This window comes from Paenibacillus sp. 01T431, assembly GCF_056398625.1.
This window is the reverse complement of the sequence record NZ_JBFTPT010000015.1, coordinates 1-115,343: the sequence shown is the minus strand read 5'-3', so window position 1 is coordinate 115,343 and position 115,343 is coordinate 1. Positions and strand designations below refer to the sequence as shown.

Annotated in this window: 106 protein-coding genes and 1 other annotated feature (1 of these 107 running past the window's edge); of the genes, 24 read left to right on the top strand and 82 right to left on the bottom strand. The window is 44.8% G+C overall.

Annotation, left to right across the window (positions count from 1 at the left end; translation table 11 throughout):
• On the bottom strand, positions 1 to 1,045 hold the 5' portion of the coding sequence (locus AC1DM9_RS25510; RefSeq protein ID WP_477582878.1) for a glycoside hydrolase family 127 protein. It extends 929 nt beyond the left edge of the window; the window shows 1,045 of its 1,974 coding nt (coding positions 1–1,045); its start codon is at positions 1,043 to 1,045; the stop codon falls past the left edge of the window.
• Between the two features lie 136 nt (positions 1,046 to 1,181).
• On the opposite strand from AC1DM9_RS25510, the gene AC1DM9_RS25505 reads away from it, so the two are divergent.
• Entirely contained in the window at positions 1,182 to 2,054 is an 873-nt protein-coding gene (locus AC1DM9_RS25505) for a helix-turn-helix domain-containing protein (RefSeq protein ID WP_477509398.1), read from the top strand.
• 1 nt (position 2,055) lies between these two features.
• On the opposite strand, the gene AC1DM9_RS25500 is transcribed toward AC1DM9_RS25505, so the two are convergent.
• Positions 2,056 to 3,078 carry a dienelactone hydrolase family protein gene (locus tag AC1DM9_RS25500; protein WP_477582876.1) on the bottom strand — a complete coding sequence of 341 codons (1,023 nt, stop codon included), beginning with the start codon at positions 3,076 to 3,078 and terminating at the stop codon, positions 2,056 to 2,058.
• A gap of 144 nt (positions 3,079 to 3,222) precedes the next feature.
• Between AC1DM9_RS25500 and AC1DM9_RS25495 the strand changes: the two genes are divergently transcribed.
• Positions 3,223 to 4,437 (top strand): aspartate aminotransferase family protein, encoded by a 1,215-nt coding sequence (locus AC1DM9_RS25495; RefSeq protein WP_441908867.1) that lies wholly within the window; start codon positions 3,223 to 3,225, stop codon positions 4,435 to 4,437.
• A gap of 111 nt (positions 4,438 to 4,548) precedes the next feature.
• Here the strand turns inward: AC1DM9_RS25495 and AC1DM9_RS25490 are convergent, their stop codons facing one another.
• A complete protein-coding gene (locus tag AC1DM9_RS25490) occupies positions 4,549 to 5,283 on the bottom strand; it encodes an SDR family NAD(P)-dependent oxidoreductase (RefSeq protein ID WP_477509400.1) in 735 nt (244 codons plus the stop codon).
• Positions 5,284 to 5,383: 100 nt separating this feature from the next.
• Between AC1DM9_RS25490 and AC1DM9_RS25485 the strand changes: the two genes are divergently transcribed.
• The gene (locus AC1DM9_RS25485) at positions 5,384 to 5,638 is read left to right on the top strand and encodes a hypothetical protein (protein WP_339207608.1); all 255 of its coding nucleotides are present in this window, start codon (positions 5,384 to 5,386) and stop codon (positions 5,636 to 5,638) included.
• A gap of 15 nt (positions 5,639 to 5,653) precedes the next feature.
• Here the strand turns inward: AC1DM9_RS25485 and uxaC are convergent, their stop codons facing one another.
• Both uxaC and AC1DM9_RS25475 read right to left on the bottom strand, forming a co-directional pair.
• Positions 5,654 to 7,060 (bottom strand): glucuronate isomerase, encoded by a 1,407-nt coding sequence (gene uxaC, locus AC1DM9_RS25480; RefSeq protein WP_441879127.1) that lies wholly within the window; start codon positions 7,058 to 7,060, stop codon positions 5,654 to 5,656.
• A gap of 21 nt (positions 7,061 to 7,081) precedes the next feature.
• Entirely contained in the window at positions 7,082 to 8,374 is a 1,293-nt protein-coding gene (locus AC1DM9_RS25475; RefSeq protein WP_477582873.1) for a Gfo/Idh/MocA family protein, read from the bottom strand.
• A gap of 132 nt (positions 8,375 to 8,506) precedes the next feature.
• Between AC1DM9_RS25475 and AC1DM9_RS25470 the strand changes: the two genes are divergently transcribed.
• The 4 genes from AC1DM9_RS25470 (at position 8,507) to AC1DM9_RS25455 (ending at position 12,626) form a co-directional block, all read left to right on the top strand.
• A complete protein-coding gene (locus tag AC1DM9_RS25470; RefSeq protein WP_477582871.1) occupies positions 8,507 to 9,358 on the top strand; it encodes a helix-turn-helix domain-containing protein in 852 nt (283 codons plus the stop codon).
• Between the two features lie 160 nt (positions 9,359 to 9,518).
• Positions 9,519 to 10,523, top strand: coding sequence for a Gfo/Idh/MocA family protein (locus tag AC1DM9_RS25465; RefSeq protein ID WP_430057532.1), 1,005 nt, complete (start codon positions 9,519 to 9,521; stop codon positions 10,521 to 10,523).
• A gap of 41 nt (positions 10,524 to 10,564) precedes the next feature.
• Positions 10,565 to 11,512 (top strand): cupin domain-containing protein, encoded by a 948-nt coding sequence (locus AC1DM9_RS25460; RefSeq protein ID WP_477582869.1) that lies wholly within the window; start codon positions 10,565 to 10,567, stop codon positions 11,510 to 11,512.
• 34 nt (positions 11,513 to 11,546) lie between these two features.
• Positions 11,547 to 12,626 carry a Gfo/Idh/MocA family protein gene (locus tag AC1DM9_RS25455; RefSeq protein ID WP_339207603.1) on the top strand — a complete coding sequence of 360 codons (1,080 nt, stop codon included), beginning with the start codon at positions 11,547 to 11,549 and terminating at the stop codon, positions 12,624 to 12,626.
• A gap of 74 nt (positions 12,627 to 12,700) precedes the next feature.
• Here AC1DM9_RS25455 and AC1DM9_RS25450 read toward each other — a convergent pair whose 3' ends face one another.
• The 9 genes from AC1DM9_RS25450 to pdxR form a co-directional block, all read right to left on the bottom strand.
• Positions 12,701 to 14,548, bottom strand: a complete 1,848-nt coding sequence (locus tag AC1DM9_RS25450; RefSeq protein WP_477582867.1) for a glycoside hydrolase family 9 protein — start codon at positions 14,546 to 14,548, stop codon at positions 12,701 to 12,703.
• Between the two features lie 30 nt (positions 14,549 to 14,578).
• On the bottom strand, positions 14,579 to 15,295 hold the full coding sequence (locus AC1DM9_RS25445; protein ID WP_477582865.1) for an SDR family oxidoreductase: 717 nt from the start codon (positions 15,293 to 15,295) through the stop codon (positions 14,579 to 14,581).
• Positions 15,296 to 15,331: 36 nt separating this feature from the next.
• Positions 15,332 to 15,790 carry a VOC family protein gene (locus AC1DM9_RS25440; RefSeq protein WP_339207600.1) on the bottom strand — a complete coding sequence of 153 codons (459 nt, stop codon included), beginning with the start codon at positions 15,788 to 15,790 and terminating at the stop codon, positions 15,332 to 15,334.
• Positions 15,791 to 16,039: 249 nt separating this feature from the next.
• Positions 16,040 to 17,089 carry a LacI family DNA-binding transcriptional regulator gene (locus AC1DM9_RS25435; protein ID WP_477582863.1) on the bottom strand — a complete coding sequence of 350 codons (1,050 nt, stop codon included), beginning with the start codon at positions 17,087 to 17,089 and terminating at the stop codon, positions 16,040 to 16,042.
• Positions 17,090 to 17,258: 169 nt separating this feature from the next.
• Entirely contained in the window at positions 17,259 to 18,461 is a 1,203-nt protein-coding gene (locus tag AC1DM9_RS25430) for a GTP-binding protein (protein WP_477582981.1), read from the bottom strand.
• A 525-nt stretch (positions 18,462 to 18,986) separates the two neighbouring features.
• Positions 18,987 to 19,550 carry a hypothetical protein gene (locus AC1DM9_RS25425; RefSeq protein WP_477582861.1) on the bottom strand — a complete coding sequence of 188 codons (564 nt, stop codon included), beginning with the start codon at positions 19,548 to 19,550 and terminating at the stop codon, positions 18,987 to 18,989.
• Positions 19,551 to 19,734: 184 nt separating this feature from the next.
• Positions 19,735 to 20,142: a VOC family protein gene (locus tag AC1DM9_RS25420; protein ID WP_477549664.1), complete on the bottom strand. Its 408-nt coding sequence runs from the start codon at positions 20,140 to 20,142 to the stop codon at positions 19,735 to 19,737.
• A complete protein-coding gene (locus AC1DM9_RS25415) occupies positions 20,129 to 20,518 on the bottom strand; it encodes a tautomerase family protein (protein ID WP_339207598.1) in 390 nt (129 codons plus the stop codon). Before AC1DM9_RS25415 ends, AC1DM9_RS25420 begins: the two co-directional genes overlap by 14 nt.
• Positions 20,519 to 20,609: 91 nt before the next feature.
• Positions 20,610 to 22,076 carry a MocR-like pyridoxine biosynthesis transcription factor PdxR gene (gene pdxR, locus AC1DM9_RS25410; protein WP_477582859.1) on the bottom strand — a complete coding sequence of 489 codons (1,467 nt, stop codon included), beginning with the start codon at positions 22,074 to 22,076 and terminating at the stop codon, positions 20,610 to 20,612.
• 40 nt (positions 22,077 to 22,116) lie between these two features.
• Between pdxR and AC1DM9_RS25405 the strand changes: the two genes are divergently transcribed.
• A complete protein-coding gene (locus AC1DM9_RS25405) occupies positions 22,117 to 22,662 on the top strand; it encodes a pyridoxamine 5'-phosphate oxidase family protein (protein WP_477582857.1) in 546 nt (181 codons plus the stop codon).
• A gap of 29 nt (positions 22,663 to 22,691) precedes the next feature.
• Here the strand turns inward: AC1DM9_RS25405 and AC1DM9_RS25400 are convergent, their stop codons facing one another.
• From AC1DM9_RS25400 to AC1DM9_RS25325, 16 genes are all read right to left on the bottom strand, one after another.
• Positions 22,692 to 23,171 carry a GNAT family N-acetyltransferase gene (locus AC1DM9_RS25400; RefSeq protein ID WP_477582855.1) on the bottom strand — a complete coding sequence of 160 codons (480 nt, stop codon included), beginning with the start codon at positions 23,169 to 23,171 and terminating at the stop codon, positions 22,692 to 22,694.
• A gap of 120 nt (positions 23,172 to 23,291) precedes the next feature.
• The gene (locus AC1DM9_RS25395) at positions 23,292 to 25,136 is read right to left on the bottom strand and encodes a glycoside hydrolase family 127 protein (protein WP_477582853.1); all 1,845 of its coding nucleotides are present in this window, start codon (positions 25,134 to 25,136) and stop codon (positions 23,292 to 23,294) included.
• Between the two features lie 27 nt (positions 25,137 to 25,163).
• Positions 25,164 to 25,994, bottom strand: a complete 831-nt coding sequence (locus AC1DM9_RS25390; protein ID WP_076267977.1) for a carbohydrate ABC transporter permease — start codon at positions 25,992 to 25,994, stop codon at positions 25,164 to 25,166.
• On the bottom strand, positions 25,991 to 26,929 hold the full coding sequence (locus tag AC1DM9_RS25385; RefSeq protein ID WP_076268074.1) for a carbohydrate ABC transporter permease: 939 nt from the start codon (positions 26,927 to 26,929) through the stop codon (positions 25,991 to 25,993). The genes AC1DM9_RS25390 and AC1DM9_RS25385 overlap by 4 nt, the downstream gene beginning before the upstream one ends.
• Before the next feature lie 84 nt (positions 26,930 to 27,013).
• The gene (locus tag AC1DM9_RS25380) at positions 27,014 to 28,450 is read right to left on the bottom strand and encodes an ABC transporter substrate-binding protein (protein WP_477582851.1); all 1,437 of its coding nucleotides are present in this window, start codon (positions 28,448 to 28,450) and stop codon (positions 27,014 to 27,016) included.
• Between the two features lie 124 nt (positions 28,451 to 28,574).
• Positions 28,575 to 30,347 carry a sensor histidine kinase gene (locus AC1DM9_RS25375; RefSeq protein ID WP_477582849.1) on the bottom strand — a complete coding sequence of 591 codons (1,773 nt, stop codon included), beginning with the start codon at positions 30,345 to 30,347 and terminating at the stop codon, positions 28,575 to 28,577.
• Between the two features lie 2 nt (positions 30,348 to 30,349).
• Positions 30,350 to 31,942 (bottom strand): response regulator transcription factor, encoded by a 1,593-nt coding sequence (locus AC1DM9_RS25370; RefSeq protein WP_477509414.1) that lies wholly within the window; start codon positions 31,940 to 31,942, stop codon positions 30,350 to 30,352.
• A gap of 226 nt (positions 31,943 to 32,168) precedes the next feature.
• Entirely contained in the window at positions 32,169 to 32,738 is a 570-nt protein-coding gene (locus AC1DM9_RS25365; protein ID WP_477509415.1) for a histidine phosphatase family protein, read from the bottom strand.
• Positions 32,739 to 32,777: 39 nt separating this feature from the next.
• The gene (locus tag AC1DM9_RS25360; RefSeq protein WP_477582846.1) at positions 32,778 to 33,734 is read right to left on the bottom strand and encodes a serine hydrolase domain-containing protein; all 957 of its coding nucleotides are present in this window, start codon (positions 33,732 to 33,734) and stop codon (positions 32,778 to 32,780) included.
• Positions 33,731 to 36,133, bottom strand: coding sequence for an ATP-binding cassette domain-containing protein (locus tag AC1DM9_RS25355; RefSeq protein ID WP_477582844.1), 2,403 nt, complete (start codon positions 36,131 to 36,133; stop codon positions 33,731 to 33,733). The genes AC1DM9_RS25360 and AC1DM9_RS25355 overlap by 4 nt, the downstream gene beginning before the upstream one ends.
• A gap of 120 nt (positions 36,134 to 36,253) precedes the next feature.
• Positions 36,254 to 37,273, bottom strand: coding sequence for a DUF4871 domain-containing protein (locus tag AC1DM9_RS25350; protein WP_477509418.1), 1,020 nt, complete (start codon positions 37,271 to 37,273; stop codon positions 36,254 to 36,256).
• Positions 37,270 to 37,824, bottom strand: a complete 555-nt coding sequence (locus AC1DM9_RS25345) for a sigma-70 family RNA polymerase sigma factor (protein ID WP_339207584.1) — start codon at positions 37,822 to 37,824, stop codon at positions 37,270 to 37,272. Before AC1DM9_RS25345 ends, AC1DM9_RS25350 begins: the two co-directional genes overlap by 4 nt.
• 16 nt (positions 37,825 to 37,840) lie before the next feature.
• A complete protein-coding gene (locus AC1DM9_RS25340) occupies positions 37,841 to 38,743 on the bottom strand; it encodes a phosphotransferase (protein ID WP_477549655.1) in 903 nt (300 codons plus the stop codon).
• A gap of 209 nt (positions 38,744 to 38,952) precedes the next feature.
• Complete coding sequence (gene pyrH / locus AC1DM9_RS25335) at positions 38,953 to 39,684, bottom strand: UMP kinase (RefSeq protein ID WP_477549654.1); 732 nt, start codon at positions 39,682 to 39,684, stop codon at positions 38,953 to 38,955.
• Positions 39,685 to 39,890: 206 nt separating this feature from the next.
• Positions 39,891 to 40,964 carry a Gfo/Idh/MocA family protein gene (locus AC1DM9_RS25330; protein WP_477549653.1) on the bottom strand — a complete coding sequence of 358 codons (1,074 nt, stop codon included), beginning with the start codon at positions 40,962 to 40,964 and terminating at the stop codon, positions 39,891 to 39,893.
• Between the two features lie 4 nt (positions 40,965 to 40,968).
• Complete coding sequence (locus AC1DM9_RS25325; protein ID WP_477549652.1) at positions 40,969 to 42,096, bottom strand: Gfo/Idh/MocA family protein; 1,128 nt, start codon at positions 42,094 to 42,096, stop codon at positions 40,969 to 40,971.
• A gap of 176 nt (positions 42,097 to 42,272) precedes the next feature.
• Here AC1DM9_RS25325 and AC1DM9_RS25320 point away from each other — a divergent pair, with 176 nt between their 5' ends.
• The 3 genes from AC1DM9_RS25320 (at position 42,273) to AC1DM9_RS25310 (ending at position 44,923) form a co-directional block, all read left to right on the top strand.
• Positions 42,273 to 43,127 carry a helix-turn-helix transcriptional regulator gene (locus AC1DM9_RS25320; protein ID WP_339207579.1) on the top strand — a complete coding sequence of 285 codons (855 nt, stop codon included), beginning with the start codon at positions 42,273 to 42,275 and terminating at the stop codon, positions 43,125 to 43,127.
• Positions 43,128 to 43,226: 99 nt separating this feature from the next.
• Entirely contained in the window at positions 43,227 to 43,679 is a 453-nt protein-coding gene (locus tag AC1DM9_RS25315; RefSeq protein WP_441879177.1) for a MarR family winged helix-turn-helix transcriptional regulator, read from the top strand.
• 29 nt (positions 43,680 to 43,708) lie between these two features.
• Positions 43,709 to 44,923: an MFS transporter gene (locus AC1DM9_RS25310; protein WP_441879179.1), complete on the top strand. Its 1,215-nt coding sequence runs from the start codon at positions 43,709 to 43,711 to the stop codon at positions 44,921 to 44,923.
• On the opposite strand, the gene AC1DM9_RS25305 is transcribed toward AC1DM9_RS25310, so the two are convergent.
• The 21 genes from AC1DM9_RS25305 to ilvB form a co-directional block, all read right to left on the bottom strand.
• Complete coding sequence (locus AC1DM9_RS25305; protein WP_477582842.1) at positions 44,915 to 46,726, bottom strand: PAS domain S-box protein; 1,812 nt, start codon at positions 46,724 to 46,726, stop codon at positions 44,915 to 44,917. The two genes, AC1DM9_RS25310 and AC1DM9_RS25305, sit on opposite strands and share 9 nt — an antisense overlap.
• A 243-nt stretch (positions 46,727 to 46,969) precedes the next feature.
• Complete coding sequence (locus tag AC1DM9_RS25300) at positions 46,970 to 47,845, bottom strand: carbohydrate ABC transporter permease (RefSeq protein ID WP_477549649.1); 876 nt, start codon at positions 47,843 to 47,845, stop codon at positions 46,970 to 46,972.
• Positions 47,842 to 48,747: a carbohydrate ABC transporter permease gene (locus AC1DM9_RS25295; protein WP_477549648.1), complete on the bottom strand. Its 906-nt coding sequence runs from the start codon at positions 48,745 to 48,747 to the stop codon at positions 47,842 to 47,844. Before AC1DM9_RS25295 ends, AC1DM9_RS25300 begins: the two co-directional genes overlap by 4 nt.
• Positions 48,748 to 48,851: 104 nt before the next feature.
• A complete protein-coding gene (locus AC1DM9_RS25290; RefSeq protein WP_076267994.1) occupies positions 48,852 to 50,297 on the bottom strand; it encodes an ABC transporter substrate-binding protein in 1,446 nt (481 codons plus the stop codon).
• Positions 50,298 to 50,466: 169 nt separating this feature from the next.
• Complete coding sequence (locus AC1DM9_RS25285; protein WP_477549647.1) at positions 50,467 to 51,756, bottom strand: response regulator; 1,290 nt, start codon at positions 51,754 to 51,756, stop codon at positions 50,467 to 50,469.
• The gene (locus AC1DM9_RS25280; protein WP_477582840.1) at positions 51,749 to 53,551 is read right to left on the bottom strand and encodes a sensor histidine kinase; all 1,803 of its coding nucleotides are present in this window, start codon (positions 53,549 to 53,551) and stop codon (positions 51,749 to 51,751) included. The genes AC1DM9_RS25285 and AC1DM9_RS25280 overlap by 8 nt, the downstream gene beginning before the upstream one ends.
• 228 nt (positions 53,552 to 53,779) lie before the next feature.
• Complete coding sequence (gene odhB / locus AC1DM9_RS25275) at positions 53,780 to 55,009, bottom strand: 2-oxoglutarate dehydrogenase complex dihydrolipoyllysine-residue succinyltransferase (protein ID WP_430057499.1); 1,230 nt, start codon at positions 55,007 to 55,009, stop codon at positions 53,780 to 53,782.
• A gap of 6 nt (positions 55,010 to 55,015) precedes the next feature.
• Positions 55,016 to 57,931: a 2-oxoglutarate dehydrogenase E1 component gene (locus AC1DM9_RS25270; RefSeq protein WP_339207570.1), complete on the bottom strand. Its 2,916-nt coding sequence runs from the start codon at positions 57,929 to 57,931 to the stop codon at positions 55,016 to 55,018.
• Between the two features lie 293 nt (positions 57,932 to 58,224).
• Positions 58,225 to 59,229, bottom strand: a complete 1,005-nt coding sequence (locus AC1DM9_RS25265) for an acetylxylan esterase (RefSeq protein WP_477582838.1) — start codon at positions 59,227 to 59,229, stop codon at positions 58,225 to 58,227.
• A gap of 166 nt (positions 59,230 to 59,395) precedes the next feature.
• Positions 59,396 to 60,103 (bottom strand): DNA alkylation repair protein, encoded by a 708-nt coding sequence (locus AC1DM9_RS25260; RefSeq protein WP_477582836.1) that lies wholly within the window; start codon positions 60,101 to 60,103, stop codon positions 59,396 to 59,398.
• A gap of 92 nt (positions 60,104 to 60,195) precedes the next feature.
• Positions 60,196 to 61,719 carry a leucyl aminopeptidase gene (locus AC1DM9_RS25255; RefSeq protein WP_477582834.1) on the bottom strand — a complete coding sequence of 508 codons (1,524 nt, stop codon included), beginning with the start codon at positions 61,717 to 61,719 and terminating at the stop codon, positions 60,196 to 60,198.
• A 232-nt stretch (positions 61,720 to 61,951) separates the two neighbouring features.
• Positions 61,952 to 63,322, bottom strand: coding sequence for an ATP-binding protein (locus AC1DM9_RS25250; RefSeq protein ID WP_076268001.1), 1,371 nt, complete (start codon positions 63,320 to 63,322; stop codon positions 61,952 to 61,954).
• Positions 63,323 to 63,520: 198 nt separating this feature from the next.
• Complete coding sequence (locus tag AC1DM9_RS25245) at positions 63,521 to 64,840, bottom strand: anti-sigma factor domain-containing protein (RefSeq protein WP_477582832.1); 1,320 nt, start codon at positions 64,838 to 64,840, stop codon at positions 63,521 to 63,523.
• Positions 64,837 to 65,661 carry an RNA polymerase sigma factor SigI gene (sigI, locus tag AC1DM9_RS25240; RefSeq protein WP_441879202.1) on the bottom strand — a complete coding sequence of 275 codons (825 nt, stop codon included), beginning with the start codon at positions 65,659 to 65,661 and terminating at the stop codon, positions 64,837 to 64,839. The genes AC1DM9_RS25245 and sigI overlap by 4 nt, the downstream gene beginning before the upstream one ends.
• 223 nt (positions 65,662 to 65,884) lie before the next feature.
• Positions 65,885 to 66,301 (bottom strand): hypothetical protein, encoded by a 417-nt coding sequence (locus AC1DM9_RS25235; protein ID WP_076268004.1) that lies wholly within the window; start codon positions 66,299 to 66,301, stop codon positions 65,885 to 65,887.
• Between the two features lie 273 nt (positions 66,302 to 66,574).
• Positions 66,575 to 67,123 carry a peroxiredoxin gene (locus AC1DM9_RS25230; protein WP_477509437.1) on the bottom strand — a complete coding sequence of 183 codons (549 nt, stop codon included), beginning with the start codon at positions 67,121 to 67,123 and terminating at the stop codon, positions 66,575 to 66,577.
• Positions 67,124 to 67,267: 144 nt separating this feature from the next.
• Positions 67,268 to 68,347, bottom strand: coding sequence for a 3-isopropylmalate dehydrogenase (gene leuB, locus AC1DM9_RS25225; RefSeq protein ID WP_339207563.1), 1,080 nt, complete (start codon positions 68,345 to 68,347; stop codon positions 67,268 to 67,270).
• Between the two features lie 364 nt (positions 68,348 to 68,711).
• Complete coding sequence (locus AC1DM9_RS25220; protein ID WP_076268007.1) at positions 68,712 to 70,256, bottom strand: 2-isopropylmalate synthase; 1,545 nt, start codon at positions 70,254 to 70,256, stop codon at positions 68,712 to 68,714.
• 120 nt (positions 70,257 to 70,376) lie between these two features.
• Positions 70,377 to 71,369, bottom strand: a complete 993-nt coding sequence (gene ilvC, locus AC1DM9_RS25215) for a ketol-acid reductoisomerase (RefSeq protein ID WP_076268008.1) — start codon at positions 71,367 to 71,369, stop codon at positions 70,377 to 70,379.
• 123 nt (positions 71,370 to 71,492) lie between these two features.
• A complete protein-coding gene (gene ilvN / locus AC1DM9_RS25210; RefSeq protein WP_076268009.1) occupies positions 71,493 to 71,978 on the bottom strand; it encodes an acetolactate synthase small subunit in 486 nt (161 codons plus the stop codon).
• Positions 71,975 to 73,720: a biosynthetic-type acetolactate synthase large subunit gene (ilvB, locus tag AC1DM9_RS25205; protein WP_339207561.1), complete on the bottom strand. Its 1,746-nt coding sequence runs from the start codon at positions 73,718 to 73,720 to the stop codon at positions 71,975 to 71,977. Before ilvB ends, ilvN begins: the two co-directional genes overlap by 4 nt.
• A gap of 514 nt (positions 73,721 to 74,234) precedes the next feature.
• Here ilvB and AC1DM9_RS25200 point away from each other — a divergent pair.
• Positions 74,235 to 74,735, top strand: a complete 501-nt coding sequence (locus AC1DM9_RS25200; protein ID WP_477509438.1) for a GNAT family N-acetyltransferase — start codon at positions 74,235 to 74,237, stop codon at positions 74,733 to 74,735.
• 14 nt (positions 74,736 to 74,749) lie between these two features.
• Here the strand turns inward: AC1DM9_RS25200 and AC1DM9_RS25195 are convergent, their stop codons facing one another.
• The 5 genes from AC1DM9_RS25195 to AC1DM9_RS25175 all read right to left on the bottom strand — a co-directional run bounded on the left by AC1DM9_RS25195 (position 74,750) and on the right by AC1DM9_RS25175 (position 77,988).
• Complete coding sequence (locus tag AC1DM9_RS25195) at positions 74,750 to 75,145, bottom strand: hypothetical protein (protein WP_441879209.1); 396 nt, start codon at positions 75,143 to 75,145, stop codon at positions 74,750 to 74,752.
• 184 nt (positions 75,146 to 75,329) lie between these two features.
• On the bottom strand, positions 75,330 to 75,689 hold the full coding sequence (gene rplT, locus AC1DM9_RS25190; protein WP_054028358.1) for a 50S ribosomal protein L20: 360 nt from the start codon (positions 75,687 to 75,689) through the stop codon (positions 75,330 to 75,332).
• 50 nt (positions 75,690 to 75,739) lie between these two features.
• Positions 75,740 to 75,937: a 50S ribosomal protein L35 gene (gene rpmI / locus AC1DM9_RS25185; RefSeq protein ID WP_076268012.1), complete on the bottom strand. Its 198-nt coding sequence runs from the start codon at positions 75,935 to 75,937 to the stop codon at positions 75,740 to 75,742.
• Between the two features lie 34 nt (positions 75,938 to 75,971).
• Positions 75,972 to 76,469, bottom strand: a complete 498-nt coding sequence (infC, locus tag AC1DM9_RS25180; RefSeq protein ID WP_144376751.1) for a translation initiation factor IF-3 — start codon at positions 76,467 to 76,469, stop codon at positions 75,972 to 75,974.
• 56 nt (positions 76,470 to 76,525) lie between these two features.
• Positions 76,526 to 76,683: a sequence feature (ribosomal protein L20 leader region), on the bottom strand.
• A gap of 66 nt (positions 76,684 to 76,749) precedes the next feature.
• On the bottom strand, positions 76,750 to 77,988 hold the full coding sequence (locus AC1DM9_RS25175) for a glycosyltransferase family 2 protein (RefSeq protein ID WP_076268014.1): 1,239 nt from the start codon (positions 77,986 to 77,988) through the stop codon (positions 76,750 to 76,752).
• A gap of 706 nt (positions 77,989 to 78,694) precedes the next feature.
• On the opposite strand from AC1DM9_RS25175, the gene AC1DM9_RS25170 reads away from it, so the two are divergent.
• Positions 78,695 to 79,267, top strand: a complete 573-nt coding sequence (locus AC1DM9_RS25170) for a phosphatase PAP2 family protein (protein ID WP_076268015.1) — start codon at positions 78,695 to 78,697, stop codon at positions 79,265 to 79,267.
• Here the strand turns inward: AC1DM9_RS25170 and trmB are convergent.
• Together trmB and AC1DM9_RS25160 are read right to left on the bottom strand one after the other, a co-directional pair.
• A complete protein-coding gene (gene trmB, locus AC1DM9_RS25165; protein ID WP_477582828.1) occupies positions 79,264 to 80,031 on the bottom strand; it encodes a tRNA (guanosine(46)-N7)-methyltransferase TrmB in 768 nt (255 codons plus the stop codon). The genes AC1DM9_RS25170 and trmB overlap by 4 nt on opposite strands.
• 153 nt (positions 80,032 to 80,184) lie before the next feature.
• Entirely contained in the window at positions 80,185 to 80,394 is a 210-nt protein-coding gene (locus AC1DM9_RS25160; RefSeq protein ID WP_076268017.1) for a hypothetical protein, read from the bottom strand.
• Positions 80,395 to 80,676: 282 nt separating this feature from the next.
• Here AC1DM9_RS25160 and mnmL point away from each other — a divergent pair, with 282 nt between their 5' ends.
• The 3 genes from mnmL (at position 80,677) to AC1DM9_RS25145 (ending at position 83,328) form a co-directional block, all read left to right on the top strand.
• A complete protein-coding gene (gene mnmL, locus AC1DM9_RS25155) occupies positions 80,677 to 81,642 on the top strand; it encodes a tRNA modification radical SAM protein MnmL/YtqA (RefSeq protein WP_076268079.1) in 966 nt (321 codons plus the stop codon).
• Between the two features lie 6 nt (positions 81,643 to 81,648).
• The gene (gene mnmM / locus AC1DM9_RS25150; RefSeq protein WP_477582826.1) at positions 81,649 to 82,242 is read left to right on the top strand and encodes a tRNA 5-(aminomethyl)-2-thiouridylate-methyltransferase MnmM; all 594 of its coding nucleotides are present in this window, start codon (positions 81,649 to 81,651) and stop codon (positions 82,240 to 82,242) included.
• A 105-nt stretch (positions 82,243 to 82,347) separates the two neighbouring features.
• Positions 82,348 to 83,328 carry a type I phosphomannose isomerase catalytic subunit gene (locus tag AC1DM9_RS25145; protein WP_076268019.1) on the top strand — a complete coding sequence of 327 codons (981 nt, stop codon included), beginning with the start codon at positions 82,348 to 82,350 and terminating at the stop codon, positions 83,326 to 83,328.
• Between the two features lie 83 nt (positions 83,329 to 83,411).
• On the opposite strand, the gene AC1DM9_RS25140 is transcribed toward AC1DM9_RS25145, so the two are convergent.
• The gene (locus AC1DM9_RS25140; RefSeq protein WP_441958058.1) at positions 83,412 to 85,304 is read right to left on the bottom strand and encodes a B12-binding domain-containing radical SAM protein; all 1,893 of its coding nucleotides are present in this window, start codon (positions 85,302 to 85,304) and stop codon (positions 83,412 to 83,414) included.
• Positions 85,305 to 85,461: 157 nt separating this feature from the next.
• Entirely contained in the window at positions 85,462 to 87,012 is a 1,551-nt protein-coding gene (locus AC1DM9_RS25135) for a stalk domain-containing protein (protein ID WP_477582823.1), read from the bottom strand.
• 190 nt (positions 87,013 to 87,202) lie between these two features.
• Here AC1DM9_RS25135 and AC1DM9_RS25130 point away from each other — a divergent pair, with 190 nt between their 5' ends.
• Together AC1DM9_RS25130 and AC1DM9_RS25125 are read left to right on the top strand one after the other, a co-directional pair.
• Positions 87,203 to 88,129, top strand: coding sequence for an RluA family pseudouridine synthase (locus tag AC1DM9_RS25130; protein ID WP_083681946.1), 927 nt, complete (start codon positions 87,203 to 87,205; stop codon positions 88,127 to 88,129).
• Between the two features lie 148 nt (positions 88,130 to 88,277).
• Positions 88,278 to 88,613 (top strand): DUF1904 family protein, encoded by a 336-nt coding sequence (locus AC1DM9_RS25125; RefSeq protein WP_477582821.1) that lies wholly within the window; start codon positions 88,278 to 88,280, stop codon positions 88,611 to 88,613.
• Between the two features lie 2 nt (positions 88,614 to 88,615).
• Here AC1DM9_RS25125 and AC1DM9_RS25120 read toward each other — a convergent pair whose 3' ends face one another.
• The 4 genes from AC1DM9_RS25120 to AC1DM9_RS25105 all read right to left on the bottom strand — a co-directional run bounded on the left by AC1DM9_RS25120 (position 88,616) and on the right by AC1DM9_RS25105 (position 92,967).
• Complete coding sequence (locus AC1DM9_RS25120) at positions 88,616 to 89,071, bottom strand: hypothetical protein (protein ID WP_477582819.1); 456 nt, start codon at positions 89,069 to 89,071, stop codon at positions 88,616 to 88,618.
• A complete protein-coding gene (locus tag AC1DM9_RS25115; RefSeq protein ID WP_477582817.1) occupies positions 89,040 to 91,004 on the bottom strand; it encodes a glycosyltransferase family 39 protein in 1,965 nt (654 codons plus the stop codon). The genes AC1DM9_RS25120 and AC1DM9_RS25115 overlap by 32 nt, the downstream gene beginning before the upstream one ends.
• A complete protein-coding gene (locus tag AC1DM9_RS25110; protein ID WP_477582815.1) occupies positions 90,997 to 92,301 on the bottom strand; it encodes an MFS transporter in 1,305 nt (434 codons plus the stop codon). Before AC1DM9_RS25110 ends, AC1DM9_RS25115 begins: the two co-directional genes overlap by 8 nt.
• Before the next feature lie 105 nt (positions 92,302 to 92,406).
• Positions 92,407 to 92,967, bottom strand: a complete 561-nt coding sequence (locus AC1DM9_RS25105) for a GNAT family N-acetyltransferase (protein ID WP_477509446.1) — start codon at positions 92,965 to 92,967, stop codon at positions 92,407 to 92,409.
• Between the two features lie 69 nt (positions 92,968 to 93,036).
• Here AC1DM9_RS25105 and AC1DM9_RS25100 point away from each other — a divergent pair, with 69 nt between their 5' ends.
• Together AC1DM9_RS25100 and AC1DM9_RS25095 are read left to right on the top strand one after the other, a co-directional pair.
• Positions 93,037 to 95,271 (top strand): UvrD-helicase domain-containing protein, encoded by a 2,235-nt coding sequence (locus AC1DM9_RS25100; protein ID WP_477582812.1) that lies wholly within the window; start codon positions 93,037 to 93,039, stop codon positions 95,269 to 95,271.
• Between the two features lie 18 nt (positions 95,272 to 95,289).
• Positions 95,290 to 96,276: an HD-GYP domain-containing protein gene (locus AC1DM9_RS25095; RefSeq protein ID WP_477509448.1), complete on the top strand. Its 987-nt coding sequence runs from the start codon at positions 95,290 to 95,292 to the stop codon at positions 96,274 to 96,276.
• A 71-nt stretch (positions 96,277 to 96,347) separates the two neighbouring features.
• On the opposite strand, the gene AC1DM9_RS25090 is transcribed toward AC1DM9_RS25095, so the two are convergent.
• The 5 genes from AC1DM9_RS25090 to AC1DM9_RS25070 are packed head-to-tail and all read right to left on the bottom strand — an operon-like array spanning position 96,348 to position 100,466.
• Positions 96,348 to 96,908, bottom strand: coding sequence for a GNAT family N-acetyltransferase (locus AC1DM9_RS25090; protein WP_477509468.1), 561 nt, complete (start codon positions 96,906 to 96,908; stop codon positions 96,348 to 96,350).
• A gap of 32 nt (positions 96,909 to 96,940) precedes the next feature.
• Positions 96,941 to 97,300, bottom strand: a complete 360-nt coding sequence (locus AC1DM9_RS25085; protein WP_477582810.1) for a cupin domain-containing protein — start codon at positions 97,298 to 97,300, stop codon at positions 96,941 to 96,943.
• A 15-nt stretch (positions 97,301 to 97,315) separates the two neighbouring features.
• On the bottom strand, positions 97,316 to 98,197 hold the full coding sequence (gene sigJ, locus AC1DM9_RS25080; protein WP_477582808.1) for an RNA polymerase sigma factor SigJ: 882 nt from the start codon (positions 98,195 to 98,197) through the stop codon (positions 97,316 to 97,318).
• Positions 98,198 to 98,234: 37 nt separating this feature from the next.
• Complete coding sequence (locus AC1DM9_RS25075) at positions 98,235 to 99,428, bottom strand: NAD(P)/FAD-dependent oxidoreductase (protein ID WP_477582806.1); 1,194 nt, start codon at positions 99,426 to 99,428, stop codon at positions 98,235 to 98,237.
• 60 nt (positions 99,429 to 99,488) lie between these two features.
• Positions 99,489 to 100,466 (bottom strand): phosphotransferase enzyme family protein, encoded by a 978-nt coding sequence (locus AC1DM9_RS25070; protein WP_477582804.1) that lies wholly within the window; start codon positions 100,464 to 100,466, stop codon positions 99,489 to 99,491.
• Between the two features lie 243 nt (positions 100,467 to 100,709).
• Between AC1DM9_RS25070 and AC1DM9_RS25065 the strand changes: the two genes are divergently transcribed.
• On the top strand, positions 100,710 to 101,738 hold the full coding sequence (locus tag AC1DM9_RS25065; RefSeq protein WP_477582802.1) for a Leu/Phe/Val dehydrogenase: 1,029 nt from the start codon (positions 100,710 to 100,712) through the stop codon (positions 101,736 to 101,738).
• A gap of 92 nt (positions 101,739 to 101,830) precedes the next feature.
• Here AC1DM9_RS25065 and AC1DM9_RS25060 read toward each other — a convergent pair whose 3' ends face one another.
• From AC1DM9_RS25060 to AC1DM9_RS25050, 3 genes are all read right to left on the bottom strand, one after another.
• The gene (locus AC1DM9_RS25060; protein ID WP_076268034.1) at positions 101,831 to 102,334 is read right to left on the bottom strand and encodes a ferritin; all 504 of its coding nucleotides are present in this window, start codon (positions 102,332 to 102,334) and stop codon (positions 101,831 to 101,833) included.
• Positions 102,335 to 102,427: 93 nt separating this feature from the next.
• Positions 102,428 to 102,649, bottom strand: a complete 222-nt coding sequence (locus AC1DM9_RS25055) for a DUF1450 domain-containing protein (protein WP_076268035.1) — start codon at positions 102,647 to 102,649, stop codon at positions 102,428 to 102,430.
• Positions 102,650 to 102,717: 68 nt separating this feature from the next.
• Positions 102,718 to 104,142, bottom strand: coding sequence for a S41 family peptidase (locus tag AC1DM9_RS25050; RefSeq protein ID WP_477582800.1), 1,425 nt, complete (start codon positions 104,140 to 104,142; stop codon positions 102,718 to 102,720).
• Positions 104,143 to 104,418: 276 nt separating this feature from the next.
• On the opposite strand from AC1DM9_RS25050, the gene AC1DM9_RS25045 reads away from it, so the two are divergent.
• A complete protein-coding gene (locus AC1DM9_RS25045) occupies positions 104,419 to 105,222 on the top strand; it encodes a Cof-type HAD-IIB family hydrolase (RefSeq protein WP_076268037.1) in 804 nt (267 codons plus the stop codon).
• 23 nt (positions 105,223 to 105,245) lie between these two features.
• Positions 105,246 to 105,431, top strand: coding sequence for a cysteine-rich CWC family protein (locus AC1DM9_RS25040; RefSeq protein WP_441879250.1), 186 nt, complete (start codon positions 105,246 to 105,248; stop codon positions 105,429 to 105,431).
• A 58-nt stretch (positions 105,432 to 105,489) separates the two neighbouring features.
• Here AC1DM9_RS25040 and AC1DM9_RS25035 read toward each other — a convergent pair whose 3' ends face one another.
• Both AC1DM9_RS25035 and fur read right to left on the bottom strand, forming a co-directional pair.
• Entirely contained in the window at positions 105,490 to 107,916 is a 2,427-nt protein-coding gene (locus tag AC1DM9_RS25035; protein ID WP_477582798.1) for a bifunctional diguanylate cyclase/phosphodiesterase, read from the bottom strand.
• 179 nt (positions 107,917 to 108,095) lie between these two features.
• On the bottom strand, positions 108,096 to 108,575 hold the full coding sequence (fur, locus tag AC1DM9_RS25030; protein ID WP_339207536.1) for a ferric iron uptake transcriptional regulator: 480 nt from the start codon (positions 108,573 to 108,575) through the stop codon (positions 108,096 to 108,098).
• Positions 108,576 to 108,802: 227 nt separating this feature from the next.
• On the opposite strand from fur, the gene AC1DM9_RS25025 reads away from it, so the two are divergent.
• Positions 108,803 to 109,051 carry a type B 50S ribosomal protein L31 gene (locus tag AC1DM9_RS25025; RefSeq protein ID WP_076268041.1) on the top strand — a complete coding sequence of 83 codons (249 nt, stop codon included), beginning with the start codon at positions 108,803 to 108,805 and terminating at the stop codon, positions 109,049 to 109,051.
• Between the two features lie 89 nt (positions 109,052 to 109,140).
• On the opposite strand, the gene AC1DM9_RS25020 is transcribed toward AC1DM9_RS25025, so the two are convergent.
• The 8 genes from AC1DM9_RS25020 to AC1DM9_RS24985 form a co-directional block, all read right to left on the bottom strand.
• Complete coding sequence (locus tag AC1DM9_RS25020; protein WP_477582796.1) at positions 109,141 to 109,923, bottom strand: SDR family NAD(P)-dependent oxidoreductase; 783 nt, start codon at positions 109,921 to 109,923, stop codon at positions 109,141 to 109,143.
• A gap of 39 nt (positions 109,924 to 109,962) precedes the next feature.
• Positions 109,963 to 110,373: a DUF4265 domain-containing protein gene (locus AC1DM9_RS25015; RefSeq protein ID WP_076268043.1), complete on the bottom strand. Its 411-nt coding sequence runs from the start codon at positions 110,371 to 110,373 to the stop codon at positions 109,963 to 109,965.
• Between the two features lie 39 nt (positions 110,374 to 110,412).
• The gene (locus tag AC1DM9_RS25010; RefSeq protein WP_477582793.1) at positions 110,413 to 110,709 is read right to left on the bottom strand and encodes an antibiotic biosynthesis monooxygenase family protein; all 297 of its coding nucleotides are present in this window, start codon (positions 110,707 to 110,709) and stop codon (positions 110,413 to 110,415) included.
• 343 nt (positions 110,710 to 111,052) lie between these two features.
• Positions 111,053 to 111,517 carry a DinB family protein gene (locus AC1DM9_RS25005; protein ID WP_477582791.1) on the bottom strand — a complete coding sequence of 155 codons (465 nt, stop codon included), beginning with the start codon at positions 111,515 to 111,517 and terminating at the stop codon, positions 111,053 to 111,055.
• Positions 111,518 to 111,542: 25 nt separating this feature from the next.
• On the bottom strand, positions 111,543 to 112,052 hold the full coding sequence (locus AC1DM9_RS25000) for a HugZ family pyridoxamine 5'-phosphate oxidase (protein ID WP_430057455.1): 510 nt from the start codon (positions 112,050 to 112,052) through the stop codon (positions 111,543 to 111,545).
• A 19-nt stretch (positions 112,053 to 112,071) separates the two neighbouring features.
• Positions 112,072 to 112,851: an ABC transporter ATP-binding protein gene (locus AC1DM9_RS24995; RefSeq protein ID WP_477582789.1), complete on the bottom strand. Its 780-nt coding sequence runs from the start codon at positions 112,849 to 112,851 to the stop codon at positions 112,072 to 112,074.
• Position 112,852: 1 nt separating this feature from the next.
• The gene (locus AC1DM9_RS24990; RefSeq protein WP_477582979.1) at positions 112,853 to 113,830 is read right to left on the bottom strand and encodes a FecCD family ABC transporter permease; all 978 of its coding nucleotides are present in this window, start codon (positions 113,828 to 113,830) and stop codon (positions 112,853 to 112,855) included.
• Between the two features lie 35 nt (positions 113,831 to 113,865).
• Positions 113,866 to 114,861 (bottom strand): ABC transporter substrate-binding protein, encoded by a 996-nt coding sequence (locus AC1DM9_RS24985; RefSeq protein ID WP_477582787.1) that lies wholly within the window; start codon positions 114,859 to 114,861, stop codon positions 113,866 to 113,868.
• Positions 114,862 to 115,343 lie beyond the last annotated feature (482 nt).

The following is a 115,343-nucleotide window of genomic DNA, read 5'->3' as shown; positions in this document are numbered from 1 at the left end:
CGAAGAATATAAGGCCGATCGATGCGCACGTTTCTGAATATACCGTATCATTTGGCAGATCGTAATCGAATGAAAAAGCTTCGCCCTGCGCCATTGATCCAATACCGCCAGTAATGTACATCTGCTTGGAGGCTATATTGTCCCACAATCTGCGGCATGCCGCAAGCAAAGACTCGTCGCTCGTTTCGCGTGCAACATCCGCCATACCCGCAAGCATATAAACGACACGTACCGCATGGCCAACCGCTGCTTCTTGCTCACGAACAGGCAAATGCGCTTGGAAATAATCCGCTTCGATATGAATTTTATTATTGCTCCAATGGGAAGTTCTGCCCCTGCGGTCAGCCTCTGCTTCGAAGAAGCTGGGCTGCTGGCCGCGCTTATCAATAAAGTAGCTGCTCAGCTCTAAATATTTGCGTTCACCCGTTGTCTCATATAATTTCACAAGCGCCAGCTCAATCTCTTGATGACCGTCATATCCTGCGATTTGACCTGGTCCATCACCAAACACGACAGCAATATCATCTGCGATGCGGCATACAATTTCAAGCAGCTTCTTCTTGCCTGTTGCTTTATAGTAAGCTACTCCAGCCTCGATCATATGGCCTGCGGTATAAAGCTCATGGCACTCTGTCAAATTTGTCCACTTCTTGCCCGGCTCTTTAATCGTATAGAAGGTATTCAAATAACCGTCAGGCTGCTGCGCCTTTTCAATAATGTCGATCATTTCGTCAGCAATTTGCTCTAGACCAGCATCTGGCTTTGTCTCAAGCAAATAAGCGACCGCCTCCAGCCATTTGGCTACATCGGTATCTTGAAATACGAAGCCGTAAAAATCACCTTTTTCTAAACCTGCCGCAATTTTAAAATTACGAACCGCTCCGCTTCGTTCGGCTCCCTCTACTTGATCATTTATAGCATCCCATTGATAGGGTACAACAACATCCCTAACTAGATTAATATAATAATTCCAAAATGAATCTTGAATATTGATCTGCTTAAGTGATACGGGTTTGGCATGGTCCCTGCTTGCGATTTGCTCCATTTATTAAAACCCCTCTTCCGAAATGAATAACTTCATACTGCTGATCTCTATTTTATGGGTTAAAATAAAACTTAAATACAAACGAAAATAACTAAATACTTATAAAATTTCACACAAGCAGGGAGTGTAATTGATTATGATAGCAGCATCGGAGCATATTTATTTTGCAGCCCCTCCGCTTCCTTATTACTTAGAGAGCGGCGTTACGAATCACGAACGGGGCGATCAGCATCCGAGCCGGAAGCAGCTAGGCGTATTTGATCTTCTTATCATAGAACATGGCTGCTTATTTATAGGCGAGGATGAGCGGAAATGGCAATTAACAGACGGGCAAACCTTGCTTCTGCTGCCTGACCGCTATCACTATTCCGTAAAGCCTTCCGAGGAAAAAACACGCTTTTACTGGGTTCATTTTCAAGCGGTGGGGGAATGGCAGCAAACGGAGCTCGATCACTCAGGCATTAACCAAGAAGAGCATTACAATCGTTTTCTAACTTCTCCTTACTCCCTTCACCTGCAGAAAGCATGGACGCTCCCCTATCCAGAGCAAGCGTTTCGATTAATGCGTACGCTGAACAAAGCTGGAGGAGAGCGTCAGTCGAGTGCATTCTGGACGCAGCAGCAGACATTCGAGGAGCTGCTGCGCATGATGGACCTGCGGCAAAATGACAGCTATACAAGCCCCATTGTCACTCTAGCTGAGAAAGCGGAGGCTTATATAAAAAATAATTATCGATTTGAAATTTCAAGCAAAACGATGGCTGAAGCTCTCAATTTTCACTATAACTACATTACCCGCTGCATGAAGCAGGTGTATGGCATGACACCTATCGACTATTTGTCCAAATATCGGCTTGAGCAAGCCAAGCTGCTGCTGCTCAAAACAGAATGGCCGATCGCAGAAATCGCGCAATATGTTGGATTTGAAAATGTTCCCTACTTCTCCAATTGCTTTACGCAGCAAATCGGGTTGCCGCCTACGAAGTTTCGCAAGCAATATACGACGTAATTTAAGGCGATAACGTTTGCTTCAACCAATCGTAAGCCAGTCGGCCGCTTATTTCATGCTTGCCCGGAAATACGTCCGTTAGAAGCTTGTCACCAGCTCCATCCGCCTCATAAATGGCCTGAATCTCTGCTGCCGCCTTCCGAAAGCCTGCCACCGGAAAAATTGGATCATTTTCTCCAGATTCAAGAAATAACGGACGCGGAGCAATTAATCCGATTAATTCCGGCAGCTCCGCGTGAACGAGTAAACTTGGCGTGTAATTATCAATGCAATGATGAACGGCAAAGATGCTGTCTTTGACTGTGCTCGCGAAGCCAGTCAATACCGTTGCATTTATGCGCGCTTCCAGCACGGCCGTCACAAACCCAATTAAACCTCCGCCAGAAAAACCCATGAGGCCAATCCGATCAGCATCAACCTCTTTACGCGTAGACAAATAATGAAATGCTTTTAACGCTTCTGATACGCGCAGGCCGGTCAATGTCTTGCCAAGCATCATCAGCTGCGTCGACAGCCGGTAGCACGAGCTTGGCGTATCTGGATTAAGCGCCAGATCGGCATGGAGCCTGCGTTCGCCGAAGCCGATGACGTCTGGTGCGATCACGACCATGCCCCGTTTCACGAGCTGAATAGCAAAATGCTGATGGATGCCCGGGTCTTCATCATCTTGTGATCCATCCTGCCGCAAACCAACAATTTGTCTGCTCCCATAACCATGACCATGCAGTGCCAGCACACTCGGCTGCGGCCCCTGCACATCACTCGGAATAAGCACATACGCGGCAAAGGTCAGCTCTGGCGTAGCCGACAGCTCCACCCGTTCGCGAACATATCCATCGCATTGAACGCGCTCAAGCACCTTCGGTATATGTGCGGGATTAGGCTCGAACTGGCCTACCAACTCTCGCAGCGCTGATTTCAGCTTCGGCCTGCGTTCATTTCGGAGCTGCAGAGTTCGAAGCTGTTGATGCCGAGCAATGGCTTCGTCATATAGCTTCGTTAAATAAGAATCACCATTCCACATCGTGATCTCTCCTCTTTGTTTGCATTTTTGTTGTCCACTTCCCTACATTCTGTTGTCTTTAAGAAAATTCAAGCAAAGTGGTTGAATCTTTATTCTTAATGTTGTATATTTATGCAATACAATGAATAACCGGGAGGCTCGTAAATGATTCAGATGGAAAAGTCAGCAACAAAGGCATTATTAGAAACGGCGGAGAAATCGGTTCTTTTTACGGCGCACCGTCCCAGCGTCGTGATGGAAAAAGGCAAGGGTATGTTTTTGTGGGATACGGATGGAAATCGTTACTTGGATTTTGTCGGCGGCTGGGCGGTTGCAAGCTTGGGGCATTCCCCTGCTGTATTGCAGGAGGCATTGTCACGTCAAGCTTCAACGCTTGTTCATGCAAGCCCCGGTTACTATAATAAACCAATGATTGAATTCGCCGAGACGCTGACCAGCGTCAGCGGTATGGATAAAGCTTTTTTTGTAAGCAGCGGTGCTGAGGCGAATGAAAGTGCAATTAAGCTGGCAAGAAAACATGGCTCTGTTAATTTGAATGGAGCATATGAGATTATTACGTTAACGAACAGCTTCCACGGACGCTCGCTAGCTATGATGTCTGCAACTGGGAAAGCAAAGTGGAAGGATCTATACGCTCCTAAGGTCGAAGGCTTTAAACATGTACCTATTAATGACCTTGATGCTTGCTTTGCTGCGGTTACGAACAACACCTGTGCAATTATGGTCGAGCTCGTGCAAGGGGAAGGCGGCGTTCATTCCGTAGATGAAGCGTATTTGTTCGGATTGCGTAAGATATGCGATATGTACGGCATGCTGTTAATATTTGATGAAATACAGACGGGGATGGGCAGAACAGGCAAGCTGTTCGCTTATGAGCATTACGGTATTATGCCTGATGTCATCACCTTAGGCAAAGGCATTGGTGCTGGCTTTCCGTTAGCGGCGATGCTGACAAAAAGCAAATATGACTTATTTGAGCCGGGAGATCAAGGCGGAACCTATACAGGAGCCCCGCTTGCCATGGCCGCAGGTTATGCCGTGCTTCAGGAACTGCTGGAGCAAAACTTGGCAAACAACGCTAAGCTGCAAGGCCAATTTCTAGAAGGCAGCCTTCGTGATCTTTCTCACGAATTTCCGATTGCGAATATTCGCGGCAAAGGACTTCTGCTCGCATTTGACGTACCTGAGAACACCGCTGATGAGCTTGCTGCGATTTGTATGCGTGAGGGACTGCTTATCAATGCACTGAATTCATCTACCATTCGCCTCGTTCCTCCATTAATTGTAACGCAGAAGGATATCGATCTCATGATATTCATCCTGCGCCGCTCTTTCCGTCAACTGCTTGCTGCTAAATAATGACTCATTCGTAACGAGCCAGCTGATCCAGCGAATGCTGAATCGGCTGGTTTATTGAAGTGAGCTCTTGCGCTAGCCTCAGCTGCACAATCCAATCCGCGTCTCAAGCTTCTACCAATTCAGCGCATTGCCTGCATAATCCACGTATTCACAATCTGCTGCCACAGCATCCAAGCTTATGCGGGCTTCAACTAGCTTTAGAATAGAGGACGCCGATTGCTCAGGCGTAAGTGACGCTGCAGCATCTAACTTGCCCTGCATATACGTCTGCACCCAGCCTGGGTGCACAACCAGTACACGGCCTCCGTGCTGCTTAATGCCATTATGGATCAGCTTGGATTGCATGTTCAGCGCTGCCTTTGACATACAATACGCATACCAGCTGTCCCGGTAGCAATCACTTATGCTGCCCGCCTCCGACGAAATATTGAGCAGAAACTTTGATTCTCCCTTGAGCAGGAGCGGCATAAAGGTCTGACTCAACCGCAAGCTGCCTAGAGTATTCACATTAAAAACATCAAGCATCTCCGCGTAATGAAGCGGATCCAGCACCGTTGCTGTAATATCTCCCAATATCGCTCCGTTATTGATTAATAGGTCCAGCTGATCCGTCCTTGCAGCTGTTGCCGCGAACGCCCTCGCCACACTCTCATCACTTGATATGTCCAGCTGCAGCACCTGCAGCCGACCTGCATGTGCTTCTTTTAACTCATCAAGCTGCGGTACATGGTCCGCATATTGTCCAGCAAAAACGTCATATTCTAGCTCAAGCAAGCATTTCACGAGGGCCAAGCCTACTCCTCGATCTGCTCCGGTTACGAAGGCTGTTTTCTTCAATGCAATCACTCCTATTATACTTATTGAAATCATTGCGAATGATGGATAAGCTGCTCCGCATAATCTAGTTACGGTTGTAATGCGCCTAATTAGCAGGAGGGCTCCCATTTTGCGTACACGAGCTGCCAAAAAAGAAGAATTTGAAATATACATTGTTCCCGCCTGGAAATGGAAGGAGTTCATTGCCTTTGAGCTCATCGGCGGCGCGGCATTTTATTTGCTATGCCGAAAAGCAGTGCATTCCGAGCTATTCGGAATTGCCGCGAATATAGCCGGACCGCAGATGCTCAAATTTTTGATGGCTGCTTATCGCTTGGATACAAAAAAACGTCCCACAGCCCCCGCTGAGCTAGCGGAATTGTAGAACGTTTCAAGCATGCTAGAAGCCGAAGTAAGCTTTCGCATTGCGATAAGAAATATTTTGAACCATTTGACCCAGCAGCTCCATATCTTCCGGCGCCTCGCCATTCTCGACCCATTCACCTAGCAAATTGCAGAGCAAACGCCGGAAATATTCATGTCTGGTGTACGAGAGGAAGCTGCGAGAATCGGTCAGCATGCCAACAAAGCGGCTAAGCAGTCCTTGATTGGCAAGCGTATTCATTTGATCAAGCATACCATTTTTTGTATCGTTGAACCACCATGCAGAGCCAAGTTGAATTTTCCCAGGCACCCCGCCCCCTTGGAAGCTTCCAATAATGGATCCCAGTACATCATTGTCCTTGGCATTTAGCGAATACACGATTGTTTTCGGAAGCGCGTCGTCCATATCCAGCGCATCAAGCAGCCTCGTTAGCGGGTAAGCTACGTCGCTATCATTGATCGAATCAAAACCCGTATCCGGTCCGAGCTTGCCAAACATGCGCGAGCTGTTGTTTCTAGCCGCATTGATATGGAACTGCATCGCCCAGCCGCGCTCGGCATACAAACGTCCCAAGAAGAGCAGCGTGAACGTTTTGTATTGCTTCTCTTCTTCCAGGGAGACCGTTTCCTTGTTCAAGGCTTTGGCAAAAATAGCGGCAGCATCAGCCTTCGTTGTCTCTGCATACGCAACGTAGTCCAGCGCATGGTCAGATACTTTGCAGCCCGCCTCAGCGAAAAACTTTACTCTTGCCTCAAGCGCATCAAGCAGCGCATCATAGCTGTCGATCGTCGTTGCAGCCGCCTCTTCAAGCTTGCCAACCCATTCTAGAAAAGTAGGACGATTGATTTCCAGCGCTTTGTCAGGCCTGAAGGAAGGCAGCACCTGTACGTTAAAATCATCTAAAGCTTTGATCGCGATATGATACTCCAGCGAATCAACAGGATCATCTGTCGTGCAGATGACCTCGACCTTGGACATGTTGACCAAATCACGCGCTTTAAATTGGCCTGTCGCGAGCTTGGCGTTAACCTGTTCCCATATGGACGGTGCATTTTTCTCATTAATAAGCTCATAAATGCCAAAATAACGACGAAGCTCCAAATGCGACCATTGGTAAAGCGGATTGCCGATCGTTTGCGGAACTGTTTTGGCCCATGCTTCAAAGCGCTCGTAATCGGTTACTCCCTCGCCGCCTGTTACAAAACGCTCCTCTACTCCATTCGCACGCATTGCCCGCCACTTGTAGTGGTCACCGTACAGCCATGCCTCCGTAATGTTCTCAAAGCTTTTATTCTCAAAAATTTGCTGCGGACTCAAATGGCAATGGTAATCAATGATCGGCATGTCCTTTGCAAAATCATGATACAGCTTAATCGCCGTTTCGTTTGACAACAAAAAATGATCGTCCATAAATGGCTTCATTTAAGCTTCCTCCTCCGCAACCTAGTTATGAAATTTCACAAGCTCATCAATTTGTACTGCGAGTCCCGTCTGGATTGAACGGTTCGCTGCAATGCCCGTTAGAATCGATCTTGCTCCATCAATATGATTCGCCGCCCTTTGGAATGGGTCCTCTACGGGCGTTCCAAATAGATCGTTCAGCAATACCGGATCGCCGCCGCCATGACCGCCAACGCCTTCTTCTACCTCGACCTCATAAGGAGCTGCAAACATTGGAAATACTTTAATCGACTGCTCTTTCAGCGCGCCCTCATCGGATTTCTCGCCGCCGGAATTCACATACGATTGTTCCACGATATTCATCTCTATGCGTCCCTTTGTTCCATTAAATGCAATGCGGTAGCCTTCCCATGGCAAATATGCGTTTAAGGAGTAGGTTAAGATGGCATTGTTTTTGTATCGGACAAGCACGCCCATCGTATCTTCAATATTAATGCCGTCACCGAACACGCTTTGATCGCGGCGGTAGCCGTCCTCATGCTCCGCATCCAAATACATCGCTTTCAAATGGTCATTTTTGTCCAAATGCAGCGCAAATGGATCATTCTCAGCCAGCGGATTACCCGTTGCGCGCTCATAAAATTGCGTCTCCCCGCGCTGCTCTGCATTTTCGCGACCATAGAACAAGAGATCACCAAAGGCAAATACCGATTCCGGCTGCGAGCCAATCCAGAAGTTCACGAGATCAAAGTGATGCGTCGATTTGTGCACCAGCAAACCGCCGCTGTTCTGCTTGTTGCGATGCCATCTGCGGAAATAATCTGCGCCATGCTGCGTATTCAGCAGCCACTCAAAGTGAACGGAGGTTACTTTGCCGATTGTACCATTAGCAATCAGCTCTCTAGCCTTCGTATGATGCGGCGCATACCGATAGTTGAACGTCACACGCACATTGCGACCCGTCCGTTCAACCGCATCCAAAATTTGCTGGCATTTTTTCTCGTCCACCGTCATGGGCTTCTCGGTTACAACATCACAGCCAAGCTCCAGCGCACGAATAATGTACGTATGATGCGTCCGATCCATGCTCGTAACGATGACCGCATCCGGCTTCTCCTGCTCAATCATTTGTTCAAATTCATTTGATTTGTACGTTTTTACAGCCTCATGGTTATATTTATCAACTAATATGCGATTCGCATAGTCCATCCGAGTTTGGTTAATATCACAAAAAGCGAGCAGCTGCGACGTTTCTCTGAAATCGGTTGCAAGCGCACCGTAGAAAAATTCTGCCCTGCCGCCGCTGCCTACCAATACATACCGTTTTTTTGCCATACTCATTATTCCTCCTCGATTCCAATTACCTTCATATTACTGCATGATAGTGATATAATTCTCTGCATATCCTGCTCTATTTCAATCAAACACCGCTTATTTTGCGATAAAATCAAAAGGAGTACATCCCTAATGAGCATCCAGCCCGACATCTACAGCTTTGGCTCTATATCCGACCTATACATTGAGTATACGAAGCGAACAGCACCCTACACGATGGAATACAATCACTACCACGACTATTATGAAATTTACTATATGCTGTCAGGGCAGCGGATTTATTTTATACGTGACCGTTCCTATTCAGTTGAGCAAGGCGACCTCGTCTTTATTTCGAAGCATGAGCTGCACAAAACGATGCAATCCGGCGATGCCGCTCATGAACGAATTATCATACACTTTGATGATGCCATGTTGAGTAAATTGGCAGGAGCACATGCCAGCTTCTTATTGACGCCATTTGAACAGCAATCCCATATTATTCGTATGCCTATGCAAGAGCAGCTGGCGACAGCACAATTAATGAGTAGAACGCTCTCAGAGATCAGACAGCAGCCTGCTGGCTTCGAGCTGTTTCCTGCGTTTGCCGTAACAGAGCTGCTGCTGACTGCAGCTAGACATATTCAGCAGCATGAGCCAGTGCCTCTGCACCATGCTACTCCCATGCATGCCAAAATTTCAGAGGTTATCCGCTACATTAATGCTCACTTTGGGGAGACGCTTCGGCTTGACGAGGTCGCAAAACATTTTTTCATCAGTCCTTATTATTTAAGCCGCATGTTCAAGGAGCTGACAGGTTTTACCTTCTCCGATTACATCATTCTGACGCGCATGAAAGAAGCGCAGCGTCTGCTTCGCGAGTCCGATAGGAGCATTACCGATATTGCCGCTGCGGTTGGCTTTGATAACTTCTCCCACTTCGGTAAAACCTTTAAAAAGATAACCCGCATATCCCCGCGTCAATATCGGAAGCAATATAGGTAAGAGAATTTAAGCGAAACAAATTTTTGTCGTAATTTCATACAAATTTGGTCATTAAATTACACTAAAAATAAGCATAAAACTATGTTAAATTATAGCTGTTGTCATAAATTTATATATGCAATGCAAATTCGCTAATAGATGCCCAGGGAGAGATGAACCTATGATTCGAATCGGTAAAATCAGTTATTGGCATGTACACGCATGGGATTATACGAAACAAGCTCAGGAGCACCCTGGTACGGAAATCGTTGCTGTATGGGACGAAATCGCGGAACGCGGTCAAGCAGCTGCCGAGAAGCTTGGCGTTACTTTTCATTCCGATCTTAATGAAATGTTGAGTCGCGATGATATTGACGCAGTTATTGTTGACGCTCCAACCTTCAGACACCAAGAGGTTATCGTAGCAGCGGCTAAAGCCGGCAAGCATATTTTCACAGAGAAAGTTATTGCCCCAACTCTTAAAGAAGTAAATGTTATACTAGATGAAGTAGCTAAAAATAATGTAAAATTAACTGTATCGCTGCCTCGTCTAAATGACGGCTATACACTGGCGATTCGCGATATTTTGTCACAAGGCGTACTTGGAAAAATCACACTCGTTCGTGCTCGTCTCTCACATAACGGAGCAACAGCGAACTGGCTGCCTGAACACTTCTACAACCTAGAGCAATGCGGCGGCGGTGCGTTAATCGATTTGGGCTGTCACCCTATGTATTTGACTAGACTTTTCTTGAATGAAATGCCAAAAGAGGTTTCTGCTCACTTTGGTTATGTGACTGGCAAAGAAGTAGAAGATAACGCAGTTGCAATATTGAACGCGCCATCTGGAGCAATCGGAATCGTAGAAGCCGGCTTCGTTAACAATCATTCACCATTTACGCTTGAGGTGCATGGAACTGAAGGAACGCTATTGTATGGCAATCCTGAGAGCCAGCTGCTGCTTCGCACTTCTACACCAGGAGCACAATCATCTGAGCAATGGACGGCACAAGTGATTCCGCCGAACAGAGAAAGTGCATTTGACCAATGGGTACAGCACATCGAGAACAACACGTCCGCTGACGAAAATGTAAGCCTTGCCATTGACTTAACAAAGCTGATGGAAGCTTCAAACCGTTCTGCTAATGAGCACCGTGCAATCCGCATCGATGAGCTGAGCGAGTAATACGATACACATAATTTGAACGACTCCAAGGAGTGATCGGCATGCCTAACTTCCCGTATGAGGTCATGCATGAACGCCAGGATGCGCTTGAACGCCTGGAGCTGTGCATCAGATGGGGACCCTACGACATCCATGTACTGCGCTTCCATCTGACGCAATTTCCTCCCGGCAGAATGATTGGATTTCATAAGCACGCGGAATATGAATTTCACTTCATACCGCAGGGCAAAGGAAAGGTCATTATTAGCGACCAGGAGTATGCATTAAAACCTGGCATGCTTTATTTAACCGGACCTGAGATCATGCATTATCAAGAAGCAGACCCGCTTGAAGCGATGGATGAGCTTTGTCTGCATGTCGATATCATTGATCGCACCGAGCAGAATAACGGCGAGGATGTTCATTCCTATGACGACTGGGAAGCTGCTGAAGCGCGAAATTGTATCGAGAAGCTCAAGGCGCTTCCATTGTATCCAACAATGGATCTTCATCAAGCGATGCCTCGCTTTCTTGAAGCGTATCAAGCTTGCAACGATAATTTTGTCGGCAGCTATACTACCATTAAGCAGACAGTTATCCAGATTTTAATGCGAGCGGTTCGCGCTTATGAAACAGCAAGTGAACAGAAGCATTTTCCAACGCGGGATATGAAGGCTTATCGTTATCGACTCGCCTTGGAGTATATTTACGCTAACTATGACGGCTTCATCACGCTTGAGGACGTTGCGGACAAGCTTAATTTAAGCTCTCGGCAAATTCAGCGATTATTCAAGGAGCTTCATCACGGACATACATTCAGCCGTATTCTTGAAGACATCAGGCTAGCTGTCGTATGCCGTGAGCTGCTCGAGAGTTCGCATTCGGTGGAGAAAATAGCTAAGTTATCCGGCTTTGCCGGCGGCAACTATTTACACGCTGTATTTCGCAAGAAATTCGGCGTCACTCCTTCCGAATATCGCAGGAATGCTCGTCAAACCATTTCTCAATAAAAAAATTCATTATACTACTAGGAGGCTTTATAACATGTCTAAAGTATACAAACTTGCTATTATTGGCTGTGGCGGAATTGCAAACGGTAAACATCTACCAAGCTTGAAGAAACTTAAAAACGTTGAAATCGTTGCATTTTGCGATATCGTTGAACAACGTGCGATTGACGCAGCTGCTCAATACGGCGCAGAAGACGCGAAAGTATACACGGATTACACGGAGCTGTTGAACGATTCTTCCATTGAAGTTGTTCACGTATGTACGCCAAACGATTCACATGCGAACATTGCCATTGCTGCGCTTGAAGCTGGTAAACATGTTATGACTGAAAAACCTATGGCCAAAACAGCTCACGATGCACAACGTATGGTTGACGCTGCTCGCCGTACTGGCAAGAAACTTACTGTTGGCTACAACAACCGTTTCCGTCCAGACAGCCAACACTTGAAAAAATTGTGTGAAGCTGGTGAGCTTGGTGACATCTACTACGCGAAAGCGCATGCTGTTCGTCGCCGTGCAGTTCCAACTTGGGGCGTTTTCCTTGACGAAGAAAAACAAGGCGGCGGACCGCTTATCGATATCGGTACTCACGCACTTGATTTGACGCTTTGGATGCTTGACAACTACAAGCCAAAAGTAGTGCTTGGTACTTCTTACCACAAGCTTTCGCAACGTGAGAACGCTGCTAATGCATGGGGCCCTTGGGATCCTGCGAAGTTCACGGTTGAAGATTCCGCATTTGGTATGATCGTTATGGAAAACGGCGCTACAATCGTGCTTGAATCCAGCTGGGCACTTAATACACTTGAAGTTGACGAAGCAAAATGTACGTTGTCTGGTACTGAAGGCGGCGCGGACATGAAGGATGGCCTTCGCATTAATGGCGAGAAGCATAGCCGTCTATTTGCAACAAAGGTTGATCTGAATGCAGGCGGAGTTGCTTTCTACGATGGCAAAACAGAAAGCGATGCTGATCTCGAAATGAGAATGTGGCTGAAAGCTATCGAAGAGGACACTGAGCCTGTTGTTACACCAGAGCAAGCTTTTGTCGTATCTCAAATTCTTGAAGCAATTTATGAATCATCCAAAACCGGCAAAGCCGTATATCTATAAGCTAAACAAAAGGAACTGCCTCGCTTGGTCTATACAGACCTTGCAGGCAGTTCTTTTTTTATCCCCCTATTGAATTACTCATTAACGAAAAAAGAGGCCAATAAAATGACAGGAGCATTATAATCAATCGCGTATTCATTGCTCGAATAAGAACCTCTTACATCCAAATAAGCCATGGCAGGTGCGAGACTATCCTTGACCGCATCCAAATCAGGATCTCCGCCGTAACGATTCGGACCTCCAACGACCAAGCCTGGAATCAATACTCCAGTAGCTGCATTAATGCGGTGATGAGGCTCCAGCGGGTATTGACTGCCTATTCCCGTCACATAACTAAACCCCGTTGCACTGCGGCCAAATACATGATGCAGCTGCTCAAGCGCAGTAGCTCTGAAGCTAGCTTCTTCAGGCTTCATTAGGTTTGCAATCAGAAGGATACAGCCATAAGCAGCTCCGGATTTCACCGATGCCCACGTGTATTCCTCTGCGTTCAATAGGTTGAAATAGCCGTCTGCTTCGGATCTTGCAACAAGCTCCTTCGCTCGATCAATTACTGCTGTACGAATAAGCTCCTTCCACTGCTCATCCGCTTTCTCCGCACCATAGTACGCCCATTGACCAAGCAGCTGGGCATTCGCCCAGTTGACCGCCTGTGGAGAGCTCTTCAACAAATAATCAAACCGACTAGTAAGCACGTCGCTATAGCTGCTATTTCCCGTAGTGCGAAACAGCTCAGCAAGTGCCCACATCCTCTCTTCTGCATCGGTTTGCTTGCCATATCCGCCAGAGCCGTTATCCTGCATCGGATCCTGCCGGAAAGCAGCGGCTTCGTTTGCGCTCAAGTAGCTCTGTGCTTTCTCAGCCGCAGCTAACAAACGATTAGAAAATTTCTGGTCGAAGGTTTTATATATTCGAGACGCCAGCGCTGTTGCACCCGCAAATTGAGCGGTGCCATACGTCGACAAACCATATACATAACGAGTTTGTGTATCCGTATCTGGTGTAACAAATCCAGTCCAAGCGGAGCCGCTCACTTTATGATAAACAGCACCGTCTGAACGCTGCATGCGCAGCATCCATTCCAGCTCATAACGCACCTCTTCCAAAATATCAGGAAGCGAGGAATTCGCATTCTTTAACCCTTCAGGAAGCTTAAGCTGTCCCGCAGGAAATGCTTCTGGATTGAGATCATAAGCGAGCAGCAGCTGAGCAACTGTAACAGCTGCTGGAGGTATGTATTTCCCATAATCACCCGCGTCGTACCAGCCTCCAGATACATCAATGAGATCACCTTTATGCGATACTCCATCATCAAAGAAGATCTCTGCTTGCGCATCTTGTAAATGTCCTGCTGTCTGCTTCAGCTTCGTAATCGGATCGTCGATCGTTACGCCCGAACGCTGCAATGTATAAGATCTGAGCAGCGCAGCGAGCGCATCATCATATGGAGCATCTCCAATGACAAAAGGGTAAGAACTGCCCGCCCCAGCGACTAGCAGCTTATATTCTCCAGCCGTTTGGAAGCTGGAGAAATCCGCTCTTCTTATTGTCTTTTGTGATGCTGCATCCGCAAGCGGTTCAGATAAGCTGCCCGTAAACATCGTGTTGCCATTGCTGTCTACTAACGAGAATTCCGCTCCGCTTGGCAACTCACCCTCTACGATGGCAAACTTCGCATGCGCTGTTCCATAGCCAACCTGATCCACCTTCACTTGCGTTCCTTGCTTAATTTCCGGCTGCGAGTCAGGTTCCGTTGCAATTGGCAATTCAGCATTGTTTATGGGGGCATTTCCTTGTTCCTGCTGCTTATTCAATGTATTCCCGCCTTCTGACCCTGATAACAGTCGAAATGATATCGTCACGACTAACAAAAGAGTAATGATTCCGCCTATGACATACAAAGTTCGTCTGCGTATGCGCATCAGCCACCGCCAATTTTATTTTGTTCTGCCTTACAGATTCATAGGAGCGCCGTTATGATCAATAAAAAGCGCATCTGCTTCCGTTTTCCGCTCGACGATGTTCAAGATGCCAGCTGCAGATACTGTCGCATCTCCAGGTGCTTGCTCGCCTCCCATATCTGTTCTGATCCAGCCGGGATGAAGCGCATGAACAACAAATCCTTGTGGTGCAAGCTCGTTCCGCAGCTGAGCTGAGAACATGTTCAGAGCAGACTTAGACAACGCATACGAATAGTCGCCCCCATAAGCGCCTGTAAAGCTTCCTGCTTCCGAGCTAATATTAATGATGCTTTGCCGCTCTCCTTTACGAAGCATAGGAAAAAAATGCTTGAGCACGACGATCGGCCCAAAAAGATTAGTCTGGAACGATTGCTCTACTTGCTCCAAGTCGAGCTGCTCCAGCTTCTGATCCCGTCCCAGCAATATCGCTGCACTGTTTATAACCGCATCCAGACTGCGTACTCGGTTTTCCGCTTGCTCGGAAGCGTAGCGAACCGAATTCTCATCCGCAACATCAAGCGGCAGGATCGTTACTTGATCCGGAAATTTTGTGAGCAGCTCTTGCAAGCCCTCTGCGGATGATCCCGGGCTGCGAACCCCAGCTAACACATAATGCCCTCGTTCGCACGCTTCACTAGCAATCGCTAAGCCAAGACCTCGATTGGCGCCTGTAATTAATATGTTCATACCGCTCATTCCTCTGTTCATTCATCACCTATATTGGGAAACTCGTTATCGCATTATTTACTTTTTATCGTTTTCCAGCAGCTCCAGCATGATCTTCAAATTTTTAAAAGTATCCATATAAGCGTATCGTCCGCCGGTATACTCTCCCTTTTGAACCAATGCCATTCCGTTTTTCTCCATGGATGCTACAATTTCTTTCATGCCGTCAACGACGAACGCGATGTGATGCGGGCCTTCACCATGCTTGTCGAGATGCTCTCTCCACGTACTAGGATGTTCATCCGGCTCGATAAGCTCAAGCTGCAAGGAACCCATATCAAAAAAAGCAAGCTTGGCGCGAGCCACTGACGATTCACCATTGTATTCCGTTTGTGCTTTATCCACCGTGTCTGTCCAAAACCAATTCGGCTTTTCAATTCCAAAAAAATCGGCATACGCCTGCGACGTTGTATCAATATCATGAACTAATAATCCAATTTGAGTTACTGTACGTGTTCCAATCAAGTTTTTATCCATGCCCGTTTCCCCCTGTAGGTTGATTTTATCGTTATAAGTGCTGTAAAAGCCGTGTAATCACTATTCAATATCTGGATACTCCAATTCATTGAAATTCCTTCACCTACATCCGCATTCCCCCTCTCACAAAGCTACAACATGTGAACGCGCGTTCATTTGAAAGTAAAAAATAATGTGCAGTTCAAACCTGACATTAGAAGCCATTATGCAAATCATAACGACCTCTAACTACGTAGGTCTTGGTCTTAACTATGAATCTTCCCTTGCCCTTTGACAGGAATCACGGACAACAAGCTCCGTGCTTGCCGCAACCGGCTGATAGTCGCCCGAACCATTCTCAATGCTGGAGATCAAGGTTTTCGTTAATTTGTCCATCATGTCTGCAAAATCAACCCGAATCGTCGTTAATGCCGGACTGGAATGTGCACTCAATATATGGTCATCAAAACCTATGATCGATACATCCTGCGGCACACGAATACCGGATTCCTTCAATGCTCGAATAGCTCCGAATGCAACGCTGTCGTTTGCCGCAAATATCGCTGTCGGCAGCTCCATCTTGGATTTCATAAATTCCTTAATAGCCATGTAGCCGCTTGATTCGTTAAAATCTCCCGGCAGCATCCACTGCTGCACGAGCGGCAATTGATGCCTTGCCATTGCTGCTTGAAAGCCGCGCCACTTGGATGGTCCGGAGTATCTATTCATATCTCCGTTAATCATGCCAATTCGCTCATGGCCCAAGCTGACTAAATAATCAATCGCTTGCCCTACACCCGTTTCGTTGTCAAAGTTGAACACAATACGATTGGATTCGGTCCGTCCTGGCAAATGCTGATCTACGATTGCCACCATAAATCCTTCGGCTATAAGTTCTTCAATAAGCGGTTCATGATTAGCTGCTCCAATGAACACGCCTCCATCGATTCTGCGCTGATAGAAGCTCTCCTTAATCGTACGAGCCTCATTCTGATCTTTCATATCGTGAACGATATGAGTCAGCACATAATAGCCATGCGAAGAAGCGTTTTCAATAACCCGGGCAAGCAGCAAGCTTGAAATGCTGTCGCCGGATACTCGCCCGGAATCGGCCATAAACAAACCAATCGTTCGCGTGCGTTTGCCTGCCAGCACCTGCGCGGATAGATTAGGGTAATAATTGTATTGCTGAATGACCTTCAATACCTTTTGCTTCGTCTTCTCAGGAACATTCGCATAATTGTTAATAACACGGCTGACCGTGCTTCTGGAAACACCTGCTAGCTTAGCAATTTCCGTACTATTAATTTCCTTGCTCAATCCTAGTCCCTCTTTCCGTAAACACGCGTTTATGAAAATATGGTACCAATGTTCCGAAGCGCTGTCAATTCATAATTGCAAGCTGCTTTAAAGATATTAAAATAGAAGCAGCCTCAAAGGTTTCCCTGAGGCTGCTTCTTATATAAAAACAACACTGACAGCCGAAATATCAGTATATCTGATCATTCATCGCATTCGGAAATTCATCAAGAAACACGTTCCAGTCAAGCGGCAGCTCCTCGTCTCTCAGCAAGCAGTGGTCGAGCGAATCGGTCAGCTGCTTACGATTCATCGCGATGCCGATAAGTACAAACTTATTAACACGATCACCATATTCCTCGTGCCATACGTTTGCGAGCTCTGGGTCTTCGAGCAGTAATTCTTCTCGTTCCGCATCCGGCAATGCAGCAGCCCATAAACCAGCCGGTCCAAACTGTATGGAGGGCCCTGCTTGGCTCAAGCTTTGTGCATACGCGCTACGAGTCGCAAGCCATACAATACCTTTGGCTCGAACGACTTCCTCTGGCCAGCGCTCCATCCAAGCTTTAAGACGCTGCGGATGAAATGGCTTCGCACGTTCGTATACGAAGGAGGATATACCGTACTCTTCCGTTTCAGGTGTATGTGATGGAGCTTCCAATTCCTTAATCCACCCTGCTGAACGACTAGCTTCGTCAAAATTAAACAACGACGTATTTAAAATTTCTTTCGGATTAACTTCGCCTTTGGAAGTACGAATAAACTTGGCGCGTGGCTGCATGGTCCGGAGAACCCCTTCTAGTTCCGCCAATTCCTCATCATCAACAAGATCACATTTGTTCAAAATAAGCACATCGCAAAACTCGATCTGATCAATCAACAAATCAACTACCTCGCGTGTATCGTCTTCGCCAACGGCTTGACTGCGATCAAGCAATGTTTCACCTGATGCGTAATCATGCCAGAAGCGATAAGCATCAACGACCGTTACCATACAATCCAGCCTGCAATATTGTGTTAAATCAATCCCTTGCTCTTCATCGATATAGGAGAAGGTCTGAGCTACGGGAACAGGCTCACCAACACCAGTTGATTCAATCAGAATATAATCAAAGCGATTTTCTTTCGCCAAGCTCTCTACTTCCTTAAGCAAATCTTCCCTAAGCGTGCAGCAAATACAGCCATTGGACATTTCGACAAGCTTTTCTTCTGTCCGTGACAAGCCGCCCCCATCTTTAATAAGACTAGCGTCTATATTCAATTCACTCAAATCATTTACGATAACAGCGACTTTCAAGCCATCGCGATTATGTAGGATATGATTCATAATCGTCGTCTTGCCAGCGCCCAAATATCCGCTCAATACAGTTACAGGCAGTTTTTTAACAGTCATCATTGGCACCTCCAATTAATTTAAGCTTTCGATTAAACGTAATAATTACGATTATATAACAAATAAAAAAGTACATTTAATTAATAGTAATCATTACGCTTAATGAGTATAACGATATCTCGCTCACTCGTCAAGATCGTATTCATTACAATTAAACAACTATGCTTTTTGTCCCATTTATCTTTTTTCCATGAAAACCAAACTTAATTGAGCATTGATTAATTTTGTTCGGAATACTTCATAACCTGTTTTTTATAAAGTTGAATGTATTATTTCCCCCATCCGAATACCATCTATATCCGTATTATCATTTAACACGACTAGTTTATTGCTGTTCGGCTCCAATAGCTTGAAAATTTGCATCTTTTCCTTCTTTTTATGATTATAGTTCCACACGTACATTCTCCATAAAGATTTGTTTGTAATTCCCTTTTTCAAATCCAAACTTCTGTACAATAAATCTTTTTTTGCACGAATGCACACAAGAGAGTCCCCTACTTTATTCAAGTTCATTCTCTCTATTCTTCAGTCATATCCGCCTTCTGCTTCTGGAAGTTTCTGATAGGCTTCCTTCCCTGCAACGATTTGATGAATGAACTGTCGCAGTTCCAGCAACTGCTTCGCATCCTTTGTTAACTCGCAATATTTCTCGGTCCAAGTAAATGTCTTGGATTCCCCGTTTATACTAACTTCCCAGCTGTCTTCCCTGTAAGGTGTCCGTTCACACCCTATAGCAGCAGGCTTTAAGTTTTTTGTTCCCATTATATTTATTTCTCTCATTTTCTCATAAATGCTGCGCATCTCTTCTGTCGTAAACGCAATTTTTGCAGATGCCGTCCCGTTCATCACTAAATCCTTTGTAGCCGTATCTAGGAAAGTATTAATTTCGTTTTTGTTCACTTCGCTGTATCCGTAACGTACCATGAAATCAAAATCACTTGGCATTTCTTTCGGCATATTGTTTGATTCTATAACGATATCATTTGTTGGTTGATGCTGATCAACCGTGTTTACCTCTGCACTCGTCCCCTTGCTGCAACCACTTGCGATAACTGCAAATAGGAGTAAAACTGAGCATAAACGTTTCATTTTAATGCCCCCCAATTGAATTTATGCAATGTTAAAGACGTAATTGGGAGATATTAGTTGCATCTATCCCTCTCGTTCCTTTGTGAAATTATTCATATCCTCGCACCTCGCTAAGTGTATGATCATTATACAAAAAAAGCCGATGACCCCTTTGCTTTGGATTCATCGACCTATTATCATTTGTCTATTCAAACAGTCGTTTGCCGATCTCCCAATGATAGCCAAACGGATCCGCTACACGACCAATACGCCAGCCATGTTCTTCATTTATAGGTGCAATTTCTGTTGCTCCCGCAGCGATAGCCAATTCGAATAAGGCATCGGGGTCGTTGACCGTGATAACCATCCGGAAGAAGCCACGACCTACCATTGCGGGTATAGAGGCAGCCTCTTCTTGAATCCAAAAATTCGCTCCTCTAACGGAAAGCTCAGCAATAGCTATATTCCCGTCTCCGTCCTCTAACCGATAAAGCTCGACTGCACTAAATGCCGCTTTATAAAACTTTATTGCCTCGGCCGCATTGTTGACCGACAGCCACGGTGCAATACTAGCCTCAGAAGAATCTAATCTGCGCGCGCTACACATTAACATTATAGGAGAGCTGCAGTTCATCCCCTGGCAGGCCGCGAATGCCCCAGTTATATTTTGGAGTTTCAAAAATTGTTATTTCGATATCTTCAGGAGAAATATGCAATTGTGCTTGAATGTGATCAAAGAGCGAACGAATAAGCTGTTTTTTGGAATCGATGGAACGACCTTCAAATACGCTTATTTCGATAATCGTATACGCCTCGGTTCGTCCAGGAGCGTAATAAAAATCTTCTTTCTCCATTGCGAAAAAACGATGAAACTTCTTATCAAGCGGCATTTTAAATACATCCACTACACAGGAATGAATAACTTCTGATAATTGCTGTTTTATCGGATTTAATTGATCCTTAAGTCCAAAAACTTTCACCTGAGCCATTCTACTAATCTCACCTTTCTAATTCTAATGGTTGTTAGTGTAATCTTGTATTTTTAGTAAAATTATAACACATGCAATTAGAATAAATCTCCTATGCTGAGCCAAACCAAGCATGGCTTAGCAGGCGAATGCCTTCTTCAATATCATCCTCACTCATTCCGCCAAATCCGAGCCATACAAATGATGCCGGACAGCGCTCACTATCCATCCAATGTACATTCGGAGAATACACTTTTACCCCATTTTCTGCTGCCCGTTCGATCAGCTGGCCGCTTTCTCTATCCTTAACATCAAGCAGCAAATGCAGTCCTGATTTGCTCCCAATGATACTTACACGATCACCCATATACAGTGATATCGCAGTAACTAAAGCTTTATGCTTCGCTTGATACAGTCTTCTCATTTTGCGTATATGCCCAGCAAAATGTCCGCGATTCATAAACAAAAACACGGCCTGCTGAATGATAGGTGATGCAGGCTGACTGTAAACGGAAAATATCTCATCCCGCTTTTCTAGCATGTTTGTTGGCAAGACGATATAGCTTAATCGGGCCGCAGGCAAAAACGATTTCGAAAATGTCCCCAAATAAACGACACGTTCTCCTGAGTCCAATGCTTTAAGAGAGGGAATCGGCTGGCCAACATATCGGAACTCACTATCGTAATCATCCTCGATAATGACAGCGTCGTTTTGGTTTGCCCACTGGAGCAGCTTCATTCGTTTCTGTACTGACATCACCATGCCTAATGGAAATTGATGTGATGGTGTCACATACACTGCGTTGACATTGCTTGTTTGCAGCTCTTCTATGTTCAAGCCATCAGAATCGACCGAAATGGGCGTAATTTCGCAGCCATGATTTTTAAAAATCGTTCGAACGCCATTATAGCCGGGTTCTTCCATAGCTATGTTTTGCCCCCCTAGAGACAAAAACTGCAATAACATGCTTACGGCATGTTGTGTTCCTGAACAAATGATAATTTGATTGGAGCTGCACGATACTCCGCGAGATTGAAATACGTATTTTGCAATTTCTTCCCTAAGCTCCTCTTCTCCTTGTGGATGTCCATAACCCAATATTCGATAAGGGTCACCATTTAAACCATCCGACAAACATTTTTTCCATATCTTCATCGGGAAACGATGCCATTCAATATCACCATAGTTAAAATCATACCGATACCTTTTCCAATTAATATCCTTAGTGGAGCCCACTTGAACTGAATCTCGATTGGTATTCACATCCTCTAGCGGCAGCACTCTTATCCCATTACGACTTTTACTATCCACATACCCTTCTGCAAGCAGCTGCTGATAAGCAGCTTCTACAGTGTTTTTGCTAATCTTCAAATAGTGCGCCAACTCACGAATCGATGGAAGCTTAGTACCTTCAGCCATTGATCCAGATTCAATTTGATCCTTAATATACGTATACAGCTGCGAGTATAAAGGATGTTTTCCCTGCTTATCGAGTAAAGGAGTAATCTCAATCATATGCAGCACCTGACCCCATGAAATATTCGGAATCTGCCCCTTTTCACAGGGACAATTGTTCATTACTATTACATTATCATAAAGACAAAGGGTGTGCCTAAATATGTTTCCTGTAAGATTACAGAAAAGAGAGTGTACTGATCAGGGCAAGATTCAATCCTTTTTGTTAAACGCAAAAACAGGATTCCTTGGCCTATCTGCCGCTGGAATCCCTTACGTTGTTCCGTTAAATTTCACTTGGCTGAACGACACGGTTTATTTTCATGGTGCTGCTGAAGGGCGGAAAATCTCCTATATCGAGCAAAATCCTGAAGCTTGTTTTACCGTGAGCGAAGAATATGGAACATTAACTGACCCCGTACCTGCTCATACCGACACCTCTTATATGAGCGTTATGGTTTCTGGGAAAATACAGTTTGTTAATGAAATAGACGAGGCTGCAAAAGCTATGCAAAGCATGCTGGACAAATATGTGCCTGGCTACTATAAACAACCGTTGTCCAAATCGCATTTGGAAAAATATGAATCATCCTTGGGGAGTAAAACTAAAGTATTTAAATTAATAGCTGCTTCCATCTCTGCAAAAGAAAACGAGAAGGTAGAGAGCGCTATGTTTTATCCAGGTAAAACGGTACACAACGATTTGTAATAACGGTTAGACAAATAAAGAAATCATCATTACCGATGAGCAATCGTCAATTGGAACTTTTGCCTTGAACCGCCTTCGGGACCGTTTGGAATCGATTTCTCCAAGGGAATGAAACCAAATTTCTCATAAAGGCGCCTTGCAGGCATCCCGTCTGGAATATCATCGCCAAATGTTGTGACTGCTATTTCTGAAGGAACATCTACAAGCGTTAGAACATGATTCAGCAATGCCGATGCCACGCCTTTATTTCTTGCTTTAGCGGAGACAGACAACCAGCCGATTTTGTAGCTTGGGGCGTTAGATGTAGAAAGCAATAGTCCCCCTAACAGGCTGCACCCTGGCGAACCATCATATTCCCGCACGCAGAACGCGCGATTTTGATGTATATTTCTCTCTAGTGCCAGAACAAAGTTTGGATCATCTACCATTGGGCCAAAGAGGTACTCCACCTCAGTAGCCAGCTCTAACCATCCATTTAGATCTTCTAATGTTGCGTTTACGACATTCATTTATTAGGTCTCCCTTTAACTGCTTCCTGAACAAAAAACCGAAAGATAGACACTTTATAAAAAAGCGTCTTGTCTCTCGGATTTTTGCTTATCTATCTATTTCATTTTAAAGCATTCTGCTTAATAACGATATAAGTGACGATCTTCTTTTTCACGAATCCATACCTGCATGAAGCCCGCATCTCGGTTATCCCATGCATAATAAGGAATAAATAAACAAGCGCTGCCTTCAGCCACTTTTCCTTTCAGAACAGTCACGCCGCCAAGCCATTCTTCTCGGTGCTCAATGAATAGCGGGTCATGTGCTGCAAGAGAAAATTCATCGTAGGATAACTCCATATTATCAGTCTGCTCCATGCAGTACACCACAGGTCCGCGCTGCAGAGCAATTCTTCCAATGTTAGCCTCCACCTCCGGCCGCGACCGAATAACTTCAACTGGCATATCCAGCTCTAATACAATGGAGTCTCCCGGTGTCCAGCAGCGATTCAATACGAGATAACCATTTTCGATCTTTCCTTCCGATGGCTGCGGCTGCTCCCCTAGAAGCGATAGCTTATATCCTCTGCACCAGCCAGGAACACGAAGCCGGATCTCGAACGTTTCCGCTTGATCCAAGCTTACCGCTACTTCGATTTTTCCATCCCAAGGGTACGCGGTTGTCTGCTTAAGTTTGACGGTTGTCCCACTTTTTATTTCCAAAGCAGTTTCCCCGTTCATGTATTGATTGACGACTACTCCAGCATCCGTAGCAGCATAAGCATATTGTCCAATGGATGGTAAAAATCTAACTAGGTTAGTCGGGCAGCAAGAAGTGCCAAACCAATCCACGCGGTGATGCTCGCCCTTTGATGCAAGCGGATTGACGTAGAAAAATTTGTCGCCAGACAACGAGATTCCGGCTAAAGCGCCATTGTACATTTCCCGCTCTACAACATCGGCATATTTGGCATCGCCAAACAACAAGTTCATCCGGTGATTCCAAAAAACCATAGCGATCGCCGCACAGGTCTCGCAATAAGCCGAATCATTCGGCAAATCGTAATCATGTGTAAAGCCTTCATTATGCTGAGACGGCCCGATGCCGCCTGTCACATACATATTCCTTTCAACCGTATGCGACCATACGCGGTGCAGCGCATCAATATACGTCGGATCACCGGAAGCATGCACGACATCAGCCATCGCGGTGTACAAATACATCGCTCGTACAGCATGTCCTGTTACCTTCTCGATATCTCGAACAGGTACATCATCCTGGCAGTACGCAGGGCCCCATTCCACTTTGTCCCAAATGGCACCTTTACCATGACCATGGCCACGTTCTTCCAGCAGCCAAAGCGCCAGCTTCCAATAACGATCCTCGCTGGTCGTGCGGTAAAGCTTCACAAGCGCAAGCTCAATTTCCTCATGCCCTTCCACCCAGTGCCGCTTGCCAGGGCCAAATACGCGATCATAATGATCAGCCATTTTGCATGCAACATCCAGCAGCTTCCGCTTGCCTGTCGCTTCGAAATAAGCAACCGCTGCTTCAATCAGATGGCCGCCATTATACATCTCGTGTTTTTCCATATCCGACCATTTGAGATCAGGCGCTTCAAGCGTGTAATAAGTACTTAAATATCCATCCGCTTCCTGCGCCGCAGCTATGAGATCAATAATGCGATCGATCTCTGCTTCCAGTACTGGATCACGATCCGTCATAAGTGCATAAGCGGCACCTTCAAGCACCTTATACACATCGGAGTCGTTATAATACATCCCTTCAAATTTGCCTTCCAGCAGTCCGCCTGCTATTGCAAAATTGTCAATTCGGCCTGTCTCCTCGCATTTGACTAAACATGCCTTCATCGTAATATTTTTGATAACTTCCAGCCGCGGCCTCCAGAAAGCATCATCGATCTCAACTTTCGTAAAGGGCACGTTTTGCCAGCCTTTTATCGCCTTCGTTTCCGTTAATGTCATGTCTAACCATCCTTTCATCGCTAATTGTTATCCTTTCAATCCCGTTAACGTAATGCCTTCCAGAAAATAACGCTGGCCGATTAAAAATACGAGCACGCAGGGCATAACGACAGTTGCTGAAGCCGCCATGAGCAAATCCCATTGCGCTGTATAGCTGCCTTGAAACATTTGCAAGCCAAGTGCTAGCGTAAAGCGGCTGTCACTCTTCAAATAGATAAGCGGCCCCATGAAGTCATTCCATGAACCTAAGAAGGTAAATAGCGCAACGACGATAACAGCCGAACGGCTAAGCGGCATAAGAATACGCCAGTAAATTTGAAAATAATTAGCCCCGTCCACAAAAGCAGCCTCGTCAAAGTCACGCGGAATCGTCATGTAGAATTGGCGCAGCAGGAAGATATTAAAGATACCTCCACCAAAGAACGCCGGTACGATAAGGGGATAGAACGTATCATAGAAGCCCAGTGTTTTCCATCCAAGAAAGCTCGGAATTAACGTAACCGCAGCAGGCAGCATCATGCTGGTCATGAGGATTGCAAAAATGGTGTCTCTGCCTTTCCACTGAATACGAGAGAAACCAAAGGCTGCGATCGTACTCGTCAGCACAGTTCCGATAATAACGCTGAACACAATAATAAGTGTATTTTTGAAAAATTGTCCGAAAGGCAGCACGGTAAGTGCTCTCTCGTAGTTATCCCATTTAAAAGGATTTGGAATCCATTCCGGCGGCATAACGAAAATTTGCGACAAATCCATCACTGAGCTTCGAATCAGCCAAACGAACGGAATGATAAACATAACTGAAATAATAATAAGGGCCGCATAACCTGCTGTCAGCTTGAGTTTGGACTCTCTCATGATTTTTCCCCCTCGTAGTAAACCCAAGATTTCGAGGTTTTGAATACGATAAACGTAAAGAACAAAATAATGATAAATAGAATCCATGCCAGGGCAGATGCATAACCCATCTCTGTATCACGGAATGCTGTACTCCACAAATAAAACACGAAAAATAAACTTTTATTATTAGGCCCGCCCTGTGTCAAAATGTAGGCTTCGCTAAACACCTGGAAAGAACCGATAATCGTCATGATTGTATTAAAGAAGATTGTTGGCGTTACCATCGGGATCGTAATATGGCGCAGCTTATGCATCCATCCTCCGCCATCGACATCAATGGCTTCATAGTACTGCTTCGGAATACCCGAAAGCCCCGCTAGAAAAATAATGACCGTGCCGCCTATTCCCCAAAGCGTCGTTAAGACAACAGATGGAATAACACTGCTCTCGCCAAACAACCAGTTGCTTGTCGGCAAATGAAGCCATGCGAGCACGGTATTGACTAAACCAAGGTCTGGATTAAGCAGCCACAGCCATATCATGGACGATGCAACCGCTGGAACGATACTTGGCAAATAAATAATGGTGCGGAACAACGATCTACCCTTTACATTCATATTAAGGAGCAGCGCCAGCAGAAAAGAGATGATGATGACGGCAGGTACCCGCAGAATAACAAAATAGAAGGTAACGCCTAGTGATTTATAAAATAAATCATCTTCACCTGAGAACAGCTTGGCGTAATTATCGAAACCAATAAATGAGGTTGTATCTTTGAACACGCTATAATCGGTTAAACTGAGCACCAAGCTAGCAATCATAGGACCAAGCGTAAATATGATGAAGCCTAGAATGGCAGGAGCTGTAAACAATAACCCGTAGAATAACGCCTTACGCTCTCTAATGCGACTTTTTTTACTGACTGCTGGAATGGTTTGCGCAGGAATATCCATGCCCATACTTGCCTCCTATCCTAAGAAGACGGCGGCCTTCAGGAAGAACGCCGTCAATCTGACTATAGTTCTTTCTTTAATTGGTTATTGTACGTCACGACGTCCTTGAACCTGTGCTTGCGCTTTCGCAGCGATAGAATCCATTGCCTCTTGAGCGGTTTGCTGGCCTAACCAAACTTTATCGAGTGCTGGATTAACGATATCCATAATTTTATTAAAGTTTTTCACATAAGCGGTTGGTGTTGCATGGCTGTTGCTCAATACCATCTCAACGACCGCATCCTTGTAGCCCGATGGGCGAGAAGGCAGGTTTTCAGTCCATCTGGTTAGGTAAGATTCATCCGTGTACCACTCTTTATGAGATGGCATCCAAGTGCCGGCAGTTAGCAGCTCGATTGAAGCTTCTGGATCAATCAGCGCCTTCAAGAGCTCCCATGCTTCCACCGGATGTTTCGTTGATTTAAACATCGAGAACATGCCAGAAACGACAGTCGTCATCGGCTGTTTCATCACGGGAAGCACGCCAACGTTAAAATTGAATTTGGATTGTGCCAAGCTTGTGCTTGCCCATTGACCATCAAATGCCATCGCTACTTTTTTGGTTTGCAGCGCAACGTTGGTGCCTGGTATATTTTTCGCTTGAACAGGTGACGGCGCTACATGATGAACATTAATAAGATCGGAAATCTTCTGAATAGCTTCAACAGCTTCAGGCTGGTTCAGAGCAAAGGTTTTGCCGTCCTCAGACAAGAAGTCTCCGCCATTTGAATAGATGAAGTTGCTGTATGCGCCCCACCAAGTTGGTACGTTGACTCCGAATTGTTTAATATTTTTAGGATCAAAGCCTTCTTCTGTCGCATTCTTGCCTTTGTTGTCAATCGTAAGTTTCTTAGAAACCTCTACGAACTGATCCCAAGTCCACGCTTCAGAAGCTTTGGCTGGCGGAGGTGTTAAGCCTGCATCCTTAAATACATCTTCGTTATAAAATAAAGCAAAAGATTCTGGGCCAGGCGCAATACCGACTACATTGCCAGGCTCCGAGGAATACATAATGTTAGGAACGAGCCTATCCACAGTCAACTCCGTATCCTTATCAAGGAAATCCTGAAGGTTGACGAACTTGCCTTCTTCCGCTAAAGGAAAAGCGATCGTGCTGGACTCCATCATGGCAATGTCCGGTTCATCGTTGCCAGCTACCATGGTCGTTAATTTCGTATCGTAATCCGCTGAAATGGCTTGGAAATCAACCTTAATATTGGTATGCTTAGCCTCAAAACTAGCGACTGCTTTCTTAAATGCTGCGATCTCATCAGGTGCGCCCCAAGCTGTAAGACGCAGTTTGATCGGATCTTTGGATACATTTTCACCGCTGCCCGTATTTTCGGTGTTGCTTGAGCCATTCGTTGCCCCAGCCTGAGAATTTTTGTTATCCGAATCAGACTTCGTGCAAGCCGATAATACGCTGATTGCCATAAGCAGCACAACTAAGAGAACGGAAACCGATTTCCATTGTCTTCTCATATTCGTAACGAGCCCCTTTCATTTATCCATCTCATTGGCTCATAGCTGCAGTCTATGATGGTTTTATTGTAATCGATAGATAACGCTTTCAAAACCCGAGTATTATTGGAATGGTGGACTATTATTAGGTATCGAGCGGCAGTCTTATCAGAATGCTGGCACCTGATCCTGGCACGGACCGAATCTCGATGCCGTATTCATCACCGTATGCCATCTGTAAACGGGAGATCGTATTTTTAATGCCGACCGACGAAGATTGTTTGTACAAAATCACCTTGATCATCTCTTCGCTTATTCCTCGTCCATTATCCTTAATCTCAAAAAAACGTTTTCCTTCCTCTACCCAGCCGCGAATGAGGATAACGCCTCCCTCTTCCATCTGATTAAACCCGTGCAAAATAGCATTCTCAACAAACGGCTGAAACAGCAGCCTAGGCAGCTTATGATCATAAAGGATCGGATCAATTTCATAGTTAACGGTAAACTTGCCTTCGAACCGTGCAGACATAATATAAAAGTAGTTTTTCATCCATTCGATTTCCTCTGACAGATGAACGGCGCCCCATTCCTTCCGAGAAGTATAATGCAGCATATTGGACAAACAGACGAGCATCTTGCTTAGCTCCTTCTGATTATTTTCAATCGCTGTCCAATTCATAATATTGAGCGTGTTATACAGAAAATGAGGATTCATCTGCATATTGAGCGCGTGAATTTCTGCTTCCTTTTCCTTTAGCTTAATCTCATAGTTTTCTTTGACGAGCAGGTGAATCCGATCATTCATCCGGTTAAATCGCTGCATTAAGATGCCGAATTCGTCATTCGTGCTGACTTCCACGCGGGTTTGAAAATCGCCTTCGCCAACGGATCTCATCGCTCCGAGCAGCTTCTTAATCGGACCTGTGATGCGGCTTAATATAAAATAGGCAAATAAAAATGCGATTCCGCTCAATATAGCAGCTAACACAATCGTTGAGGTTCGAATAACAGGCACAAGGTTGCTTACCAATGCAGACTCCGGCGTTATTACGATCGACAACCATCCGGTTACGGTTGAGCGGTCAAAGCATATGATCATATTCTCGCCGTTCAGCTTCATTCGCTGAGTACCGCTTCCCGTCATGCGGAATGAATCCACCCAATTCTCGTTGAAGCTTTTTGTCACTTGTGACACATCACTGCCGGCAACTACCATGTCGTTCGAATCTAATACCATATAGCGGGAACCGACTGGTATGCTCTTCTCAAACAAGGCATCCAGTACAGTCGATTTGAAGCTTATCGTAAGCACTGGACGCTCCACATTCGGATTCAGCTTAATTAATGTACTGTCTTCCATATGTGAGAAATTGAGCAAACGTGTGGCTGAATATAAATAGCGATAATCGATCATGCTCTTGGAAAGATAAGACTGATCAAACATCTCCGTAAAATCATAGGTAGGATACCAAATCATTTTTCCACCCGCATGCACAGCTTGCTTGTAAATATTTGAAAGTGTAGGATCTCCTTGCGGCATGTTTTGCGAATTGCCGAAGGTGAAGTAAGAAGTCCAAAGCTGATAGGCGTAAACATCGTCGTTTTGTGAAAAATATTTGCTGAGAATAGTAGATACGCGTCGATCAGCTGCCAGTAGCTCCTCAGCCTTTGCTGGATTCAGCTGACTGAAAATTTGAAATAGATCCTTGTCTACGAACAAGGCCAAACTGCTCTGATCGACAACTTTGAGCTTCGTATCGATGACTTCATTATTTTTTTTGACGATCTCATAAACATTTTTTTGTGCTTGCTCTGTCACAACCTTGAGGCTTGTACGATAAAATAAAGTGCTTAACACAAGGAACGGCAAAGCAATTAGAATGATATAGCTGATGAACAACCGTGATCGAAATGTCATATTCATATCTCGTCTCTATTCGTTGTAAGGGATTTATGCTTATAAGCTTCCGGCGATAGACCATTCTGCTTCTTGAACACTCGGCAAAAATACTTCGTATCGCGATAGCCGCATTGCGCAGCTATATCATAAATTTTCAAATGGCCATCTCTGAGCAATTGTTTTGCCCGTCGCATCCGAGCCTCGGTAATATGGTCAGAAAAAGACTTTCCGGTACAGCTTTTAATCAATGTGCTGAAATAAGACGGATTAAAGGCAAACTGTTCAGCTGCCATCTCTAGTGTCAAATCCTCCATATAATTCTCTTGTATCCAGCTCAAGCACTGTTCCATAATAATCTCGTTTTTCCCTTGCTTCATGTTCCGTAACGCTTGGTGCAGATCATGAATTTGAGACTCCAAGAGCGTCAGCAGCTCACCATAACTATCGCATGCAGGTATTTCCGTTACGACCGTATTCGTGAGTACGCTTCCAAAGTTTCTTTCGACAACATCTCTTGTTCGGCTTTTAAGCTTCATAAGTGTGAGTGAGGCACACTCTTTAATAAGCTGCGGTTCCGTGTGGCCCTCGCCTGCCAGTTCTTGAAAGGCAGATCGGCACAGCAGGATGGCAGCCATTGGATCATTATCCTGCAACGCTTCAAAAAGCCGCTCCCCATCTAAGTGAAAGGACTTGCTGGAGTGGTTCAGCTCATCATGAAATAGGACCCCCTGCCAGCAATCATGGAAATTATAATCACAGGCAGTTTGAGCCGTTCGGTAAGAATGCGGCAGCTGCTCTACTAATGATAAACAGCTCGTCCCCATGCCATGAACAAGCCGGCCATACGGCAGCCACTCCTTGTTTAGTTCGCTAAATGCCAATCGAATCTCATCGCGTCTAAGGAATGGGCTCGGCGTACGCACAATAGTAATTGCTTGGAATGCATCTTCACGAAGCGTATTGATGGAGAAGGTACTGGCTTGACCGTAGCAGGACCCCAAATGCTCCAGCTGTTGCAGCAACGCAGGCGTATAGATGCTCTTATCCTCCTCAAGCCGAATGGTGAGTTCAGAAAAGATAACTGTACCGCTTCCTTGCACAATATCGAGTGCTTCAAGCTCCACTTGCTCCGCTGCTGATAGATTGCCGCTTAACCATGACAAAAGCAGATTGCTCTGGTAGGCAGAGGAGGTTAGCTTAAGCCGATGCTGCAGTTTTTCGGAAGCTTCACTCTGCATGGACTCCGCCGCTAGTTGTGCATCAAGCCGCCCCAAAATATCCTCCACTTTATCTATATCAATCGGCTTCAACAAGTAGTCATAAGCGCCATGGCGCAGAGCAGTTTGCGCATATTCAAATAAATTATAAGCCGATACCATAACTACCTTCGGTCGATGTTCCTTATCCTCAAGCCATTTCAATAAAGTCAATCCATCCATATTAGGCATCTGGATATCCGTCAGTACAATTTGCGGTTGATCCTGTTGAATGATAGCGATAGCAGCTGCCCCATCCTTCGCTACTAATATTTCAGCTTTTGGCCGCATCGCACTAACTAATTTAGCCATTCCTCTGAGATGCCTTGGCTCATCGTCTACAATTAGTATTTTCAATCCGCTCACGCTCCATCTTCATGCGGTCGCTTTCACTCATTTACTGTTGAATTTCCGCATTAGTTGTTAATTTAATAGCGAGTATAACACTAAATATCTGGTCTGTTGCAAAAAAATATTACATGATCCTATATATGTAATGAACGCACATTTTGAATTGATAGCATACAAAAAGGCCATCCTTTGCAGGATGACCACTGGTTTCAATGGATTCTCGTCGCCTTACTTAAGTCCATATCCTTTCCACATGCTCAAGCTTATTCAGATTAAATGTTAATTTATAAATGTCCGGCTTCGAGGTCGTATTCCAAAAATCAAATCCAAACTTATTATCATAATGGTTCATAATGATCGTCATAATATTGCCATGGGTACCCAAAACAATGTTTTTACCTCGGTGCTCCTCCAGTATTCTCTCTATGACGGGTATCGCTCTTTGTTGTGCGCTTCGAGTCGTTTCGCCGCCCTCCAAAGCAAAATCCATATCGATAAAAGATTTCCTTATCGCTTCATACAGAACGTCCCAAGTAGCCTTATAATCCAAACCCTTTATCGCTCTTTCCACCAGTTCTTCATACTCTACAATCGTCATCGCTTTCCGCTTTGCTAAATGCTCAATCGTCTGCACCGCTCTCGTGTAAGAGCTGGATGCCATAAAATGAATATCGACATCGCCCAGCACCTCTGCAACACGTTTTGCTTCTGAGAAACCCTCCTCCGAAAGCCCGCGCGTTCGTTCTTGTCCAAATTCAAAAGGCGATTCTGCGTGTCTAACCATATAAATGACCGTATTCATAGGTTTATCCTCCGTTAATGTTCAGATCATAAGCAGCTTTTATTTAATCGCTTGGCTAAGAAACAAGTCATGAATATCCGGATACGATTTGCTCGATGGTGTGGGGGTCGCTTGTATGACGGATACAAATTGATGCTCAGGAATGACATTCACCTCTTGTCCGCCAAATCCGCGACATCCATATCCAGCTTGAGACAGCCACCACAAAAAACCATAGGACGGATAGGATGGGGTTATCGCTTGCTTCACAAACGCTGGAGAAACAATCTGTTTGCCATTAATACTGCCATCTCCTAAAAATAGCAAACCTACCTTAGCCATATCTCTAGCAGACAAATCCGATTGTTCTTCACCCTTCATTACCGTATAGGAGAAGCCGCATGGACTGCTCGGCCAAATTCCACTGGCGATATCGAGCGGTTTATACATTTCATGATAAATGAGGTCGTAGGATGTGCTTCCATAGGCTTTGCCTATGACCGCTGATAACAACATGACATCCCATTCCTTATACTGAAAATTCATGCCAGGAACACTGTGCATGTCAATATCAGCGATATGCGATAGCCAGTCATTCGTACGCATCATTTGCTGCATCATCGGACAATGGTAATGAACTCCGCCATTCCAGTAAATGCCTGATGACATCGTTAGCAAATGCCGAATCGTAATCAGCTTATGATAATGATGACTATGACCAGCAAAGGCGGGCAAATAATTGCCTATCGGTTCATCTAGATTATTAATCAAGCCTTTGTCCAAACAGATGCCTACAGCGATGGCTAAAATACTCTTCCATACTGATTTAATAGAATGCCTCGTATTTTCATTACACTTATTGAAGTAACGTTCATAAACCAGTTTCCCGTTTTTCACAATGATCACGCTGTTTATGAGTCTATATCGCTTTTGCTTCACATAATCATCTATCTGCTCTAGAAGTTTAGCATCCATTCCCTCCGCCTCGGGAGTGGACAACTGCCATTCAAAGCTCATTTCAACACCTGCTTTATATATTTCCCGATGATGGAATGACGGTTCGACATTAGTTCAAGCGGCATGCCCTCCGCGATAATAGCTCCTCCGTCATTTCCGCCACCTGGTCCCATTTCGATAATATAATCACAATTGGCAAGCACAGCTGGATCATGCTCGGTAATGATAATCGTATTGCCAGCATCTGCGAGCTGCTGCAGCAATGTCATCAGCCGCTCCGTATCTGAGAATGAAAGGCCTGTCGTCGGTTCATCCAAAATATATACATTATTTTTCCCGCTTTGCCTGTACAGCTCCTTGGCAAGCTTAATCCGCTGCGCTTCACCGCCTGAAATAGATGGCGTCTTTTGGCCGAGCGTAATATAACTCATCCCTACACTTTCGAGCGTACTGAGCGTGGCCGATATCATTTTGTCATAAGCCTTAGATTGTTCATTTCCAAAAAAAATGCTGGCCTCCGCGACGCTCATCATCATAATTTCCTTAATGTTCTTTCCCTCAAGCCTTACACTTAGAGCCTCTTCAACAAATCCTGTTGCCCCGCACATATCGCACTCTACCTCTATGAAGTTGCCGAAGCCAACATAATGGTTTTTAAAACCTTCGCCCTTGCAACCTCTACAGCCTCCTTCAGAATTAACGGTAAACAGACTGGCTGTATATCCTTTTTCCACCGCATCAGGTGTTTTGCTGAACAAAGTTCTGATTCGATCAAATATACCCGTATAGGTTGCTGGACAAGAGGTTTTGCTCCTGCCAATAGGCTTCTGGTCCACCACTATACATTTTTTAATCTGCTCGAATCCAAGTAACGTCACCTCTTCTTGCAGCACAAGCTCTGTATCATCGTTGTCATATATGAACTTGCTTTGGAGTGACTGCTTAAGCTTTGGTACAAGTGTGTGCTGGATTAGGCTGGATTTGCCGCTGCCTGATACTCCCGCTATACCTACCATCAGTCCAAGAGGTATCGTCACGGAGACATCCCGAAGATTATGTAGGCTCGCATGCTCCAGCCTAAGTACTTTGCTTGGATCGGCTAACTTATATTGTGTTTTGACATGCAAGGTTTTGGAGCCATTCAAATAAGGGGCTGTTCGCGATCGTTCACAAGCCATAAAATCAAGGTAGCTGCCTTGGAAAATAAGCTCTCCGCCTTGAACTCCCGCTTCGGGTCCAAGATCGACAATGTAGTCGGCAGCTTGCATAAATTTATGATCATGCTCTACGGCAACGACTGTGTTTCCTCGCTCCACTAAGCCTTGAATGATGCTTATCAGCATCTCCTTCTCTACTTCATGCAATCCGATCGTAGGCTCATCGAATATAAAAATAATAGAATCCATATCCGCAATAATAAAGGACGCCAGAAACAGACGCTGGATTTCACCGCCTGAGAGCGTAGGAACTGGACGTGATAAAGAAAGATGATGAAGCCCTACATCGACCATACACTTAAGTTTCATGACCATTTCATCCAGCAAATTTTTGCTTGATACATTGGCGTGCTGTTTTTGCAAAAACGCAAGCAATTCGTTGATGTACATATCCTCGAGCTCTCTAATCGTTTTCTCACCAATTGTGGTATGAATCGCCTGAAGACCAAGACCTGTGCCTTTACATTTGGGGCATGGGATGGAATCCGCATTAATCCCCCATAAATTCACTTCTTTGTCTTTGCTCCCATGTCTCTTCACTTTGCTGGCCATATGTTTCATCATATCTGTAAAAACAACAACTGCACCTGCAAATCCACTCTTGCGGCAGCCATACTTGAAGGAATGAAAAACATCATCCGGCAAAACACCGATTTTGTCATTTATATCAATCTTGTATATTTCACAAAACTTTTTGATGTTTCCTCTATGAAAACGATGCTTGACCAAAAAACCATCAAACACGTTTTTGATTTGTGTTTCCGGATTAAGAATCGCTTCTTCTTGAATCATCTGATGGCTTCCCGTACCAAGACACTTCACACACATTCCCTTAGGTGAGTTCCTCTGAAACAACTCCATGGAGAGCGGCAGCCCGTCATTGTAGGCAGGATCACGTTTGCCATACGTTGCAAACAAAATGGCAAGTAAATTTCCGATTTTTGTCCGCGTGCCTACTGTACTTCTAGGATTGGATTGCCGGACGATACGCTGCTCAATTGCTACCGCAGGGGACAAACCCGTTATTTTATCAAAAGAAGACACCGCATCAACCATATACTGCGTACCCGAGAACAATAGATAGCGCCGCTTTCCTTCTTCATATAACGTATCGAAAGCAAGACTCGATTTGCCGCTTCCCGATACGCCTGTTATGACTGTCAGCTTATTTTTTGGAATACGAACATCGATATCCTTGAGGTTATGCAGCCTTGCTCCTTCTATCTCTATGAACGCTTTCATGCATGCACTCCATTCTGGCATTGATCTCATACCCATAATTTACCGCACATACGTTCTTATGTAAATAGTTTACTAAAAAGGCTGCCTAATGGCAGCCTTCTCCTTTTAAAATAATGAATATCAGCTCGCCGATTCCACCTGAATAGTAATACTGCTAAATAACTTATCTTGAATGTATACGTTTAGCCGCCACATGCCGGCTTCGGGCAGTACCATCGATGATGGAATAACCGCGTCTGCCCCATTCAGCGGAGAGCCCACACTGCGCGCAGAGAAAACTTCAATCTCCTGCGTAGTGCCTTCTTTTACGCCCATAACGTTAAAGCTGCCCGTGAGTTCCTTCTTGCTCCCCCAGAAATACCACATGTACTTATTTCCTTTCCCCGCAACAATCGGCTGCTCGTCTAGGATCAATCCTTGCTCATTTTGATAAGGGCCTACAAGAAATCCAACCTTGTCTTTCTCGCCAGCAAGCACATAGTTGTGAGGCATTCCATCGTTGCCTGTATACGGCAATTTGAACGTAGATGTGCTTATCCATGGCGAAGGCTCCTGCACTGCCAAAATAAAGTCACCGTAAAATTGTTCATTCAGCTTGACCTCGAATGTCCATGTTCCGCCCAGCGGCAGGCTAAAGCTGGTTGTAAAACGTTCCAACGTCTCATACCCTGAGCTCGGCTCTGTAATGGTCACAGGGGACATAACGGTCAACCGTTTTCCCGATTGCGCATGATAACCTTCAATAGAAATGTTTTTGCCAAGAAAAACATCAATGGACTGCGTGAAATGGAGAACATAGCCTTGCATGACACTCGCTACCACATTCTCTTCAGGAAATACTTGAAATATCATTTCGCCGTTCTTCCTGTATTCCGTTCGAATTTCCTCTACCCTGCCGCTTCCATTTGTTCCGACGATTTGTGAAGGGCTTGTAAACAGCTTGCTCAAATCTGTGGCAAACAGTATATAGACAAGAACGGCTGCGATTGCACTAAGTGCTCCCAGACGAGCAATATAAGACTTTTTCTTCGGTTTATCATTGGCCCTATAAACAATTTTCTCCCTCAATTGCTCAGTGAAGCGAGGATTCACAAACGGGGAACGGCTAAGCGCTTCTTCCCACTGTTTTGGCTCCTTCATATGATGTTTCCTCCTTTTGAATCACTTTGCAGTAAACTTGTCATTTTTTTGCGTGCGCGGTGCAGCCTCGATTTAACCGTCCCTTCCGCTATTTGAAGCAAACTTGCCATTTCTTGCATCGATAATTGATAATGAATTTCCAGTATGAGGACTTCTCGGTAGCGCAGCGGAAGCTTCATAACGGTGTTCCAAATATATTTAGTTTCCATAAGGTCAAAAACTTCTGCTTCCGCTGATCTGGATGTTTCCCTTCTTGTTACGAAATCCATCACAATGACCTTAGAAAAATAAGCACTTCTTTTGTATTTATACGTTTTGTTTCGTGTAATGGCAAGCAGCCAGCTCTTCATACTGGCTTCGCCTCGAAATGTATGCAGCTTCTCATATACTGTCAAAAAAACATCCTGACAAATGTCATCTGCCGCATCGGCATTCCGAATTAAAAAGAATGCAAAATTCCAAACGTCGTTGCCATGTGCATTCATCAAATCAATCAATACGGCATCCGTTTCAAATCCTTTTGCCAAATACTTCACATATTCGAGCTCCACCTCATCACCTCTCTAATTAAGAAGACCCTTCTGCGTTCCTAAAGTTCCCGAATAGGTGAGGAAAGGACATCCATTTGTGATAGTCAAAAGCCGGTCCCTTAATTTCGAGTAAGCAGAAGAAATATCGGTACAAATCACGCACCTGTAATAAATCAGGGAAAGGCAGCACTTCAGCATAACCTTTGCGGAAATGATGAGCTCCCGCTTCATCCAACGAACATTCAATCGCTATTAAATCCATTTCACGAGGACCAAGCACATACGCTTCTGTATCAACGATTGCGCTAACACGTTCTCCATTTGATAGAAACTGCCTCGGATCCATATCGAGCATGATGCATGAGGCATACTCCGGTACCGGCATATTTTCAGCTAATGAACAGTGGTGATCAAGAGATTCGTGGATTGCCGCATTTTCCTTGTAATAACGAGCTGCCAACACCCTTAAAGCGTCTGCTAGCATGTGAGGGAAATCCGCTAATGCATGCCGAACTGAGCCATTTAGAGAACCCCATTCCTTAACTTTATGGGAATGGATCTCCGCAATCGACCTGCCGAAATCCTCCATCAGCATCGCGGATTTATTTTGAAATGACAATGGAATTCCGTTTATTTTTTCAACCGAAATCACTTGTCTTCCATCGATCACGGCCTTGCCAAGTACACTGGGAATAGCGATATTGCTTGTCAATCGTGAAAGATATTGATTAATAATCTCCATATCAAACGTCTCGCTTAATTGTTTTCCGAACAAATTGCTGCATGCCCATACAAAAGGAGCATCAACGGTCTCATCTACGCCGGATGACCGAACAACGTATTCCCCTGCTTCCGTGATGACTAGAAACACGTCACTAGCAAAGCCACCCAGAGTGGACTGTGACATAATAGGTTCAGAAAATAATGATTGTAGGTTCATGCTGTACCTCCCATCCAAGATAATCAAATTTTTACATATTATCATTTAAAAATATAGACTTATAATTACCGCTCTGTTATGATGTTGAATAAGGTCTTTATAAAATTCCCGACTCCTAAAAACATCAAAGGACTGCTTAAAAAGTACATTTCCCGGCTTTCATTAAACGGGAGTACCTTTATAAGCAGTCCTTTTTATTTCAACAGTTATTAGTAGGCAAGAACAGATTCACCGCTAATGATGGTTCCATTGTTTCCGCCTTCACAAATTTCTTTCATGGATCCGGGCTTGTCGAAGTTGAACACATGCATAGGCAAATGATAGTCTCTAGCCAATATAAAGGCTGACTGATCCATTACCTTCAAATTATATTGCAAAACATCATTGTAATGAAGAGATTTGAACCGCTTCGCATCGGCATCATATTTAGGGTCGGCATTAAAGATGCCATCTACGCCTTGTTTTGCAACCAAAAGCGCCTCACAATTCACTTCAATAGCCCTTTGTACCGAAGGATAATCCGTTGTCACGTAGGGTTGACCGTTGCCTCCAGCAAAGATGACGATATAACCTTGCTCCAAATGGTGGATTGCACGCAGTCTGATGTATGGCTCGGCGACCGAAGTAATCGGTATTGCTGTCATTACGCGAACTTCTTTGTCTGTTTTAGCTTTCAGAACCCCGCGAAGCATCAAACTATTAATGACGGTTGCAAGTGTTCCGATGTTGTCTGCTTCCGCTCTTTCGATTCCCCAGCTTTCCGCCATATTGCCGCGAAATATATTCCCCCCGCCAATAACGAGCGACACCTCTACTCCTAAACGGACTACGGATATAATTTCATTCGCAATGTAATTTAACCGTTCAGGCTCAAAACCGAATTCAGCATTTCCTGCAACTGCCCCGCCGCTAAGCTTAATAAGAACCCTCTTGTACCTCATTCGCCGTTACACCTCCATAGGATAAAAAAAAACACTAAAGCAATAGATGCTTTAGTGTAAAAGTGAAATGGGAATATGAAAAACACGATTGGTTAACGCAACCTTGCACTTGATCCTCATATCCCCACTCCTTCCATTTATTAATTCTCACATATTTTATACTGAGTACGAGCAAAAAAGCAACTACCCATTAGCAGCAAACATTTCTACTCCACTTTTGTCGCATGCTTCTGAGCAAGAAGCGACAGCTCAGCTGCTTTGAAAGCATGCTCCTGCGTCATGGCATGCTCAGTGCCGTTCAAGCAATCGAGAATGAGCTGGCCAAAATAAGGGAAGCCCACTTTGCCGCGAAGCTGAATATGCTGCTCGCCATCTGCGTTTACCAAATAAAGCTGGTCGCCATCCTTATCTTTAGCGATATCAATATACTTCCTCATCTCGATGTAGCCTTCTGTTCCGAGAATCATAGTACGGCCGTCGCCCCATGTTCCAAGACCGCTTGGTGTCAGCCAGTCGACACGGAAGTAGCCGGTTGCCCCATTCTCGCCAACAAGCGTCATATCTCCAAAATCCTCAAGCTCTGAATACTCCTTATTGGCATAGTTGGCCACCTTGCTGTTTACAACATTGGCATTCTGATTGCCTGTAAAATATAGAAATTGTTCAATTTGATGCGATCCGATATCACAAATAATGCCGCCATACTTTTCCTTCTCAAAAAACCATGACGGGCGGGAGGCAGCGTTCAAACGATGCGGCCCTAGTCCAATGACTTGAACAACACGTCCAATTGCACCTTGTTCGATCAATTGACCCGCATAAACCGCGCATTCCACATGCAATCTCTCGCTATAATATACTGCGTATTTTTTTCCTGTATCTGCGTATGCAGCGCGAGCGTCCGCGAGCTGTTCAAGCGTTGTAAATGGCGCTTTATCGGTAAAATAATGTTTGCCGCTCTGCATGACGCGAACACCTAGCGGTCCGCGCTCCGATGTTACCGCTGCAGCTGCAACCAGCTGCACCTCATCATCGGAGAGCACCTGCTCTTCCGACTCAGCTGCCTGTACTTGCGGATATTGACGGATAAATGCTTCAACCTTAGCGGGGTCAGCGTCGTATACCCATTTTAAAGTAGCGCCCGCTTCCACAAGTCCGTTGCACATGCCATAAATATGACCGTGATCAAGACTAACAGCGGCAATTACGAATTGCCCATCCTCAACTACTCTATTCGGCTTTCCCTTTGGCGCATATTTCATGCCATCTGCATTACTCATCGTTCTAGTCCTCCTTTTGATAGGCTGAGCTTGCGATTTTCTCTTGCAGATGCTTATAAAACAACTCCTCATCGATGGGCAAATCTACCCAGCCATCCGTCCATGTCGATAGCAGCATCGCATTCGAGAGCATAAGCCCTTTGATGCCTTCCTCACCTGGAGCAATCAATGGCTCATTGAAAAGAATCGCATTCACCCAGTTTTGTGTAATGCCTTTATGATCAGGGTTGCTGCCATGAATAGGAACTTCACATTTCCAACATTCCGGCTGACCGAAGCCGCCTTTGAACTGCTTGTTGAATTCCGGCTCAGGAACCGTTAGACGCCAGAATGTTAATTGGTTATTTTCAATTACAATTTTACCGCGATCACCGCTCACTTCCAGTCTGTTCGTTCCTGGCGCTTCGCCAGTCGTCGTCACGAACACTCCAGTAGCTCCGTTCTCGTACTCAACGAATGCGGTTACATCATCCTCAACCTCGATGTCACGATGCTTGCCGAAGTAGCAGAAAGCACGGACGCGCTTTGGCATCATACTGATTGTCCATTGCCACAAATCGAGCTGATGCGGATCTTGGTTTAGCAGCACTCCGCCGCCTTCACCAGCCCAAGTTGCACGCCAAGTACCGGAGTCATAATAGCTTTGAGAGCGATACCAATTGGTTATAATCCAATTGGTTCTTCTTATTTCACCTAGCTCGCCGTTATCTATCAATTCTTTCAGCTTCACGTATATCGGATTTGTCCGTTGGTTATACATCATGCTGAATTTCACATTTGTTTGGCTGGCTGCGTCATTCATCTCGCGAACCTGCTTCGTATAAACACCTGCCGGCTTCTCGCAAAGCACATGCAGACCACGCTTAAAGCAAGCAATAGAAAGCTCTGGATGGGAGAAATGCGGCGTCGCAATGAGCACTCCGTCAACAAGTCCAGAGTCCATCATTTCATAAGGATCCTCATATAATCCGACTTGATCGCCAAGCTTTTCTTTTGCCCACGCAAGATTTGCTTGTACACAATCACTAACTGCGGTTATTTCAACTCCACCGACTTCACCTTTTAATAAGTAGCCAATATGACCCTTGCCCATATTTCCTAGTCCGATAATTCCCAAACGAACGATCTGCATCCGAATACCGCCCCTTTATTTACAATGTTATAATAGCAGCTGCTTTCACAATCATTTTGCCTGCCTATATGGTAGCATTTTGGGATGCAGTGGGCTTCATTCGCATTAACTTGTTTACGCTTTTATTTGACTGTGGTTGGTGTATAATGATGGTATTTATGAGTGGAGGCGAAAGGATGAGCAAGCAGCAACAAATCAAATTACCGTTCACAATGGGAACCAGCTCTGATTTTAATGCTCATATTCCCTATCATAGTCACTTTCATTACGAAATCTATTATTTCCATGGCGGCAAAGTAAACTATCTTATTAATGACCGCATCTATGTTCTGGAGCCTGGCGACTTGCTGCTTATGCACGGGATGACACTGCACCGGGCACATGTCGATCCAAGCGCAGTTTACCACCGGTCGATCCTACATTTTGATCCGTATTACTTCAAGCAATTTATTCAGCCTTCATTTGCAGCGGACCTGCTCGAGCCCTTCGAGAAGCTTCAAAATATACGTTTGCAGCTGAGGGGCAATGAGAAAGCGGAAATAGAAGCTAGTCTTCATAAGCTTGAACAGCTTTACGTACTTCAGGACAGCTTCTCCATTCAGCGATTTCAAGCTTTAATGCTTGATTTTCTTATTCAGATCAATCAGCTTTGCCAGAAGCCKCTGAAGGATAAGCCAACCTTTCCAACCTCCAAAGAACGCCATGTTCAAGCAATCATCTCCTATTTGGAGTGCCATTATAATGATGATATTACGCTAGAGGCGATTCAAGCTGAGCTGCACTTAAGCAAATACTATTTGGCTAAAACATTCAAAGAGGTTACTGGATTTACAATCTTCCAGTTTCTCATGCAGCGTAGAATCTATCAGGCCAAAATCGAGCTTATCAACACCATTCACCCCATTACCGACATTGGTTATGATGTTGGTTTTAAGCATCCCTCTCATTTCAGCCGCGCTTTCAAGCTGCATACCGACCTTACACCCGAACAATATCGCAAGCAAAATCATGTCTCTTCCGATCAACTGTAAACCGCTTCATTCCAAATTTGTGGATTGAAGCTCTTGACCTATTTAGTTGTTAAGCGTATTATTGTCATAACAACTAAATGAAAATAGCAGGTGAAAGCAATGGAAATTATACAATCAGTAGGCTATATGCTCAGCAATACAGGCCGTAAACTAAACCTTCGGCTGCATCAGCTTTTTCAAGATTATGACGTTACGCCTGAACAATGGTCGCTGCTCATGTATCTTGATGAGCACGATGGCATGACTCATAAAGATTTGGCACAGCGCTCCGACAAGGACCCCGCCAACATTACACGGCTTGTTGACCAGCTTGAACGAAAAGCGCTTGTCCGACGTGTCGCCAATCCGAATGACCGCCGATCACAGCTGCTTTATTTAACCGCTAATGGCAGAACATGCTCTAATGAACTGGCACCTATCGAAGAAAAATTTGTTGCACAGCTGTTGACAGATATTTCGGAAGACGAAATTCAATCATTCAAAAAATTTATCGCCAAAATAACTAAAAACGCAGAACTGAACCACGAATCAAACACAAAGACGAGTGAATGATCGGCGAACATCTGAGAGGGGAACCTATAATGAATACGAATAAACTATGGAGCGCCGACTTCATTAAAATATGTTTAAGCAGCTTTTTTCTATTTTTTGCTTTTTATACATTAGCAACAGCGTTGTCCGTTTATGTGACCAATGGGCTTGGAGGATCTGACACGCAAGCCGGATTATCGATGACTGTTTTCGTTATCGCCTCAGTACTGCTTCGGCCCTTCGCTGGCCAATTGATGACCCGTTATGGGGAACGGAAGATCGTTATTATTTCATTGCTGCTGTTTCTATTGTTTTCGATCGCATACTTAGGTGTTTTTGGCTACGCGATGCTGCTGCTGGTTCGTTTTTTTCATGGCGGCACGTTCGCTATCGCAACTACCTCTACGAATACGACTGCAATCGGAATCATACCCGAGCATCGCAAAGGAGAGGGAATTAGTTACTTCAGCTTATTTATGAGCCTCGCGATGGTCATCGGCCCTTTCGTTGGCTTAACGATAACAACGCATGGCGGCTTTACAGCGATGTTCGCATTATGCGCGGTGTGCGCGCTCATCTCCTTCATCCTAGGCGCTTCAACAGCCAAGAAATCCGCCGCTGCCAAAGCTGAACAACCGATCATAAAAACGAAGAGCAAGCTGCATTGGCGCGATCTTGTAGAGAAGAAAGCTGTGCCCATTGCACTTAGCGGGTTTGTAGTCGCGTTCGCCTACAGCGGGCTCGTAACGTTTATGTCGGTTTATGCTCATGAACAGGCTATTGATCAATATGCCAGCTATTTCTTTGTGTGCTTCGGCATTATGATTGTATTGCCTCGCCCGCTTGTCGGTAAATTGCTTGATCGTGTAGGAGAACATGTCATTGTATATCCCAGCATCGTTATATTTGCCATCGGCATGCTGCTGCTTAGCCAAGCAAGCTCGCCCGTTATTCTGCTTGTTTCCGGTGCTGTCATTGGTCTCGGATACGGCGCCCTGCTGCCTTGCTTTCAGACCATAGCCGTGCTTGCTGCTCCGGCTCATCGCAGAGGGCTCGCTACAGCAACGTTTTATTTGCTGTTCGACCTTGGATATGGAATTGGATCCTACACACTTGGCTCCTTGGCTTCAAGCTACGGGTACAGCGTTATGTATATACTTTGTGCCATTATAATTGCCTTATCTTCCGTCATTTATTTCACACTTCACCATAAACGCAAAAGATTGTTGGCTATATCAGATGATAACGCCTATAGCTCATCCTAGGCCTATCGTTAGCTGATCCTCAACAGGCAGCATAATTTCCACGACTGTTCCTTCGTTCATCACACTGCTAATTTGAAGCGTACCCTTGTGCGCTTCAATAATGCGGTTGCTGATCATTATGCCAAGCCCAGTCCCTTTTTCTTTCGTTGTCAGAAAAGGTTCGCCAATTTTCGAAATAAGCTCCTCCGGTATACCTGGACCGCCATCTATAATTCGGATATGAACGAAGCCATCCTCCAAGCTTGCAACCGTCACAACAACTTCGCCGCCCTGCGGCATTGCCTCTAACGCATTTTTAATAATATTTAAAAAAACCTGCTTAAGCTGGTCCACATTGCAAAATATACTCGGCCGTGTATGGTCAAAACAAACCTTCAACTCCACATTTATAAGAATAGCTTGTGTTTCCAGCAAAGATAATACACTTCGCAGTATCGGCTCTAGAGGCTCGCTGCGATAGTTCGCGAAATGCGGCTTCGCTAACGTCATAAACTCATTTACGATTAAAGTAATACGGTCAATTTCATTGGCCATAATTGAAAAATAATGCGGGTTCTCCGGGTATTTACTGCTTAATAGCTGCGTGAAGCCCTTTAGCGCTGTTAACGGATTTCGAATTTCATGCGCTACGCCTGCGGCAAGCTGACCAATTGCCGACAGCTTCTCCGAACGAATAAGAACCTCCTCCGAGCGTTTGCGGTCGGTCAAATCACGAATCACACTGAGCATGACATCCTTGCCCAAATAATTGTTAATTCGGATACTTGAAACTTCCACATCCAGTAATTTTCCGTCCGTACGAATAAGAACACGTTCCTCAAAAGGTGTTGCCTCGTCCGTCGACATAATGAGATGCATTTTCTCAAGCGTTAATGCATGGTGGCTCTGATGAATAAATTCGAACACACTTGTACCGATTATCTTTGCTTCCGATTCAATTCCTAGCGCTTCCAAAGCTAGCTTGTTCGCGTAAAGCACGATCCCTTGATCACTCATAACGATCGGCTCAGGAACAAACTTTATAATTTTTTGATACAACTTGGCATTTTCCATTAACAATTTTTCTTTTTCACGTTTAGGTGTAACGTCTTGAACGGTTCCAAGCAAGGACAGTTCTCCATTGAACATAATAACTGTACTGTTTCCCTCCAAATAGATGCGGCTGCCGTCTTTTTTTATTCCTTTACTTTTGATAGGGAATTGACTTAATCCAATACCCATTTCACGTAAAATCTTGCTTTTGTGAATATTGATTTCATCCTGATCCATTAAATCGTTTATCGAGATGGCGTACATCTCCTCTACCGTATAACCATACATCTCCGCTAGATACGGGTTGGCATAAACAATCTTATCCCTTAGCCCTACGAATACACCTGCTACAACGTTTTCCATCAAGCTTTTATATAAATATTCCTTTTCGTGCAAGGAAGCTTCCATTCGCTTCTGCTTGGTTATATCATGAATAATAAGCTGGACAGCATTTTTACCATCAAATTTCACAGCTACTGCTCTCATTTCAACCTCTATCACTTGCTGGTCCAGACGAAGCAGCTCGTAATAGGTAAACGTAGAAGGATTAGCCTCTAGAATCAAATAGTTGATCATAGCTGGAAACCGCTCCATAAATTCGGGATGTATGAATTTGTTTATGGGGTCTCCAATGATATCATCGAAATTGCTAATGCCCAGCATGGTTAGCATTGCGTGATTAGCAAAAACAATATTATCTTCTAACACAACAATAAGCCCGTCAGGAAGCATATGAACTAAATGCTGATATCTCTCTTCGCTTTCCCTCAATTGTTCATTAACCTCGACGATTTTAATCCCCTCATCTCATCTCATTTCAACAAGCAGCTTCATCCTGTTGATTACTTTCAACATCTTCTGCCTTCTTCCTGCTCAACTTCAATTTTAAAATACAAAAAAACATTGCCGCCAGCAAGTGTATCGATTAGCGGCAATGTCTATAAGAGAATCATTAATTCGATTTACTACTCATTCATAAAGCCCCGTGCCGCTAAAACTCTAGCTGATGAAATGCTAACCTTTCACCCCAGCTACATTAAGTCCACCCATAATGTAACGCTGGAAAATAAGAAAAAAGATAAGCGGCGGAACCATCGTAATCGAAAGCACCGCAAACTTCACATTCCACTGAATCGTGGAGCCGGAATACACCACATATCTGAAAATACCTGTTGCAAGAGGATACATATCCTTCTCCAGCATAACAAGTGACGGCCAATAAAAATCATTCCATGTGCTGGAGAAATAGAAGATGATAAGCGTCATTAGGATAGGTACCGACAAAGGAATCGCGATCCGAATGAAGCATAGAAACTCACTAGCTCCGTCGATTCTGCCTGCTTCAAACAGTTCCTTATGCAATCCATCGAAAAAGTTTTTCATGAGCAGCAAATAAAAAGCATTCGCGCCTGCTGGAAGCCAAAAGGCCCAGTAGCTGTTTAGCAAACCTAAGCTTTGCAAGTTAAGGAAGTTTGGAATTAAATAAGTAGCAGATGGAATCATCAGGGTAGATAAGAAAAACAGCATGACCACTTTCTTGAAAGGTACCCGCATATGTGACAACGCGAATGACGTCATGCCAATAAAGACAAGGGCGAAAATAACTGTTCCAACAAAAATCATCAGCGTATTTTTCAAAAACTTAAGCATCGGAATAACATGCCATGCATCAATATAGTTATGCCACAGCCAATCCTTTGGGAAAAACGGCGCAGGGAAAGCAAAAAATTCCCCAGTCGTCTTCAGAGAGCTAAGCAGCGTATTCAGAAAGGGATACAGCATGGATACAATGATTATGCCGATAAAAAGCACCATCACAGCGTAACCAAGCTTTACTTGCCAACGTTTGAAATCAAATGACGAGATTATGGAACGCTCGGTATTTTTCATCCTTTTTCACTCCTATTCTGCACTTTCAGGTAGAAGAATGAGAGCACCATCATAACGGCGAACATCATCGTACCCATTGCTGTTGCTTTGCCAAAATCCAAATAAGTAAATGCATTTCTGTTCATAAGCAGCATATAAGTTAAAGTCGCGTTGTCCGGACCTCCGGCAGTCATAGCCAGTTGTGCTTGGAAGCTTTGCGAGGTGTTAATGATTTGAAGTAAAAACATCAGGAACAGCAATGAGCGCAAATTAGGCAGTGTAATAAACTTAATTCGTTGCCATACACTTGCACCGTCGATTTCCGCAGCTTCATACAGATCCCGCGGTATGCCAACGATTGAAGCCAAATAGATGAGCACCGCTCCTCCAAAGTTTTGCCACGTTTCCATAATAACGATCGAGATCATGGACATGCCTTTTGTGAAGAAATCAATTGCCGGCAATCCGATGCCCATCAGAAATGCATTAATTGGTCCGATCGGATCATAAAACCAAACCCACATCCCATACAACACGATAGCTGGTATTACACTTGGCAAATAACCCGCAACGCGAGCTAGCCCTTGAAATCTTCTGAGCTCCGATACAGCAATAGCAACTGCAGCGGGTACCCAAAAGCCAATGACTACGCAAAGCCCCATATAATACAGCGTATTTTTTATTGCGATATAAAAGTCACTTGAACTCGTAATATCGATGTAGTTTTGCAGTCCAACAAAAACATTCCCTTTAACGAAATCCACCTCTTGAAAGCTGAACAGAACTCCCTTAATAATAGGAATCCAGAGAAAGAGCAAGAAAACGATAATTTCGGGAAGTACAAACAAGGCCCCCCAAATATAGAGGTTCCACTTGCGCTTTTTCTTCGTGCTTATCGTTGATGTAATCGTTTGTGTTGCCATGGTTCTCCCCCTCCCAAGGTGCAGCGATACTTATGATCACTTCTAATTTGAAAAAAAGGGCCAATACCGAGGTTATTGGTATTGGCCCTTGGTGTCGCGGCTTATTATTGGATCGTAATTTTATCGTAGAATTCCGATTGGACTTTAGCTGCTGCTTCATCCAACACCTTTTTCAAATCTACATCTTTTGTCGTGAACACTTTTTGAATAACGTTAGCCATTTCAGCATAGAAAGCTTGTGTTTCATACTGCGGCTCTGGCTTACCATCAAGCAAAGCCATCAAAGCAGGGTCATATGTGAACACATTGTCGTGTTTAGCCAACATCGTATCCCATTTTTTACCGAACTCGGATTCTGGTGTCCAGTAGAAAATCGTTTGTGGAATATATACTTTGTTTTCTGCTTTACGTGTAGTGACTTCACCATCGATTGCATTAATGAATTCGTCAGTGAAATACTCCGAAGTCAACCAGTCAAATGCAGTTTTTTGCTGTGCAGCATCTGCTTTAGGGTTGATGACTTTGAAGCTGCCGCCTAGTACGCCAGTATGCTTGCCGCCTTTAGTTACGGATGGGATTGGATAAATAACGACGTCGTCTTTGCTGATACCGCCTGTGTTGATGGCTGCATCCGCTGCGTTGCCGCTTCCGCACATAACCATTGCACCGCGGCCTTGGTTAAACAGGTTAAGTGCATCGCCGTAGCCTAGAGCCCAGTTTTTCGGAAGCACGTCAGCATCTTTCAGCTGCTTGTAAAACTCCAACGCTTTCAAACCTTGTTCACTATTGAATGTTGCTTTTACTTTGCCGTTCTCAACCGTTTGAATGTCGCCGCCCGCTGCAAACAAGAAGTTCGTCCAGTTCCAGCCTGCTTCTGTGCCTTTGCCCATTGGGATAAAACCAGCAATACCTTTAGCCGGATCGTTTACTTTTTTCGCCGTTTCAATCAGCTCTTCCCAAGTCCAGTCAAGCGATGGAAGCGGAACGCCTTTTTCTTCGAAAATTTTCTTGTTAAGCGTAATTGTCATAACATAAGCATCTACCGGAATACCATAAATTTTACCGTCAACGGAGAACGGACCAGTCATAATTGGATTTAAATCATCTTTGTTTTTCCAATTTTCAATAAGGCTCGTAACATCAGCCGCCCAGCCTTTTTCTGCTAGAACACGTCCTTCTGTCAAATAAGCATTAAACTCTGTTGGCGCATTGTTAGCAGCCATTTTAATTCCGATTTCAGATGGATTGTACTGCCAATCATCCGTTTTGATCGTAACGTTAGGGTTTGCTTTTTTGAAACGCTCAATTTTCAGGTTCAACTGCTCGATTGCTTCTGTTCTATCCGGCGGTTGGCCTTGAACTGTAATTTCAACAGGCTCTGCTGGTTTCTCTGTTGCTGGCTGCTCCTCTGTTTTGTTTACAGCTGCATTCGTTGCTTTTCCAGCATTTTCTTCTTTTCCTTTATTCCCGCCATTGTTACTGCCGCCGCTGCAGCCTGCCAATACAATCATTAGTACCAGCATGCTGATTACGATTCCCCTGATCTTCATCGTGTTAGTTCCCCTCTCAATTAGGTCTTTTGTTGCTTGCACCCTCATTATAAGTCAGCTACTTCTCTCTACACGATGGTCGCTGTTACGGTTAAGGTGTGCGCTGTTATGATTTCGACATAGGGTTCGACATATAAAAACTGCTCGCGCAGCAGCACGAGCAGAAATGTTATTTTTTTAAATCTGATAGATTATAGCCAAAGTACTTTTTAAACATTTTGCTAAAATGCTCCGGCGACTCATAACCAATCTCATCCGCAATCTCGTATCTCCGCATATCAGTCGTAAGCAGCAGCCTTCTTCCCGCTTCCATTCTCTGCTTCGTCAAGTAGTCCCATATCGTAATATTTAGCACCTTTTTAAATAAATAGCTCAAATAATTGGGACTTAGATGAACGGCGTCCGCAATATCCTGCAGCTTCATTCCTTTTTTACTAAAATGTTTGTCTATGTAGCCTCTCGCTTCCTGAATATCTCCATTATGATCCTCAGTAGATTTTTTGTCTGACATATCCTCGGCCAAAAACACATGATGGTCATGATGAACCTCTGTCATTTTTAACGCGGATATCGCTTCCTTATAAAGCTCTGCCCAACTGAACAGCCCTTCCTTAATCGTACTAATCCCAATCGTGCATTGGACATTTAAGTATTCCAGCAGATGCGCATGAAGCTGTTGTCCGATCGTCGTCAGCAAGCTGCTTCTCATCGAATGGTCCAGCTCCTTCGCAGAAAGCTGCAGCACGACAGTCAGAGCTCCATTCGGTGAATAGAACAATAACTTATCCCAGCTGCTGATCGTTTCCTCTACCACGTTGTAGCAGGCATACTTAATCAAATTCCGATCCCGCAAGGACTGAATATCTTTATCCGTTTTACCAGCGTTTTTCAAATGCAGCTGGATCGTAAACAAACAGAAGTAGGGGCCCTCCATCTTTAATCCTAATGATTGAAATAAAGCTTCAACCTCCGACTCGCCAAGGCCTTCCGTAATTAACTCGTTAAGCAGCATATGCTGCTTTGGATTCGTTTCCTCCAAATAAAACTTGCGGTTGAACGCAGCATCGGAAGCCGTACGGAGCTCACTTTCCTTATGTCTTAGCAAGCCTCCAACAATCTGTATAAGCTGCTTCGGCATGACTGGTTTCACGATATATTCTTTGGCTCCGAACTTCATTGCTTTTTGTGCATAAGCAAATTCTCCATGCGCTGACAGCACGATAATCGGCACAGCGCTATTTTCTACAAATATCGTTTCCATGAGCTCAATGCCGTTCATATGCTCCATCTGAATATCTGTAATGATCAAATCTATTTTTTCCAGTCGAAAATAATCCAAAGCTTCAAAGCCATTGCCAGCCGTAAACAGCTCGCCGATTTGAATATCCGACTGCCTTAATATTGAGCTGATCCCTTTACAAATCATCGGTTCATCATCAACAATCAGTATATTATACATGCTCTTCCTCCCTCATGAGGTCATCTATGGTATGTGAGATTGGTATCGTAAGCTGAGCCCGAAGCCCGCCTTCCGCACGCAAAGCATATTCCAAACCGAATAACTCGCCAAAATGCAATTGGATTCGTTTATTGACGTTTAGAATGCCGTATCCCGCATCAGGATTTCGGCCTTCCAAAATATCATAAATGTGCGCAACATCCCTCAAGCGATATCCGTTGTCTTCTATTGCAATGACGATGCAATCCAGCTCCAGCTTGATCGTTATCCATAGCTCGCCATCACTATCCATTCGTTTGATGCCATGTACGATTGCATTTTCGATAAGCGGCTGCAGTACAACCTTCGGAATTAGACAGCTCTTCGCTTCCTCTTGAATGATCCAATTGACATTAAAATTATAATCATAACGTTTTAGCTGCAGCCTTACATAAGCCTCTGCATGCTGCAGCTCTTCTTCAATCGTAATTAATGATTTGCCGCGGCTAAGGCCAATTCGCATAACAAGGGACAGATCACGCACCATTTCCGCTGACTCGTCCGTTCCCTCAAGCGTCATCCGCCAATAAATAGACTCCAGCGTATTGTACAGCAGATGCGGATTGATTTGTGAATGAAGGATCGACAGCTCCGCCTCCTTTTGCTTCAGCTCAAGCTCATATTTATCATGGATCGTTTCATTTAACCGCTCTGTCATATCCATGAAATTGTTGTTTAAAATTTCGATTTCATCCTTAGTACGCTGCGGATACTGTGTTAATCCAAGTGGTTTGCCTGGCTCATAAGAGCGTGTATGCCTAGCGAGTCTAGAAATTGGACGAACAATGGAACGAATAAAGTAAACACCTAATAAGAGCAACAGCAGGAAATAACCCATCATTGAATAATAAACGAGCTGCTCAATAACCTTATGATCACCGATAATGGATTGCAGCGGTGTTTTGTAGAGCAGCTTTGTTTTGCTTTGCTCGCTTTGATGAATGGCATACAGCCACTTCTTGCCATCAACCTCCAGCGTATAATATCCACTCGGCGAACTCGATACGTAGTCCGGCAACGGGAGGATCTTTCCGATGGAGTAGTTGCTTGTTGTTGAGATGATCGTATTATCTTCATTTAAAATCAATAATTCGCCATCCTTCGCCACATTATCAGGATCAAGATCACTTGCCAGCACACGTTCAAGTCCCGACGCGATCAAGTACCCAGCTTCTGGTGATCGCCCATTCGTTATGCTGTTCATTTGTTTAACCATAACAAGCGTCTCCAGATCGGACGGATTATCTCCGAATTGATGCAGTACCTTCAGCACTCCCCGTCCCTGAGCACGATAAGCCTCCTTATACCATGGAAGCGCATCCACATTTGTAGAGAAGTAGATGCCTCGCGTCTGCATATCCAAAGAAGGCACAAAAGAGTAAAGGCTTTCAGAATCCGGCATGAAAAAAGAATACGCTATTTTAGGAGATGTTTGTTTGAGCAGCATCTCATCCAGAGACGTGAATCGTCTAAAACGCTCGTAGGATGAAGACAACGGGATATTAAGCATTTCCTGAATTTCCTTGGTCATCATGATCGAATTCATGGTCTCTTCCATATGAATGATAGTTCGATCAATCGTTACATGACTCGATTCCACCCACTTCACCAGCGTCGAACCCACTTGCCGTTCCGTAATTTCTGCGACATTCCGCGAGACAACCCAATCCATAAAAATAACAGGTATAACGACTAGTACGATAAACAACGCGATGAACCGCTGGAGCATTGTGAGATTAGTAAAGGATTCTCGCATCTATTATGCAGCCTCTCTCCATTGAATACTTCTTAAATCTTAATTGTAGCCGATAATACGCCCGCTTCCATGTTCAATATTATGTTTATTGTAATCGATATTCAGATCTTTTTTCGACATCTTTTTTCATAACATAATAAAACGGCCATCTTAATCGCAAAAAAAAAAGACTGTCCTTTAAGTAGATCACTCTACTTAAAGGACAGTCTCTAATGTGATGCTTTATATTTAGCCTTCGAGAAGAAGTGCTTCTGGATCCTCTAGAAGCGCTTTGACGGTTACGAGGAAGCGAACAGCTTCGCTGCCATCTACGATACGGTGATCGTAAGACAATGCAAGATACATCATCGGACGGTTTTCCATACGAACGTCATCGATTGCTACTGGACGAATTTGAATTTTGTGCATGCCGAGAATACCAACTTGCGGTGCATTAAGAATTGGCGTGGACAGCAAGGAGCCAAATACGCCGCCATTCGTAATAGTGAAGCTTCCGCCTTGCAAATCAGAAATAGCAAGCGTGTTTGATCTTGCTTTGCCAGCAAGCTCAACGATATTTTTCTCGATTTCAGCGAAGCTTAGACGGTCCGCGTCACGAACGACCGGAACGACAAGACCTTCTTTTGCAGATACTGCAATGCCGATATCATAGAATTTTTTCGTAACAATATCTTCGCCGTCAATTTCAGCATTAAGCAGCGGGAATGCTTTAAGCGCACCAACTACAGCTTTCGTAAAGAATGACATAAAACCTAGGTTTACATCATTTTTCTCGAAGAAAGCTTGCTTGCGGCGTTTGCGCAAATCAAGAATCGCAGTCATATCCACTTCATTGAAAGTCGTCAGCATCGCTGCTGTGCGTTGTGCTTCAACTAAGCGGTTAGCAATCGTAACCCGGCGACGAGACATCCGTTTGCGTTCAGTCGGCTTCACATCTTTGCCTGCGTTAGCAGGTTCTGATTGTGTTAGCGGAGCAGATTTAACCGGAGTGGCAACCGCTGGTGCAGGTGCAGCAGCAGGAGCTTGTCCTTGCGCTGAAAGATCAATGCCTTGCTCACGAGCACGTTTACGAGCAGCTGGCGATGCATTAATCGTTGCTGCACTTTCATTTGCAGAAGAGGCAACAGGCGCTGCTGGAGCAGCAGCTGGTGCAGCTACTGCGGCAGGAGCAGCAACAGGAGCTGGCTCAGCTGCCGGAGCAGCAGGTGCGGCTGCACCGCCCGCTGCTTCTCCAATCGAACCGATCGCTTCGCCTACAAGTACAACTTCTCCGTCTTGTTTAGCGATGCGAGATACAACACCGCTATTGTCAGCGCTAATTTCTATGTTAACCTTATCGGTTTCAAGCTCTAGTAGGACATCTCCCTGATTGACGGAGTCGCCTTCCTTCACGAACCATTTGGTAATTGTGCCCTCAGAAATGGACTCGCCTAGTTCCGGTACAATAATTTCAGCCATTAGTCACTACCCCCTAATCAAACTTGTTTCAACTGGTTTGCCGTTCAATGCTGTCGAAATAATCCATTTTTGTTCTGCGGCATGTACTTCTTGGTGTCCGCTTGCAGTACTTGAACGATCAGGTCTGCCAACGTAGCGAACAGCTGCCTTCTTAGGAGCTAACGCGCGAAGACGCGGTTCCATGAAGCTCCATGACCCCATGTTTTGCGGTTCTTCTTGTACCCATACGATTTCTTCAAGCTTGTCGAATTGCTTCACAATGCGTTCGATTTCTGCATGAGGGAACGGATACAGCTGCTCTACTCTTGCAACGCGCAGCCATTCATAATCTTCAGCATTTGTCGATGCAAGCGCCTCTTCAATATCGATAGCTACTTTACCTGTGCAAAGAAGCAAACGTTTCACTTTATCCTTCTGTTCCTTCGGCTCTGTCAGCTTGAATTGCGGAAGCACCGGCTTGAATGAGCCTTCGCTGAACGCAACACCATGCGACGCAACACGAGGGTTACGGATCAAGCTCTTAGGCGCCATTAGAACGAGCGGACGAACATGCTCCGTGCCAAGCGACGCTGCTTGCTTGCGCAGCAAGTGGAAATATTGAGCGGACGTTGAAAGGTTCGCAACGGTCCAGTTGTTATCAGCTGAAAGCTGAAGGAAACGTTCAAGTCTAGCGCTTGAATGCTCCGGTCCTTGGCCTTCATAGCCATGCGGCAGCAAAATCGTAATGCCTGATTTTTGCGACCATTTCGCACGGCCAGCTGAAATGAATTGGTCAAAAATAACTTGGGCAACGTTGGCAAAGTCACCATATTGCGCTTCCCAGATAACAAAGGTTTCAGGCGCAAATACGTTGTAGCCATATTCAAAGCCGAGTACTGCCGTTTCCGACAATGGGCTGTTATGAACGGCAAAGGATGCTTTCGCTTGCGGCAAAATGTGCAGCGGCGAGAACTTAGCTGCCGTCGCATTATCATTAAGCATGATGTGACGATGTGCAAACGTTCCGCGCTCCGAATCCTGACCGCTTAGACGAATAGGTGTACCGTCTGCAAGAATCGTTGCGAATGCAAGCGTCTCGGCATGTGCCCAGTCAACCTTTTCCCCATCGTTCAAAGCTGAAGCTCTGCGCTGCAAAATACGTTGAAGCTTCGTATATTCGGTGAAACCCTCTGGACGGTTAAGCAGCTCCAGGTTGATTTCACGAAGCGTCTCAAGCGGAACTGCAGTGCGTACTTCCTCGCCTGTAGGCAGCGTTGTTTTGTTTTGCTCACCGCGAAGCTTCGGCTCGCCTTCCTTCGCTTTCATTGCATCATAGGCTGCTTGCAGCTTGCCGTTCGTACGTTGACGCAATTCTTCAACCTGCGCTTCCGTAATCGCCTTCTCACCCTTCAACTGCTCGCTGTAAAGCACGCTTACGGTCGGATGATTGCGAACCTTTGCATACATCAGCGGTTGTGTTACTTCTGGATCGTCCATTTCATTATGACCGAAACGACGGTAACCAATCAAATCAATAACAAAACCTTTATTGTAGCGGAGACGGTATTCACAAGCGAGGCGTACTGCTGCCAAGCATGCTTCCGGCTCATCCGCATTTACGTGTACGATAGGAATGTCGAAGCCTTTAGCAAGATCACTTGCGTAATGCGTCGAGCGTGAATCAATGCTGTTCGTCGTAAAGCCAAGGCGGTTATTTGCGATAATATGAATCGTACCGCCATTGTGATAACCTTGCAGCTTGTTGAAATTGAGCGTTTCCGCAACAATTCCTTCTCCAATGAAAGCCGCGTCGCCGTGAACGGCAATCGTCACTGCTTTCGCTGGATCTTGTGTAGGCATTCCACGCTTGCTGCGATCTTCTTGAGCAGCGCGTGTGAAGCCTTCAACTACTGGATTAACAAATTCCAAGTGGCTCGGGTTGTTCGCAAGGGTAAGATTCGCACGAATCGTTTCGCCTTCCTTCACAGCTCTGTCAGCACCTAGATGATATTTTACGTCGCCGGTCCAGCCATAATTAAGGCCCATTGATCCTTCAGACGGAATAAGCTCTTTATTCGGAGCATGGTGAAATTCTGAAAATATTTTCTCATAAGGCTTGCCAAGTACATGCGTCAGTACGTTGAGGCGACCGCGATGCGCCATGCCCATAAGGATATGGTTTGCTCCATCATGCGCTACGGAGCGGACGATTTCATCAAGCACTGGCACGAGCATATCTACGCCCTCAATAGAGAAACGTTTTTGTCCAACGAATGTCCGGTGCAGGAAGTTCTCGAAATACTCAACTTCCATTAGACGCTCAAGCAGCGCTGAACGTTCTCTTGCAGACAGCGGTGCTGGGAAACTTCCCGACTCCGCCTGTTTGTTAAGCCAATTGCGTTCACTCTCATCATGAATATGTGTAAATTCATACGCCGCTGAACGGGTATAAATCTCTCTCAAGCGGTTGATTGCTTCCCAGCCATTCGAGATTGATGCTGGCGCATTATCCCAAATAAGCGATGCTGGAATAGAAGTTAAATCCGCTTGCGTAAGTCCGAAAGTTTCTGGCTCAAGCAGCTTTGTATCAGCAGCAGGGCTGAAGCCGAGCGGATCAATATCTGCAGCTAAATGGCCGTATCTGCGAATGTTCAGCATTAGCTGATGCGCAGCGACAACCTTTTTCAACATATTTGAATCAATCGGACCAGGTGCTGCTGCATGTGATGCAGCCTTTTGCTCGCTTGGCTTAGCCGTAATGCTCGGAGCTTCTCCTTGTAGTGTAGCCGGAGGTTCCCCGAAACGTACAAAAAGCTCACGAACTGTAGACTCTACGGAGTCTGGATCAGTTAAGAAACGCTCGTATTGCTCCTGCACATACCCAAGGTTGGGGCCATAGTAGCTTTGCCAAGGCGAATAATTTCGCTCATCATGGTTGCTCATTGCAGAAAATTCCACCCTCTCTATTCATTGCCATCCTATTATTTTCTAAGGCGATGCTCGCCATACATGCTCGCCAACTTGCACTTGCCTAAATCGTTTTCAATAATAATCAAGCAAACACTAATCCCTTAACATATAAAGGGAAAAGTAAGAAAAATGAACATGTGTCAGGGACACCGTTTTATAGCTCATATATATTCTAGTACATAGTACGCTCTCCATCCATAACCATATTGGCATCGATATCATCCATTTGAAGCATTGATTGTCTCTTTTGGACAACTAATTGAGCATTAATTCTGATCTTGCTGCTCGATTGCATCAATTGAAGGCTTTAGGCCGTTTTTCAGCGCTTCCTGTAAAAACAAAATCGATTCTCGGTTCTGGTATTCGCTTACCTCATGACCTGAAAATGGATAATCATTTAGCTGCTTAAGCGATCGTATCCGATTGTATACGGCGTAGATGGTCTCTGGCATACACACGGTATCTTTCCAGCCAACCGACATCAACACAGGCGCCTTAATGCGTTCAGCCAAATTCAACAGGTCAAAATGAGCAAGCGTAGACAGCACTGCGTTGAGCCGATCAGGATACCTTTTAATGTACTGAGCAATTTCCGTAAGCGAGCTCGTCGAATTCATTAGGCCAAAATCCATATGGCACATGTTCGGAATATCGGCAACGACCGCGCTTACCTTGGAGTTCAGCGCTGCAGCAAGCAATGATAATCCGCCTCCTTGACTAGCGCCAACAACCGCAATCCGCGACTCATCCACCTCATCCTGTAGGGCAGCTGTATCCACCGCTCTAACCGCATCCATTGTAATCGCCTGGTAGTAGCTGCGCTCGGTATTCGTTATTCCCTGTGAAACCCAGCCTTTGACGAAACCTTCATCAGTGGTTAGCAAGCTGCCTGTTTCGCCACCTTGCCCTCTAGCATCAACTGCAAATACGGCATAACCCAGCAGCAGCCACGCAGCATAACGCTCTGGTAGTCCCTTGTCGCCTGTATAACCCTGATAAAAAACGACACAAGGCAGCTTCGCACCGTTTAATCCTTGCTGAGGCACGATGTATAACCCATGAATAGGCGTATCATCTCCGCCTTTATAAGTTAAACGCTCCGTTCTCACCGTCGTGATTGGAGTTTCAACCGTTTGTCTTCTCACATCAAGCGGCCTTTCTGCATAGCTGTTTAATACATTTTCCCAGTATTGATTTAACTCTTCAACATCCATCGTTACGGATGGCCGATAAGCTAATAAATCATTTTTCCTTCTATTTATTGCATCCATATAAGTATACCCCTATTCCACTATGTATTTTCGTTCCGACACACAAAGAAATTGTTCTTTGAGGCATAAATAAAATAAGCTATCTCAAGTTTAACTCATTGAGCCAAACCAAAAATAGCCTTTTTTGAAAATGAATTGTTCATTATATACCATAGGGCATTAACAGTTAGCAGATGCATGTTTTTTTCTTAACGCCTGCTTTTCCCAAAGAAACTGTTTTTTGGATGTAATCACTAGCTAACGGGACCTTGCACGCTGTATTTCCGACATCTACATGTACCTTGCCGATGAATGCTGCAACGGCCTCTGCTTCTTCACGCAGCTCCGAGACATAAATACCGACAATCATAACGAAGGTGTTCATCGTATAACGAACACGATTTTGCTCCGTATGAATAGTTTTCTTTATTCTGTTTAACAAAAAGCGAATTTCATCAAAATCCAGCTGCTCGTCCGGTGTAATAGAGAGGTAATTCGCATAAGTGCTCCAGCCGCACGTTGACACCATTTCTTCCGAGGAGTCTATCCATTCTACTGCCAGCTCATGGGCAAAAGGGCTTTCCGCTGCGACACCTGCTACCGTATATTCTGCTGCCATGTACCAATAAGCTTGTTTGACCCATTGCTGCAGCGTCTCTTTAGCAATGGTTTTTGGATTAACTGAAAGTCCCGCCAAATACATCGCATCGCTATTACTGGACGCAAACAGCTTTAGCGCTAGCTCTTCGTCTTTTTTCACATATTTAACAAGCTTCTTCAAATCACCGATTTTCACACCAAAGAGCGGCTCCATCGCTCCATGACGAATAAAGGTCATTTTTGTTTGCTCATTGCCTAGCCGCTCTAATTCCTTCATTATCTCTTCATAGGTCATATGTCAGCCCTCCATTTTAGTCCACGTATTACTTCGCAAATAAAGGAGGTACGCCATGCGCGGCGAACCTCCAAATCATCACATCTCAAAGCTTATTCTTGCTGTACAATCAATTCAACTAAAGTTCTAACCATGACGCCGGTAGCTCCCTTAGGCTCCCAGCCTCTGCTCGAATCCAGCCATGCAGTTCCGGCAATATCGAGATGCACCCACGGCAATCCTTCGGCAAAATGTCCAATGAACAATCCGCCGGTTATCGTACCGGCATATCTTCCGCCGCTATTTTTCAAATCTGCTGCATCGCTTCTAATCTGCCGCTTATATTCCGGATAAGAAGGAAGCTGCCAGATTCGTTCGCCAGCTCTCTCTGACGCAAGCTGCACCTGTTTGTAGAGCTCGTCATTGTTTGTAATGGCGCCCGTTGCGTGCGTACCCAAGGCTACGGATACGGCACCAGTTAAAGTTGCCACATCAATCAGCTTCGTTGCTCCCCTTGTAATGGCGGTCGTAAGTCCGTCTGCCAGCACTAATCTGCCTTCAGCATCGGTATTCACAATCTCAACGGTATGGCCGCTCATCATGCGCAGCACATCTCCAGGTTTAATCGCTCGGTCCGAAGGCATATTCTCAGCTGTCGGAATGACTGCGATGACGTTGATTGCTGGTTTCAGCTCTCCAATGACGCGAATAGCACCCAGCACAGCAGCAGCGCCGCCCATATCGGAAATCATATCCTGCATGCCTTCCGCTCTCTTCAAGGAAATACCGCCCGTATCAAACGTAATTCCTTTTCCGATTAGTCCCCATGCCTCTTCTGAATTTGGATTGCCTTTATAGTGAATAACGATCATACGCGGTGGATTTATGCTGCCTTGTCCAACACCTAATAGACCGCCCATCCGCTGCTCAGCCGCGCTCCACTCGTCAATGACTTCTATTTCCAAATCAAGCTCACGCGCTAATTCCTCTGCATGATACGCCAACCGTTCTGGCGTAAGATCATTACCAGGTAAATTCGTAAGATCTCTTGCTAAAATGACCCCTTCAGCATACAATCGGCCTTTTGTTATCCCTTGTGTCCATAAAGCGGCTTCCTCTGCGGATGCAGCTGCTCCCTGTGATACGAGTGCAACCTCCTTCAGCGAAAAACGCTCTGCTTTCTCCCGTTTTAACGGCTGTCGATCATGAAGCGCGAGCAGCAAGCCCTCAGTCAGCGCCTGTGCAGTTGACTCCGCTCCAAGGTTTTCGGCTGGCCCTTCAACAAGTGCATCAGACAGTAGTACTTGCACATTTACCGCCTGTAATTTTTTCAATGCTTTGGCTGCAGCCGCTGCTGCAAGCCGCAGGCTCGTAGCTCCGCCATCCTGATCAAGGCCAACAAACACGATATGAGACGCAGGATACAATCCAAGCGTCGGCATAATCTCCGTTTGCTCCGAATCCGCTTTAAACAATCCTTTAGCATAACGTCCTCTAAGCGCTTCATCGATTTGCGGCTGTACGATCGGGGTAACTGCATCTGATTGCGTCAACTCTTTTTTACTGACAAAACGAATAACCGCATCTACATTTGCTTGCTCTGTACCGCGAACCCCGTATGTAAATTGAATAGTCATTATTATTTCCTCGCTCTCCAAATGGATTTGCCTAACCGAATCCATTTCATTTGAATCGTTTCAATCGCTTTTTTCAAACTCATTATACCTAAGCGTTCTCCTCTTTGCCATGTTTATAATTGCAGACTTGTCACTTAGCTAACATGATATGAAAAAGCAAAATACTCCCCGCCCACGATTGGGGGAGAGCATCCGATTCAATTCAGCTAAGCCAATCCTTTTGTAGTGAACATTAAGCTAATGGCAGTGTCAGAATAAATTCAGTTCCTACCCCTAATTGACTATCCACTCTAATCGTACCATTATGATTGCGAACAATTCTGTAGCTTACCGATAAGCCTAACCCTGTACCCGACTGCTTCGTCGTAAAGAAGGGGTCAAACAATCTGCTCATCGTTGCTTTGTCCATGCCTTTTCCATTATCCTTAATAATAATTTCGGCAAATTGTCCATTTCCACGCGTAATAATATCAATAAGGCCCCTTCGCTCGCTCTGAACTTCTTCAATCGCATCGAGTGAATTTTTAATAATGTTCAAAATAACCTGCTTCACTTGTTTAACATCAATCGAGACGAGATGCTCTGAGCAATAACACTCCGCTTTAATTTCGCAATTCCGCATCAAAGCTTCACTTTCTGTCAGAAGCACAACCTCTTTTATTAAATGATCGATAGACACCAATTGTTTCATTGGTGCTGATGGCTTGGACGAATTTAGAAATTCATAAATGATATCATTTGCCCGGTCGATTTCCGTTAAAATAATACGAGCGTATTCTTCTTTGCCCACTTCCAGTAAATATGGCCGCAATAGCTGAATAAAGCCGCGAATGCTTGTCAACGGATTACGAATTTCATGTGCAATTGCAGCAGCAATTTTCCCGAGCATGGCAAGCTTGTCGTTTTGCAATGCCGTCTGCTCAATTTGCTTATATTCAGAAACATCCTTCACGCTAATTAAAAAATCACCGTCTAACTGATCACCGTATGTAACCGTTACCAATAGATGTTTACCATCTTTGTGTTGGAACTCATAATACTTGCTATGCATGAGAAACATTTCTTTGTAGAGTCTAAGAACTGTTCGCTTCGTGCTGCTAGTAAGCCGCCGATGTCTTAATATTTCCTTTATCGTACAACCAATTAATGTTTTCCGAGGGATGTCGAGCAGCTTGGCCATTTGTACATTAATAAACGATAAAATTCCATCACTATCAAACAAAGCAATTCCGCTGTCCATGTGCTGCAAAACATTTTCATACTTATTTTTGACTCGTTCAAAGGAGCGGTTGGACCTGAAAAGCATCTCTCGCATTTCAGTGAATTTTTGCTCCGTTGATCTCTCTGGCTGCAAACGAAATCGGCAAGCAACCATAATCTCCATTAGAAAAACAAAGGAACGATTATATAATCGCACAGCCTCCTCCGAGTCAACATTTGCAGCCAAAGACTGTATGCATTCCTCATGTACGGCAATAATTTCTTCAGGGTTTATTCCGTAAAGCTCCTTGCCAAGCTCGTTAGCATGGAATAATGATACTTCCTTACCACTCCGAATATACTCGGCAAGCGCCGGGAAATAGCGCTTTCGAATGGCCAACATCTTGTACTCCTCCCCGGCAGCATCTATAAATAACGGTTACAGTTACTACTAATCATAGGGCGAGTTTACAATCCCTGTCAATCGGAAATCCTGTCGAATTATGCACCGTAAATAGGCAAAAAGTCTGCCCGAAAGTCATCTAGGACTTTAGCCTACTGCATTCATTTCCTGCTATTTGTTCATTTTTATATCGGAAGTCTAATCATTATTGTTGCTCCCCCGACCTTTATACCATCTATCCCAATCATGCTTCCATTCCTTATTTTTTTTATCATCATATCGATTTTTCCAATTATCATTTTCTTGCTTGCCTTGATGACTGTTTTCGTTATTATTGCGATTATTGTTGCTATCATTGCGATCTCGATTTCGATCATTGTCATCATCATTATTATTTCGATCATGATTATGATTGTTATTATTTTTGTCGTCATCGTTATGATCGTTTTTACCGCCGCTCGGCATTGTAGGCTGAACTGGCTTAGTTGGTTTCCCTGGCGTAATTACCGGCTTGTTGCCCCATGTCCCGTTTTTATTTGGCTTATTAGTTGCGTTGCCTTTATTTACTCCGCTAACGACAGGCTTATTTGGTTTTTCCACTTTTACAGGCTTGTTTGCAGTTGGAGTCGTAGTCGGTTTAATCGGTTTCGGTTTCGTCTTTGTTTCTTCCTTTTGCTGCTTAACCTTATCCTCTTTCTCCAGTGCTACCAGCTTCTTGAGCTTTTCTTTGCTCGTATCTCCCGCATTGCTTACAATTGTCTTTACTCCGCCGATAGACGCTGTTGCCTGATCGATGGATTGCTTTTTCAATTGCTCCAATTCGATACTATAGCCTTCATCCTTTGCCATTAAATATACGGCCATCTTGCCTGAAGAAATACCATTTATAGCTGCTTCCTCACGCACCTCATTAGGCAGCGACAACGTTGTAATTGTAGCAGTTGCTGCTTCTGCTTCAAGCTGAGCGAGCAGCATTTTCAGTTTCTCGTCGACTTTTCCCGTCAAAATATTCTCAAAATCGCCTTTACTCGCAAAATTGTCGTCTAATAAAACACTCGTAATAAAAATATCCTTGTTTGGCGTATCCAGATAATGTGAGCCTTTAGCCCTCTCCAAAATAGAAGCAGCAACCTCTTCCACATGAATACCTGCGTATTTGAGCCCTTTAATAATGACTTCTCCATCTTCATTAAGTGCGCGAAGCTCACGTACTTTCTCGTTTTCATCGACGCCTAGCTCTACGCTTGGATTAATATCCATGCTCACGTAAGCAACTACGGATTGTGAGTCTCTTTGCATGAAAAATAAAAGTGGAACAAACAGAATCAAAATAAGGGCGGCAGCACTCCCATACCAATAAATCGGCCTCTGGATGACGCGCTTCTTAAACTCTTCTTCGAATGTCACTTCTTCTCCGATTTGTGTAGTTCCCTGAATAGGGGCCTGCAAAAATTGACCGTCTGCCGTCATCACAACTGCATACTGCTTATGAATGCTCATAACGACTCCACGTTTCATTTGCTTGCCTCCTTATTCTCGACGATGCGCTCATCGGATATATGTAAATAATCATGCATGTAAGGGTATGTCCCAGAAATGATTAGTGCGATAGCAATAATATATTTTCGATTTCTTTCCACCGTTTTGCGGGAGACGCCGCACATTTCGGTCAGCTCTTTTACAGCCAACTTATTTGTTTGCCTTAAAGAATCTAATAAATCCGTTTCACTTACGAGCGTTTGCGCGATACCAATCAACAGCTTTCTTGAATCGGTATGCTTGGGAGAATTGTCTACCAATTCTGCAAAGGAAATGCCAAATCGCAAAAGCTCTTGATTAAGCTCAGTGATCTCAAGCCTTCTCTCGTCCTCTGTGCGCTTCATTTCAAATGCAGTCATCGCTTGTCTTGTCTCGACTGAATTATATTGAGGCTGCTCCTCATCCTCTGAGTCGAACATACTGTAAGGCACAACCTGAGAATGCCTCTGTTCTTTCCGGACATGGTCAATAAGCCGACGACGAATGACGGTTTCAGCAAATCCGAGAAATGATTTTCCAGCACTGCTGGAAAATTGATTGATGGCTTCATTAAAAGCGAGCAGCGCTATGCTGAATTCATCATCTCGACTCGGATCGATATACCGTTTACAAAATCGACTTGTAACTTTCATTATATATGGCTTATAGTCTGCTATGAACTGCTCACGCAGCAGCTCGTCACCTTCATGAATATGAGCAACCCATTGTTCTGGAGTGAGCTTCTGCTCATCCTCTGCTGCTTTGGCAGAAACAGACTTCCGCAGAAAGCGTTTGAACAAAACAAGTAACAACCGCTCCACCTCACTATTAGTATGATTCGTTTCTGTCTGCCCGGTTTCGGGGGGTACATTCTGAGAAAATCTTAATTTTCATTTAAAAGCATCTTTAGTCCCCTTTATATCGCCAAAAAACCGTTGATTGAGAAACAAACGAATTTAATAAAATTACAAAATGATACATTTTTATATGATCAAAATAAAGAAAAGCCCCCGTGAAGGAGGCTCACCATTCATGTTTAAAAAACTAAACGGAAGTACGGCGTTGACGGAGCTTATTCCTTCTATTGTTGAGCATCCCTAGACGCTTCTTAAGAACAAGCTGCCATTCCGTATCCTCAATTTGCTTAGCAAAGCTTAGCAAATCAAGTGCCATATCGATTTGACTGTGGACAACATCCATTGGATCCTCATTCTCATGGTTAACACAATTCTCAAGCAGCGCCTTGCCTTCTTGCTCTACGTACTCCTGAAAATCAACTTCAGCAGCACCGTCGCCATGTGCATATTCGGCCAGTATCTCATATTCATTTTCAATTAAATAATGAATATCTACACGGTGACAGACAGGACAAAACATAATGGGCACATTGTGAATATGCGTCCGAATATGCTTAAGTGTACCTTTTGTTCCAATCATACTAGCTCCACAGCAAAAACTCATTGACGACTCCTCCTCAAAGGTTTACGCAGTAAACCTATCTTCGTAAGCATCATCTTAGGCTTGCGTAAGCAAACCTATCTTCAAAACCATCATCTAAAGTTTGCGTTAACAAACCTATCATTTTTTATTATCTGTTGCTAAGTATACCATATTCGCTCTGCATGGACGAAATTCCTGCTTTCTCCTCACATTATCCGTATCGCTATGTAGACAAAAACAAAACCCGTACCATTAAATGGCACGGGTTTTGTTAATACTGCTATTCGAAATATATTATTTCGATACCAAAGTTTGTTGACCTGGTTTCCAGTTGATTGGGCAAAGACCACCGGATTGCAAAGCTTGCAATACGCGAAGAGTTTCGTCTACGCTGCGGCCAACGTTGTTGTGGTTAACAACTTGATATTGTACTTCGCCTTCTGGATTGATGATGAATAGACCGCGAAGAGCGATACCTTCTTCTTCAATCAATACACCGTAGTCACGAGCTACGCTTTTCGTAATATCAGCAGCAAGAGGGAATTCTAGTTGACCTAGACCATTATCGTTAACCGGCGTGTTGATCCATGCACGGTGACTATGTTTGCTATCAATGCTGACACCAAGAACTTCAGTGTTCAAGTTTTTGAATTCAGCTGCAGCCATGCTAAGTGCAGTAATTTCAGTTGGACATACGAATGTGAAATCTAGTGGGTAGAAGAACAATACCAACCATTTTCCTTTATAATCTGCAAGTGATGCTGTACCGAAATCTTTACCGTCACCTGTTGCTGTTTCCATTGAAAAATCAGGGGCCTGACGGCCTACCAAACGCTCTGCCATAATAGAAAACCTCCTTGACCTATCCATAAATTTTATTGTTTATGTCACTTCGTCTGTGTGACTTACCTAGTAAATAGTATCACTAGTTTATAAACAAGTCAATATTATAATTAATATTTATTTATAATAATTACAATCTAGATGCTATTTTCTTAGAGCAGCTACGATCAAATCGCCCATTTCTGTTGTGCCAATTGCTGTGCTCTTATCAACAGCAATATCACCTGTACGGTGGCCTGCATCAAGAACTTCTTTCACCGCTGCTTCAATTGCTGCAGCAGCCTCGTGGTAACCAAATGTAAGGCGGAACATAAGCGCTACGGAAAGGATTGTTGCAATTGGGTTGGAGATGCCTTGACCCGCGATGTCAGGTGCTGAGCCGTGTACCGGCTCATACAAGCCGAAGCTGCCTTCGCCAAGCGATGCAGATGAGAGCATTCCGATTGATCCAGTCAGCATAGCAGCTTCATCACTAAGAATGTCGCCGAACATATTTTCTGTTACGATGACATCAAAGCTCGAAGGACGGCGAAGCAATTGCATTGCACAGTTGTCAACAAGCACGTGCTCTAGCTCTACCTCTGGATATTCAGGAGCGATCCGGTTTACCACTTCGCGCCATAGGCGGGATGTTTCTAGTACGTTTGCTTTATCAACAGAAGCAAGACGTTTGCCGCGAGTCATAGCGATATCGAATGCTTGACGAACGATGCGCTCGATTTCTTGCACGTTGTATACGCATGTATCAACCGCTTCTTCGCCGCCAGCGCCTTCACGACGGAATTTCTCGCCAAAGTAAATACCGCCAGTCAATTCACGAACAACGATGAGATCCGTGCCTTCAAGCACTTCTGGCTTCAAAGTTGAAGCTTCTTTCAAGCAATCGAATACGGTAGCTGGACGAATGTTTGAGAAAAGGCCAAGTGCTTTGCGAATGCCTAGCAAGCCTGTTTCTGGACGAAGCTCCTTGGAGTTGTTGTCCCATTTTGGTCCGCCTACTGCGCCAAGCAATACCGCGTCTGCACCTTTGCAAAGGTCAAGTGTTTCTTGCGGCAATGGTGTGCCTTTCTCGTCGATTGCAATACCGCCGAACAAGCCGTGTTCTGTTTCGAATTTGTAGCCGTAAAGCTCCTCGGTTTTTTTGAGCACTTTAAGCGCTTCGCCAACTACCTCAGGGCCGATACCGTCGCCGGCAATAACTGCAATTTTTTTAACTTCTGACATAATAATGTAACACTCCTCGTTTTGAGTTAAACTTGTCCATTCAACGTTTTCAAAAATATAAGAATTTATAAGTTTGTTAGCTTATAAAGGGCTTATATTTCACCGTCAAAGCTACTTCAGCGTCCAAAGGACGCTAAAGCGTTTTTGCTTGGCGAATCCTGTTGAAAAGTTCAAGTCTACACATTCATTCTCATTCTATTATCATTTGTACCATAAAAACGAGTTGATTACCAAGATATAAAATCTATTTACTCTATAGGCTGTAACTATAGGGTCATTCATTATCCCTTTTTTGAAGCTATATCTATCAAAGAACAAAAAAACAGTCCGCCCAAAGGTTATACTCTGGCGAACTGCTTTTCATTTAGATTAGACTCATCTTATCGCGGCGGCCTGGCGTCTTGCGCTTCTCGATCAGTCGATTAAGTGCATCGATGTATGCTCGCGCGCTAGCTTCAAGAATGTCCGTGCTAAGTCCACGTCCTTGAGCAGAAACATCATCCTGCTTTAGTACAACATGAACCTCACCTTGCGCATCCTTGCCTTGCGATACGGATTTGATCGAATAATCTTCAAGCTCCACAACTTCCTGTGTCACCTTATCGATCGCGTTATAGATGGCGTCTACAGAACCGTTGCCGATTGCCGCTTCATCTATGACCTCACCCTCCGCTTTACGAATCCGAACGGATGCGCTTGGCGTAGATTGATTGCCATAACTGACTTGGATCATTTCTAATTTGAATACTTCCGGCGTATCGATGAGCTTCTCTTCAAGCAGAGCAAGAATATCCTCATCACTTACGGTTTTCTTGCGATCTGCCAAATCTTTAAATTTAGCAAAAGCAGCATTAACCGCTTCGTCCTCAAGCTCATAACCTAGGTCGATCAGCTTCTCACGGAACGCATGGCGTCCTGAATGCTTGCCAAGCACCAGCTTGGATTCCTTCAGTCCGATCGTATCCGGTGAAATGATTTCATACGTTGTTTTTTCTTTCAGCATGCCATCCTGATGAATACCAGATTCATGCGCGAATGCATTGGCACCAACAATTGCTTTGTTGCCTGGAACGACCATGCCCGTCAGCTTGCTGACAAGGCGGCTCGTCTTGGCAATTTCTTTCAGGTTCAGCGTCGTTTGAGCTCCGAAGTAGTCCGGACGCGTAGCAAGAGCCATTGCAATCTCTTCGATCGCTGTGTTGCCTGCGCGCTCCCCGATACCATTGATCGTACCCTCAACTTGATCTGCACCATTCAAGATCGCTGCTAGCGAATTTGCAGTCGCCATGCCGAGATCATTGTGACAATGTGCGCTCAGCTGAATTTTTTCGATATTCGGCACATTTTCCTTCAACACCTTGAAGATGTTCCCAAATTCTTGCGGATTCATATAACCGACCGTGTCCGGAATGTTTACGACCGTTGCTCCCGCTTTAATGGCCATCTCAACGACCTGACACAGAAAGTCCAGCTCTGTACGTCCTGCATCCTCTGCTGAGAATTCAACTTTGTCAAAATATTGCTTTGCATACCGAATGGCACGCTCTGCCGTTTCAAGCACCTGCTCCTTCTCCATCCGCAGCTTGTGCTTGCGGTGAATCGGACTTGTAGCAAGAAATACGTGAATGCACGGATCCTGTGCGCCGATAAGCGCTTCACGAACAGCATCGATATCCTGCTCACGCGAGCGTGAGAGTCCGATAACTGTAGCATTTTTAACTGCTCGTGCTACCGCATTAACTGCAGCAAGGTCTCCCGGAGACGCAGCAGGGAAGCCAGCTTCCATGCGGTCCACTCCCAGCCTTTCAAGCTGAAGGGCAATCTCTACCTTTTCCTTCGTGTTCAGGTTAACCCCAGGAGATTGCTCTCCATCACGAAGCGTTGTATCGAAAACATATATTTTCCGCATTTGTGCAATGCACCTCCGTGAACAAAATGATCCCGGTGCGCTCGGACCACATGGCGATACTACGTGCTCATCGTCAAACGATCCGGCGAACCGGGATATTTTCCTACATTCTATCTTTTATTACTTCTTGATCCAGTGCATCAATTCACGAAGCTGTGCGCCTGTTTTTTCAATCGGGTGAGCAGCTTCATTACGGCGAGTAGCTGTAAGCATTGCACGGTTCGATTGGTTTTCCAAGATGAAGTCACGAGCAAAACGACCGGATTGGATATCTTCCAATACACGTTTCATTTCTTTTTTCGTTTCTTCAGTAACAATGCGAGGACCAGTTACATAATCGCCGTATTCAGCTGTGTTGGAGATAGAATCGCGCATGGACGCCATTCCGCCTTCATACATCATATCAACGATCAATTTAAGCTCGTGCAAGCACTCGAAGTAAGCCATTTCTGGAGCGTAGCCAGCTTCAACAAGCGTTTCAAAACCAGCTTTAACTAGTGCAGTAGCGCCACCGCAAAGAACGGCTTGCTCACCGAACAAATCTGTTTCTGTTTCTTCTTTGAAAGAAGTTTCGATAACGCCTGCACGAGTACAGCCGATACCTTTAGCATATGCAAGACCGATAGCTTTAGCATTGCCAGTAGCATCTTGCTCAATAGCGATTAGTCCAGGAACGCCAAAGCCTTCTTGGTACGTACGGCGAACCATGTGACCAGGAGATTTTGGAGCTACCAAGAATACATCTGTATCTTTGTTCGGAACGATTTGTCCGTAGTGAATGTTGAAGCCGTGGGAGAACATAAGAGCCGCGCCTTTTTTCAAGTTAGGAGCGATTTCATCATTGTACACTTTCGCTTGTGTTTCATCAGGAAGCAAAATTTGAACAACGTCAGCCACTTTAGTTGCTTCAGCAACTGTAAGTACTTCGAAACCATCTTTTTTAGCAACGTCTGCGGATTTACCAGGACGAAGACCAATAACAACTTTCAAGCCGCTGTCGCGAAGATTTTGTGCTTGAGCGTGACCTTGGCTGCCGTAACCGATAACTGCAATTGTTTTACCTTGTAGTACGCCTTGATCAGCGTCTTTTTCATAGTACATTGTAACTGCCATATTAATAATTGCCTCCTTTAGTTTAACCCTTTTGAGCGGGTGTTTAAGCAGAGAATGACCCTTAAGCAGCGGTTCTCCCCTTAAACTCCCGCTCAAAGCGGGATGTTGAATGATGAACTCTTATTACTTGGAATTGCCTCTGTTTAATGCTGTTACTCCTGTGCGCGACAGTTCACGAATGCCATACGGTTTAAGCAGTTCAACCATAGCATCGATTTTTTCAGTGTCCCCTACTACTTGTACCATAAGCGAATGAGTGCCAATGTCCACAACCGCTGCGCGGAAAGTTTCAACAACACCTAAAATTTCCGGACGAGATGCTGGCTCTGCATTCACTTTAATGAGTGCAAGCTCGCGGCCAACCATCGGATTTGAGCTAAGATCAATGACCTTAATAACGTCAATCAGCTTATAAAGCTGCTTCGTTACTTGCTCGAGCGTATGATCATCACCAGAAGTGACGATGACCATACGCGACAAGCCTGCTTCTTCACTGGAACCAACCGTTATGCTTTCAATGTTGAAGCCGCGGCGTCCGAACAAACCAGATACGCGCTGTAGAACGCCGGGCTGATCGTTAACGATTACTGCGATCGTGTGTTTTTTCATTCCGCATCCCCCATGATCATTTCGTCGATGGTGCTTCCTTGCGCTACCATTGGGTATACGTTCTCTTCTTTGCGAACGACGAACTCAACAACAGCTGGACCAGGATGGCGTAATGCTTCTTCCCATGCGGCACGAGCTTCTTCTTTGTTCGTTGCGCGGAAGCCTTTAACTCCGTAAGCTTCTGACAGCTTCACAAAGTCTGGGCTGCCTGAGAGATCAATATGACTGTAGCGGTTGTCATAGATAAGCTCCTGCCACTGTCTTACCATACCGAGCACCTGATTATTGATAATTACTACCTTAACCGGAATGTTGTTAATTGCGCAAATCGCAAGCTCTTGCGCACACATTTGCATCCCGCCGTCACCATTAATGGAAACGACTACGCGATCCGGATTCGCCATTTGAGCGCCGATAGCAGAAGGGAATCCGAAGCCCATTGTGCCTAGCCCTCCGGAAGTAACCCATGAACGAGGCTTATTGAACTTGTAATACTGTGCAGCCCACATTTGATGTTGACCAACGTCAGTTGTTACAATCGCATCGCCATTCGTTGTCTCATGGATCAGCTCAACAACCCACTGCGGCTTAAGCTCAACGTCAGAATCCGTATAGCTGAATGGATATTGCTCACATGAAGCTTTGAGTTTCGCACGCCAATCATCCGCTTTATCTGCGCGTTTCGCGAGCTTATTTACAATCTCAAGAACAGTCTTCACATCGCCGACAATCGGGATGTCTGTTGGTACGTTTTTGCCGATTTCCGCTGGATCGATATCGATGTGTACGATTTTCGCCAGTGGAGCAAAGCCCGCAAGCTTGCCGGTTACGCGGTCATCGAAGCGAGCGCCAATATTAATTAGCAAGTCTGCGCTTTGAATCGATTTATTTGCCGTATATGTGCCATGCATGCCTGGCATGCCTAGGAATAAATCATTGCCGCTTGGGAAAGCTCCCAAACCAAGCAATGTTGTTGTAATTGGTATTTGCGTTTTAGTAACGAATTCGAACAGCTCTTCATGTCCGCCAGAGTAAACGACTCCGCCGCCTGCTAGTATAAGCGGGCGCTCCGCTTGTTCAATCGCCTTAATCAGCTTATCCACTTGATTTTTGTTAGGCGTGACCGTTGGATTGTAACCACGGATGCTTACTTCTGTTACTGGCTTGAACAATGTCTTAGCCGCTGAGATGTCCTTCGGAATATCGATCAATACTGGACCTTTGCGCCCTGTGTTGGCAATATGGAATGCTTCGTGAATAATACGAGGCAAATCCTCAACGTCGCGAACCAAGTAGCTGTGTTTAGTGATTGGCATTGTGATTCCCGTAATGTCTGCCTCTTGGAAAGCATCGCTGCCAATCAGGCTGGAGATGACATTACCGGTAATAACAACTAGTGGTACGGAATCCATATATGCAGTTGCAATTCCCGTCACGAGGTTTGTTGCACCAGGACCTGATGTAGCGATACATACGCCTACTTTGCCGCTTGCGCGGGCGTAACCGTCTGCCGCGTGAATCGCGCCTTGCTCATGCCGTGTTAGTAAATGATTGAAATCGGGGTTTCCGTGCATCGCGTCATAAATGTACAACACTGCTCCACCTGGATAGCCGAACACACAATCTACACCCTCAAGCAATAGACTTCTTAGCAAAATTTCCGAACCAGAAATAACCTCAGGTTTCGAAATTCTTTCCTTCATTTCCTCTTTTGACTTCAGTGTTGCACCTTGCGTTATCATCAGTCATCCTCCTCTCAGAAAAAACAAAAAAACCTCTCGTTCCTCATGCTCCAATACGAAGCAACGAGGGACGAAAGGTATATCTTCCGTGGTACCACCCAAATTCGTTACACATCTCCCGATGTATAACCTCTACAAGTAAGAACGTCATGCATATACGTTCTACCAATGGCACTGTAACGCTTGCCCTGCGATTCCCCCTAATAGGCAACACATGGTTGCTTTTCAAGGAAACAGCTCCGAGGTGAGCTCGTAGAAAAGGGATTTTGGCGATGGTTGCAGCTAATCCATCCGCTCTCTGTTCAAAAGGGCCCTAAGCACTTCGTCCTCATCAATGCTGATTTTGTATTTACCACATGGTACGAATACCAGTACGTGGTAGATAAGACTTTCCTTATTATATGCCGTGAATCTCCGTTCGTCAAGAACCATAAACAACTCTTGTTGTAAAATGTATTCGGCGCAATCCTTTAGCGCGCTACATATACTAGTTTAGCCCTAATGCGGCAAATTCATGCTGCGTCCCAGATCCATTTGGCGCGGTAGAAATGGAATGATGAGCATGATTCGTATTTATGAGCCAAGGTATGATCAAGCCGAAGTGGTTCGCCTCATTCGCAATGAGCTTATTCCCTTATCCCATACGGTACACCAACATGATGCGCAAACGATTCGAGAGCTCCCTAAGCGTTTCCGTCGCGGTGTTACTTTTGTAGCATCCTTATCTAAAAAAAGCCCTCCAGTCTCCTTCATCCATTTTGAAGTGATGGGTGAGGTGCTTTATTTAGATATGATCGTCACGCATCCTGATCATCGGAATAGACAATGGGGCAGAAAATTAATAGCTCATAGCGAAGCTTACGGCAAAACGCAGAATTGCAAAGTTGCCAGGCTGTTTGTCGATCAGGTTAATGGTAAAGCACATCAACTCTATAGTAAGCTTGGTTACTATACCGTCCAATACTATCCTGAGCTGCGCTGCTACGAATTACTTAAACCGCTCACCCCGCTATGATTACTTAATTGCCATTAAAAACCGTTGTAGCCCTGGTTTCCATAACCGCCGTAGCCAGCATTGCCGTTATAACCAGCATTGCCACCATAGCCACCATAGTTGCCATTGCCGTATTGGTTAAAATTGTTATTGCAGCAGTTGCCGCCGCCGCCGTAGCCACCGCCAAAACCACCACCAAAGCCGCCGCCCCATAAAGGAAGCGTGCCGATGGCAAGAAGGTCAAACAATACGAGAGGCAAAATTGCTTTCGTTTGCACGAGCTTGCCTTTGTCTTTTTCGAGTGGAGCGACGATCAGTTTATTTTGGTGTACCCGAACGAGCTTGCCAGTGACGACAGAGCCGTCAGGACGTACTGCATAAATGGATTTGCCGACCAGTTTCCGTACTTGCTGCTTGGAAACGTTACGCATGCGAAATCCCTCCCTTCCCGTTGTCCTACAGCATATTCGCGGAGGGTGGCATCCGTCTGTTTATTTGTCCTCTGCTCTAATAAATGTGCGCATGTCGGTTCATTTTCGCAAAAAAAAACGCAAAAAAGGCTGTCCAAAAATCATCGATTAGATGACTTGGACAGCCCTTATATGCGGTCAACGCCTAAGCGTTAATTTTTTCTTTTGCAATGCCAGCAAGCGAGTTGAACGAAGTCATATCGTTAACTGCAAGGTCAGCAAGGATTTTGCGGTTTACTTCTACGCCCGCAAGTTTCAAGCCGTGCATGAATTTGTTGTACGAAAGTCCGTTAATACGAGCTGCCGCGTTAATACGAACGATCCACAGTCTGCGGATGTCACGTTTTTTGTTGCGACGGTCACGGTAAGCGTACATTAGGGACTTACCAACTTGCTCCTTCGCTGTTTTAAACAGACGATGTTTCGAACCGAAATAACCTTTAGCTAGCTTTAGAATTCTTTTGCGACGACGAGTGCGGACAAAACCGCCTTTAACTCTTGCCATGAGTGGAAACCTCCTGTAGGTTGAATTAGCTTATTTGGTGTAGCTTATTATTACAAGTTAGCAAGGCCTTGTTTCAAACGACGAACATCGCCAGCAGCCATAAGCGGTTGGCCAGCAAGTACGCGTTTTTGACGACCGGATTTGTGTGAAAGCAAGTGGTTACGGTAAGCTTTGTAACGTTTTACTTTACCAGTTCCAGTAATTTTAAAGCGGTCTTTCAGACTGCTGTGAGTTTTCATCTTAGGCATATCAGTTATCCTCCTTAAAGTTCTTCATCAGTTGTTAGCTGTTGGTTTTGGGTGCCAAAATCATAATCATGCTCCGGCCTTCCAGCTTAGGAGCGCGCTCAACGCTGCATAATTCGGCAACCTCTTTTGAAAGACGATCCAAAATCTTTTGGCCTAGAGATGCATGTGCAATCTCACGACCGCGGAATCTTACGGATGCTTTCACTTTATCGCCTTCATTGAGAAACTTAACAACGTTACGAAACTTCGTTTGGTAGTCATTTTCATCAATGTTAGCACGGAACCAAACTTCTTTAAGATCAACGATCTTTTGGTTTTTGCGTGCTTCTTTTTCTTTCTTCTGCTGCTCATAACGGAATTTTCCGTAGTCCATGATGCGGCATACCGGCGGTTTAGCCGTCGGTGCGACGTTCACCAGGTCCAAATTCAGCTCGATAGCAAGCTGCATAGCATCGCGAATGGATTTAATACCGATTTGCTCGCCTTCAGCGCCTACTAAACGCACTTCTCTGGCCCGGATTTCATCATTGATTTGATGTTCTCTGCTAATAACGTGCCACCTCCAAAAATGGTTTGTTCATGTCTCCACGCAATAAAAAAATGCGGGTTCGCTCGAACCCGCATCTCATAACCGTACATGTATGTCAGAGCATCACTTCAGTTGAAATGATGGAATGACTAATCGATTATCGCGAACCAGCCAGCCTGAGCCGAAAGGTGAGAAGCGGGTGCTTCTGCTTGTGCGTATTAAGTTAGTTGTAAATGTTACCGTGTTACTATACCATGGCCTACAAAGCCTTGTCAACAAGCGATTACACTTGTTTGCTTTGAACTTCTTCAAGACGGATGACGCGTGTATGCTGGGTATGACTCCACTTTTTGTTGTTTTGCGTGAAGAATGCATGCACCGTTATCGGCCACCATGACAAGGTGAACAATAGAAAGGTCGGAATCCGCAAATATAGCTTCCACGAAACTTTAGCCATATACATGGATAAAGGTATTTGCACAAAAATATATGCCATGTACGGAATGCTTAGCCAAATTGGAAGCAGGTTGTACACGGAGGTGACGTTATCTCCGCCTGACAGCAGGATGTCTCCCCAAATGATCGCTGCAATAAAAAATCCAGCCAAATAATTATAGGCATTGAACACATAAAGGGCCGCATCAATCTTCGTCATGCTGCGATCCTTGATTCCCTGCCAAAGCAGAGGAAGCATATGTTTACGAGTAACATCAAAGTGTCCTTGCATCCAGCGAAGCCTTTGGCGAGCTGATGCTTGGAACGTAATCGGCTTCTCGTCGAACACCTTTGCCTCAAAGTTGAACTTCGGATAAATTCCGCGTTTAATGCAGCGGACTGTAAATTCTAAATCTTCAACCAAGCTTGTAGCTCCCCAGCCCATTTCCTGAAGCAGCTTTGAATCAAAGCACATGCCTGTTCCGCCTAGAAAGTTGGCAAGACCAAGATTTGTACGCGGAAGCTGCCAGAGCCGGTTGCAGAACCAGTAGTTGATTGCATTTGCTGAGCTGACCCAAGAATCATTTGGATTTTTTGTATCCAGGTAGCCTTGAATAACTCGGAATCCATTGCTCAAATCATTGTTCATGTACTGCAAGAAATCAGTCGCTACAAGGTTATCGGCATCAAAGATCGCTACGCCGTCGTAGCTCTTTGGCATAGCCCACAACTCTTTAAGCATCCACTCAACTGCAAAGCCCTTGCCGCGTTGATTTGGATTTTCACGAACACATGCATATACTCCATCATAACTATTTACAACATCGACTGTACCATCGGTGCAATTATCGCAAATTACAAAAATATCATAAAGCTCCCGTGGATATTTCATTTTTTGCAAGTTTTCAATCAGTGCGCCAACAACCTGCTCTTCGTTATGAGCGGCTATCAGCAGTGCGAATGTTTTTTTCGGTGCATGAGAAAGATCTTCTTTTTTACGCCGCCATCCGAAAAACGTTAAAAACAGCTGATACACACCTAGCAACGCAAATAGAATTTGAACCACAAACATAATCGTATTGAACATGCGGCATTACCCCTTTAGACCCCATTTTTTTTGCTTTTTTTCAGCATCCACCCGTGGCTGCCGTAAGCTTTTTATTATATATTTTCTCTTTGTATGAGTGTTTCTCTGCAAACACTCTCGGACCATAATTGATTCTCCACAGAAACAACTTCTTTGTCAAAAGTTGAATTAGTCTTCATTGCGCTTAATCTCGGCAGAAAAACGCTTGCATTGCTCACGGATGAATACATTACCTCCTTTTACGACGACTCAGCCTTATTTTCAACCAATTGCTAAGTTTTTAGCACTAACGTCCTTATTTACGTTAAAATGTGTGAAAATGTTTCTTAAATCGAAATAGGTCTATGTGACGAACAAGTGAACGAGAAAGTTCCGTTCCGACATCTTTTGCGGTTTCGACAGACCCTGTCACAACCGTGTGGAATTTGTCCATTACAGTTTTACCATCAAATGCACATTATTAAACAGTAATTTGAAATCAATATTTATTCCCTGTATTTGGAGCGAAAACRGGATACCGATAGACGCATGACAGCGCATTCTCATCAGGCAGCACCCATGGAAAGCAAGTTAGTGCTATAATACTTACTTATCCTTAATATAGGGACAAGAAATAGTTTACGCTTAGCGAACAAAAACATGCTAAAATTAAGTCTGGAATTGATAAATGTTATAGAAGTAAGCCACCGTTAGGAGGATGACAGCGATGGAACGAATGATAGGCTGGCTGAAAACGAGTGAGCAAAGATTATTGATTTGGGCAAACCGGAGACCTTCAGGGAGAAAAAGACATCGAATTCTGGGGAAATGGTTAAGTACGGTCACACATATGGGCGGCGCAACCTTTACGCTCGCAACCGCCCTTCTATATGCACTACTTGCACCTGCTCCTTGGAGCCTTACTGGGTGGCAATGCTTGACTGCGGTCGTCATAAGCCATTTGCCAGTAGCAATTGTAAAGCGTAAATTCAAACGGCTTCGACCTTATCAAGCGCTGCCTGATGTAAATACATGTCATAAGCCGCTTGTCGATTCTTCATTTCCATCCGGACACACAACAGCGATCTTCGCATGGCTAGTCCCTATATTGCTGACTAGCGGGATATGGATGACTCTGCTGGTGCCGCTTGCGTTAATAATTGGACTATCCGTTGGATGGTCAAGGATGTATCTAGGGCTGCATTACCCATCCGATGTTGCAGCTGGCGCACTGATCGGAACGATAACAGCTTTGGCAGTCAATTATTCTTGGGTATCGTCTGCAGTAGGACTAAATTAATTATCCTCGTCATCCGAATCATTCGATACGGATTCTGATGCCTCAGCTTCCTCTTTAAGCGACTTCTCATGTTTCGCTTCACGATGCTTCCGAATAGCCTCGGACCCGATAACGGCTTCAACACGATAAATGTTTTGTCCTTTTTCCATAAACTTCATCTCATATTCCGTAAACACAAGGTCCTCTCGAGGGCCTTCTTTGTGTAAATGAAGCGAAATATTGCGCATGATAAGCTCCATTTCCGCGAAGCTGTTCAATGAAAACTCAAACAGAGATTGTGAATCCGTCTTAAAATGGATCTCGCCGCGCTCGTTAAGCAGTTCAATATACTTGGCAACAAGTCTTGGATGCGTTAGTCTTCTGCGCGCATGCTTAGCCTTTGGCCATGGATCGCTAAAATTCAGATGGACGCGTTCAATCTCACCCGGAGCAAACATCGTCTCAATTCCTTCAATATTAGCGCGAAGCAGCGCAAGATTGGGCGGATGCGACTCCCCTTTTTGCTCCCATACGATGCGTGCCTTCTCGCTTGCGCGGCGAAGAAGCTCATCATACATGTCGACACCAATAAAATTGATGTGCGGGTAGCGAGCGCTCATTTGACTAATAAAACGACCCTTGCCCATGCCAAGCTCTACATATATAGGCTGGTCGTTGCCAAAAAACTCACGCCACTTGCCTTTGTGCGGCGCAGCATCGAGCACGACTAGCTCCGGCTGACCCTCTAAACTTTCACGAATACCTTTTCTTCCTCTTAAACGCATATGCAGTGATTCCTCCATTTATCGTAGACGATGCAACGAATAGACTAGTCCTTATTGTGCCCAAGAAATTGAGCAATGTAAAGAGGATAGAAAAAAGCCGCAGCCAATTACTGGCGATGCGGCTTGCTTATCATGTCATTGGATGTATAGTCGTTACAGCAAAAGCTGATACGGAATCGGAGCGTTCTCTTTCTGCTCACGCTCGTATGTTCCCACTAATACTTCATTCAACTTCTTGCGAGCGGAAATTTCTACACCATGATTATTGTGAAAGCGGACGCCTGTAAGCGCCATCAATTCTTTTACAGTTAGCTCAACAGTTACAGTATCGTCGCCGTGCGGTATTTTGGTTACATTATTCATCTCTAATCACCTCATCGATTTATTAGTAAGAGTATTTCCATTTAATCGACGTTTCATGAATGCAGGTGCATATGGGCTATGTTAGGTTTATTTGTTGTTTTGTCGCACTTTTAATATAACACTTCATGTAAGGTTACGCAAGTCTAAAAACACCCATTTCAAAAAATATTTCCAATTAAAGCGTTTTCCGAACATTCAATATCTATTCGCATGACAAACGTGGCTTTTCCACTCGTTTTTCGCTAAAATATAGGGTGTAGGTCTTGAATGAAGGGGAAAACGATGATTAAATTATCAACATCGCAACACCAGCAGCCACTGCTTTGGGGCGATAAACGATTTCATACATGGAATTACGAAATGCATGAGCAGTTGGGAGGCAAGGTATTCAAGGTTACGCTTGATGCCGGCTTCACTTGCCCGAATCGTGACGGGTCCATTGCAAAGGGCGGCTGTACATTTTGCAGCGCTCGAGGTTCCGGTGATTTCGCGGGCAGCAGGCGGGACGACCTCGTTACACAATTCAATAAAATACGGGACCGTCAGCATCAGAAATGGCAAAATGCGCAGTATATTGGGTATTTCCAAGCTTATACAAATACGTATGCGCCCGTTGAAGAGCTTAGGGAATATTATGAAGTCATTTTGCAGCAGCCTGGCGTTGTTGGTTTGTCCATTGCAACACGTCCTGATTGCTTGCCCGATGATGTAGTCGATTATTTGGCTGAGCTGAATGAGCGAACCTACCTTTGGGTGGAGATGGGACTTCAAACCGTGCACGAATCCACTTCAGAGCTCATTAACCGTGCACATGATACAGCCTGCTATCTCGATGCCGTAAAGCGTCTTCGGGAACGCGGCATTCGCGTATGTGCGCATATCATTTACGGTCTTCCTCAGGAAACGCATGAAATGATGCTTGATACAGGTCGCGCCGTCGCCAAGATGGACGTGCAAGGCATTAAAATTCATTTGCTTCATCTCATGCGCAAGACGCCGATGGTACGTCAGTACGAGGCTGGTCTGCTTCAATTTCTTGAGCAGGATGAATATGTGAAATTGATTGTTGATACACTTGAGTTTCTGCCGCCAGAAATGATCGTGCATCGCCTTACGGGAGATGCGCCGCGTGACCTGTTGATTGGTCCGATGTGGAGCATGAATAAATGGTCAGTGCTGAATGCCTTCGACGACGAGCTTACGCGCCGCAATACGTGGCAAGGCAAGCTATGGCAGCAGGAGGTTTAGCGAAATATGGGGTTTCTATCAGTCCTAAGCATGGCTCACAAATGGATCAACGAGCGTACCTCGCCGGGTGACATTGTCATTGATGCTACTGCCGGCGGCGGTGTAGATACACTTGCGCTTGCCGAGCTTGTTGGACCTAACGGCACAGTATATGCCTTTGATATCCAGCAAGAGGCGCTTGATCGCACGCAAGAGCGCCTTTCTTCCCTTCAAAATAACAATAAGCTTCCCGATATTAAACTTGTGCTGAGCAATCACGCAAGTATGGCTGAGACTGTTGATCCTTCTATTATCGGACAAGTCTCAGCCGTAATGTTCAATCTCGGTTATTTGCCGGGAAGCGATGATCTCACGATCATAACCGAGCCTGCAACAACACTGGCTGCGCTCGATGCAGCTATCATGCTGCTGCGTCCTGGAGGTATCGTGACCTGCGTTTTGTATCCAGGGCATCCTGGCGGTGCTGAGGAAGCCGCCTCCGTGGAATCATGGGCAGAGCAGCTGCCTCAAAGCTTAGCGCAGACCGTTATTTACAGGCAGACCCAGCGCAAGTCAGCCCCTTACCTTATAGCGGCAGAGAAGCGTCCAACTGCTCGTTAATCTTTTGCAACGCGCTCACCTTACAGCTCTTTAAAGCCAATTGCTCTGAATGTTATTTTTTAGCAGATGTAGAACGACATACTACCGATATGGGAGAGATAAATAATGACAGTAAAACCTTATCCATTACAATTTAAAGCAGAAATGAAAGAACGTATTTGGGGAGGACGCGCACTAGAAGGTTTTGGCCTTGAAATGCCTGAAGGCTCAATTGGCGAAGGCTGGATGATCAGTGATCACCCTAACGGCATTACAAAAGTAATGAACGGAGAGCTTGCTGGCGTTGGACTTGACCAAATTCGTGAAACTTACGGACCTGTATGGTTTGGCTCACAAGGCTTTTCCGAGAAAAACGGACGTTTCCCGCTCCTTATAAAGCTGCTCGATTGCAATGATGACCTATCCATTCAAGTCCATCCAACGGATGCATACGAAGGGCTGCCTGAAGGCGAGCTTGGCAAAACAGAAATGTGGTACATCCTTGACGCTAAGCCAGGCGCAAAAATCATCTATGGCCTAAAAGACGGCATTGACCGTGCGGCGATGGAAGCAGCAATCACTGAGGGCCGCATTATGGACGCGCTTCAAGAAGTGACTGTTGAAGCCGGTGATGCATTTTACATTCCCGCAGGAACCGTTCATGCTCTCTGCTCTGGCGTTGTTGTAGCTGAGATTCAACAAAACTCCGACACTACTTATCGCTTGCATGACTACAATCGCCTTGGGCTCGACGGTCAGCTGCGCGAGCTTCATATCGAAGATTCCCTTAATGTCATCGCCTATGAAGGCGCAGGCGCTGAGCGAATGAAAACAGACAGCGCAGTAGCTGGCCAGTGGCTGACCATCGCTTCTTCTCCTTACTTCATCGTTGAGAAAGGTATCGTAGCCGCACCTTGGAAGCTGTCCACGTCTCTTGATAGCTTCGTTATCCTTGTAGTTGCCGATGGTGAGGGACAAGTGAAATGGGCAGATGGCGAGCAATCCGTTAAAGCAGGCGAGTGCTTCCTCCTTCCCGCTAATCTTGGCGATTATGAGCTCTCCGGCAGCATGACTGTACTTCGCAGCATTGTACCTGCTTCTGTTTAATTTCATATTTTCAAACCAATAACAAAGAACCTCCAAACCCGTTTGCTTCATGGGTTTGGAGGTTCTTTGCATTTCAATCAGGACTACTTAATCATCGCTTCTTGACCAGCTTTAATCTTTAAAGTGAAAGGACGCGGCTTCGGTTTGCTGCTGCCTGCCTCCAGTGCATACAGAACAACGAGCAGCGTATGATGTTCGCGATCAACCTCTCCTGTAGCAAGGAATGTTGCAAGATCAAACGGCAGCTTCTCAATAACCGCATGTTTGTGAAGCTCCTTCTCGCCAAATCGCAGTGCTGCGAATTCAGGAGATACATCCTCTGGGCGATCCGCTAAGTGGCGCATCCAGCCGCTCCACAGCGACTTGTCCATCGTAAACTCCCACCAAATTTTGCGAGGCTTATAATTATGATTAAGGAAATAATCGTATTTCATTAGCCCCAGCACGACGTCCTTATCTAAGCGTTCGCCTGCAATTGCGAGTATCTCTTCTGGTGAAGCAGAAACTCTTTTCGTATCCTCTTGCAGTGCTGGCACATGTTCGAAGTTCTTCTCTGCTGAGATAGGCAGCGATCCAAGAAATGCCGAGAGCCGCGAGAACAGATCCTCCAGCTGATGGCCGATCTTTTGCCAGCCGCTTCGTTCCCAGAAATCGCCGAACGCCTGGAAGAAGTCGAATGGCGATGGAAACACACGATCAACCAAATAAAGCAGCGTATGATCCATTCGGTGCGCATTCCAATATTTCTCCAATACATCCTCTACCCGCTTAATGCGAACGATATCGCCAAATGGCATCAGATCATTGCCCAGCATTTCATAAGGCGATCTGTCCATATAAATATAGCCCCATTTATCTGCTTCACGGCGCAGACCCGTACCGCGCAGCATTTTGAGAAAGCCTAGCTGCAGCTCCTCGGGACGCAGCTCGAATACATCATTAAACGTTCCGCGGAACGTATCATAGTTCTCAAGCGGCAGACCGGCAATCAAATCAAGATGCTGATCGATTTTTTGAGAATTTTTCACTTTCATAACGGTACGCACCAGCTTCATCCAGTTCTGACGACGCTGAACCGCTTCATTTGTTGGATCATTCGTAGATTGTACGCCAATTTCAAAGCGGAATATGCCTGGAGGCGCATTTTCAGCCAAATAATCAAGCACCTCAGGTCTCATGATATCTGCTGTTATTTCAAATTGAAAAACACAGCCCTGGTGGTTTTTAATCAAAAACTCAAAAATTTCAAGCGCGTAATCCCGTTTAATATTAAATGTTCGATCGACGAATTTAATAAGCTTGGCGCCTTTTTCGATCAAATACAAAATATCTGCTTTCGTCCGCTCCATATCATAATAACGAACGCCAACCTCGATACTGGATAGGCAAAACTGGCAGCTGAACGGGCAGCCTCGGCTTGTCTCAAAATAAACGACACGGCTTCCCAAATGAGGAATATCCTCCTCAAAGCGATGCGGGGATGGCAGCTCATTCAGATTCAGCTTGGGACGCGGCGGATTAATCAGCACCTCGACGCGATCCTCGCGCTGCTTCCGATACGTAATTCCAAATACCATATGGTATTTGCCATCGCCTTCAATCTCAGTAAGCAAATGATGGAAGGTCTCTTCGCCTTCGCCCACCACGATAAAATCAACCTCTTGCACACGCTCCATCCAATAGTCCATATCATAGCTGACCTCAGGACCGCCTAAAATAATTTTGATTTCAGGCATGATTTTGCGCAGCATATTAATAACCGTAATCGTTTCTTCGATGTTCCAAATGTAGCAGGAGAATCCGACTACATCAGGTTTTCTCGAAAAAATATCGGACACGATGTTCATCACTGGATCTTTGATGGTGTACTCTGCAATTTCAATATCGAATCGATCGCCGCTAAACGCCTTCAAACAGCGCAGCGCCAGTGATGTGTGTATAAACTTGGCATTTAATGTGGACAGTACCACTTTCATAAGTAATAACCTCTCTAACTTAAGCATTTGCCTATAAAGCACGCTTGCGAAAGCCTTCAGTGCTTATAGCAAGATGCCTTCTATTGTACAGAAAAAAATCAAAAAAAAGAAGAGGCATCCCTTGCCGCAGATCGCAGCAGCAGATGCCTCCATTTTTTTACACTCTTACTTTAATATAAAGTTCATTTTTGAGCTGCATATCGATGATTGGATAGCGAACACGCCATTTGTCGCCGCCAAGTGCTGTAACCTCGCCCGATTCAAAGCCGCGCGGCTCGAAACCATAATCGCGCTCGAAGGAAATGAGCACTTGAATTTTCTCATCCGGCAGCATCTTATGGAATTCATTCCCTAGATTAATTGCCCAAAGCCTGAGCTCCTGAGACATCGACGCTCCGTATAACATATAAAACCTAGGATCAATATCTGCTGTCAGAACGAGCCAGCCAGCGGAATCACGTTTGGCTTCCCACTTCGTAAACTTAGCCTCGCCTTCTGTAGTAGATACAGAAGAGAATTGATCTTTCAGCACCTTCTCGATATCAGCCAGAGGAGCGCCAACGAGCGTATCCGGCAAGCTTGAAGGTAAAAACTTGGCGTTATTTATTTTCTCCTCTGTCACTTCGCTATTCAAACTAGCAGCATGAATAACGGATACAGCAAAATTCAAATCCGCGCTCGTCCCAGAGTATCCAAGCGTGGTGATGCCAATAAGATCTCCGAACTCATTAAACAATGCCCCGCCTGAGCTGCCGTGATCGATCGGAGCACTTGTCTGAATGTATCGGATACCGTCTTCATAGGTGATGTTGCTAATCAGACCGTCTGAAACTGTATTTTGCAGTCCAAGCGGACTTCCAATGGCAACGACTTTTCCGCCTTTATACGAGTTTAACCCGTAACCTAGAACGACCGGCGGAATGTCAATTGATTTTTCTGTTTTAACAATAGCTAGATCTGCTGCCTTATCATAATGAACTACGCCTGTAATCTTCAGCTCATCACCATAAACATCCAGCATAGTAGCAGAGGCTGCATCTCCGATAACATGATAATTAGTAAGAATCAGGTTATCACCAATAACGACGCCGCTGCCTTGAGCGCGATTGGTCATAATGAGAACAACACTCTCATCATATTTATCTACGATTTCTTTAGGAGTAAGTCTAGGAATGTTTTTCTGCTGCTCAAGCCATTCGTTGTATTCTGCTTGCTCGGCAGCCTCTTGCGATGTGATTCGAACCGCGTTAGCGGCTTTATCCCATTTCACATTTGCGTTAAGAGCTTCCGAGATGAACCGAACGGGTACAAACGTAACGCCTTTGCGAACGACAGCAGGTGAATCGAGCTTCACTGTTTTACCGTTAATGACCGCTTGCTTCATGCCTACTTTAAGAGAAATAGAACGATTGCCTTTACGTCCAATAATCGTCTCCGTCTTGCCTTCCCAAGTTACGGTAGCGCCCAGTGCTGTAAAAATATCGCGCAACGGAACAAATGTGACGCCTTTCTCTGCATACGCGCCGGCTGATAGAGCTAATTTCTTGCCATCTACAATCACCTGCAGTTGTTGCGTCGATACGGCAACCGTCTTGCTTGCAGCGCTGGCTGCCGATACAGAATCTACGCTAAGTGTTGACAATGGGGCAAGCAATAACCCGGCAATGAGCATAGGACTTAGCATAGTCTTTATAATTTTTGTTTTCACGCGATCATTTCCTCCAAACTTTTCCTTTTTCACCATTTGGTAAATCTATCATTAATCCTACCACTCCTCTTAACTCTTTGTCTATTAGATCGAGATTCATAGAGCATGGTTAAACTGCTAAACAGAAGATTAGAACTGAAGCCCATACTCATGGTATAGTAGGAGCATTGAATCTAGGAGGTTTTTTGGCATGCACAGGGGAAAAAAGCGCGGAGCTCCTCAATCACAAGCAGATAAGAGCAAGTCCTACCCGGTTAACGAACCGATGGAACTGCTTCCCTTTCTCATAAAAAATATTTCAGGTGCTGGACGCAATGTAGTGAAATCCATATTAGCGAATGGACAAGTATCTGTAGGCGGAAAATCAACGACCGCTTACAACTATCCGCTTCAGCCCGGTCAAACCGTTACGGTAGGCAGAGACCGGCCGCAGGATAAAATACCGCTGGAAGGGCTCGCGATCCTGTTTGAGGATGAGCATATTATCGTTATAAAGAAGGAATCGGGGCTTCTGTCCATATCATCTGATTCTGCGCCAGAAAATGAAGTGACCGCCTATCGTCAGCTTATGGCGCATGTACGGGTCGAAAATACGAAAAACCGGATTTACGTTGTGCATCGTCTGGATCGTGATACGTCAGGTGTCATGATGTTTGCAAAAAGCGAGGCGGTTCAGCAGCAGCTGCAAAACAGCTGGCAGGATTCGGTGCAAGAACGCAGCTATATCGCGCTCGTAGAAGGATTGGTTAAGAAGGAGCAAGGTACAATCAGTTCGTGGCTGAAGGAAAGCAAAACGCTCAAAATGTATTCCAGCTCCTATCCGAACGATGGTCTGCACGCCGTTACCCATTACAAGGTGCTTCGTTCCAATAAAAACTTCTCGCTACTCGAAGTGAATCTCGAGACAGGCCGAAAAAATCAAATTCGCGTTCATATGGAAGACATCGGCCATCCCGTTGTTGGCGACAAAAAATACGGCGCACGCACACGCATCATTGGCCGCCTTGGCTTGCATGCCCGCGTATTGTCCTTCACGCATCCGATAACCGGCAAGCTGGTCAAGTTTGAAACTGAAATTCCTAAGCTGTTTCTTAAGCCGTTTCATGTGACGGAGTAAGCAGGAGCAAACAAACAAGCATCAGTCGTTATACAGGAATGCCCACTGATTGTGAATTAGACGGCATTCCCTGGTATAAAGCGGCTGATGCTTTTTTTTGTTATACTACTATGGATATTTAATCTATCTATGCAGGAGGAACAGTGTAATGCCACATTTATTATTCCGCGGAGTACCGTCCGAGCAGTTAAAATCTGTTGCGGCACCGCTTGCTGCTGAGCTTGCCGCTATTTGCGAGTGCGGTACCGATAATTTTACAATGGCTTGTCTAAATACGACCAGCGTTTTTGGCAGTGAGGCAGATGATCAAGGGTTTGCATTTATCGAGGTCGGCTGGTTCGAGCGGGGACAGCAAGTAAGAAATCGATTTGCAAAGGCAGTTACCAAATACGTCAGCCAAATTGGCCTATCTGAAATTGAAATCGTGTTTCATGCTTATCGTGAGGACAGCTATTATATTAACGGTGAAGCCGTATCGGAATAATTTCATTCCATGTTTCGTGTGATGGACGTTATTTTCCAGTTATTATTGGAATCTGTATGTAACTCTAACGTGTTGATTTCAATTCGATTTTTATCAGCTTTATCCTTATAAGTAATTTTAACTACGGCTTCTCCTGAGGCATCATCATTCTTGGATGAACTAATTTCAAAAGTTTCTAACGAAACCAAATCATAGTCTTTATTCATGAGAGGCATTGTAACGTAATAATCAACAATGTCCCACTCCCCGGAGTCCCAATCCAAAAGGTTTTGAGACTCCTCCATCTTTCCATTAAGCATGTGGTCGTAATACGCGGTGATTGTTTCCTTCATTCCTATTCGCTTATTTGAGCAGCCTATTAAGAAAATAACAAATAGAAAAATCAAAATAACCAACATTACTCCAGCTTGCAGAATAATACGGTCACTATTGCTTGCTCCACGCCACATCATCGACATTTAACCAGCCCGCCCCTCCGGTAAAATAGATAGAAACGGTGTCCCCCATGTTGACGGATACAGCAGGCAGCTTAACTTCTACATATTGCTCTTGTGCGTTAATCGCAAGATCTTCAATCTTTTCTCCATTGATGGAAACCCCAATCATTCCACCAGCAGCGATCGTACTCACTTTAGCAGAAAGGATATAGTCACCGTCATCAGCAGCCGAGAAGGTCTGGGAAACGACACGACCGTTGCCTGGGTCAACATACATTAAGTTGGAACCGCTATAAGGACGGTTTGAGCCTATACCCGTGCCGGAAGTAAATGACCAATACTGCAGCCCTTCCTCAAAGCCGCCGTTCTGAAATGATTCATGAACCTTCTGAGCCACCACTGTTCCTGTACCGCTCACGACCGTATAATGTTTAAATTTTTTAATCTTATAGCCTGAATCCTCACCCGGAATAGAGTCGCTATTTTTGAAAATATAAGCCGCTTCCTCATTTGGCCTTGGCTCAGGCTGCCCAAAATGGTATCTGCCGAATGCGCGAACAAACTGAAAGGGCTCACCCGAATTGATATAGTCGACTGTGCTTATAAACTGCTTCGGATCAATTTGTTCATAAAACAATACATAAATATAAGGCATCATCACTTGATCCGTCACATAAATATTGCCTTCCGTTTCATCCGATGCGTACTGTACAGCTTCTCCAAAGGATTCATAGAAAAGCGGGCTTATTTGCTTCGCATAAGTAGTGAAATAGTTAGCACAGAAGAAAACAAAGAAAATGGAGAACGCCGCTATAATTATTGGGAATGAGTATTTAATCCGCTTGTGCAGCCACATAAGGCCTGCAACTGCCAAGTATACCGTCGGATAAAAAATAATATTAATACGATTGATATTCACATCTGTAATCAATGTCATTAGAATTGCCGTTCCGAACCAGATAGCAATGACTGCTGTCTCTATGCGGAAATTATTAATCAGTTTCATCACACCATACAAGATGCCAATTCCGATCAGCGGTAATGCTAACGGATACATATACCCAAATTTAGGCATGGCATTCCACAGCAAACCATCATTTTGAGTCAAATACATTTGCAAAAATGATTTGAAATTGTCCGCAAACGTTGAGAAAAAATGACCGCCAAATGCAGTAGAGATTTGCTCTACACGAGGAACAGTTAGCTTAGGAATAGAAAACAGAAATTGTATGGTCGCCATGCCATATCGATTAATAAGAAGAAACAGTCCGATAGGTGCTGCTAATATAATGAGAACCGCGCAATTCCAAAGCAGAACTCGCAGCTTGAACGCCTTTTTAACAACGAGCAGAGCCAATACGCCTACTCCAAAAACAGGTACAAAAAAATAAGCCGTTCCATAAGCATAAAGCGAAGCGGCTAGTGTTAATGTAAAGCCAATCAGCCATTTCGGCTGCTGCAGCGCTTTCAACAAAAAAAACACGGCGATCAGCACTAGAGTAGGAAAAATATTCGACTCCAGCGCCCATCGTGACATCATAATATGCCAAGGACATATGACGATAAAAAAAGCTGCAGCCGCAGCTGCATGCTTTCTTTTAAATAGCTGATTTGCAATCCGATAAAATAGCACCATGCTCAGTAGGCCAAATAAGATGCTAACCATTCGAACTGACAGTTCATTTAAACCAAATAAATAGATAAAAGGCATAGACAGGTAAGCATAAAGCGCGTTCTGACCGCTTCCCCATGCAATAAGATGAACCGGCAGCGATATGCCATTGCGATCAATGCCATAATGCAGAATAGAATAAGCCTCATAGCCGATCGATGCCTCATCCTGATTCAAGCCGCCTGGTATGGCGCCCGCATATACCACTCTCACCGCAGCCCCGACGAGAAACAGAAGCAGCAATAATGGGTTCTTTTTTACCCAATCTATAAAACTAGTCATTACTATGGGTCACCGCTTCGCTTCTTGTAATAGTATTCGTAGGACGAATAGGGTATAAATAGAAAAATAGAAGAGCCACAAGCAGAGCTATGAACGGGATGAAGCTGAGCATTGAACGAATGCCCCACACAGCCGCATCCGCTTGAACCGCGTCCTTCACATAGCCTGTAGCCTCCAGCACAACACCCAGAACAACAGCCTGCAGTGAAATTCCCCATTTGACGATAAAGCCGTTCATCCCAAAGTACATGCCCTCTCTGCGTACGTTTGTCTGCTTCTCATCCTCATCAATAATCTCGGACAACAGAACATCCAGCAATACGAGCAAACCCGCTAAACCGATGCCGATCACGACCGCCGCCATGGCCGCAGTTGCAACGCTGGATACGAATAAAAATGGAATCGTTGCAAATGCGTAAATACTAACGGCAATCATAACGGTCTTGCGCGGGCCCCATCTCTGCAGAAATTTCCCCCATATGTAGACGCACGGGATGGCAGCGACAAAAATAGCGCCAAGCAAAATCGTATTGCTGCTATCTTCAGCTCCGAGCACGTATTTGGTGAAGAAAGGGATAGCCGCGGGCAGCATGGCAAAGGTAAACTGGACGAAAAAGCTGCCGATAACGAATAAAACAAACGCCTTATTCGAGAATGTGAATTTCAAGGATTGAACGAAACCAACCTCTTCACGCGAAACAACCATTTTCTCCTTGCTTGCCGATACCATAACAATAAAGAAAATAAGCGCGATCCCGGCAAAAATCGCTCCCATCGGTCCCCAGCCCATATTCGCATAAACGAGGGGAGGAAGAGCCACACCAATAATCATTCCTAAGATGCCGAACATTTGACGCCATGAAGACACCGTTGCCCGTTCTTTCATCGTTGTAAACATTTCAGGGAACAGTGCAGAATAGTTCAATACAACCATCACGAACATAATGTCATAGAGCAGCACGATCGTTAAGAAGTACCAGAACAGCGCTGATCCGGTGCCAACTGGAAACCAAATCGCAGTAAACAAGGCCACCAGCGGCACCATGCCAAACAGCATGTACGGAATGCGCCTGCCAAAACGGGAGCTCGTACGGTCGGAAATGTGTCCGAACAACGGGTTTAGCACCGCATTGACGATGCCGTGAATCACCATGGCCAGACTGATTAAAGTCGGTTTTACACCAAGCACATCCACATAATAAAAAACGATGTAAGATGCGAAGGCCTGTGCAATTAAGTTGACTGATAAATTTCCCGAGCTGTAAGCTAATTTCGATTTGAAGCTTGCCATAGCCATAAATAAAACGCCCCCGGTTACGATGAAAGTCTATTATAAATTACATATAACTCTCTCATCTTACCGCACAAACCCTTTTTATTCCATAATTAACTTATTGAACAATTACTTCATTTTCACCATTCGGATATAAGGACTTCCGCTCACTAAAATCGTACCATCCTCAGTAAAACCAAGCTTTTTGTAAATCGCATAAGCCCTCGTATTTTCTGGCTCTACAATCAGCGACAGCCTGCTGCATCCAGCCTCTTCACCCTTCTGTTCAAAAGCGCTAATTAGCGCCTTAGCTATGCCCTGCCCCTGATAACGTTCGGCGACTGCGATGGAATCCAAGTAAAAGTCGCCTTCTTGTGCCTCAACAGCAATCGTTTCATCCGCACGCACACCTTTATCTCGCCCAGGACGTGTAACAAATGGCACATCCAGCTCTGCAGCTCCATCGCCTGAATAGCTAATAAGCATTCCTGCAATGCCATCTTCTCTCCTATCGACAAGAACATGCTTATAGCTAATCCGATTGTCCTCGCGAACATAAAAATCGCCAAGGATGCGCTCTACTTCATAATCATCCTCAGTTCCTGCCAAGGTGTAGGCAATATGGCCGATCGCAGATAGCAGCAGCGGCATTACTTCTTTTAAGTCTTCTTTCACAGCTTGTTCAATCATGATGTCATCCCTCATTCTTTTAATGTTCTGTTATAATAAGTGAATATTATTCTTAAAGGTGATGAAGTAGTGAGTCATGTCTATTATACATTTCCCATAGGCATTCGGAACAGTCAGGTTCCTTTTGCCGAGCAAGCAGAAGCCGAAACGAGCCTTCAGCTTGTTGATGCAAGCCAGAAGGATGCCGGCTTCTTCCGGTCTTTAGAGCAATTCGGCATATCACTCAATAGGCCTCAAATTGCCGCTGTTCGCCATAACAAAGGAGCAGCACTAACGCTGGCAGGAGCAGGATCGGGCAAGACGTCTGTACTCGTATGCCGAACTGCTTATCTGCTGGCTGTGCAAGGCGCCTTGCCACAGCATATTTTATTAATGACTTTTTCCAAAAAAGCAGCCGATGAAATGCGAAGCCGCATTCGCGCTCTTCCTGTGCTTAATCCGCAAGCAGCAAGCGGCGTAGAGGCTCGTACCTTTCATTCCTTCTGCCTCCAACTGCTGCGAGGGCGCGGCTATCGCCAAGGCATTTTGGGTGAAACCGGACAAAAGCATATTTTTTTCAAACGTCTGATGCGGGAGCTTTTGCTGCAAAACGAATATGAGCCCGAAACCATTCTTGCACAGCTCTCCGCCATTAAGCTGCTGATGATCAACATCGAAGACCTTCCCGCTTCTACAACGGAGGAAAGAGAGCTAAAGCTGCTTTTCACCCGTTATGAGCAGTGGAAGAAAGAGATGGATAAATTCGACTACGATGATCTGCTGCTTGAAGCGTACAAGCTTCTGAGGGACGACAAGGCGCTGCTTGCTACCCTTCAGCAGCGCTTTCAGTACATCATGATCGATGAATTCCAAGATACAAATCAGGTGCAATACGTGCTCGTCCAAATGCTTGCCGACAAGCATCGCAATCTTATGGTCGTCGGCGATGACGATCAGACTATCTATTCCTTCAACGGTGCAAAAAACGATTATATATTGAACTTCGAGCATCAATATCCAGGTGCAGCAACTTATGTACTGGATATTAACTACCGCTCAACGAGCACAATCGTCGGACTTGGCAATGCTATCATTCAATATAATAAGCTCCGCAAAGAGAAATCGCTCTTTGCTGTCAAGCCCAAAGGAGTTAGCCCCTCCTATGCACGGCTCAAGACGACGCAAGACGAGGCAAAGCTCATTACGGACACAATTAGCATGCTAATTGCTCAAGGCAATCGCTCCTTTGGCGATTTTGCTGTTTTATTCCGTACTGCGAGCAGCAGCAGGGCGCTCGTCGAGCTGCTTCTTACAAAGGAGCTTCCATTTATCGACTTMGGCGACGGCCAGCTCTTTTATGACCAGTGGGCGATAAAGCCGCTAGTTGCCCATCTGAGGCTTGCAATGGATCGCCGCAATTTCGATGCGATGGAAATTTTGCTGCCCTCGCTTTATGTCAATCGGGAACAGGCTATGGCTTTCATATGGAACCAAGACAAGCAGCGTGCTAAGAAATGGCCGCTCATACATCTGCTTGAATTTCCGCAGATCAAAGAATTTCAGAAAGACAAAATCAAAGAACGCATCAAGCTTATTAAAGCGCTGGCCGAATTAAAGCCTGCTGAAGCTATTATGCAGCTTCGCCAATCCTTTTATGATCAATTTCTTGAAACGAGCAAGCGTCATGAAATGACGGAGCATAAGGAAGGTCTAAAGGAAGTGCTTGATGAGTTCGAGTCTGCGGCGAGCACCTATGATACCATCGAAGCTTTTCTGGCCTATATTGATGATATTACAGACAAGCATGCTGCCGTGCAGCAGCTTCAGAAACATAATCATAACCGCAGTGCGATATCTTTGATGTCCATTCATCGATCCAAAGGACTTGAATTTCCTGTTGTATTCGTCATCGGTGCCTCAGAAGGCATTTTACCTCATAGCTCTGCATTAGCTGCGGATAAGCATAGTGACCGGAGCTCTATTCAAACCGGAGACAACGCACTGGCAGAAGCGCTGGAGGAAGAACGTAGACTCGCCTATGTTGCTGTCACTAGAGCCCAAGAGGAGTTGTATATCAGCTCCCCTGCTCTGTACCGGGGAAAACCGGCTGAACTATCAAGGTTCATCCGCTCTGCCTTTATGTCTGGTGAAGAAGAGGACGGTGATACAGAATCTGCTCTTGCATGGTTATGTACTAGCAATTCCTGCGAGGTATGGCAGCGTATTATTACTTACGAGGATTCACAATCAGAGACTCGTGCTTGCCCATTATGCCAGTCTCCAATGGAGCAAGGCACAAAGATATTGCCGAAGAAAAAGAAGTGAGGAGAAACGATTTGCAACATGAATGAACACCTAGTCCATTACCTTAAACTAGCTGATGCTGTGATCATCACAGATATAGAACATCATATTCTTGCAGTCAATCCGTCCTACGAGAAGGTTACGGGCTACTCATCACAAGAAATAGCAGGGAAAAAGGCTGGCATCCTGCGAACATCCTATACGCCAAAGGAAACGCATGATCAGATGAAGCAAGCTCTTAAACAAGGCTTGCCATGGTCAGGCGTACTAACAAATCGGCGAAGAGACAGCAGCATTTGGCATTCCTCCATTACCATAACACCTCTGCAAATCGAAGGGGTAACCTATTATATCGGTATTTTTCGTGAGCTGGAGAAGTTAAAGAGCGGCTTCTATTTACCAGAGGAGCGCATCGGCTCCATTCAAAGCTCGATGCTTAAGGTGCTCGCCATTTCTTGCGAAATTCGTGATCCGGGCATCGAGCAGCATCTCGTCCGTGTGCGGGATTTAACGGAACGGCTCACTCACTTCCATAATGAACGCATGCAATTATGCTGGACGGAGGAAGCCGTGAACCGCATTTCGCATGCGAGCATTTTGCACGATATCGGCAAATCAGGAATTCCTGAAGGCATTCTATATAAACCGGGTCCTCTCGCTTATTACGAACGAAATATTGTTGAGATGCACACCCAAATCGGCGTTGATATCATTGATAAAATTTATGCTGAGCTTACAGATGATTTATTTAAGCTTGAGCTCGAAATGGGTAAAAATATTATTTTATACCATCATGAAAAATGGGACGGTACCGGCTACCCGCATCAGCTTGCCGGAGAAAACATTCCAATTGAAGCACGTATCGTCAGCGTCGTTGATGTTTATGATGCATTGACCAGCACCCGTCCCTACAAAGAAAAATGGTCCGAAGAACGTGCGCTGGAATATATTAGTGAACAGCGCGGGCTGCATTTTGACCCTGAGCTGGTTGACTCCTTCCTTGCGCTCCATTCTAACGAGATGTAGCTACAAAAAAAAGCGCCAATCCCGAACATGGAATGAACCGTGTCCTCGATTGGCGCTTTATTTGTTTATTTTTATGCTCCATATAGCGCGTCGAACTCATCCTCTAATATAGACATCGTAATGAGATCATGAAACTTCCCATCCATAAACAAAGCGTCCCTCTCTACTCCCTCGCGATGAAATCCGATCTTCTCATACACATGGATGGCGCGCGGATTAAAAGCGTAAACGCCGAGATGGATGCGGTGCAAATTCAACTTTTGAAAGCCGTATCTAAGCATGAGAAGCAGCGCTTCTGTACCATATCCTTTGCCGCGATGCTGCGTCCCTTGAATACCGATACGTATATTCGCGCTGCGATTGATCGTATCCATATCATTTAGTACAACCTCGCCGAGCAGCTCTCCTGTTTCCTTCAATATAATCATGGAATCAAATCGGTCTTCGTTTATGACGCTAATTTTGCGAATCCAAGCTTCGATTTCCTCACGTGTAAAAGCTTTTTGTGACCCTGTCAGCAGGTTCATCTCCGAATCTTGTAAAAAAGCTAAATAAGCCTCTATATCGGACTCCTTTGCTGGACGCAATAATACCGAATTTCCCTCAATGATGTGTTTTGCAAGTTGTGTCATCACAATAATCTCTCCTATTTTTACTCTCAGCATTAATAAATCAACTCATGATTTTCATGTATATTATTTTGTGCGCAAAAATCCTTATACTTCTGAAGTAGAGTGAAAATATCATCTTGTCCGGTAATCTCATCGTTGTCATTGAAGTATTGCAGCGCTCCCCCTAATATAAAGAGCGTCAGCACTTCCTCGTCTTCCGTTATGAGCGTATGAATATCTCCGGGCGGCTCATAAATAAAGGTTCCCGTGCTAAGATCAAAGCGTAAAGGTTTGAAATAACAGGTATGATTTTTATCAAAAGGAACCCATGGCAAATCATCTATTTTAAATATGCGTTCAGGCAGTTGAAAGGCTTCTGCTAATTTTACAACGGTCTCGTCAATTAACTTCAAATGAAGACACCTCCCTCATGATGATCCGCCAGTATACAATTCCAACAGTTTCAGCTTATCTGGGTTTCTTACAATGTACAGATGAAGTGCGCCCCCCTGCACCACATGGAAAAGAGTAACCCCCTCGATTCCTTTATCTGATCGTAAAACAAGTCCCGTCTGACCGTTCAGAATTCTAAGCTCGGCTTTCACACTGCCATCAGCAAGTGGTCCTTTTTGAACCAAACCGAATAGAAACCGAGAAACGTTTTCGCGTGTTTTAATAGGATGAATAGCAGCAGACACTTTGCCTCCGCCATCTGAAAGGAGAACAACCTCCTCTGCAAGCAGAGAAAGGACCTCCTTCACATTGCCCTCCGCAAGCTCCAATACAAAACGACGAACCCATTCTTCACCCGCAGGCTGCGCATGAACAGGTTCAGCCTCGGAAATCCCCATTTTGTCTCGCGCACGGCTCAGCAGCTTTCGACAATTGACTTCGCTTTTTTCTATTAGCTTTGCAATATCCTGATAATCGAAGCCCAGCGCTTCACGAAGCACAAATACGGCACGCTCCGAGGGAGTTAACCGTTCAAGCAAAACCAGCATTGCATAAGACAACAAATCGTGGTGAATAACGGCATCCAGTGCATCCGTCTCTTCTGTAATAATGGGTTCTGGGAGCCACGGCCCGACGTACCGCTCTCTCTGCTTTCGAGCAGACTTTAGCAAATCCAAGCTGCGGTTTGTCGCCATTTTGCACAAATAAGCCTTCGGCTCGGCTATGCTCTCTGGAGCTATATCATATGCCTTTACGAAAACATCCTGCACGATATCTTCAGCGTCAGCAGCCGAACCCGTAAGCTGGTATGCAATTTTGAACAAAAGCGCTTTATATTGCAGGTAAAGCTCTTTCATTTCACCATCCCTCGTTTCATAACAAATGCTGCTTTTATCATTTTATGAGACTCGCATAATCCCAAGTCATTTTCCGTACCTTCCATCCAAGCTTCCCCGTTATGACAATGTCGAGGCCCCATTGTCTTGTCCATACCATTCCCCGCTCCGGCCCGAGACCAAAACAGAAAAAATCAATATAGCTCTTGTGAACAGGTGCAGAATGACCCATTACATCTGCCGTTATGACCTTCCCCAGCCTATCTGCTTGTGCAGTCGCTTCCTTGCATGTCATCCCATCCGTTAGCCCGCTCACAGGGTCAACAATTTGAGCACAGTCGCCAATGCTGTATATCCCAGGTGCTTCTTTCACACGGTAATTAGCGTCCACAATGACTCGACCATCTGCGGTAAGCGGCAGCCCCATGCTTCTGAGCATCGGATTAGGCAGCAATCCAAGCGTCCAAATACATAAGCCGACCTTTAAAATCTCACCATCCGATAAGAGAAGTTCCCCTTCCCTCTCACGAATAGCTTTGCGTCCATGCAAAACGGTCACTCCGCTGCCCTTAAGCAAGCGCTCCAGCTTCATGCCAACCTTTGCCGGCCCCTCCTGAAATAATCTATCCTGCGCATTTAACAAGTAGAGAATCACCTCTGACGGATCAAGTCCGAGTGCACTTGCTTCCTTACGCAAAGCATAGACAAGCTCAGCAGATGATTCGATTCCACTAATCCCCGCCCCTGCAATGGCAACAGTCATCCATCTTTGACGCTCAGCACGGCTTGTTTCCTTTACCGCTTTTCTCAAGTTTTCATGCCAAAGCTCTCGAATATGAGCTGCGCTTGCGAGTCCAGTCAAGGCAATACCGCCCTGATCGGCATCGGGCTGACGAATAACGCTTCCAGCTGCCAAAATGAGAATATCGTATTTTAAATGCTGCTCCTGCCCGCTCTCATCTTTATACAATAACCGCTTATCCCTTTTTTCTATGGTCATTACCATTCCTTGAATAAATTCCACGCCATTCGGAAACATGCTGCCAAAAGGAACAACAATATTATCATCATTGACAGCCGGCTTGAACAGCAATACCTTCCGAAGATGGTATGGCTGCTTATCAATCAGAATTACACGGAGCTTCCCAGCTCCTAATTCCGGCTGCAATGTTTTTCGTATTGCCTTGAGGGCGTTAATGCCTGCATAACCGCCGCCAATAATGACACATGTTATTTCCTTTTTCTCTTTCATCTCCATCAGCTCCTGTGCATGTTTGCACATATAACGATAAGATGAGTTTTTTTGTGACATCTACACTAAATTTCTAAAATACTCCATCTTGCTGTCGATAAATCCGTCATCAAAATCAGCTGCTCCGATCAACTCAGATTCACTGAAGCATAAGCTAAAGAGCCAAAGCTGTCTAAGCGCTACGAATATCGGAACCGCTTGAATATCATTTTCGCCTATAGATCTGATTTCTCTGTATCCACAAATAAATGCATCCCAAAGACGTTCAACCTCTTCTTTATCGTGCCTGCTATGAATTTCTCTTGCCAGTCTAAATTCTGCAATGTCATAAGCTCGCCAGCCATAACCGCAAATATCAAAATCATAATGCGTCAATGTCCCATGCTCCGTAAAAGCGACATTCGTATTGCCATGCAAATCCCCATGACAAATTCCAAAATCCAGCCCTGATTCCAGATGAATGTTAAGCTGATCTTTTAAGCGCATAACCAGCTCATATAGAAATTGATAATCTTCTTGCCGATTTTCCATATGTTGCTTAATTATGCGAAGCGGATTGTCTATCAAATGCTCCAAATCGAGCTCTCCCCTTGTGTGCTCAGAGGTGAAATCGTCAGCAGCTTGATGAATTTGAGCAACGGATGCGCCAAATAGACGACTGTCTTCTGGATGCTGCATACGCTTTTCTTGACCATCAGCAAAACTAAACATTACCCCGTACTTTACACCCTCAGGGACCAAAAACTCATTAATAAGTGTGCCGTCATTTTTCTCAATCGGTACGGACACGCTTATCCCTTTTGCATGAAGATCGTTTAATAAATCTAACTCAAAAGCAATCTCTGATTGGTTTCTCCGGTCCGCTCGGTACACTCTAAATATGTATTTGCCTTGCTCCGTCTCTAAAATATAAGTATCGTTCATCCCTCTCAGAAAATAGTGCAGACGAGCGGGTTCATGAATGCCATAGTGGACTTTAATATGCGACAATAACGCTTCGGTTGATAATAGCGAGTATGCTACAGGAAATAAATGCAAGGGTACCTCATCCTTTTTCATTATCTATTTTAAATCGTGAATTCATCCTAGCTGTTTGCAAATGATGAATCTATTCCATTCCACTATAACAAATTATTTGTGCCCGATCTGGTAGAGAATTACTATGATTAATTTTGCCCGCTTTATTGATGCGGCAGGGACACATGAAGTAGCTCATAATAGCAGCAATGAATACACTACATACAAGAAGCGCGACAGGCAGACCTCAAAGGAGGCATCCACTTGGATGTATGGAATCAAAGCTATGAGCAGCTCATCTTCCTCCAGGATCGTTCTATTGGTTTAAAGGCAATTATTGCAATAGACAGCACAAAGCTTGGTCCTTCCCTCGGCGGTTGCCGGTTTTGGCAATATGCCAGCGATGAAGCTGCTGTCCTCGATGCGCTGCGGCTAGCGCAGGGAATGACCTATAAATCAGCGATCTCAGGTTTGCCATTTGGCGGCGGCAAAGCTGTCATTCTAAGCCAACCCGGTCAAAGCTCGCGGGAAATATTGTTTCGGGCGCTAGGCCAGCATATTCAAAACCTGCAAGGAAGCTATATTACCGGTATGGATCTGGGTACAGATGTATCGGATATGGACTGGGTTCGCCTCGAGACACCCTATGTGACTGATGTATCAGGTTCGCTCGGAGCAGTAAATGATTTTACAGCTAAAATGACCGCATACGGCGTTTTCCTTGGCATTCAGGCCTCTCTCAAAACGGTTTACGGTTCCGAAAATATGCAGCAAAAAATCATTGCCGTTCAAGGATTAGGCAAAGTAGGTTATCAGCTATGCCGCTATTTAAAGCATGCGGGCGCAGAGCTCGTTGTAACGGACGTTAATTCAAAACGAGTGAAGAAGGTTGTCGAGGAGTTTGGGGCAATGCCTTGCAAGCCAAATGTCATTATGCGCATACCTTGCGATGTCTTCTCGCCTTGTGCTCTAGGCGGCATCCTAAATGATTTTACATTAGGCCAGCTAGACTGCAGCATCGTTGCTGGGGCAGCGAACAATCAATTAGCAGAAATCCGCCATGGCGAGAAGCTACATGAGCTTGGCATTTTGTATGCACCGGATTATGTGATCAACGCAGGCGGCATCATCGTAACCTCTGTTGAGCTTATTGGCGGGGATGCTGCGACAGCGCAGCATAAGGTTGAGAAAATAAATGGTACACTGATGAACGTATTTCAAGCAGCTGACGAACATGGAATTTCAACCGCAGCAGCAGCCAATCGAATTGTGGAGCAATTGCTTAAGGGCTGAATAACCACTCAATCGAAAAAAGGGGATGTATCGAAAGTAGATTTCTCTACTTCCGGCACATACCCTTATTATTCATTATTGCGGTGTCCAGCTTAAACTGCTGGAGGAGTGAAGGAACGTCCAGCGAACTCAGCATCAAGCATATAGAATGCATTGCTATCCTTGTCGATGCGTTTCAGCTTATGGATAATGTTATCAAACAAAGCCTCTTCTTCAACCTGCTCATCGATAAACCATTTGAGGAAGTTGATCGTTGCATGCTCGCGATCGTTGATCGCAAGGTCAGATAAATTATAGAAACGTTTTGTATTTTGCTGCTCATGTCCGTAGCCTTGCTCGAAAGTGTCCAAAATGGAAGAGTATTCGTTATTCGGCTCTCCAAGAGCAGACAGCGTAGCACGACGACCACGGTCATTCAGAAACTTGTATATTTTCATAGCATGAAACCGTTCTTCCTCAGCCTGTACAATGAAGAAGTTAGCGAAACCATCAAGACTTTCACCTGAACAGTAAGCCGCCATTGCCAGATACACATGCGCTGAATAAAATTCAAAATTCATCTGTTCATTTAATGCTTCTGCTAATCCATCATTCATGCTTATGCACCTCAGCTTTCCTAGATTGTACTTATTCTAACATAAAAATAAAGAACGGCAAATGCCGTTCTTGTTAATTTATTGAAATTTAAGCTACCCGATCATTTTTTTCAATCGCTTATAGAGCTTCTCTGCGGACGGCGCGCTAACCGTCTTCGACTTGACCACGACGAAGCACTCTAGCTTGCAGGTTTTGCAATCTCCAAGGCAATCACTTTTTTTCTGCTTAATATCCGGATATCGATTTTTCATCGCCTTATAAACCGGCTCCAAACCGTTCTTGAGATTCCGTTTGCAATACTTAATCTTCTTCATAAGATACACCCCGCAGCGCAACGAAGGATTTGCTTCCTATTTGATGATAATGATTATCATCCCCGTTGTCAACTGCCGTTTTTAAGAACCTCTAACCCTTTAATCAGCTGACTGTCCTCGCGTCCAAGCTTCTCGCGTAGACGCTCCAGCAGCTTATACCCCGTTTTGTCATTGAAACTGCCCGTAGCCTCCAGCTTCTCAGCTTTTTGGAACTTAGTTAATGCTGCTGCTTTTTGTTTATCGAACATGCCTTCTTGTCCTGTAGGAGAATAACCGAGCTCCTTCAGCATCATCTGCAGCGTCTTTACATCCTCGCCATAGCTGCCTATCTTCATATGTGTACCAATCGCAAGCGGTCTTAGTTTCGTATATTCGGGAAGGGCTACTGCAAAATCCGGTGAAACGCCTGTTTTGTTAATCCAAGTGCCGCCCGGCGTCTTCCACTGCGCTTCCGTTAAGCTTAAGACAGAACCGTCCTTAAACTGATTAAAAGCTTGTACAACACCTTTGCCATACGTTTTTTCACCGACAACTGTTGCTCCCGCCGATTCCTTTAACGCAGCCGTCAGCACCTCGCTCGCGCTTGCAGATTGTCCATTCACGAGTACTACAATCGGCACTTTCCATTCCTTCTTCTGATCAGACTTATACGAAATCGTTTGCCGCTCATTTTTGTACACGACATTCAAAATAACCTTGTTTTTCGGTATAAGCTTGCTCGCAATCTTAATGGTTGGCTGCAGCAATCCCCCGGGATTGGATCGCATATCCAGCAACAATCCCTTAAGAGGCTGCTTCGCCTGCAGCTCCGTAATTGCAGCTTCAAATTCATCCGCAGTTTTCTCAGCGAAACGGCTAATCGTAACATGCCCGATACCGGCATCAAGAAGCTCAGACGTTACCGTATGTACTGGAATAGCTTCCCGCTTCAGCTTTAATGTTATCGGCTCAACTTGATTCGGGCGCTGAATCTGCAGCGAGACTGATGTTCCTTCCTTGCCTCTAACAAGGCCAAGCAGCTCCTCAAACGTCTTTCCAGCCAGCTTCTGATTATCTACCGAGAGAATGATATCGCCCGTCAGTAAGCCGCCTCGCTCGGCTGGAGCTCCCTTCGTGAGCCCGGTAATGATGAACATGCCTTCCTCTTCGCGCAATTCAGCACCAATTCCATATATTTCTCCCTCATAGGACTGGGTATAGGCACTGCCCTTTTCCTCAGCCAAATACCGGGAATACGGGTCCTCAAGCGAGCCAACCATGCCTGCAATTGCTCCATTAATCAGCTTCTTCGGCTCAGCACCGTTTAAGTAGTCATTCATAATTTTGTTGTATGAAACCGTAAATTGCTTAAAGGTCGGCTCCTTGATCATCGGATACTGATTCCCCATCCAGAAAAACCCTATTGCAAAGCCAAGAGCAGTAAATAATACAGCTCCCATGACGCAGAGAGTCAGAAATCTTTGTTTTGCTGCCGCTGATGTAAAATAGTTCATCTGTTCATCTCCTCAAAAGTTTTACGAAGTAAAACTTACTTCGTAAGCATAAGCCTAGTTTTACGAAGTAAAACTTACTTCGTAAGCATAAGCCTAGTCTTGAATGTCTGGATCATTTTAGCTACAATCAACCTAATCAAAGCGCAAACGGCTAACGCCGTCTTTGGCGGCGTCTGCAATCGTTTCGCTGCGAAATATAAGCTTAGTTATACATGTGGAACTTATAACTTCTTATATTTTAAATATAGAGAGCTGGAGAGGAGCTTCACCGCTAGTATGTATAAACTTATCGCGATTGATGTTGACGACACGTTATTAACGGATGACCTAACCGTAACGGAAGGCACGAAGCGTGCCATGGAAGCTGCTATTGCCCAAGGTGTAACGGTTACACTGGCAACAGGCCGCATGTTTGCTTCCGCTCAAAAAATTGCTAAGCAAATTGAACTCAATGTTCCTATTATTACCTATCAAGGGGCACTCGTCAAAACACTGCTTGATGGACAAGTCCTGTATGAAAGAAACGTACCGATTGATGCAGCTAAAGAGCTTCACGCTTTCGCTGAAGAGAACGGCTTGCACCTGCAGCTTTACGTTGACGATGAGCTTTACAGCACTCATGACAATGACAAAATCAAAGCTTATTCTAAGCTTGCCAATATCCCTTACAAAATAGAGCCTGACTTCAACAAATTGCTCGACTTTCCGATGAACAAAATGCTTATTATCGATGATCCGGCTCGCCTCGATGAAATCGCTGAGCAGCTTAAGCCTCTAATCGGTGATCGCGTGCATATTACTAAATCCAAAGCGCACTATTTAGAGTTCATGCATAAGGAAGGCACTAAAGGACATGCACTGAAATTTATGGCCGAGCATCTTGGCTGTACAATGGACCAAACAATCGCCCTTGGCGATGCATGGAATGATAATGAAATGATTATCGCTGCCGGACTTGGTGTAGCAATGGGCAACGCCATTCAATCTCTGAAGGACATTGCAGACTATGTAACGTTGTCGAATAACGAGGAAGGCGTTCGCCACGTTATTGAGAAATTTGTGCTTAACGTCACTGAATAACAAGCAAGGAGGCGACTGCATTCATGAATTGTCCCCTTTGCAATGGGCCAAACGATTGTGCTATGGAAGAAAACAATGCAGCGAAAGATTGCTGGTGCTTCCAGAAATCATTTCCCAGCACGCTTTTAGAGGCCGTTCCTGAAGAGCTCAAAAACAAAGCCTGCATCTGCCGAAATTGCTTAAGCAAAGCAGCGGAAGAACAAAATTAAGAAGCTGTCTCTGGAAGGTAATCACCTTTTAGAAACAGCTTCTTTTTTTAAAGCTTGCTTATCGCGCTGGCACAAAAAAACGTTCTTCCACAGCACTTGCAGACAACGGCTTGCTAAAATAATAGCCCTGAATCTTTCTGCACGAATTGTCCGTTAAAATATCCAGCTGATCCTTCGTTTCAATTCCTTCCGCAATAACTTCCATATTCAAATGCATAGCCATCGCAATGATCGTTGAAACGATGGCTCTATCATCGCTGTTATTTGTAATATCACGGATGAAGGAGCGATCTATTTTAACTTTTTGAATCGGGAACATTTTCAAATAACTGAGCGAGCTGTAGCCTGTCCCAAAATCATCTAAGCTAATGCGAATACCATATTCATTCAACTGATTCAAAATGCTGCTGGACAATGCAGCGTCCATCATCATGCTCTCTGTTATTTCCAGCTCTAAATATTTCGGCTCCAATCCCGTTTCCTGCAGTATAGCCATAATATAATCCGCAAGTTTAGGCTGATGGAATTGTTGCGAAGATAAGTTGACGGATATAGGGATAAGCGGCCCTCCCTGTACATGCCACATCCGCATTTGTTTGCAGGCTTCGCGCAGTACCCATGTTCCCATTTCATAAATGAGACCGGTCTCCTCCGCAAGCGGTATAAAGACGCCTGGACTTAAAAGCCCCCTAGTTGGATGCTGCCAGCGTACAAGCGCCTCCATCCCAATCATCGCACGATCCTCTGTTCGGATTTGCGGCTGGTAATGGAGCAGCAGTTCCCCTCGTTCAATCGCTTTTCGAAGATCGCCCTCTAATTCGATTTTTTCTTGCAGCACTCGGTCGAGCTCGCCAGTGAAAAATTGATAATCGTTTTTACCTTTTTTCTTGACCTCATACATCGCTGTATCGGCATTTTTGAGCAGCTGTACAGCATCCTGTCCATGGCTAGGGAACAGTGCAATTCCGATACTCGCAGACACATAAAAATCACTGTCCTTTAATCGATACGGCGCTTGGATGCAGCTAATGATCTTTTCCGCTAAACGCTTAATCGTGTCTTGCGTTTCATAATTGCGGCATAGCAGCGTAAACTCATCTCCACCTATGCGAGCAAGCATAACATCTTGCCCTGTAATAGCTTGTTGAATGCGTCCGCTAACTTCCTGCAAAAACTGATCGCCGACCATATGCCCGAGTGAATCATTTATAATTTTAAAACGGTCGATATCGAGCACCATTACAGCAAAATGCGAATCGCTTGTACTGCTCTGTTCAATGGTCTCAGCAATCGCTTGATTAAATTTGCGACGATTCGGCAAACCTGTCAATTCGTCATGAAAGGCTAAATGATTGACTTTCAGCTGCGCCCGTTTCTCAGCGGTTATATCTTTAAAAATAATATAGCTGCCTACGACTTCACCATCCACAACAACCGGTACATTAGCTACGTTGAGCTCAATTCTCATACCGTCAGCACGGATGATGGCGGTTTCGTGATTCAAAGTCTCCCCCTTAAAGGATCTTTGAAACATCTGTTTCACACGTTCTTGATCTTCATGCACAATAATCCCGCTTAACGAGGATATCGATTGATGCATAACCTGCTTGCTGCTGAAACCTGTTATCTTCAAAGCATTCGTATTATGGCTAGTCACACGGTACTGCAAATCAACAGACACGATGCCATCCTGGCTATTTTCGTATAAGGACTTGTACCATTTTTCATTTTGTTCAATTTCTGAGTCCTTATGGGCAAATCGCTTCGATATATAGATCCCAAACAAAGATAATCCAAGTGTAAAAAATATACCTAACGCAATAATGTAGGCCAGCCACGTTTGGTCCAAAATAACGCCAAGAAACAAAGCAGTCTTATTGCTGGTATGAAAATTAGCTGCGATCATTCCCGTATAATGCATGCCAACTATCGCAGCCCCCATAATAGCGCCGCTTCCAAGCTTTTTCCACCATTGTCCTTTCTGTCTATCCTTACGGAAATAAAACGATAGCCAAAGAGCTGTAATGGATGCGACAAACGCAATAAAAATAGAGAGCATAACGATAATCGGATTATAGGTTATATGTATAAGCATTGCAGACATGCCAACATAGTGCATGATCGTAATGCCTGTGGCAAGCAACAATCCGCCAGCTAGCAATTGCGATCTCGAAAGTTCACTACGGCCGACAACATACAGCGCAGTAAAAGCCGCTCCAATCGCTGCAATTACCGAAATAAGCACGATAACCAAATCATATTTTATAGGGAAAGGAAGCTTTAACGCGAGCATGCCGACAAAATGCATCGACCAGATTCCCATCCCCATAGAAGCCGCTCCAAACATCAGCCAGCTTAGCTTTGTGCTTCCTTTGGAGGTGCTCACTCTTCCTGCAAGATCCAGTGCTGTATATGAAGCCATGACTGCTATAATATAAGAGAAAATAACTAATAAACTATCATAGGTTCCATGAACATGCTCCATTAAATCCCCTCTATTCTATGTAAGATGTTTATCTGCGAGAGCATTCTTATATTATACAATAATGTTTTGAAACATTTTTGAAAATTTCGATGACGGCTAGACAAGCAACGACCGCATAACTAAACAAAAAAGAGCCTCTCCCACATAGTGGAGAAGCCCTTCTTATAACCTTTATGAAGTTAAGATACAGCTTTATTTCTCCGTTTGCATTGGCCCTTGCTGCATGACTTATAGTTGCCTGTAAAATCAAGCCGATGATCCGTCACTTTAAAGCCATACTCCCGTTCAATTCGCTGCTCAAGCTCGAGCAGCCAATCTTCTTTAATTTCTGTCAGCGAGCCGCATTCATCGCATATTAGATGATGGTGCATATGCTCATGATCCTCACCGCGAAGGTCATAGCGGGCTACACCATCCCCGAAATTCATTTTCTCAACAACATGAAGCTCAGCGAGCAGTTCGAGTGTCCGATATACAGTCGCTAGACCGATATCAGAGTTTTTCTGCTTTACGAGCATGAAGACACCTTCTGCACTCAAGTGATCCATTTCGTTCTCAAGCAGCACTCGCAATATAATCTCACGCTGAGTTGTCAGTTTATATCCGTTCGCCATCAAATGTCGATTTATTCGATCCGTTTCTGCTGTGATGTTTAACATGCAAAGCTACCTCCTTTTATTGAAAAGCCAGTACATGAATGCATTCCACTTTATGTAAAGGCTTACTTTTAGAATGATTATAATTTAATGGTAGTATACTTTTGCGAAATTAGCAAATACCATATATTAATAAGTGTTTAACCGTACTCCTTGACACAAAAATCGTATTTCGAGTATGATAAAAAAATAGTTATTCGTAACAATTACAAATAAAAGGAGAGAACAAAATGAAAAGTGGCATACATCCCGTTTACCATCAAGTATTGTTTTTTGATGTGAGCAGCGGCTACAAATTTTTGACGGGCTCAACCAAATCGTCCAATGAAAAAATGGAATGGGAAGACGGGAATAGCTACCCAGTCATTCGCGTAGATACAAGCTCCGCTTCGCATCCTTTTTATACAGGCAAACAACGCAATACCGATAAAGGCGGACGAGTTGACCGCTTCAACCAACGATTCCAACAAAAGAAATAAAAAGCAAGTAATAATAATAGCTCCAAACAGAACCGTTCAATGCGGCAATTCGTAAGGAGCTTCTTTCGTTTCTTATTACAGCAGACAGACTACAGCACCGCAGAAATGCCGCCATCAATATTAACAGACGTACCCGTTACGAAAGATGCGGCTTCCGAAACGAGAAAACCGATAACATTTGCTGCTTCCGACGCCCTGCCAATTCGACCCAAAGGTATCCCATGGCGCTTGTCCGCTGAGAATTCATCCCAGCTAAGCTCAGGGCTCGCAGCTTGCCACATCCGCTCGATTTGTGCGCTGCGAATCAGCCCGATGCAAACTGCATTTACACGAATTTGATCCACAGCCAGATCCTTGCTCATCGCTTTGGTCAGTGCAAGGCCTGCGGCGCGGCTAACGGAGGTTGGGAGAGAGGAAGCACCCGGCGTTTTCCCGCCTATAGCTGTCACGTTTACGATAGCTCCTCCACCTGCTTTACGCATATATGGAAGTACCGCACGGGCAAAATGAACTGCTCCGAGCAGCTTCAAATCGAGGTCCGCTGTCCATGCATCAGTCTCCACCTTCTCAAAAGGCTGCGCCGCAGAAACTCCTGCGTTATTCACAAGAATGTTGACACCGCCAAAGTGTGCTGCCGTTTGCTCAACCGCTCTTGCGGCATCTTCCGGCCGACTTACATCCGCGCTGATTGCCAACGTTTCTTTGCCTGTTCGTTCCTTTATAAGTGCTGCCGCGCTGCGCAGAGACTCCTCCTCCCGTGCAACAATGGCTACCTCAGCACCTTCCTCTGCCAGCAGCAATGCTGTTGCTAGTCCAATTCCTTTGCTCCCGCCTGTAATGAGTGCGATTTTTCCTTTTAGCCCAAGCTCCATCTATAACTCCTCCTTCTCTGCTGCTTGATCGTTTAAACTTTACTTCCCAACTGCTTTGATTACCTTTTGTACCTCATGGTTTATATCAATTTCTGAATGAGCAGGTAAATTTACAATAAAAATACCGCCAAACACTTGCTGCGACTTGCCTTGGCACTCTCGAATTTTATTTTTTAATAGTTTAAGCTCTAATGAATAGATAACTTCTTTGCTTAGCAGCCAATTATGCCTGGTGAACGTTGATTTCTCTATCGTTTCTATGTACATGGATACATCCTTGAATGCTCTTACGCGAATAACGTCTCCAAAAGCAACATTTTCAGTAAATACAGGATTCTCCTCAATGCGATACAGATCATCACCCAGTTGTACAACGTCCAGTATCTCGACCTCTTGACCTACACCATCGAAGCAAAGATGTAACGGAATAAAATCTTGAATGCTTCTCACCTCTATATTTATTTTCAGTGATGGCTCTTACCATTCACTCTAGCTAATATCCACATTCGTATAATGCTCCACCGATGGAAATGGATCATAGAAATGATGCAGCAGACTTTTCCACTCCAAATATTCCGCCGATCCGCGAAAGCCAACGGTATGATCCTCCAGCGTTTCCCATCTTACAAGCAATATATATTTATTATTCTCTTCTAAGCATTTCTGAAGTTCATGACTGACATAACCGCTCATGCTAGAGATAATTTTTGATGCGGCTTTGAAATTGCTTTCAAATTGTTCGGACAGCCCTGCCTTAACCTGCAATGAAGCAACCTCTAATATCATGACAGCAACTCCTTGTTTTATATCTAGTTTTAGCAATAGCCTTGCAATCCTAATTATGATGTTATGTATATATTATAAGTGGTACTGCAAATAAGGCAAAGAGTAAATCAAATGATAGAATATCTTGTTTTCCAAACTGTCTAATCGCTCCATGTGTCCATAATTTTCAGAGCGAGTTCAATTTAATCGATTCTTTCCCTTCAAATTGCGGCATCATTTACCGAAATCACCTGCGACCTTTACTCTTAATCCGTATTTTCCGTCATGATCCGACATTTGTATTTGACTATTATTTCATAAAAAAAAGCCCCAGAGAGTGGTCTCTGAGACTTCAATCGTATCCCTAAGTAGCTGGCTCCTCTTTAGGAGCGCATTTTTGAATAAGCGAGATTTGGCCTGCATGGATGCCGGTATGGTACATTAAACGGCCAACAGCCTCAAGCGGCGTTGAGGGGCCGATCGGACAGTCCACGATTTGATGCCATTTCTCCTCTGGAAGCTCTTTCATTGCATCCATAAGATGATTGTTGGAGGATTCAAGCAGCGCAATAAGCTCCTGTAAATTATCGTAGGTTGCTTTGCTCCCAGCAGCACCTCTGCTTGTAGAGATCTGCAATCCCTCCGGCATGCCTTTCCCGAAGAACCAGTCTGCGAACATATATTCAACCTCAGCGTTATGTCGAAGCATATAGCCAATGGAGGATGCTCCAAGCTGTAAAGACAAATCCTGCTCCGGCAATGCTTTGACCGTTTTGTGGAATCTTTCTTGAATAGCACGCCAAATAGGCAGTACTGTTGTGATCGTCATAATAGCGTCCGCTCCTCTGCTCTTATTAAGCTTTCTTCGCTTGTGCATGCCCATCTCTTGCAACATGCTCAAATTTCTCGCCTGACAAGTCGATATCGTAAGCCTGACCGAAGCCTGCTACATAACGGCCTTCCGAAGCCGTCAGCTCAAACAAAGAGAAATCGAGGCCGCGAAGCATGCCTATCATGTTTTTGCCGAAGGTTTGCTCAAACCGTTCAAATATCTCAATATGCCCTTCATTGCCGATATTAACCGCATTACAAACGAAGCGAGCACGCTGCCTAGCAAATAAATTTGTAGTCTGCGACTCATCCTCCAGCAGCATAACGTCCACTGATGGATTGGCTTCCATGTACCGGAAATGATGAGCGATTCTGCTAATATAAATGTAGAGCTTTCCGTTGAACTTCACAAAGGGAGCATAGGAAACAAAAGGTTTTCCCTCATCGTCGATTGTACCGAGCACGACAGATTTCAAGCTTTCCGTAAAATTCAAATAATTCACCTTAATCATTTCAATATCCATCGCCTTCATTCGTCATCCCTCGCTTTTTTTATAAAACTTTTTTTAATACGTGAATTCGTGGACTAGCGCTTTCCGGCATTTGCTGAATTTCTGTTTCCACACCGTAGACACTGCGAATCAGCTCCATCGTAAAAACATCCTTCGGCTTGCCAAATACATGTTTATCCCCATTCTTAATCACACAAACCCTATCGCTATAAGCGGATGCATGGTTCAAATCATGCAGCACCATTATAACCGTCAGCTTCAATTCACGATTTAGTCTTCGCACAAGTTCGAGCACTTCCAGTTGATGTGCGATGTCCAAATAAGTAGTGGGCTCATCGAGTAGAAGCACCTTAGGTCTTTGAGCGAGCGCCATAGCAAGCCATGCCTTCTGTGCTTCTCCACCAGAGAGGGATACGATGAGTCTGTCTTTAAACTCCAGCATGCCCGTCTGTTCAAGCGCCCAATGTACGACCTTATAATCTTCGGCATCCAGACGCTCATACCATTTCTTATGAGGAATTCGCCCATAACCAACCAATTCCTCTACTGTCATGTCAGACGGACTGACGTTCTTCTGACAAAGCATGCACAGCATTTGCGATACTTGCTTCGTACTAAGCGAGCGAATCTCTTGATCGGCAATACAGACGCGTCCGCTAACGCATGGAATCATTCGAGATACAGCCTTCAAAATAGTCGACTTTCCCGAGCCGTTTGGTCCAATAATGGATACCACTTCTCCCTCATTCACATCGAGAGAAAAGTCGCTCACTATTGTACGATCCGCGTAACGAATATTCAACGATTGGACCTTTAACAACTTAGACCCCTCCTTTTCGCATCAAATAGAGGAAGTACGGACCTCCTGCCAATGCCATGACGATACCTGCAGGCACTCCTACAGAGCCGAAGGCAGTCCGCCCAATTGTATCTGCCACTAAGAGAAGCAGTGCCCCAAGTATTAAGCTAAGCGGCAACGTGTGGCGATAATTTGTGCCAATTAATAAACGAGCCATATGTGGCACAATTAAGCCAATAAACCCAACAAGACCTACTGTCGACACTGAAACAGCGGCTAAGTACACCGCCACAAAAGACAAAATCAAGCGGCTTCGATTAAGGTTTTGCCCCAAGTTATGTGCTACTTGCTCGCCTAAACGTAATATATTCGCTTGCCGAATACATAGAATCGCGGCAATCCATCCAATAATCGAATAGGGCAATATCATGAGCACATCGCCCATTCCTTTGCCTGCCAAACTTCCGTTCATCCATGCAAGTGCACCAGGCAGCTTATCGCTGTATTTGATAGAGAGCAGGCCGATCATTCCTCCAAATACCGCATTTACGGCGACACCCGAAAGAATGATGCGAACAGGTGTAAAACCTGTTTGCTTGTTCCATGCCCAAGTATAAACCATTCCGGCAGCAATACCGCCGCCAATTATTGCAGCTAACGGAATAAACGATGAATAGCTAGGCATGATTAGCATAATAAATAATACGGTAACCGCTGCCCCGGACGAAACACCAGTTAGCCCCGGGTCTGCCAGTGGATTTAACATAACTGCTTGCAGCAAAGCTCCCGATGCAGCAAGGTTCGCGCCGATTATCAAAGCAAGAAATACTCTAGGGATTCGAATATCCCAAAGCACAGAATTTGCCGCTTCATTCCCATTGCCTAGTATCGCTTGAAAAGTAGAAGCTAGATCAAATCTTGCACTACCAAGCGCAACTGAGAACAAAATAGCCACAATCAGCAACAAAAATGAGAGAGCTAGAAGCGTGGTCGTTCTCATTTTTTTATTATCCGTCACCTCTAAGCTCCCTTTCATTAGTTATACAAAATTTTCGCCATATCTTGGTATGCATTGGGTGCATTTACTAACGAAGCTACTCCATACAAGCTATAATCAAGTGCAATCAGCTTGCCGTTTTTGAATGCATTCAGCTTCTCCCAAGCTCCGTTCTTCTTCACATCATCTTCAAGCTGCTTCGTAACAGCAGAAGGATCACCATGAGCAACTAGCAAAATAATATCTGGATTAGCCGTTACGATGCTTTCCATATCAAGTGGTACATAAGCATCTTCTTTTTTCAATACTTCTGATAATACGTTTTTTGCTCCTAGCTTCTTCGCCAAGCTGCCTACAAAAGTACTATCGTTCATGAACATTAATGATTCAGCAGAACCGAATAGAACCATTACGCTTGGAGCATCTTTGCCTTCGGAAAGCTTAACAGCTTCCGCTTCTTGTTCGCTCAGCTTCTGCAATACTTCATTCGCTTTATCTTCTTTCCCGTACACTCGACCTAGAACTACCGTGCTGAGTTTCAACTCGTCTAAGGAGTCCGCAGGCAAATAAGCTGTAGGTAAATTCGCTGGTTTAAAGGACTTATCCAAACTATCCTTAATGGAGCTTGGTCCAAGAATGACACCAGGCTGCAGCTTCGCAATTTGCTCTAGATCCGGCTGATGAGATGAGCCGATGCGAGGCAGGTTAACGAAAGCTTCTGGCAATTTGTTCTTCGTCGTTGGAACACCGGCTGTCTCAATTCCAAGCTCATTTAGAAGCTCAGCAATAGCTACTGATATGGTTACCGTTGATGATGGAACTTGGTTATTGAACTGTGCAATCAGTTCCACTGCTTTTGTTTCATCTACTTCTATTTTAGAATCAGACACAGGAGCTTCCGTTGCAGCCGGGCTTGGCTGCTCTGTTGCTGTGTTTCCAGTCACCTGTTCTGGCTTATTTACATTGTTTCCACATGCTACCGTAGTCGCTAATAATAAAGTCATAATACCAATCTTCAATCCTGCTCGTTTCACTTTATTTCCTCCTGTATGATAATGATAATTAGTATCATTATATTGATACCGTTTCTCATTATACAGCGAATGAAAATCATTTTCAATTAGTATTTTCGCTAAACTTTTATTTATTTAATTGTGTGGTTATTTCCTCATCCCCCCATCCCCCATCAGACATCCTCTTTTGATTCCCATGCTTAATATAAAAATACCGAAAAAAATCCTACGTACATTCGTCTCATCATACGCGAATCAAAATAAAAAAATGCCAAGGGCAGCTGCTCGCTCGGGACTGACCCCTTAGCGTGAGACAAATTAAAACACCTTCAAGAAAATGCAACCATGTCGTAAGATATGGAGACAACCTTGGAGGTGTTTTTACGTTGGCAACAAGAGTAAGTTACCCAGTGGAAACAAAAATGAAAGCYATTGAATTGAGAATAACAGGAGTTCCAGTGAAAGAGGTCATGGAGCAGCTGAGCATWCGAAATAAGACGCAA

Coding starts and splice junctions, on each gene's coding strand:
- AC1DM9_RS25505 (WP_477509398.1), top strand. CDS start 1,182: ATGATAGCAGCATCGGAGCATATTTATTTTGCAGCCCCTCCGCTTCCT.
- AC1DM9_RS25500 (WP_477582876.1), bottom strand. CDS start 3,078: ATGTGGAATGGTGATTCTTATTTAACGAAGCTATATGACGAAGCCATT.
- AC1DM9_RS25495 (WP_441908867.1), top strand. CDS start 3,223: ATGATTCAGATGGAAAAGTCAGCAACAAAGGCATTATTAGAAACGGCG.
- uxaC (WP_441879127.1), bottom strand. CDS start 7,060: ATGAAGCCATTTATGGACGATCATTTTTTGTTGTCAAACGAAACGGCG.
- AC1DM9_RS25475 (WP_477582873.1), bottom strand. CDS start 8,374: ATGGCAAAAAAACGGTATGTATTGGTAGGCAGCGGCGGCAGGGCAGAA.
- AC1DM9_RS25470 (WP_477582871.1), top strand. CDS start 8,507: ATGAGCATCCAGCCCGACATCTACAGCTTTGGCTCTATATCCGACCTA.
- AC1DM9_RS25465 (WP_430057532.1), top strand. CDS start 9,519: ATGATTCGAATCGGTAAAATCAGTTATTGGCATGTACACGCATGGGAT.
- AC1DM9_RS25460 (WP_477582869.1), top strand. CDS start 10,565: ATGCCTAACTTCCCGTATGAGGTCATGCATGAACGCCAGGATGCGCTT.
- AC1DM9_RS25455 (WP_339207603.1), top strand. CDS start 11,547: ATGTCTAAAGTATACAAACTTGCTATTATTGGCTGTGGCGGAATTGCA.
- AC1DM9_RS25450 (WP_477582867.1), bottom strand. CDS start 14,548: ATGCGCATACGCAGACGAACTTTGTATGTCATAGGCGGAATCATTACT.
- AC1DM9_RS25445 (WP_477582865.1), bottom strand. CDS start 15,295: ATGAACAGAGGAATGAGCGGTATGAACATATTAATTACAGGCGCCAAT.
- AC1DM9_RS25440 (WP_339207600.1), bottom strand. CDS start 15,790: ATGGATAAAAACTTGATTGGAACACGTACAGTAACTCAAATTGGATTA.
- AC1DM9_RS25430 (WP_477582981.1), bottom strand. CDS start 18,461: ATGACTGTTAAAAAACTGCCTGTAACTGTATTGAGCGGATATTTGGGC.
- AC1DM9_RS25425 (WP_477582861.1), bottom strand. CDS start 19,550: ATGAAACGTTTATGCTCAGTTTTACTCCTATTTGCAGTTATCGCAAGT.
- AC1DM9_RS25420 (WP_477549664.1), bottom strand. CDS start 20,142: ATGTTAATGTGTAGCGCGCGCAGATTAGATTCTTCTGAGGCTAGTATT.
- AC1DM9_RS25415 (WP_339207598.1), bottom strand. CDS start 20,518: ATGGCTCAGGTGAAAGTTTTTGGACTTAAGGATCAATTAAATCCGATA.
- pdxR (WP_477582859.1), bottom strand. CDS start 22,076: ATGAACAATTGTCCCTGTGAAAAGGGGCAGATTCCGAATATTTCATGG.
- AC1DM9_RS25405 (WP_477582857.1), top strand. CDS start 22,117: ATGTTTCCTGTAAGATTACAGAAAAGAGAGTGTACTGATCAGGGCAAG.
- AC1DM9_RS25400 (WP_477582855.1), bottom strand. CDS start 23,171: ATGAATGTCGTAAACGCAACATTAGAAGATCTAAATGGATGGTTAGAG.
- AC1DM9_RS25395 (WP_477582853.1), bottom strand. CDS start 25,136: ATGACATTAACGGAAACGAAGGCGATAAAAGGCTGGCAAAACGTGCCC.
- AC1DM9_RS25390 (WP_076267977.1), bottom strand. CDS start 25,994: ATGAGAGAGTCCAAACTCAAGCTGACAGCAGGTTATGCGGCCCTTATT.
- AC1DM9_RS25385 (WP_076268074.1), bottom strand. CDS start 26,929: ATGGATATTCCTGCGCAAACCATTCCAGCAGTCAGTAAAAAAAGTCGC.
- AC1DM9_RS25380 (WP_477582851.1), bottom strand. CDS start 28,450: ATGAGAAGACAATGGAAATCGGTTTCCGTTCTCTTAGTTGTGCTGCTT.
- AC1DM9_RS25375 (WP_477582849.1), bottom strand. CDS start 30,347: ATGACATTTCGATCACGGTTGTTCATCAGCTATATCATTCTAATTGCT.
- AC1DM9_RS25365 (WP_477509415.1), bottom strand. CDS start 32,738: ATGAATACGGTCATTTATATGGTTAGACACGCAGAATCGCCTTTTGAA.
- AC1DM9_RS25360 (WP_477582846.1), bottom strand. CDS start 33,734: ATGAGCTTTGAATGGCAGTTGTCCACTCCCGAGGCGGAGGGAATGGAT.
- AC1DM9_RS25355 (WP_477582844.1), bottom strand. CDS start 36,133: ATGAAAGCGTTCATAGAGATAGAAGGAGCAAGGCTGCATAACCTCAAG.
- AC1DM9_RS25350 (WP_477509418.1), bottom strand. CDS start 37,273: ATGAAGGAGCCAAAACAGTGGGAAGAAGCGCTTAGCCGTTCCCCGTTT.
- AC1DM9_RS25340 (WP_477549655.1), bottom strand. CDS start 38,743: ATGAACCTACAATCATTATTTTCTGAACCTATTATGTCACAGTCCACT.
- pyrH (WP_477549654.1), bottom strand. CDS start 39,684: ATGAGGTACAAGAGGGTTCTTATTAAGCTTAGCGGCGGGGCAGTTGCA.
- AC1DM9_RS25330 (WP_477549653.1), bottom strand. CDS start 40,964: ATGAGTAATGCAGATGGCATGAAATATGCGCCAAAGGGAAAGCCGAAT.
- AC1DM9_RS25325 (WP_477549652.1), bottom strand. CDS start 42,096: ATGCAGATCGTTCGTTTGGGAATTATCGGACTAGGAAATATGGGCAAG.
- AC1DM9_RS25315 (WP_441879177.1), top strand. CDS start 43,227: ATGGAAATTATACAATCAGTAGGCTATATGCTCAGCAATACAGGCCGT.
- AC1DM9_RS25310 (WP_441879179.1), top strand. CDS start 43,709: ATGAATACGAATAAACTATGGAGCGCCGACTTCATTAAAATATGTTTA.
- AC1DM9_RS25300 (WP_477549649.1), bottom strand. CDS start 47,845: ATGAAAAATACCGAGCGTTCCATAATCTCGTCATTTGATTTCAAACGT.
- AC1DM9_RS25295 (WP_477549648.1), bottom strand. CDS start 48,747: ATGGCAACACAAACGATTACATCAACGATAAGCACGAAGAAAAAGCGC.
- AC1DM9_RS25290 (WP_076267994.1), bottom strand. CDS start 50,297: ATGAAGATCAGGGGAATCGTAATCAGCATGCTGGTACTAATGATTGTA.
- AC1DM9_RS25285 (WP_477549647.1), bottom strand. CDS start 51,756: ATGTATAATATACTGATTGTTGATGATGAACCGATGATTTGTAAAGGG.
- AC1DM9_RS25280 (WP_477582840.1), bottom strand. CDS start 53,551: ATGCGAGAATCCTTTACTAATCTCACAATGCTCCAGCGGTTCATCGCG.
- odhB (WP_430057499.1), bottom strand. CDS start 55,009: ATGGCTGAAATTATTGTACCGGAACTAGGCGAGTCCATTTCTGAGGGC.
- AC1DM9_RS25270 (WP_339207570.1), bottom strand. CDS start 57,931: ATGAGCAACCATGATGAGCGAAATTATTCGCCTTGGCAAAGCTACTAT.
- AC1DM9_RS25265 (WP_477582838.1), bottom strand. CDS start 59,229: ATGGATGCAATAAATAGAAGGAAAAATGATTTATTAGCTTATCGGCCA.
- AC1DM9_RS25260 (WP_477582836.1), bottom strand. CDS start 60,103: ATGACCTATGAAGAGATAATGAAGGAATTAGAGCGGCTAGGCAATGAG.
- AC1DM9_RS25255 (WP_477582834.1), bottom strand. CDS start 61,719: ATGACTATTCAATTTACATACGGGGTTCGCGGTACAGAGCAAGCAAAT.
- AC1DM9_RS25250 (WP_076268001.1), bottom strand. CDS start 63,322: ATGTTGGCCATTCGAAAGCGCTATTTCCCGGCGCTTGCCGAGTATATT.
- AC1DM9_RS25245 (WP_477582832.1), bottom strand. CDS start 64,840: ATGAAACGTGGAGTCGTTATGAGCATTCATAAGCAGTATGCAGTTGTG.
- AC1DM9_RS25235 (WP_076268004.1), bottom strand. CDS start 66,301: ATGAGTTTTTGCTGTGGAGCTAGTATGATTGGAACAAAAGGTACACTT.
- AC1DM9_RS25230 (WP_477509437.1), bottom strand. CDS start 67,123: ATGGCAGAGCGTTTGGTAGGCCGTCAGGCCCCTGATTTTTCAATGGAA.
- leuB (WP_339207563.1), bottom strand. CDS start 68,347: ATGTCAGAAGTTAAAAAAATTGCAGTTATTGCCGGCGACGGTATCGGC.
- AC1DM9_RS25220 (WP_076268007.1), bottom strand. CDS start 70,256: ATGCGGAAAATATATGTTTTCGATACAACGCTTCGTGATGGAGAGCAA.
- ilvC (WP_076268008.1), bottom strand. CDS start 71,369: ATGGCAGTTACAATGTACTATGAAAAAGACGCTGATCAAGGCGTACTA.
- ilvN (WP_076268009.1), bottom strand. CDS start 71,978: ATGAAAAAACACACGATCGCAGTAATCGTTAACGATCAGCCCGGCGTT.
- ilvB (WP_339207561.1), bottom strand. CDS start 73,720: ATGATAACGCAAGGTGCAACACTGAAGTCAAAAGAGGAAATGAAGGAA.
- AC1DM9_RS25200 (WP_477509438.1), top strand. CDS start 74,235: ATGCTGCGTCCCAGATCCATTTGGCGCGGTAGAAATGGAATGATGAGC.
- AC1DM9_RS25195 (WP_441879209.1), bottom strand. CDS start 75,145: ATGCGTAACGTTTCCAAGCAGCAAGTACGGAAACTGGTCGGCAAATCC.
- rplT (WP_054028358.1), bottom strand. CDS start 75,689: ATGGCAAGAGTTAAAGGCGGTTTTGTCCGCACTCGTCGTCGCAAAAGA.
- rpmI (WP_076268012.1), bottom strand. CDS start 75,937: ATGCCTAAGATGAAAACTCACAGCAGTCTGAAAGACCGCTTTAAAATT.
- AC1DM9_RS25175 (WP_076268014.1), bottom strand. CDS start 77,988: ATGTTCAATACGATTATGTTTGTGGTTCAAATTCTATTTGCGTTGCTA.
- AC1DM9_RS25170 (WP_076268015.1), top strand. CDS start 78,695: ATGGAACGAATGATAGGCTGGCTGAAAACGAGTGAGCAAAGATTATTG.
- trmB (WP_477582828.1), bottom strand. CDS start 80,031: ATGCGTTTAAGAGGAAGAAAAGGTATTCGTGAAAGTTTAGAGGGTCAG.
- AC1DM9_RS25160 (WP_076268017.1), bottom strand. CDS start 80,394: ATGAATAATGTAACCAAAATACCGCACGGCGACGATACTGTAACTGTT.
- mnmL (WP_076268079.1), top strand. CDS start 80,677: ATGATTAAATTATCAACATCGCAACACCAGCAGCCACTGCTTTGGGGC.
- mnmM (WP_477582826.1), top strand. CDS start 81,649: ATGGGGTTTCTATCAGTCCTAAGCATGGCTCACAAATGGATCAACGAG.
- AC1DM9_RS25145 (WP_076268019.1), top strand. CDS start 82,348: ATGACAGTAAAACCTTATCCATTACAATTTAAAGCAGAAATGAAAGAA.
- AC1DM9_RS25140 (WP_441958058.1), bottom strand. CDS start 85,304: ATGAAAGTGGTACTGTCCACATTAAATGCCAAGTTTATACACACATCA.
- AC1DM9_RS25130 (WP_083681946.1), top strand. CDS start 87,203: ATGCACAGGGGAAAAAAGCGCGGAGCTCCTCAATCACAAGCAGATAAG.
- AC1DM9_RS25125 (WP_477582821.1), top strand. CDS start 88,278: ATGCCACATTTATTATTCCGCGGAGTACCGTCCGAGCAGTTAAAATCT.
- AC1DM9_RS25120 (WP_477582819.1), bottom strand. CDS start 89,071: ATGTCGATGATGTGGCGTGGAGCAAGCAATAGTGACCGTATTATTCTG.
- AC1DM9_RS25115 (WP_477582817.1), bottom strand. CDS start 91,004: ATGACTAGTTTTATAGATTGGGTAAAAAAGAACCCATTATTGCTGCTT.
- AC1DM9_RS25110 (WP_477582815.1), bottom strand. CDS start 92,301: ATGGCTATGGCAAGCTTCAAATCGAAATTAGCTTACAGCTCGGGAAAT.
- AC1DM9_RS25105 (WP_477509446.1), bottom strand. CDS start 92,967: ATGATTGAACAAGCTGTGAAAGAAGACTTAAAAGAAGTAATGCCGCTG.
- AC1DM9_RS25095 (WP_477509448.1), top strand. CDS start 95,290: ATGAATGAACACCTAGTCCATTACCTTAAACTAGCTGATGCTGTGATC.
- AC1DM9_RS25090 (WP_477509468.1), bottom strand. CDS start 96,908: ATGACACAACTTGCAAAACACATCATTGAGGGAAATTCGGTATTATTG.
- sigJ (WP_477582808.1), bottom strand. CDS start 98,197: ATGAAAGAGCTTTACCTGCAATATAAAGCGCTTTTGTTCAAAATTGCA.
- AC1DM9_RS25075 (WP_477582806.1), bottom strand. CDS start 99,428: ATGAAAGAGAAAAAGGAAATAACATGTGTCATTATTGGCGGCGGTTAT.
- AC1DM9_RS25060 (WP_076268034.1), bottom strand. CDS start 102,334: ATGAATGATGGATTAGCAGAAGCATTAAATGAACAGATGAATTTTGAA.
- AC1DM9_RS25055 (WP_076268035.1), bottom strand. CDS start 102,649: ATGAAGAAGATTAAGTATTGCAAACGGAATCTCAAGAACGGTTTGGAG.
- AC1DM9_RS25050 (WP_477582800.1), bottom strand. CDS start 104,142: ATGAACTATTTTACATCAGCGGCAGCAAAACAAAGATTTCTGACTCTC.
- AC1DM9_RS25045 (WP_076268037.1), top strand. CDS start 104,419: ATGTATAAACTTATCGCGATTGATGTTGACGACACGTTATTAACGGAT.
- AC1DM9_RS25040 (WP_441879250.1), top strand. CDS start 105,246: ATGAATTGTCCCCTTTGCAATGGGCCAAACGATTGTGCTATGGAAGAA.
- AC1DM9_RS25035 (WP_477582798.1), bottom strand. CDS start 107,916: ATGGAGCATGTTCATGGAACCTATGATAGTTTATTAGTTATTTTCTCT.
- fur (WP_339207536.1), bottom strand. CDS start 108,575: ATGTTAAACATCACAGCAGAAACGGATCGAATAAATCGACATTTGATG.
- AC1DM9_RS25025 (WP_076268041.1), top strand. CDS start 108,803: ATGAAAAGTGGCATACATCCCGTTTACCATCAAGTATTGTTTTTTGAT.
- AC1DM9_RS25020 (WP_477582796.1), bottom strand. CDS start 109,923: ATGGAGCTTGGGCTAAAAGGAAAAATCGCACTCATTACAGGCGGGAGC.
- AC1DM9_RS25010 (WP_477582793.1), bottom strand. CDS start 110,709: ATGATATTAGAGGTTGCTTCATTGCAGGTTAAGGCAGGGCTGTCCGAA.
- AC1DM9_RS25005 (WP_477582791.1), bottom strand. CDS start 111,517: ATGACGATCACAACAGTACTGCCTATTTGGCGTGCTATTCAAGAAAGA.
- AC1DM9_RS25000 (WP_430057455.1), bottom strand. CDS start 112,052: ATGAAGGCGATGGATATTGAAATGATTAAGGTGAATTATTTGAATTTT.
- AC1DM9_RS24990 (WP_477582979.1), bottom strand. CDS start 113,830: ATGAGAACGACCACGCTTCTAGCTCTCTCATTTTTGTTGCTGATTGTG.